This window comes from Polynucleobacter campilacus (assembly GCF_002206625.1).
In the GTDB taxonomy this organism is placed as follows: Bacteria; Pseudomonadota; Gammaproteobacteria; order Burkholderiales; family Burkholderiaceae; genus Polynucleobacter; species Polynucleobacter campilacus.
Map to the genome: position 1 here is coordinate 682834 of NZ_NGUP01000003.1, position 114302 is coordinate 797135.

Genomic DNA, 114302 nt, shown 5'->3' on the forward strand with positions numbered 1-114302 from the left:
GCTCGCTAGAGCAATTGCTCTAGATCCTCCACTCATCATGTACGACGAGCCTTTTGCTGGCCTAGACCCAATCTCTTTAGGCATTACTGCGCGATTGATACGGGATCTGAATAACGCCCTAGGAGCCACGAGTTTATTGGTTACGCACGATGTTGAGGAAACTTTTGAAATCGCTGATTATGTGTATTTCATTGCCAAGGGCCGTATTGGTGCACAAGGTACGCCTGATGAATTAAGTCGCTCTACAGATCCGTTTGTTAGACAGTTTTTAGATGCAGCTCCTGATGGTCCTGTACCTTTCCATTACCCGGGTCAAAGCTTGGCAGAAGATTTTGGAGTCAGCATTTAATGACCACACTTCATAAACTTCTAGATTTATTCGGAGACCTTGGATTTTTTGTTCGCCGCAACTTGAGTAGTCTTGGGCTAGCTGCGCGAATGTTTCTTGCTGTGATTTTACGTTCGGGGTTCTTGTTCAAAAGACCTCGTTTAGTCATCGATCAAATTCTCTTCGTTGGCAACCACTCTTTTGTCATCATTGCAGTGTCAGGTTTATTTGTTGGATTCGTGTTGGGCTTACAGGGCTACTACACCTTAAATCGCTACGGCTCAGAACAGGCATTGGGTTTATTGGTCGCACTCTCTTTGACGCGTGAATTGGGCCCAGTCATTACCGCCCTGTTATTTGCTGGCCGAGCCGGCACTTCATTGACTGCAGAAATTGGGTTGATGAAAGCTGGTGAACAGTTAAGCGCAATGGAAATGATGGCTGTGGATCCATTGGGCCGTGTGATTGCCCCACGATTATGGGCCGGCATTATTTCTATGCCAATTTTGGCAACCATCTTTACGGCAGTAGGCGTCATGGGCGGTTATTTTGTTGGCGTCCCACTGATTGGTGTTGATTCTGGTGCATTTTGGTCTCAAATGCAGGGTGGCGTTGATCTCTTTTCAGATATCGGTAACGGCCTAATTAAAAGTGTGGTCTTTGGCGTGGCAGTGACGTTTATTGCCCTTTATCAAGGTTATGAAGCTAAACCTACGCCTGAGGGCGTATCGCAAGCTACCACTCGGACGGTGGTGATTTCTTCTTTATCGGTTTTAGCATTGGATTTCCTGCTAACCGCAATGATGTTCTCGAACTAGAAAGAATAAACTGGGGCTCTTATGAGAAAAAGTGCAATTGATATTTGGGTAGGAGTCTTTGTTGCCATTGGTTTGCTGGCAGCTTTATTTCTGGCATTAAAGGTTGGCAATATGAACGCAGTGTCATTTGCCCCGACTTATAAAATTGCTGCCCGCTTCGATAATATCGGCGGTTTAAAGCCGCGCGCACCTGTAAAGAGTGCCGGTGTAGTCGTTGGCCGCATTGCTAGTATTTCTTTTGACGATAAAACCTATCAAGCAACTGTTGTGATGACGATTGAAGACTCTTACAAGTTTCCAAAGGATTCATCCGCTAAGATTTTGACTTCAGGTTTATTAGGTGAGCAATACATCGGTCTTGAGGCTGGCGGCTCCGATGATTTTTTGGCTGATGGTGGAAAAATTACCCAGACTCAATCAGCGATTGTTTTAGAAAATCTCATTAGCCAATTCCTTTATAACAAAGCAGCCGATAGCGGTCAGGACAAGGGCGCAGCAAAATAATGCTGTCAGCTGTTAAGTTCATAAGCAAAGCTAGACAATGTGCCTTGCTTTGTATCGTCTGTGCCTTGGTAGGCTGCGCCTCTATACCAGCAGGAGTTGAGCGCTCACCCCAGGATCCTTGGGAACCCTTCAACCGTTCGGTCTTTGAATTTAACGAAGGACTAGATGCCTATGTCTTAAAGCCGGTAGTGGCTGGTTACCGTTTTGTGTTACCTGAATTTGTACGCGATGGAGTTTATAACTTCTTTAGTAACTACAGCGATATTTACACAGCAATCTATAACTTATTGCAAGGTAAGCCGGGTGATGCATTCAATGACTTCATGAGGGTAGTCGTCAATACCACTATGGGATTGGGTGGGCTCTTGGATCTGGCAACGCCTGGCGGCCTTGAAAAGCATAAAGAAGACTGGGGTCAGACCTTAGGTGTTTGGGGTGTACCTGCAGGCCCATACGTGGTATTGCCATTCTTTGGGCCCAGTAATGTACGAGATACATTCGGTACGGCTGCTGACTTACAGTCTGATTACCTGTTTAGATTGTTGCCCGATGTAGCCTTACGAAACAGCATTACAGGTTTACGAGTAATTAATGCTCGCAATACCTACTACGAAGCTGGTGACTTATTGGATGGGGCCGCAATTGATAAGTACAGCTTCATGCGAGATGCCTATATTCAGCGTCGTCAGTATCAGATTAACGAGGGTCGTGATGATGAAGAGTCAACGCCACCTGTTTACCAGAATCCTTACGAATAAGTAGTTTGCTTAAGGGGCTAAAATGGGCCTCAATCTAGATAAAGATAGCGAGATCATTGGATATGAATAGTTACAAAAGAATCACTCAGTATTTAGTGGCATGTTTGCTACTGATCTCTAGCGCGGTATTTGCGCAAGCTCCTGACCAAGCTACAGCTCCTGATGCACTTATTAAGATGGTGGTATCTGATGTTATGGCCTCTGTAAAGTCAGATCCAGATATTCAAAAAGGCAATATTCCAAAGATTGTTGATTTGGTTGAGAAGAAAATTGTTCCCTATACCGATATGCGACGCACTACCGAAATGGCAATGGGACCCAATTGGAAGAAAGCCACTCCTGAACAGCAAAATCAATTGGTGCTGGAGTTCAAAAACTTATTGATTCGGACATATTCTGGTGCTCTTAGTCAGCTGCGTGATCAGACGGTGCAATTTAAGGCACTGCGTGCTGCCCCAGATGACAAAGAAGTTGTTGTTAAAACCGTCGTTCTTGGTCGTGGAGACCCGGTGCCATTAGATTACCGTCTCGAGAAAACAGACAAGGGCTGGAAAGTCTACGATATGAACATCATGGGCGTTTGGTTAGTTGAGGCGTATCGCAATCAATTCTCAAATCAGATTAGTCAAAATGGAATTGATGGTCTAGTGAAGTTCTTGCAAGACCGCAATAAGCAGCTGGCTAATGCTAAACCAGCAAATTAATAACCTAGATATTTGACGATGACCTTTTCTTTGCCCAAGACAGTTACGCAGGCAAATGCTCTGCAGCTTGAAAAAGAAGGCTCGTTAAATCTAGCTGACTTAAGAGTTATTGACTGCTCTTCGCTAAAAGATTTTGATTCAACAGTGTTAACCGTTCTATTGGAGTGGCAAAAAAGACTCCAAGTTGAGGGTCATTCCCTTTCTGTAGAGCATGCTCCAGAAAAGTTAAAAGTACTAGCTAGTGTTTATGGTGTATCTGCATTGCTAGGTTTGTAATCGCATGCAAGCTGCAATTTCAATTCAAAATATATCTAAGCATTACGGGGCACTTCAGGCTCTAGATGATATTTGTTTGACTATTGAGCCTGGTGAATTTTTTGGCTTACTTGGCCCTAATGGCGCTGGCAAAACTACCCTCATTTCTATCTTGGCTGGCTTGGTTACCCCAAGCAAAGGTCATGCAGCAATTATGGGTGCCGATGTGCAAAAGACATTTCGTGAAGCGCGTCGTATGTTGGGGGTTGTGCCTCAAGAGTTAGTCTTTGATCCTTTTTTCACTGTTCGTGAAACCTTACGTTTTCAATCGGGCTACTTTGGCATTCGAAATAATGATGCATGGGTTGACGAGATCATGGCTAACCTTGATCTCACATCTAAAGCAGATAGCAATATGCGATCTTTATCTGGTGGTATGAAGCGCCGAGTATTGGTTGCTCAAGCTTTGGTGCATAGGCCTCCAGTCATTATTTTGGATGAGCCCACTGCTGGCGTAGACGTAGAGTTACGCCAGTCTTTATGGCAGTTTATTAGCCGCTTGAATCAAGATGGCCATACGATTGTCTTGACGACGCATTACTTGGAAGAGGCCGAAGCCTTATGTCAGCGCATTGCTATGCTCAAGCAAGGCAAGATTGTTGCTTTAGATACCACCGCCAATCTTTTGGCTCGTCATGGTTCGGTCAAAAAAGATGGCGAAGGTAAGACGGATTTAGAAGAGGTGTTTGTCAACATCATGTCCGGAGACAATTCATGAAGCATGGACTGAGTAGGCCACCCTTAGAGTACGGTAGTGGTTTCCCAACATTGTTGCGTAAAGAAGTATTACGTTTTTACAAGGTGGGGTTTCAGACCGTAGCTGCCCCAGTATTAACAGCTGTTTTGTATCTCATGATTTTTGGTCACGTTCTTGAAGGTAGAGAAGTCTATGGCCGTTTAAGTTACACGGCGTTCTTGATACCGGGGTTAGTCATGATGAGCGTTTTGCAAAATGCTTTTGCAAATACCTCCTCATCTTTAATCCAGTCCAAGGTCACGGGCAATTTAGTCTTTGTTTTGCTTGCCCCCTTGAGCCATTTTGAATTCTATGCAGCCTATATTTTGGCGGCCGTGTTTCGTGGTGTAGTAGTGGGCTTCGGCGTCTTGTTAATCACCTCTTGGTACGGCTTGCCTGCAATAGATTACCCACTGTGGATTTTAACTTTTGCATTCTTTGGCGCCGCTATTTTAGGAAGCTTGGGTTTGATTGCGGGCATCTGGGCCGATAAATACGATCAACTTGCTGCCTTTCAGAACTTTGTCATTATGCCGGCCACCATGTTGTCGGGTGTTTTCTACTCGATCCATTCGCTGCCACCAGCATGGCAAGTGGTGTCACATTTCAACCCATTTTTTTATATGATTGATGGCTTCCGCTATGGCTTCTTTGGAGTTTCTGATATTTCCCCATGGAATAGTTTGGCAATCGTGGTTTGTTTCTTTATTGTGGTTTCCGTGATCGCTTTGCGCTTGTTACAAAAGGGCTATAAGCTGCGCCATTAAGTATTTATATCATTGTGTTTTATTAGGAGAGGTTTATGTTTCCAACCCCAGAACAAATTGAGGGCTATATCAAGCAGGGCATTACCTGTACCCACATCCAAGTAGAAGGCGATGGTCAGCATTTTTATGCAACGATTGTGAGCCCCGACTTTGAAGGCAAGCGTTTAGTACAACGCCATCAATTGGTCTATGGCGCAATGGGTGATCGGATGAAAGCAGAAGTACATGCTTTATCAATTAAGGCATTTACGCCTCAAGAGTTCGCTCAAAACCCTGCAGCTTAAAAATACTCACTAGCTATCACTACTAACAGCACTGCAAAAGTCTTTACTGGAATCGTTTCATGGATAAATTAAGAATGGTTGGCGGCACTCCTCTTAAAGGTGAGGTAGTCATCGCAGGAGCCAAAAATGCAGCCTTGCCAATTCTTTGCGCATGCTTACTGACGGATCAACCGGTGGTATTGCGCAATGTTCCAGATTTGCAGGATGTGCGCACAATGCTCAAGCTCTTGCAAGAAATCGGTGTCACCGTTCATTTTCCGGATACAAGTGATCGTAGTCATTTAGTGCTGAGTGCGGCAGTGATTAAGAGTTCAGAAGCAACGTACGAGATGGTGAAAACCATGCGCGCCTCTATTTTAGTTTTGGGACCACTACTAGCCAGAATGCATAGCGCTAAGGTCTCATTGCCTGGTGGTTGCGCTATTGGCGCCCGCCCTGTAGATCAACACATTAAGGGCCTCAAGGCCATGGGCGCAAGTATCAAGATCAAGAGCGGCTATATCCAAGCTGAAACAAAGTCGCCAACCGATCGCCTTAAAGGCGCATCGATTGTGACTGACATGATCACGGTCACAGGCACCGAAAATTTACTAATGGCAGCCACCTTAGCATCAGGCACGACTATTCTAGAAAATGCTGCTCGCGAACCAGAGGTTGGCGATCTTGCTGAGTTATTGGTAAAGATGGGTGCAAAAATTTCTGGCATTGGTAGCGATCGTTTGGTTATCGAAGGTGTTGAAAAACTTCACGGCGCTGAGCATGCAGTAATACCTGATCGTATTGAGGCGGGCACCTTCTTGTGCGCAGTTGCTGCTGCTGGCGGTGAAGTACTTGTGAAGCATTGTCGACCCGATACTTTAGATGCGGTGATAGCCAAATTAAAAGAAGCTGGTCTACAAATGGAAGTGGGTCCAGATTGGATTAAGGCCTCCATGCAGACTCGCCCAAAGGCAGTAAGTTTTCGCACTTCTGAGTACCCAGCTTTTCCGACGGATATGCAGGCCCAATTGATGGCAGTCAATGCGGTAGCGGGCGGTAGTTCAACAATTACTGAAACGATCTTTGAGAATCGTTTTATGCACGTCCAAGAGTTAAATCGCTTGGGTGCTGATATCGCAATCGAAGGAAATACTGCCATTGCGCAGGGTGTTGAAAAACTCTCAGGCGCCATCGTGATGGCTACGGATTTACGCGCCTCTGCTAGTTTGGTCATTGCTGGCTTGGCAGCTCAAGGTGAAACCCAGGTTGACCGGATCTACCATTTAGATCGAGGCTATGACCGCATGGAGCATAAATTGACGCTTTTAGGCGCAAAGATTGAGCGCATAAAGTAAGCCTGATGGATAATTAGTCCATGAAATTGACTTTAGCCCTCTCCAAAGGGCGCATCTTCGAAGAAACTGCAGAGATCTTATCCAAGATCGGTATTGTGCCGAAGGAAGATCCTGAAAAGTCACGCAAACTCATTATTGAGACCTCAAATCCGGATGTGCGCTTAATTATTGTGCGCGCCTCGGACGTCCCTACCTATGTGCAATTTGGTGGTGCTGATTTCGGCGTAGCGGGTTTAGATGTGCTCATGGAAAAAGGGACTGATGGTCTTTATGTTCCCTATGATCTCAATATTGCTAAGTGCCGTATGTCGGTTGCAGTGCGTGAAGGCTTTGACTATGCGGCAGCAGTTAAACAAGGCTCTCGTTTAAAAGTTGCTACAAAGTACGTTAATTGCGCACGTGAGCACTTTGCTAACAAGGGCGTACACATCGATACGATCCATCTCTATGGCTCTATGGAGTTAGCGCCACTGGTAGGCTTGGCTGATGCGATTGTGGATTTGGTTTCTACTGGCAATACGCTAAAGGCGAATGGTTTAGTTGAAGTTGAGCCGATTGCTGATATCAGTGCGCGCCTAGTAGTGAACCAAGCTTCATACAAGCGGAAGCGTGCTCAGCTGCAACCAATTTTTGAGTTGCTGAAGTAAAGCGCAACCTTACTTCTTACTCAAATGTCTGCACAGATCATAATCAAGCGCCTCAAGAGTCAGGATGCGGGTTTCAAAGAAATCCTACTCTCTAGCCTTTCATTGCCTATGGCTGATGATGACGCGATTGAGGCTACTGTTGCCAAGATTCTCTTAGCGGTCAAGGAAAAGGGTGATGAAGCAGTCTTGGGATTCACCAAACAATTTGACCGTTTAAATGTCGCTAGCGTTTCTGATTTGGAAATTCCCCAAAAAGATTTAGAGCAAGCTTACAAATCTCTATCCGATGTACAAAAGAGCGCATTAGACATCGCCGCACAACGCGTTCGTGCGTATCACGAGAAGCAAAAGATTGAAGCGGGCTGCCACTCTTGGGAATATGAAGAGGCAGACGGTACGCGCTTAGGTCAAAAAGTGACACCACTAGATCGCGTTGGAATTTATGTGCCTGGTGGTAAGGCTGCTTATCCATCTTCTGTGCTCATGAATGCCATCCCTGCTAAGGTGGCTGGTGTTGAGCAAGTCATCATGGTTGTACCAACTCCAGATGGTGCACGTAACCCACTAGTTTTGGCTGCGGCCTACTTAGCTGGTGTGGATCGCGTCTTTACGATCGGCGGTTCACAAGCAGTTGGCGCCCTAGCTTATGGAACGAAGACCATTCCATCGGTAGATAAGATTGTTGGCCCGGGTAATGCTTATGTGGCTGCTGCTAAGCGCAGGGTATTTGGCATTGTCGGCATTGACATGATTGCGGGCCCATCTGAAATCTTGGTACTGTGTGATGGCACAAGTAACCCCGACTGGGTTGCCATGGACCTGTTTTCTCAAGCGGAGCACGATGAGCAGGCTCAATCGATTTTGCTTTGTCCTGATGCTGCATTTATCGAGCAAGTGCAAGCCAGTATTAATAAGCTACTACCTGAGATGCTAAGAGCTAAAGTCATTGAAGCATCTTTGACTAATCGCGCCTTATTGATCCAGGTGAAAGATATGAGTGAAGCCTGCGAGATCGCTAATGCGATCGCTGCAGAGCACTTAGAGATTTGCGCCGCTGATCCACGCAAGTGGGCAGAGAAAATTCGTCATGCCGGCGCGATCTTCATGGGCAACTACACAAGTGAGTCCCTTGGGGACTACTGTGCTGGACCGAACCACGTTTTGCCAACGGCCCGCACTGCACGTTTCTCATCACCATTGGGCGTGTATGACTTTATTAAGCGTTCGAGCATGATTGAAGTAAGTGAAGCTGGCGCACAAATCCTAGGTGCAGTAGCAAGTACGCTTGCACACGGTGAGGGCTTACAAGCCCATGCACGCGCCGCTGAAATGCGCTTGAAGAAATAATTCAGAAGTAATCTAAAAATAAATCTAAGCTAGGATTTCTTTTAAAGCGGCGACAAGTTCGCCGCTTTGTTCGTTTGTGCCAATCGTAATGCGCAGGAATTCTTCAATACGCGGCAACTTGAAGTGGCGCACGATGATGCCGCGATCTCGTAATGCTTGATAGAGCTTTGTACCGGCATGTTGGGGGTGGCGAGTAAAGATAAAGTTTGCAGTTGAAGGCAGTGTTTCAAAACCTAGGGTATTCAGGTCATCGACTAATTTGCTGCGCGTCTGCATTACTTTTGCAGAGCTCTGTTCAAGATGGGCTTGATCCTCAATGGCAGCGATTGCACCTGCTTGCGCAAGACGTCCTAGGGGGTAAGAGTTAAAACTATTTTTTACTCGCTCTAACCCTTCAATCAATGCAGGGTGGCCAACCGCAAAACCAACACGCAAACCAGCAAGCGCTCTTGATTTTGAGAGTGTATGAACAACAAGAAGATTTTCCGGGCAGTCAGAACCACGCAATAGCGGAATGCAAGACTCTGTACCGTAATCTACATACGCCTCATCAATGACCAATACTGAGTCTTTGTTTTGAGAAAGTAAGGATTCGATTTCTGAGCGGGTGATAGATCTACCTGTTGGTGCATTTGGGTTGGGGAAAATAATTCCGCCATTAGGTGTTTTGTAATCGGCCAGATTGATTTCAAATTCTTTTCCAAGCGGCACTACTTTGTAGTCAATTCCGAAAAGCTTGCAGTAGACAGGATAGAAGCTATAAGTGATATCTGGAAAGTGAACTGGCTTGTTCTGTTTAAGTAGGCCAGCAAAAACATGGGCGAGTACTTCATCTGAGCCATTGCCTATAAAAACTTGTTTTGGATCTAGGCCATGCAGCTTGGCAATAGCTTGTTTGAGTGCAGTACCTTCTGGATCAGGGTACAGACGCAAGCCTTCATTATTTTGACCATCAATGGCTGCGAGGGCTTTGGGCGAGGGACCGTAAGGGCTCTCGTTGGTGTTGAGCTTTACCAACCGCTGCATTTGCGGTTGCTCCCCAGGCGTATAAGGGGTTAGGGTTTGAACGACAGGGCTCCAAAAACGGCTCATTAGGGTACTCAGCTTAAAAATCAGAAAGAAAGTGCAGCAATATCTGTATTTAAAAATCTTCTAGGAATGATATTATGAGGCTTCACTCAACACTTCGCCTCGCGGCGCAATGAAATGCGGCAAGCCGACGTTATCCGAAACACTTCGGAAACCAAAATTCAAATTTCCATCAATTTAGATGGTACTGGTAAGGCTGAGCTGGCCTCTGGCGTCCCTTTTCTAGACCATATGCTTGATCAGATTGCCCGTCACGGCATGATTGACCTCAAAGTAGTGGCCAATGGGGATACCCATATTGATGATCATCACACCGTAGAAGATGTTGGAATTACCTTGGGCCAAGCTTTTGCTAAGGCGGTTGGCGATAAAGCGGGTATTACCCGTTACGGTCACTCCTATGTACCTTTGGATGAAACCCTTTCACGCGTTGTCATTGATTTCTCTGGCCGCCCAGGGTTGGAATTCAATGTTCCATTTACTCGCGCACGAGTGGGCGACTTTGATGTTGATCTCAGCATTGAGTTCTTCCGTGGTTTTGTGAATCATGCCGGAGTCACTTTGCACATCGACAACCTGCGCGGTATTAATGCACACCATCAGATTGAGACTGTGTTCAAGGCTTTTGGCCGTGCTTTACGTATGGCTCTGGCGATTGACCCACGGGCCTCTGGTGCCGTTCCTTCAACTAAAGGCAGTCTCTAATTTAGACAACCTAGTTGCTCTGTAGACCACAGCGAAAGATAAGCTAAATTGGCGCAAACTATTGCGATCGTTGATTATGGAATGGGTAATTTACGTTCCGTATATCAAGCATTTCATCATGTAGCTCCAGATGACAATGTATTGATTGCGCACAAGCCCGAAGAAATTCTTTCTGCACATCGGGTTGTCTTGCCTGGTCAAGGTGCGATGCCCGATTGCATGAAGCATCTTGCAGAGTCTGGTTTGTTAGAGGCGCTTTTAGAGGCATCCAAAAATAAACCCCTACTTGGAGTATGTGTAGGTGAGCAGATGCTTTTTGATCAAAGCGCTGAAGTACGTACATCCGAAAAGAATCCATGGACACCCTGTTTGGGCTTAATTTCGGGGGAGGTTCGTCGTTTTGAATTGGCAGGCAAAAAACAGCCCGATGGCTCTGCTTATAAAGTCCCGCATATGGGCTGGAACCAGGTGCGGCAAGACTCTAAACATCCTCTGTGGAGCGGTATTCCTGATTTAACAAGCTTTTATTTTGTCCATAGCTACTATGTTGTGCCGCAACGCAAAGAGGATGTTGCGGGCTCTACAGAATACGGAGATTGGTTTACTTCTGCAGTGGCACGAGATAATATTTTTGCTACACAATTTCATCCTGAAAAAAGTGCAGAATACGGATTAAAGCTTTACCAAAATTTTGTTTCTTGGCAACCTTAAAACTTTTAAACTTTAGATATGCTGCTGATTCCTGCAATTGATCTCAAAGACGGTCACTGTGTTCGACTTGAACAAGGTGATATGGATAAAGCTACGGTTTTCTCTGAAGATCCTGGCGCGATGGCTGCACACTGGATTAGTAAAGGCGCGCGCCGTCTACATCTAGTGGATCTCAATGGCGCATTTGCGGGCAAACTCAAAAATGAATCTGCCATCAAATCGATTCTCAAAGTAGTTGGTGATGAGATTCCGGTTCAACTAGGTGGCGGTATTCGTGATCTAGAAACCATTGAGCGTTTATTAGATGACGGTATCAGTACTGTGATTATTGGTACTGCAGCGGTAAAGAGTCCGGGCTTTGTACAAGATGCCTGTACTGCATTTCCTGGTCATGTGATGGTGGGCTTGGATGCGCGTGATGGCAAGGTGGCTACAGACGGCTGGAGCAAGATTACCGGCCATGAAGTTATTGATCTTGCTAAAAAGTTTGAAGATTGGGGCGTTGAAGCAATCATCTATACCGATATTGGGCGCGATGGAATGTTAAAGGGCGTCAATATTGATGCCACTATCAAGCTGGCGCAGGCGATTCGTATTCCGGTAATTGCCAGTGGCGGCCTCTCAAACAACAAAGATATCGAAGCACTCTGCAAAGCAGAAGAAGAGGGCGTGATGGGAGTCATTGCTGGCCGCTCTATCTACGCTGGAGATCTTGATCTTTCGGTAGCTCAAAAGTATGCGGATGAGTTAACTCTGAAGTACCTGAAGAAAATTCTCTAGTGCTGACTAAGCGAATTATTCCTTGTCTTGATGTCACTGCAGGACGGGTTGTAAAGGGTGTTAACTTTGTAGGCTTGCGCGATGCAGGCGATCCTGTAGAAATCGCTAAACGTTATGACACCCAAGGTGCTGATGAGCTTACATTCTTAGATATCACTGCTACATCCGATGGCCGTGATCTCATTTTGCACATCATTGAAGATGTTGCCTCACAAGTTTTTATTCCTTTAACGGTTGGCGGTGGTGTGCGTGCTGTTGCTGATGTGCGTCGCCTACTCAATGCTGGCGCAGATAAAGTGAGTATGAATTCTTCTGCAGTAGCTAATCCCGATTTAGTTTCTGATGCTGCAGCCTATTACGGATCTCAATGCATTGTGGTGGCGATTGATGCTAAGCAAACTGCTGCTGGAAACTGGGAAGTATTTACTCATGGCGGCAGAACAGCTACAGGCATTGATGTCGTGCAGTGGGCCAGTGAAGTTGCCAAACGGGGCGCTGGTGAAATTTTACTGACTAGCATGAATCGCGATGGCAGCAAAGATGGTTTTGACTTGGCTTTAACGGCGGCTGTGAGCGATGCAGTCTCAGTACCGGTGATTGCATCTGGCGGTGTTGGCAATCTCCAGCATTTAGTCGATGGTATTACCAAGGGGCATGCAGATGCGGTATTAGCGGCCAGTATTTTTCACTATGGCGAGTACACCGTAGGGCAGGCAAAAGAATATATGGCCGCCCAAGGAATTCCGGTTCGGATTTAGCGAGAGCTCTTAGGCGCTGATCGCCATATGAGCGATAAAAGCAGAGCGATTTTCTCCAGCTGATTTAGCCTTAGCATCTAACCTTGCCAATACTCTTTTTGGTAAAGAGATATTTACTCTTTCGATATCGTCTGATAGTAAAGCGGGGTCAATCTCAGCAATTGCCCAAATATATCCTTTAAATTCTTTCTTCTTCTGTAGATTAGTAATAGGGCTAGGCTTTGGTATATCTTCACCGGCATCTAATGCTGCCTCAATCCAAAGTTCAATCGCTTCTTTGGTATTTTCAATTGCCTCATCAATTCCGCTATCAGCCGCTGAGAAGCAGCCAGGTAAGTCAGGAACGATTACGCCCCACGCCAACTTATCTCCACCAGGTTCAATTGCAATTGGATATTTCATGATGATTCCTTTATTTCATTCCTGCTTGTTTCAGTAGCTTTTGAACTAACCCAATCCCTAAATCCTTTTTGGGGTGAGGAACAGTAATATGCCCAGCTTTATGGGGGTGATTAAGAACATGATGAGAGCCTTTTGAGCCCCGCAACACCCATCCATCTTTTTGTAATGCCTTAATAAGTTCTTTGCTATTCATTCCCACATTATAAATTTAATACACATCATACACACAAATAAGGTAAGTGTCCATGAGGTGGGGCGGGTCATTAAAGCAGACTCTGACAACTATTTATTTGGTTTGGTCTTAACAATTCTGTCAAAATTGAGTCAATGTCAGATATAAACAAAAATCCTCAAGACCAAGCCTTAATAGATGCTGTGACCTGGAACGATCAGGGTCTTGTGCCTGTGATTGCGCAGGAAGTGAGTAGTGGCGATGTATTGATGATGGCGTGGATGAATCGTGACGCCCTTTTAGAAACCATTCGTTTAGGCGAAGCAGTCTACTGGACGCGTTCACGACAAAAGCTATGGCATAAGGGTGAAGAATCTGGTCACACCCAAAAGGTCAAAGAGATTCGTTTGGATTGTGATGGCGATACGATTTTGCTGATGGTTGAGCAAAAGGATGGAATCGCCTGTCACACTGGTGAGCACAGCTGCTTCTTTAAACAGTGGGACTCAGCCAAGGCCACTTGGGTTGATCAGTCGATCCCTAAAAAATAAACAAGCTAAAGCTCTTTGCTTAAAAGACATAAAATGAACCAATGACCAGTTCAGCCAATAAACCTTCTAGTTTGGATTCTGCATTCGCGCATTTAGCTGATGTAGTAGATCAACGACGTGATGCTTTTAAGGCAGGACAAGCCGATCCCAAGACTTCATATACCGCTTTGCTCTTTTCTAAGGGTGACGATGCAATTCTGAAGAAGATTGGCGAAGAGGCAACCGAGGCAGTCATGGCCGCTAAGGATGCTCGTAGCTCTAACTTGGCTGCCGAGCAGCAAAAGCTGCTGGTTGCTGAAATGGCAGATCTTTGGTTTCATTGCTTGATTGCCTTGTCACAATTTAACTTGCGTCCTGAAGATGTGATTGCAGAGCTAGATCGCCGCTTGGGCACCTCAGGGATCGAAGAAAAGGCGGCCAGAAAAGCTTCTGGCCAAGAATAAACACCTATGTCGCACGATCCGAATTGCCTGTTTTGTAAGATTTCACAGGGTTTAATCCCATCCCAGAAGGTCTATGAGGATGAGGAAATCTACGCATTTAAAGACATTAATCCCGCCGCGCCAGTACATTTTTTAATGATTCCCAAGAAACATATCCCCATGCTGGCTTCAGTAGAAAGCATTGACGCCCCTTTGCTGGGTAGAATGATGGAATTAGCACCGCGTCTTGCCAAAGAGCAGGGTTGCCGTCCTGGTCAGGATGGCGGCTTTCGCTTAATGGTGAATAATGGTGCGGATGGAGGGCAGGAGGTTTATCACTTGCATTTGCATGTGATGGGCGGTCCGCGCCCCTGGAAAAAATAATCCAAGGAGATTCAAAATGGGCTCATTTAGCATTTGGCATTGGTTAATTGTTTTGGTCATCGTGATGTTGGTATTTGGTACCAAGAAATTGCGAAATATTGGCCAAGATTTGGGTGGCGCTGTAAAAGGTTTCAAAGATGGCATGAAGCCGGGCGAAGAACCTAAAGAGCAAATCCAGCAAGCTGCTGCTGCAACAGAAAAAACTGTTGATGTGCAAGCTAAAGACCTTAACAAGTGATTTTTGATAGCGCAATAGAAATCCACGTGGTTTTAGAAGACTGTTTAAATGATTGATCTTGGGGTTTCAAAACTTGCGCTCATTGCAGTAGTTGCTTTGATCGTTGTAGGTCCAGAGCGCCTGCCAAAAATTGCTCGCATGGCGGGCAACTTGTTTGGTCGTGCACAACGCTATATGGCTGACATTAAATCTGAAGTCAATCGTCAGATGGAAGTTGAGGAATTTAAAAAGTTCCGTGAAGAAAGTGCTTCCGCCCTTAAAGAAGTTGAAAATAGCATTCATTCAACGGTTCAAGAGGCCAATACAAATCTGAGTGATCAGGCTGATATTTTCGAAACCAGTTTTGAGAAGTTACCTGTTGATGAGAGAGCGGTGTGGGATAAGACCAAGCGCCAAGGCCGCAGTAGTTGGGGTGTTAGACGGGCAGCCAGACCCATTTGGTTTAAACGTTCAGCGGGTGTGCGCACACGTGTTCAATCGGGCGCTGCCAGAATGAAACGTTTTCATCACAGCGCCATCAAATAAATAGAATAAGAATAAAAATACTTTCGCATGTCAGAAAATAATTCCACTGAAGATTCAGGATTGCAAGAATCTTTCCTCTCGCATTTATTTGAGTTGCGTGATCGTGTTATCAAGTCTGCTTTAGCAATTATTGTTGTATTCGTTTGCTTGGTTTATTGGGCACCCGACATTTTTCATTTGTTTTCACAGCCCTTACTAGATTCATTGCCAGCGGGTGGCAAGATGATCGTCACGGATGTCACTGGTTCATTTTTTGTGCCCATGAAAGTGACCATGCTAGTAGCATTCATCATTGCATTGCCAATGGTGATATATCAATTGTGGGCCTTCATTGCACCAGGCTTATATATGCATGAGCGCAAATTAATTGTGCCTTTAGTGGTGAGTAGCTATAGCCTATTCATTTTCGGCATGGCTTTTGCTTACTTCTTAGTATTTCCAACAGTATTTAATTTCATGGCTAGCTATAACGCACCACTAGGTGCTGAGATGTCTACGGATATCGATAAATACCTGAGTTTTGCCATGAATACCTTTTTGGCCTTTGGTATTACTTTTGAAGTGCCCGTTGTGGTGGTTGTCTTGGTGCGGATGGGTATCGTACCTTTAGCTAAGCTGAGAGAGATTCGCCCCTATGTGATTGTGGGTGCCTTTGTAATCTCAGCAGTTGTCACTCCGCCCGATGTGCTTTCACAATTACTGTTGGCTATACCGATGACGCTACTTTATGAATTGGGGCTATTTATTGCCCGTTTTTATATCCCCAAGCCTGCTGATGATGAGGCTAATAAAGAAGATCAAACTAGCTCAGCATCAGTCTGATTTTTAGTGCCCCGAGAAAAAGTATCAGTTAGCCAATTGCTCACTCGATCAAAGCGGTATCGTCGTTGACGTAGGTTACCTTCGATATTTGCGTCAGAACCAGCGAATACTTTACCCGCAGCCAATAGGGCGCGCCGTTGCTGAATCGTTTCAATCTGAATCAATCTCGGTAAAATTTTCGGCAGCTCCCAGCGAATATCCACTACTACACAGTGTTCATGTTGAAGTTGACCAACTTCGCATAATAGTAACTCTGATTTGCTGAAGTTAAATTGATTGGCAATGACGATACGATGACAGAGTAATAGCCAATCTTCATCTAATTTATATTCAGCATGATGATTAATGGCGCGTTCAGCATATTGGGCTAATTCAAGCCACTCATTTGATTTGGGGTTAGGACAACTCTCTAAGATTTTGCCAATTAATTCTTTGGCTTCCGCCACATCTTGCTGATGCGCTTGCCATACCCAATAAGAGGCTTGCAAGCCACGAACTTTTTCTTCAGACTTTTCTCGCTTACGCCAAAGATTGGCGCCTTTGCGAAGTTGGGCTTGTGCATGCCCTAGCTCAGCAGCACGATCAAAGCAACGATCACTCTCTGCGGCGTTATATCCAGAAAATTGCGGACGACGATAAATCTCACCAAGCGCATACCATGCATCACGGTCACCATCTTTGGCGGCAAGCTCTAACCAATGCGCTGCTTTTTTGAGAGAGGCGTTTGATTTGCTATTACTCCCATCTAGTTGAGCAAGACGTAAACCTAATGTTAGTTTGGCCAACGTCAGACCTAGCTCTGCTGCCTGAAGTAGAGCCTCTTCATTTTTATTCGTGAGCCAAGCATTCCATAAAGAGGACAGGGCCTCATTTTTTGGCTGAAGCTTTATTAATAATTCTTTAGCAGAAGCAGTGAATGGCGAATCTATTTCAGAAAGTTCTTTCAAGTATTCCCTTGCCAGTTTTTGAAGCCCAGCGAAATCCAGACCCGCAACTTTTTCAAGTGAAGGCGGAGTCATAGTTTTATCTAACCAATCGACAAGTTGAGATTGAGTTTCTTGATAGGCCGGGTTTACTAAAAGATTGGCGAGTTGCCACTTGGCTGCAAGGCTCGATTCATCCTGAATATTTTTTTCTGCCAACTCCCAAAACGAACTCCAACCAAAGCCAAAAGCAGGGGAATTGAAGGTCTCCACCAGAGGGATGCTGGCCACTTGATCTAAAAGACTAGAAACTTCCTCTTGGATTGAGCCGATTTCTTCAAGTCCTTGATTAGTAATGGAAAAAAAAGATTTTTCGAGCCAAATTAAAGCATTAGTGGGCTGAATTGGGGTTTTAAATGCCCCCGTCATATAGGCTTGGGCTAATTTTTGTTGCGCTAATACATCACCCAAACGGGCAGAACTGAGGATTTTTAAGAATTCGCGACTTGCCATATGACAATTTTGTCATCTGAGGGCCTGAAAAGACAGAAAACAAAGGCCTTGTTGCCGAGATACAACGAAGAAAGCCAAAAAACTACCTTTTGACAAGCAAAAAGAACTCCTAAATGCCCTTACCCCCAGTCTGCATGGGCAAAACCAGCAAAATTCATTGGTCCCGGTTTTATTTGGGCATTACTTTTAATTTTTGGAGATTTAAAGAATGAAAAAATCGCTATTCGCAGTTGCAGCTATGTCAGCTATTGCTGGCGCTGCTCAAGCACAGTCCAGCGTAACCGTATACGGCGTTATTGACGCTGGTTATATTGGAGCTAACGCAACCGCCTACAACTCAAAAGTTGCAACCAACGGTGGAATTGTTAAGTCCACAAGTAGCCAATTCGGTCAAGGCGCTCAGTCTACTAGCCGTTTAGGTTTCAAAGGTACTGAAGATTTGGGTGGCGGTACAAGTGCATTCTTCACTATTGAAGCTGGTTTGACACCTGCTAACGCTAGCTTGTCTGGCGGTACAGCTGTTGACGCAGTGCAAGGCACTTCTACTGATTCAGGTTCTGCATTGAACAACCGTCAATCTTTCGTTGGTTTGAAAAAGAATGGCCTTGGTCAGTTTGCATTTGGTCGTCAATACACCCCAATCTATGAAGAGGGTGCAAAGACTGACCCAACCGCATACATGAATATGACTGGAGGCGTAATCTATGTTGGTGGTAACCAATCTGGTGCTGAGTCTGGTCAATCAACAAACATTGGATTTACAAACCGTGCTTCTAATGCATTGACAGCTGCATCTGATACTTTTGCTGGTTTCCAAGTAAAAGGTATGTATGCTATGAATAACACCAATACTCAGATGGTTTCTAGCTCAAGTGGCGGCAATCAAAACTGGAACGGTTGGGGCTTAGGTGCTAACTACACATGGCAGAAACTGTATTTGACAGCTAACTACCAGTCTTTTGTTACTAAAGTTACAGGTGTTGACTTGGCAGCGGCTCCTTCTTACAACATTGGTGGCGGTCAAACTCCATTAACAGTTCAAGCCTCAGCAACTTCCTCAGCTTCTTCTGCTGGTTACCTTGCTTTTACCAACTTGGCTGATAAGCAAACTTACCTTGCTGGTACATATGACTTCGGTATCTTGAAGGCGTACGCACAGTGGATCGGTCGTAAAGTTACTCAGAACTCAGGTCAAACTGTTACTGGCGCATCTACTTTAAGCTCCACTCAATTTAACCGCAATGCTCAACAGATTGGTGTACGCAGCTACATCACTCCTGCAATTGAGGCTTGGGCAAGCGTAGGTAATGGTCGTTACAGAGGTGCAGACCTTTCTACTGGTGTGCAACTTAACACTGTTAGCTTCACTGCATACCAAATTGGTTCTAACTACTACCTCAGCAAGCGTACAAACTTGTACGCTGCATTTGGTTCAACCACTACTACTTCAGGTAGCGGCGGTACAGCTGGATCAGGTACAAACGGTAACCAATACGCTATTGGTGCACGTCATACATTCTAATTTAACGCTAGCGTAAGCTAGTCTGAATTAGTCTATAAGACAAAGAAGCAAATAAAAACCCCACTGTGGAAACACAGTGGGGTTTTTTATCGCTAGAGTTAAATGTGGCTTTTGACTTCAATAAGATTAGGTAGAGAGATGGGTATTTAGATCATTTTTAACTTGACCTATTACTGGGGCCCAATTGAGGAGCTCTTCCTGCCTATAAATTCTCGTATTTGGATACCAATCGGTATCTGCTCTGTTTAGCAACCATCTCCAATCCGGATTTTTAGGTAGCAATAACCACGTCTCTTTGCCAAGACTTCCGGCGACGTGTGCCACGCTAGTATCAACGGTAATCACTAGGTCAAGTAATTCACATAGGGCAGCAGTATCACTGAAGTCATGTAAATCATTGTCAAAGCTCAAAACCTCGGGGTGAGCCTCAAGGAGTGTGCGATCAGCGGCGCTAATATTTTTCTGGACTGACACTAGCTGATACTCGGATGAACTTAGTTGAAGTAATTGATCCAAAGGAATACTTCGATTCCAGTCATTGTGATGATCTGGATTACCACTCCACACTATTCCAACCCGCGGCTTGGTTTTTTTGCCAAGCATGCTTTCCCATTTCGAAAGGCTTTCTTTAGAGGCTTGGAGGTATGGCATAGAGATATTCATTGCCTCCTTTGAATAGGCCCTTAAAGCCAAAGGAAGGCTCATCAGTGGGCATTGATAGTCAAATGCTGGGGCTGCCTCACCTTTAGAAATAATTTGATCAACACCTGTAAGGCTAGATAGTAGGGAAACGAGAGGTTTTTGAACTTCAAGAATGACTTTCGCACCAAGCTGTTTAACTTGAATAGCAAAACGACAAAATTGCAGCGTATCCCCAAGACCTTGCTCTGCATACAATAAGATAGTTTTATCTAATAAGGACTCTTGCCCTAACCACAAGGGCTGATCAAAATTTCTACGCTCTTGATGTATGGGCAGATCAGGGCTGGACCAGCGCCATTCATGTTCCTTCCAGCCGTTTTCAAAGTCACCAAGCAATAGATAGCAAAAAGCAAGATTCCAGTGGGCGGTGGCAAAGTTGGGATCAATGCAAAGAGCTTTTTTACAGGCCGCAATAGCATCCTCATAGGCCCCAATTTGCTCCAAACAGCCTGCTTTATTGCAATACGCTTCTGCAAAATTAGGCTCAATAACAAGCGCCTGATCATAGGCTTGAATGGCTGCCTCAAAATCTTTGAGATATCGCAATGAATTTGCTTTATTGAAGTAAATATTGGGATTATTTTTTTGTCAACTGGAGCGCCGCATCATATGATGCGATTGCCTCCAAATGATGATGAGTGTCTTGCAGGGCATTGCCAAGGTTGTAATGCGCATCTACTAGGTTTGGCTGCAATTTGACGGCACGTCTAAAGCTATCTATAGCGGGAAGATATTGTTTTAACTCCAGTTGCGCAAAGCCTAAAGTACTAAAGGTCGCCGGATGATTAGGATTTAACTCGCTCGCCTTGCTTAGCTTGTTAATTGCTTTTTGGAATTCACCAGTTTGCGCATAAAGAAGCCCCAAGAAATATAGGCAGTCAAAGTTATTGGGGTCAACCGTATTGCATTGTTCGTAAAGAGATCTAGCTTGAGCCAAATTATTATTTTGGTGATGTGATACTGCCTGAGCAAGCAATTGATTGGCGCTATTGTTACTCATATGCGGAAGATTTAGTGAGAAGGTTCATTCACGCTAGTTTAGACAATCTTAACTATCTAAAGAGCCGTTTTTAATTAATAACAATATTTTCTTTTTGACCTCAGCAAGAGGTCTTTCCCAATCACCCCTTTTATCTTGTCTCAGTAAAGAGGTATTGGGGTACCAAGGGCTTTGGTCACATTCGGTCAGGGACATAAAATCAGGCGGGTCTGGTATCAGTAAGAGAGTAGCTACCCCAAGGGCCCCTGCAAGGTGAGCGCAGGCAGTATCTACCGATATTACAAGGTCTAATTGAGAAATTAACCCTGCTGTATCTGAAAAATCGATAAGGTCATTTGTATGGATATTTAAACCCTCCAGAGATGGCGCTTTGAATGCAGTATCAGATCCAAACTCAGTTTGAATGGCATGAAACTCAACACCATCAGATTTTAATTCGGCAATGAGATCGGCAAACAGTAAAAAGGGAACGTTCCTTTTTTCGCTTACTTTATTGGCATACTTCCCGGAGCCGCGCCAACTTATTCCAATCTTGAGTGGAGTAGGTTTGCCTTTCGAGCATTCAAGTTTTTTAGCCCAGATTGCTCTCTTTGTTGGATCAGTCTTCAAATAGCGCATAGACATGGGGATGGTGTCTAGTGTTGTGCCAAATGCTAGAGGAAGACTCATGATGGGGCAGTGGAAATCAATCCTGTCGTGATAATTTTCTGAGAAACTTTGCTGATCTACAGCCTTGATAGTGAGGCTGAGACTTTTCATCAGGGGTACAAGAGATTTTGGTGCTCCAAATATAACCTTTGCACCTTTTATATTTTCAAGAAGAGGTAGGTAGCGACTAAATTGGATCGTATCTCCAAAGCCTTGTTCTGCATGAATATAAATGGTCTTACCCTCCAGAGATTGATGCCCAAGCCAGAGTGGAGCATCGAGCTTGGGCATATGCTCCATCATTCCTGAAACATGCCGGCGTGATTCGAATAGAGGCCAGCCTGCCTCGAAGTTTCCTAATCTAAGTAGTGAGAGTGCTTTATTCCATTTTGCAAGATAGTTATTGGGGTTTGTAAATATCGCCCCATCAAAATATTTGAGTGCATCCTCATATTTTTTTTGTTCGTTGAGTAAATTTCCTAATCCAATGAGTGCATCTTCATACTTCGGATTCAGTTTAAGCGCTTTTATGTAGCAATTATTAGCATCTAGAAATTCCTCTTTTTCTAGATGAGCATGACCTTTATTGGACCAAGCAGCAACTAAATTTGGATCGATTGCTAGGCAATTAGAAAAATATTCAATTGCTAATTCGTAATAATTTTCATGTGCGGTACAAACGCCTAGATTGAGCCAGCCGATAGAGTCTTCGGGGGAAATCTTTAATAATTTTCTACAAAAACTTTTAGCTTCCTCCCATTCTTTTAATTGAATACAAGTTGCCGAAAGACTAGCCAAAATTGAAGGGCGTTCCGGCATGATTTTGTAGGCATCAAGAAGGGATAATTTGGCACGGTCATAATCGCCATTATCGAAATAATTCAAGCCAACTTGAAAATATTCCTTTGCCGTCTCAAATTGATTGTCTGTATTCACCTGGGCTCTAGCAAAAATTTATCTTTGGTAATAATGCTAACATTGCCTAATCATATAGGCCGCTCTTGGGCAAACTCCAAAAAAGACCATTAAATTAGCGCATGCAAAGATTAGATTCATCAGCTGAAGCGAAGCTCTTATCTGAGGCTGCGGCATATTACGGTCAAAATGACCTAAAAAATGCGAAGAGCTTGCTGCAGACACTCCTAGATTCAAACCCCACTCATTATCGTGCCAATGAATTGATGGCCTACGTTGAACTGTCATCAGGGAATCTAGAGGCTGGTGAGGTTTGCTTGGCTAAGGCTTGCCTTGATGTGAATTCCTCTTCCGAGGCTAATTATTATTTAGGCTCCTTATATTTAGAAAGAGCTGCTTACTCGGATGCCGTGAAGTTTCTTAAGAAAGCCGTCTTGAAGGACGGGCAGTCTTTTGAGGCTCGACATGATCTTGGTGCTGCTCTTGCCCTTCTTGGTAAGACTAGCGAGGCCCTGGATGCCCTTCTAAGTGCCGCCCAATTAAATTCTCATTCAAGCGAGCTTCACTTTAATCTTGGAAGACTCTACGAAGAACTATGTAAATCAACTGAGGCTATTGAGCATTATGACAAGGCGTTGGCTATTAATGATCAATACTTGGAGGCGTATCTAAATAAGGGCATACTTTTTGAAGAGTTAAGAGATTTTGAATCAGCAAAAGCTTGCTATATGCAGGCTATAAAGATTAATCCTTTGCATCGAGATGTATGGCTAAATTATTCCAAACTCTTAACAGAACAAAATCAGAATATTGTTGCGCTTGAGGCCATCGACAAGGCCATTGCTATAGATAGACAATACGCAAACGCACATAGTAATAAAGCATTTATTCTAAATAAGCTAGAGCGCCCACATGATGCATTATCAGCCGCAGAAGAGGCTCTTAGATTAAATCCCTTATTTGCAGAGGCCTGGGTTAATAGAGGAATCTCTTTGCGGGTACTTAAGAGCTCCGATGAAGCAATTGCTTCTTACCAAAAAGCATTGAGCATTAAGCCTGATTACGCAGAAGCCTGGTCAAACCAGGGTGCGGTACTTGCTGAGCTAAAACGTTTCGATGAAGCAATTGCTTCTTACCAAAAAGCATTGAGCATTAAGCCTGATTACGCAGAAGCCTGGTCAAACCAGGGTGCGGTACTTGCTGAGCTAAAACGTTTCGATGAAGCAATTGCTTCTTACCAAAAATCATTGAGCATTAAGCCTGATTACGCAGAAGCCTGGTCAAACCAGGGTGCGGTACTTGCTGAGCTAAAACGTTTCGATGAAGCAATTGCTTCTTACCAAAAAGCATTGAGCATTAAGCCTGATTATGATTTTTTAGAGGGGATGTTGGCGCATCTCAATATCTTGGCATGTGATTGGAAATGCTATCAGGAAAGAGTCAACAGTTTATTGAAAAAAGTAAAAAATGGAAAAAAAGTTGTCTCACCATTTACATTGTTAGCAATTTCGGATGACGAATCTGCCCATTTAGAAGCTGCAAAAATTTGGGCTAATAAAAAAATTCAGTTACTTAGCTATCTTCCATCGAAGCAGAAGACAACTCAGAGAAAAAAAATTCGTATTGGATATTTTTCTGCGGATTTTCGTAATCACCCAGTCGCGCATTTGGCCGCCGGTCTCTTCGAAGCTCATGATAAAGAACGTTTTGAAACCTATGCTTTTTCCTTTGGGCCCAGTGGCGAAGATGCAATGAGACTAAGGTTAAAAAATGCCTTTGATGATTTTATCGATGTACGTGGTAAGACTGATCAGGAAATAGTGGATTTAGCACGTGATTTAGAAATTGATATTGCACTTGATTTAACTGGCCATACCGAGCATAACCGTATAGAAGTTTTTGCTAAACGTGTTGCGCCAATTCAAATTAATTATTTAGGGTATCCGGGAACTATGGGGGCATCTTGCTACGATTACATCATTGCAGATTCGACTCTCATTCCCGATTCGCAACAGAAGTACTATTCTGAAAAAGTGATTTACATGGCAAATACCTATCAGCCAAATGATAGGGCTCGTCCAATATCAAGCCGTGAATTTTCAAGGGCTGAGTTGGGCCTGCCTGAGGCTGGATTCGTATTTGGTTGCTTTAATAACAATTTCAAAATTACACCAAGTATTTTTGCTATTTGGATGCAATTACTGACCAAGATTAATGGGAGTGTTCTATGGTTATTTGAGGACAACCCATTGGCCGTAGAGAATTTGAGAAAGCATGCATCTGAACATGGAATTTCACCAGATAGACTGGTCTTTGCTCAAAGAATGGAGCTTTCAGAGCATTTAGCGCGACTTAGATTCATGAATTTGTTCTTGGATACTCTTCCATACAATGCACATACAACAGCTAGTGATGCTCTTTGGTGTGGGGTACCAGTGCTTACTTGCCTTGGTAAATCATTTGCTGGCAGAGTGGCGGCAAGTCTACTTGATTCAATAGGTGTGCCAGAGTTGATCACTCATTCTCTAGAGGAATATGAATCAAGGGCGCTAGAGTTGGCAGCGGACAAGAAATTGCTTGATAGCATCAAAGACAAACTTATCCTTAGTAGATTGAAATGCCCTCTTTTTGATACTAAGGCATATACATTAGAGCTTGAGAGTGTCTACGAGTCCTTGCAGCAGTTGACCTAATATGGGGGCCTTTAATCTGATGTGTTCAGTTTTGCTTTGACAAAATTTAAGTAGAGCTCTTCTAGATCGCAAACATATTTACTGGAGTTAAATAATGGGGCCGTGTGATGATTTGCAGCGAGCTTTTTACGAAGGCTTGCTAGGCTTTCTGGATTTTTAGCAAACTCAATTGCCGTTTTAGAGTATTCAGTTAGCGAATGAGTGATGAGCTCTGGTAAGTCAGCAGCAGTCAGTTGGCTGGCTGCCACCCTACCAGAAAATGAGTCACCCAATAAGGTGATTACTGGAACACCTGAAGTGAGGGCATCAGCAGAAGTAGCATGAGCATTGTAGTGAGGCGTATCTAAGAAAAGATCCATTAGCCTTAGGCGGCTGAGGTGATCTTTATTACTGGGTGTGCGGGTTGCAAAAATTAAACGGTCGGAATCTATACCAGAGCGCTTTGCTTCTTTTCTTAAGTTTTCAATGGTTTTTGCTGGCATTTGAGATAACCACAAAACACTATTTGGGACCTCTTTTAATATGTCCATCCATGTATTGAAGATTTGAGGTGAAATTTTATAGGCATTATTAAAGCAACCAAAGACTATGCCTTGCTCGGGGAGATGTTGACTTTCCCTGCTTGGAACATTCCCTAGATTATGGGGTACCAATTGAGAATTTACAGGAAAAAATGAGTTGGGAAGATAGGCTATCTTTTCGGTAAATTCAATTTGATTGCTAGACGGTATTGCAACTTGATCTGCAAGTAAATAGTCGAAAAAATCCGTGCCCGTTGTACCGGCATACCCCAAGAAAGTTAATTGGATTGGTGCCAATCGTTTAGAGAATAACGATATTCTGGCACCAGAGGTATGTCCGCTTAAATCAATCGCAATATCTAATTTTTGATCATTGATCAGGGCGATTGCTTGTGCATCAGATAGGCTGGCTAAGTTAATTGATCGATCAAAAGACTCCAGCAGGGAATTTTCAATTAGATCCCCAGTTTCATTATTGAGAAAGAAGCCGATAATTTCGAATTGGGATCGGTTATGAAGTGCAACAATATTATTCATCAGCATGCCGACTGGATGCTCTTTAAAGTCGCAGGAAAAATAGCCAACCCGTATTTTTTCTTTTTGTCCTATTTGTGAGGTTGGCAAACCATTGGAGTGACGGACTTTCACCCATTTTTTTACAAATTGCACAGCACATTTTTTTTGAATACCAAGAGCAGCTGGTGTAGAAAGAAGATCAAACGGCATAATTGAATTTTTAGCGCTAGAAAGGCTCTGCGTAATTTTTTCATAGAGGGAATCATAATTATCCCAGTCACAAAGATGCATTAGTACGCTTAAGTAATTACCTAGTAAATAGTCAACTTCATCCCCCAATGCGATCGCTTCCTCAAGTACCTGCTTAGCTCTCTCAAAGTCTTTGTTAGATTTCAGGCTGACGCCTAGGTTTGATAGTGTTGTCGCAGACTTTGGGTTTATTTCTAGAGACTTGTAATAGGCCTCAATTGACCCTTGAATATTGAGAGAGACTTGGAGCCCATTACCTATATATAGCCATGCTTCCGCTGATTGTGGGTTAATTTCCAATGCCCGATGAAATGAATTTAAGGCCCCTTCAATTTCGTTTAAAGATAAAAGTATTTTTCCTTTATTGATCCATCCATCAATTAGAGTTGGCGATAAGGCTAGCCCGCTATCAAATGCTTTAAGAGATTCTGAAAAATGATTGATGGAGCCTAATGCTGAGCCTAAATTGCACCATGCTTGCGCTTGACGTGAGTCAATACTTAAAGCGTTTTGTGCCGCAGTAATAGCTTCTTCATGCCTCAATAATTCGTTCAGAACGCCGCTTAAATTTGTCCAAAGGTCAGGAGAATTGGGGTGTAATTTCAGGCCACTCTCAAAGACAAGCAACGCCTCTTCTTGTCTATGGAGCTTGATAAGCGAGACCCCATGATTGAGCCACGTATTTGAATTTTCAGGCATGAGACGAGCTGCATGCTTGTGATGAGGTAACGCATAATAATCTTTGTTGTTATCTGATAGGGCTTTGGCTAGGTTCAGATGAATAAACCCATTAACAGGGTTAAGATCGACTGCTTTTTTGAGGAGTCGGACCCCCTCTTCATGCTGCCCTTTTAAATTTTTGATCACACCTAAGATTTGAAGGGCATCTGGATTTTTGGGTTGCAGTTTTAAGGCGGTAGAGATTAAACGTTCCGCATCATCAAGGTTCCCAATTTGAAATTGATTAACCCCTTGATCAATTAGGTTAAATATGTTTGATGTCATTAATCTCTTCGCAGATTTCTAGGGCGCTAGGGTTGGAGCCTATTCTGGAAAAATACTTGACCTATACAGGCTAATTAGTGATAACCCTAACAAGTTATATTTATATCTAATATTTGACTCTTAATAAGGCCTTACTAAAACTAATCATAGTGTTTTCGCACATAGCCGACTCATTATTGCCCTTATTTACAGCATTAATAGTGGCTGAAAGACATGATATCTGTTAAAAAGTAAGGATTCCAAGATTTATTATCAATTACAAAATATGCCAGTTATCAGGGCATGAAAACTTTGTTACAAGCAATCATTAAGGAGAATTAAAAAATGAAAAAAGTACTCGCCCAAGGCGTTTTTCCAAAAGCCGTTCTGTCTTTATTTGCCACCGCCTTTTTGGCTACCCCTACTGCGTTTGCCGCAAGCGCAACCCTAGACAAGATTAAATCTACTGGTGCGGTAACTATGGGCGTTCGTGAGTCATCCATTCCAATGTCCTACACCACTGGCGATAGCCGTTTTGATGGCTACCACGTTGAAATTTGCCGCATGATTCTCGGCGACATCAAAGATAAATTGGGTATGAGCACAATCCGCATTAACTATCAGCCTGTGACATCCCAAAACCGCGTACCTTTAGTACAAAACGGTACCGTTGATATTGAGTGCGGCACAACAACCAATAATAGTACTCGTGCTAAGGATGTTGGCTTTGCCAATACCTTGTATGTTGAAGAAGTGCGTATTGCAGTTAAAGCTAACTCTGGCATTAATTCAATTTCTCAATTAGTTGGCAAAAAAGTTGCCACTACTACTGGTACAACTTCTGTTCAATTACTGCGCAAACATGAAAAAGCCAATGGCGTGAACTTTGACGAAGTATTTGGTAAAGATCATGCTGATAGCTTCCTGTTGTTAGAGTCTGGCCGTGCTGACGCCTTTGTGATGGACGGTTCTATTTTGGCTGGCAATATTGCCAATTCTAAGAATCCAAAAGATTACAAAATTGTTGGTGAGGTGCTTGCAACTGAGCCAATTGCCATCATGGTCCCCAAGAATGATCCTGAGTTCAAGGCTGCTGTGAATGCTGCTATTGCGAAGATTGTTGCAAATGGAAAAATGCCTGGACTTTGGAATAAGTGGTTCTTGTCACCAATTCCACCAAAAAATGCTGTCGTTGGTCTTGAATTATCTCCAGCCACCAAAAATGCTTGGGCAAACCTCAATGACAAGCCGGCCGAAGACTACAACAAGAAATAATTTAATTAATTAAGCATCTAATATGGCATTAGATTTCGGTGTTTTTTGTAAAAGCACCATTGATGGAGAAGCAGTTGAACACTGCTTCTCCTCTATTTTTTGGCTTGGGCAAAATGCAGATGCCAGTTACCTAGACTGGCTGATGAAAGCCTGGGGCTGGACCTTGGCCGTTGCAGGTTTGGGTCTGACGATTGCTTTGATTGTTGGCTTAGTGATGGGTACTCTCAGGACTTTGCCTGACAGCGGAATCGTGAGTAGATTGCTAGTTCGACTATCAACGGCTTGGGTGGAGTTATTTAGAAATATTCCTGTTTTAGTCCAGGTATTTCTTTGGTACCACGTTATCCCTGCTTTTGTTTTACCCTTAAAGGCGCTTCCGTCTTATTGGCTAGTGAGCATTGCATTGGGTTTTTTTACCTCTGCTCGCATAGCCGAGCAAGTGCGTGCAGGCATTCAGTCTTTACCTAGTGGGCAAAGAGCTGCTGCAACTGCGCTTGGATTAACTACGCCACAGGCTTATCGTTTTGTCCTATTGCCTATGGCATTACGTATTGTGATTCCCCCTCTCACCTCTGAGAGTATGAATGCTGTCAAAAACTCTTCAGTTGCTTTTGCTGTCTCGGTACCGGAGCTTACCTTATTTGCTATGCAAGCGCAGGAAGAAACCTCTCGTGGGGTAGAAATTTACTTGGCAGTGACTTTGCTTTATGCCTTATCAGCTTTTGCCGTCAATCGTGTGATGACTTTCATAGAAAAAAGAAGTCGTATCCCTGGTTTTATTGCCGCATCGAATGATGCAAGTCTGGCTCATTAAATAGTAATGATATGTTGAGCTTAGATTTAAGTTTTTATAACTGGGACCTCTTCACGAACTACATTCTGAAGGGACTTTTATTCAGCGTCCAGCTCACTGTCATCGCGACAGTTGGGGGAATTGTGGTTGGCACTTTCTTGGCCTTGATGAGGCTATCAGGCAAACCTATTTTAGTTATTCCTGCTACGTTTTATATCAACACGATGCGATCTATTCCATTGGTGATGGTAATCCTCTGGTTCTTCTTGTTAATCCCAATGCTCATTGGCAAACCTATCGGAGCAGATTTATCCGCCACGATTACCTTTATTGCATTTGAGGCTGCCTTCTTTGCGGAGATTGTGAGAGCCGGAATTCAGTCAGTACCCAGGGGTCAGGCTTATGCAGGCGAGGCACTAGGAATGACCTATGGACAGAATATGCGTTTAGTGGTTTTACCCCAAGCATTTCGGAATATGATTCCTGTCTTTATGACGCAGACCATTATTCTGTTCCAAGACACTTCATTGGTCTATGCAATTGGCGCATACGACTTATTGAAAGGCTTTGAGATTGCTGGCAAGAACTATGGCCGCCCAATTGAGACTTATATATTGGCAGCAGCAACGTATTTTGTGATTTGTTTTTCACTGTCTAAGGCAGTGCGCGCCATTCAGGCAAAAGTTGCCATCATTCGCTAAATATTTTATTCATTGTTATAGATTACATAGACCATCATGATTGAACTTCAAAACGTTTCGAAATGGTATGGCTCCTTTCAGGTCTTGACTGATTGCACTACTTCAATTAACAAGGGTCAGGTGGTGGTGATTTGTGGCCCTTCAGGATCTGGTAAGTCAACTTTGATTAAAACCATCAATGCTCTTGAGCCATTTCAAAAAGGTGAGATTACTGTTGATGGCATTAATTTGCATGACCCCAAAACAAATCTTCCCAAGTTGCGGGCGAGGGTTGGAATGGTGTTTCAGAACTTCGAGCTATTCCCCCATTTAAGTATCACTGAGAATCTCACGCTGGCTCAAATTAAAGTCTTGGGTCGATCAAGCGATGAAGCTAAAACTCATGGCCTCAAGTATCTAGAGCGTGTTGGACTCATTGCTCAAAAAGATAAATTTCCTGGTCAGCTTTCGGGTGGTCAGCAGCAGCGTGTTGCGATTGCCCGTGCTTTAAGTATGGATCCCATCCTGATGTTGTTTGATGAGCCTACCTCAGCACTCGATCCAGAGATGGTGGGCGAAGTGTTAGATGTCATGGTTAAGCTTGCTAACGAAGGTATGACAATGTGCTGCGTTACCCACGAGATGGGCTTTGCTCGCAAGGTTGGCAACCGAGTGATTTTTATGGATCAAGGCCGCATTATTGAGGACTGTAGCAAAGACGAATTTTTTGGCAATCCAGAAGCTCGCTCGCCAAGGGCCAAAGACTTCCTGTCAAAGATATTGGCTAACTAGTAGGCAAGTCTCATTAATTAAGCGTTTTGGGTTTTGGGCGCTTTCCAGTTTGGACTGTAAGAACCGCCTCTTTCCCCTTGCGCAAAATAGTTAAAGTAGCCTCGTTTCCAGGGCTAATTTGGGCAATTTGATTCAGAAGCTGCTTTACATCTTTAGTTTTTTCGCCATTTACAGCCGTTAGTACATCCCCAGGCTTTACTCCGCCGCGAGCTGCAGGACCACCCTCTAGAACTCCGGATAAAAGCACTCCTCCGGTATTGCCAGGAAGTCCTAAAGATTCAGAGAGCTCCTTGGATAGGTTTTGGGGTTCAACGCCAATCCAGCCCCGAGTGACGCTGCCATTCTTCAGGATAGATTCCATTACTTGTTTAGCAAGGTTAATAGGAATTGCAAATCCTATTCCCATTGATCCACCATTATTAGAAAAAATCGCAGTGTTGATACCAATGAGATTGCCACGGGTGTCGATGAGTGCGCCACCGGAATTGCCAGGATTAATCGCAGCATCTGTCTGAATAAAATTTTCAAATGTATTGATACCAACGTGATCGCGACCCATAGCAGAGACAATTCCAGAGGTCACGGTTTGACCAACGCCAAATGGATTGCCGATAGCAAGTACGACATCACCAACGTGGACAGAATCTATTTTTCCAAGCGTAATGGGATTCGGTAATTGTTTAGCCTCAATTTTCAAAACAGCGATATCTGTGTCTGGATCACTACCAATGATTTTTGCCTTTACTTTTCTGCCATCTGAAAGCGCCACATCAATCTCATCCGCATCATTAATGACATGATGGTTTGTGAGGATGATTCCTTCTGGGCTTACTAGAACCCCAGAGCCCAAGCTGGAGCTGGGCTCTTCGTCTGGTGGCTGATCGCCGAAGAAGAATTTAAATAAGGGGTCGGCAGGGTTTTGTTTATTACCTTTGCGTGTTTTTGTTTTTGCAGAGGTCTTGCTGGTAAAAATATTGACAACAGCTGGCATCGATCTTTTGACTGCATCGTGGTATGAGCCGGGACTCAGAGCGCTACCATCGTATGCCCCTTCTTTTAGGGTGACGCTCTCAACAATTGAGCTGACAACTTCTCCTGATATCCAACTTGGTTTGAGAGTTACAACAATGAACCATGCAGCAAAAAGAATGGTTACAGCTTGCGCAAACAGTAACCATAGGCGATTGAACATGTTGTAATTTTCTTTGTGCAATTATTTTTTGAGACTGTCGCGAATTTCGCGCAGCAACATTACATCTTCTGGAGTTGGCGGTGCCGGAGGTGTATCCATTAAGCGAATCTTATTAACGACCTTGACCATTTGAAAAATCACAAAGGCTAGCAAAATGAAATTAATTGAAATGGTGATGAAATTTCCATAGGCAAAAATAGGGACTCCAGCCTTTTTGAGTGCATCAAAAGTTCTGGGAACACCCTCTGGAATCCGACCAAGAATGACGAAGAGGTTTGTAAAGTCAATATGCCCTCCCAAAAGGGTAGAAATCACCGGCATAACGATGTCGTTTACAAGAGAATCGACGATTTTCCCGAAAGCCCCGCCAATAATGACGCCTACAGCCAAATCAATCACATTGCCCCTTACGGCAAATTCACGAAATTCCTTCAAAACACTCATAATTACCCTCCTTTTTGCTTGTATTTGGATTAGCCCGAGATTAACCCCATAACTTTCTTCCTCACCCTACTTTTTACTTTAAAATACGAAGTTTAAGTAATTTCCACCCAAAAATACCCTTTCTAGGAATTTTGTAAATGAGTGATAAGCCCAGTATGGACAAGGATCGTCGTAATTGGCTGATAGCCACATCGGCGGTTGGCGGCGTAGGCGCAGCTGCAGCCCTTTACCCTTTTGTTGACAGTTTTGAGCCTTCCGAGCGCGCTAAGGCCGCGGGAGCAGCTGTTGAAATCGATATTGCTGACATGAAGCCAGACGAAATGCGCATGGTTGAGTGGCGCGGTAAGCCTGTATGGGTTGTACGCCGTACTCCTGAGCAAGTTGCCGAGCTTTCTAAGATTGATTCAGAGCTCGCAGACCCAAATTCTTTGAGGGATCCAGCCCAATTTACCCCTCCTTATGCTCAAAACCAATGGCGTTCAATTAAGCCTGAATACATGGTTGTAGTTGGTATTTGTACCCATTTAGGGTGCTCTCCAACCCCGAAGTTTGAGGCAGGTGCTCAGCCTTCGTTGCCAAATACATGGCAGGGCGGTTTTCTTTGCCCATGCCACGGATCTACCTTCGATATGGCGGGTCGCGTTTTCAAAAATAAACCAGCTCCAGACAATATGGAAGTGCCGCCACATATGTATTTAAGCGACACCAAGATTCTGGTCGGCGAAGATAAGAAGGCTTAAGGAGATATAAATGGCATTTCACGAAAAAGAAGTCCCAGCAGACGCCTCCGCCGCCGTAAAGCTTATGGCATGGGTTGATTCACGTCTTCCGGTCACAGAAGCCTTCAAGCGTCACATGAGCGAGTATTACGCTCCTAAAAACTTGAATTTTTTCTATATTTTTGGCGCCTTAGCAATTGTTGTATTGGCGATTCAGATCATTACCGGTATTTTCTTGACCATGAACTACAAGCCAGATGCTGCTAAGGCATTTGAGTCTGTTGAATACATCATGCGAGAGGTTCCGTTTGGTTGGTTGATTCGCTATATGCATTCGACTGGCGCCTCGATGTTCTTTGTAGTGGTTTACATGCATATGTTCCGCGGCTTGATTTACGGTTCTTATCGCAAGCCACGTGAACTCATTTGGATCTTTGGTTGCGCAATTTTCTTAGCCTTAATGGGTGAAGCTTTCTTTGGATACTTGCTCCCATGGGGCCAGATGTCCTATTGGGGCGCTCAGGTGATCGTGAATTTGTTCTCTGCGATTCCATTGATTGGCCCAGACCTATCGCTTTGGTTACGCGGTGATTATGTTGTTGGTGACGCTACCCTCAACCGCTTCTTTGCGTTTCACGTGATTGCTATTCCATTGGTACTCATTGGTTTGGTAGCAGCGCATATCCTTGCATTACATGAAGTGGGCTCAAACAATCCAGACGGCGTAGAAATCAAAAATACGCTTGATGCTAATGGTCATCCTGTAGATGGCATTCCATTCCATCCTTTTTACAGCGTTCATGACGTGATGTATCTGGGCGGTTTCTTGATCATTTTTGCATCGATTGTTTTCTTTGCACCAGAGATGAATGGTTACTTTTTAGAGGCAAACAACTTCATCCCAGCAAACCCATTTGTAACGCCAACGCATATTGCACCGGTTTGGTATTTCACGCCGTTCTACTCTATGTTGCGCGCGACTACTACGAACTTCCTATTGCCTTTATGGATTTTCTTAGCAGTGATTCTCGGGATGTTTGCTCTTCAGTCTAAAGATATTAAGGTGAAGGGCGCTTGCGCAGTCATTGCTATAGTTTTAGCTGCTGGCTTCTATGCACTTGACGCTAAGTTCTGGGGTGTTGTGATCATGGGCGCTTCCGTAGTGATTCTGTTTTTCTTGCCTTGGCTTGATCACTCTCCTGTGAAGTCTATTCGCTATCGTCCACAATTCCATAAATATATTTATGGCATCTTTGTAGTGACCTTTGTAATTTTGGGTTACTTGGGCATCGAGCCGCCATCACCTGTGTATGAAAAGATTTCTCAGATTTGCACTATTTATTATCTGGGCTTTTTCTTGGCAATGCCGTTTTGGAGCAAGCTTGGCACATTCAAGCCAGTTCCAGACCGCGTTACTTTTGAGTCCCATTAATTCACGCCTGAGATAACAGCTAAGAGAAATTAGGAAATAGTATGAAACAAATTCTGCACACTTTAATGGGCGTCTGCCAAGCGGCTAGCCTAGTTATTGCCCTTGGTTTTGGCCTAAGCGCAAATGCAAGCGAAGGCGGCTTTCCTTTAGAGAAGGCCCCGGACCGTGTCAGCAGCAATGCTTCTTTGCAAAATGGCGCTAAGATTTTTGTGAACTATTGCTTGAACTGTCATGCAGCAGCAAGCATGCGATACAACCGTTTGCGCGATATTGGCTTGACTGATCAGCAAATTAAAGACAACTTGATTTTGACCGATGCTAAGGTTGGTGATTTGATGACTATTGCCATGACGCCAAAAGATGCCAAGGTATGGTTTGGTAAAGTCCCGCCTGATTTATCTGTTGAGGCTAGAGCCCGTGGTACAGATTGGCTCTATACGTATTTCCGTACCTTTTATAAAGACGATACAACTCAAACTGGTTGGAATAACTTGGTATATCCAAACGTAGGTATGCCACACGTACTCTGGCAGTTACAGGGTGAGCGTGTTGCTAAGTTTGAGGAGCGTAAAGATCCGCATGACGCAAGCAGAATGGAGAAAGTATTTGTAGGCTTTGAGCAGCTCACTCCAGGCACGATGAAGCCACAAGAGTATGACGATAATATCGCCGACTTAGTAGCCTTCATGTCATGGATGGCTGAGCCAGTGCAGCTAGAGCGCAAACGCATCGGTGTAGTGGTGCTTTTGTTTTTAGCAATCTTTACCCTCTTGGCATGGCGCTTGAATAAAGCATATTGGAAAGATATTCACTAATTGAATTTGATGGGGCCTGAAGTTAGGCTCCATAAGTAACGAGATTTAACGCTGTTGTGCGTTTGTTGTATTGAAGTAGAAATTTAAGGAAATCAATTTATGATGGTGTTGTACTCGGGTACTAATTGCCCATTCTCGCAACGCTGCCGCTTGGTGCTTTTTGAAAAAGGCATGGATTTTGAAATCCGTGATGTTGACTTGTTCAACAAGCCAGAAGACATCTCGGTAATGAATCCATATGGCCAAGTTCCAATCTTGGTTGAGCGCGACCTCATTTTGTATGAATCAAACATCATCAATGAATATATTGATGAGCGTTTTCCTCATCCGCAATTGATGCCGCCCGATCCAGTAGCACGAGCACGTGCACGTCTCTTCCTGTTTAATTTCGAGAAAGAGCTGTTTGTTCACGTTGCTGCTTTGGAAAATGAAAAAGGTAAAGCCGCTGAAAAGACTCATGAGAAAGCGCGTTTGGCGATTCGTGATCGTTTAACTCAGCTGGCACCAATTTTCGTAAAGAATAAGTACATGCTTGGCGATGAATTTTCAATGTTGGATGTAGCGATTGCGCCTTTATTGTGGCGTCTTGAGCACTATGGTATTGACCTTTCTCGTAATGCTGCAGCTCTCTTGAAATACGCTGAGCGTATCTTCAGCAGGCCTGCCTATATTGAAGCTTTGACTCCTTCAGAAAAGGTAATGCGCCGCTAAGCTTTACTAGCGGTTCATTTCAGTCAGAATGCCTGACGTACCAAGCAATAAACCCTATCTAATCCGTGCTCTACATCAGTGGTGCACGGATTTTGGTTTTACGCCGTTTATCGCAGTCTTCGTGGACACTAGCGTAGAAGTGCCTATGGAGTTTGTGAAGAATGACGAGATCGTTTTAAACCTCTCCTTAGAGGCCTGCCATCAGTTGCAGATTGAGAATGATTGGATTAGCTTTCAGGCAAGGTTTGGGGGTATCCCAAGAAAGATTATGGTTCCAGTGACTCATGTCTTGGCCATTTACGCCAGGGAGAATGGGCAGGGGATGTCTTTTCCATTCGATCCAAAGCAAGCCCGGCAGTTGCCTGGCGCAGACTCCTCAGACGGAACCCCCGAGAAGCCTAAAACTAGCAGACCCGCCTTGAAGATTGTGAAATAAATGAGGACTAGGTAATGGGCTTATATGTTCAGGATGTGAAGCAGTATTTTGGCCACAATAATTTAGATGAAAAGCTAGAAAAATATCTAAATTATGACAATGGATACTTTGTGGAGTTGGGGCCAATAATGGAATACATCAATCTAATACCCTATTTTTTGAAAAGTATAGGGGATGGAGGGGGGTTTTAATAGAGCCTACCTTGCACAATTATCTAATGTGCCGTCAAAATCGCTCCCCCAAAAATAAGTTTTTTTGTAACGCCTGCACATCCTTTACCTACGATCAAAAATTTGTTGAAATTATTTATTCAAATTTGATGTCGGTGCCAGTTGGATTGGAGACCGATATTAGGGATCCACTTGGCCACGCAAATGAAGGTAAGAAGTTTTTGCAAGAATTTGAGGAGAATGTTAGCTTTGGGGCTGTTGCAAAAACGTTAAATCAAATTTTGCTAGATGCTGAGGCTCCAAAGTTAATAGATTTTTTATCACTTGATGTCGAGGGGGCAGAAATTGAGGTTCTCAAAGGCATTAATCATGAGAAATTTAAGTTTAAATATATGTGCATTGAGAATAGGAGTTTCGACAGGCTAAATGAATATATGGTTAGCCATGGGTATTATCATATTGATACCTTATCGCACTGGGATTACCTTTTTGGTCTAAAAGAGTAGTTTGACCTTAAGTATAAAAAATAGGCTAAAATAATATCCGTGCCCCTTTAGCTCATCTGGTAGAGCAACTGATTTGTAATCAGTAGGTGGTCTGTTCGAGTCGGACAAGGGGCACCAATTTCAGTGCAGTCAGGCACTAATAGCAAGCCATATAATCTCTAGTAAAACCAGGCTTAAATGATGGCTTCAAATAAATCTCCGGATTATTATCTTCACGCCCTCCTTAATGCTAATGAGTTAAAAACCTCTCAGACTTTATTTCATAGGGTTGAGCATGCTGGTTTTGGCGCCATCACCTCAAGATTAATGACGGGGCTAAATATTTCCTTGGCACTAGATGCCAACTACTCCTTCATGATAGATTCACCTTATGCAGTAGAGACAGTGTTTGATATTGGGGTTAAACAACCAATTGAGTTGGCTAAAAATCAAGAGATCATTGAGTGGGACTTCATGAGGGATACTTGGAATGCTCCCCCTGAAATTAAGGGGGATCACCAATATCCGCAATGCCCTCTTATCGAGGGGGCTGACCTTTCGCGACACCAGTGGTGCGCAGTTTTAGCAAAAGCTATTTGCGGCACGCCAAGCAAAGAAGTGAAGAAGGTTATTGACGAGTTAAAGAATCGCATCAATTGGAACTCATATGACATGCATATAGGCTTGCATGTTCGAAGGGGTGACAAAAACTCAGAATGCCCCTATGTCCCGACGGAGTGCTATCTTGCGCAAATTAAAAGCCTAACTGATAAGCATCCTCAGAAAAAAATATTAATTTTCGTTTCAAGTGATGATCCAAATGCTCTTCAGGATTTAGTATTAAGGGCTCCTGAGTTTGATTTTTCTTGGGATGAAAGCGAAGCTCGTTACAACAATTTTAATGCTGGCATGGTAGCCTCAAATAATGAGTTAGCATTTCAGGAGAGTATTACTGCGGCGAAAAATATTCTGATGATTGGTGCATGTAATTATGTTATCGGTATGTATCATGCTCAATTTAGCTGGATTGGGGGATTGTTATCAGTCTTCAATAATGAATTGGATACATCTAGGCACATCATGCTTAATCCATACAGTGGGGCAAGGGATCATTACGCAACTCATTATGGATTTCCTTTATCTACCTTACTATAGATTAACTATGGAATTATTTAATATTAGAAGCCTTTTTCAAGGGGTTAGAGATGCTAGAAGCTGACAAAAAGTTAATTGAAGATAATAAACAAACCTGTTCCTGGTTTGGTTCATATGGCATTGTTCCTCACCTTGCGGAAATGGTTGACGCAAAAACCATCCTAGAAATTGGCGTTGCTTATGGTTATCACGCTGATTTTATGTGTACCGTTTTACCTGGAATTAACTATGTTGGGGTGGATCCATATGAAGCTGGCTACGACCCAAATGATATTTTTTGCCAAGATGTTCAAAGGTTATTTGGTGAGATGGTGCCACAAAATGCAATGAATCGATTATTTAATGTGGTTTCATCTAATTTATTGAAATTTGAGGGCCGTGCAAAATTAATACGCGAAAAATCTTGGGCTGCTGCTGACCAATTTAAAGATGGCTCATTCGGGCTTGTTTACATTGATGGTGATCATACCTATGAAGGCATTAAAAAAGATCTTAATGCTTGGTATCCCAAAGTAAGTAAGGGTGGAGTAATTTGTGGCGATGATATCGGTTGGGTAGGCGTAAAACAGGCGGTCGATGAGTTTTTTGTTGGCATGAACCGCGACTACCAAATCATCTCAAAGGATGGCTTTGAAAATATGCCAGCTTTTTATTTTATTGTTGACTAATTTAGGTTAAAAATGTCTAGAGGAATTATTTCAATCTACTGGGGTGATGAAACAAAGCTACCCATTGACCGACTCAAAAATTCAGTAAAAAAGCATCATCCAGATTTACCTCATGAAATTATTAAGGTAGATGCACCTAGCGGAGATCCAAGTAGCTTAAATAAAAAAGCTGCCATGATGGATCTATCGCCTTTCGACGAAACCCTGTTCTTAGATCTGGATACAGTTGTTATGGGTGATCTCAGTTTTGGGTTTGAAAAAGCCAAACAGTTTGGCTTAGCCCTATCCATATGTGAGGCCCCATGGGGTCGTCGTTACCCAAATCTATTTAAGGGTGATGAAATTGAGTACAACACAGGCGTTATCTTCTTTACCAAGAAGTCAGCTGTTGTTTTTGAAGAGTGGAAAAAATTAGCTAATTCGGTAGATTCCTCTATTCTTGGAGTTGGAGAGCGGGGGGTTTATACAATGCCTGCAAACGATCAGGGCTCATTTGCATTGGCCATTGAAAATACGGGTTTCAATCCTTTTATCCTGCCCTTAAATTGGAACTTTAGACCTATTTGGCATCGCAGTTTCTTTGGCCCAATCAAGGTGTGGCATGACTATTCAGATCCACCACCGTTCTTTGATGAGATGACTGCTTACTATCAAAGCAAAGATTCCATCATTCAATACCATAGCGGCTAATGAGTATGACTTCATTACAAATAGTTGCTACACCTGATACCTTAAACGCCGCTCTCGAGACGTGGTTTATTCAGAATGACCTATTAGGGGGCGCACCTTACAACCCAGGCTTTGATCCGGAAAAAATCAGAAACTCTACAGTAGTCTATTTGGAGCTTGGTGAAATTAATTCTGGATTAATTCAGGCGCTCAAAACTGCTGGCAATAAAGTGGTTCTGTTTCATATGGGTGATGAGCGAGCAGACAAAAATAGTGCACTGTATTCGGCCTGTGATTTAGTGATCAGAAATTATTACTTTTCCCACATCGTATCTACAGTTGCTGGCTCGCCAAAAGTACTTTGGGCCCCTAATGGTTTTAGAACCGGAGTGGGACCACGCTCTGCTACTGCCCTGAAGCAGGCAGATCAACGACAAGCAATAGCAGCATTCTTGGGCTGGATTAATAATGCAGCCTCTTATCAGGGTGAGCGTGCGAGCTTCGCAAAAGCTGCCGCTTTGTGTGGTGAGAATTTATTTGTTATGCCCTCGAATGGTTTTGCTGATGGTTATAACGTAGGTCTATATTCCGCAATTTTGGAGGACAGTATTTTTGCGCCATGCCCTGCCGGTAATTCGCCTGAAACGATTCGTCTTTACGATGCATTAGAGGTTGGAGCGATCCCTATTTCTTTAAAACATGACTTCCTGGTTTCAGAAGATGCCCTAGCTGCAATCGGCCCCGTACCTTTTCCAATAATTGATTCTTGGGAGCAATTACCCTTTTATCTTGTGCAAATGAAAAGCACACTGAGCACCAATCCTGCTGAGATCATAAAACTGCAAGCTAATTGTATTGATTGGTGGACTCGCTATAAACAAGCAATTGCCGGCCGTATATCGGATAGCATTAAGCAATTGTGATATTTACTATTTAGAAGCCCTGCAAGAAATTAAAGTTGATGACACATCTTGCTGGGGTTGCCCGAGGCGGCTTGTTGGCGTGGAGCTGGCTCTCAGGAAAGTAAACCAACGTTCCTTTTTTAGGGGTAAATGAATAAATGACGGGGTATTGCTCATCTACTTTTTCATTGGTCATAAAAAGCGTATCTCCATCAGAGTCATTGACGTAATAAATTGCAACAATCCCCTTATCAGTTGTATCGAAATGAGGGGGATAGTAATTTTTCTCTGAAAACTCGACTACAGGAAAATTAACATTTAGCTTACAGCTGGACATTTTTGGTGGGATGCCAATTTTATTGACGATGGCTAGCGCCAGAGATTCAATAAGACCCCATTCATTTGATGCTAACTTTCCTTCAGTCACAAAACAGTGATTGAGCCTGACAGATTCTTTAGTATTTTTGTCCCAAAAGCCTGTTTGATCATCTACATAGACTGATTTTGTATTGAGATAAAGCGGAAACTGGTTACTGAGTAATTTTTTCTCAAGCTCATCCTGTACCTCTTTCGAGACGACATCTTCAATGACATGAATATTTTCTGGAGCTTTCATGATGAGAATATTAGCATCTATTGATTGAGATTTTTATGGGCTGTTTCAGGCAATAAGTAGATAGCAAGAATGGCGGCAATACTGAGAAAAATGACTGGATACCATAATCCCGCAAGACTATTTCCTAGTTGCTGATTTAGCCAGGTAACTATTAGCGGGAGTAGCCCTCCAATCCACCCTGCTGCAAGATTGTGCGGTAAGGTTGCCGCACTATTTCTATTTCTTGCTGGGAATAGCTCTGCGAGTAAAGCTGTTTGTGGTCCGACCACCAAAGCCAATATCAAAGAGAGGCTGACTAGAACACCCTCAATGAATAGTAGCGTAATGAGGCTGTTATTTGCTAGATAGGAATTTCCCAGACTCTGTAATTGATCAAAAGCACTATGCATTAACAGGGCGCCTAATATTAGCCCGCCAGTGACTACCGGTTTTCGACCAATCTTGTCAGATAACCACCCTGCAAAAACAGTTAAGGGCAAAAGAGCAATCGTCGAGTAAATGCATAGTTGATCGACGATTTCTGGGGAGAGATTGACGGTGGTTTTTAAAAAAATGGCTGTATATACTTGCACACAGAAAAATAAGATAGCTCCACTGGATGAGACGCAGAAAAATAACAAAAACATTCTTTTACGAATTTCTGCGCTCTTAAAGTTATTAATGAGCTGTGACTCTACTTTTTGGTTTTGTTTTGATAGCTCAATGAATGCTGGTGTTTCTTTTAAAGATTTACGGATAACAAATGCGAGTATCAACAGTGGAAGTGAGATCCAAAATGGCACTCTCCAACCCCACGAGATAAATTCCTCTGGGCTTAGGTAACTTCTAAGCAATGCAATCTGAAGGGTAGAAAACAGAATTCCTAGTGGGCCCATCAGTTGTAAAAAGCTGGTTTTAAAGCCTCTGTATCCATCACCAGCATGCTCAGCTAGGAATACGGCGCTTCCCCCAATCTCTCCCCCCGCTGATAAGCCTTGGAGTAGACGTAAGGTAACTAGGAGAATGGGCGCCCAAATACCTATTTCGGCATAGGTAGGTAAGAAGCCAACGCAGACAGTGGCTAGCCCCATAATGGCAATCGTGATCATAAAGACGGGCTTACGGCCAATATGGTCCCCCATAGAGCCAAATATGGCTGAACCGATAGGGCGCACTACCATCCCCACCCCAAAAGTCGCCAGGCTAGCCAATAAGCTTGTGCCTGGATCGCTGGAGGGGAAGAATAGGGGGCCGAAAACAACTGCCAAAGTGGCAAAAGTTAAAAAGTCATACCACTCTAAAAAGGTCCCAAAGCAGGCAGCAAAAGCCACTTTTCGATAGGAATGAGCCTCTTTATTTTTTTCTAAGTTACTGATTTTATTCAATTTAGTTTGTTTTTAAATATATATGTTGCAGAGCAGCAAAAAGTTCTTGATTTGTCATATTTATTCAGTTACAGTTTTATGGTGCAGTGCAATATTTAGGGCGTTTGAAACCTTTCAATCTCTCAATCCCGCACTTAATGAATTAGTTGTACCACTTAAATTATGGAGAAATACATGAACCAAGATCAAATCACCGCTCAATTGTCCCAAATTAACAGCAAAAGCCTTCAGGTTACATTTTCTTTGAGCGAAGCTGCCTTAGAAAATGCTCAGAAATTAGCTGAGTTAAATTACGCTGCTTCAAAAGATGCTTTGGTAAATGCTCAAGATGGCATTCAGCAAGTTTTAACAGCTAAAGACCCAAAACAAGTTACTGAGCTTTTGAGTGCTGACGCATTGCAAGCTGCTGGTAGCCAAGCTGCAGCGTACCAAAAGAAAGTAAGCAAAGTATTGCGTGATGGCAATTTAGAGTTTGCTAACGTAGTTGATGCAAGCATTGACCAGTTACAAGATGGCTTTCAGGATTGGATCAATACTGTTACTGCTAATGCACCAGCTGGCTCAGAGGCGTTTATCTCATCTTTAAAGACTACATACGGTAGTGCATTACAAGGGTTTGAGCAGTTCCGCTCTGCTAGCAAAGAAGCTTTTGTGACCGCAGAAAAAACTGCCGATCAAGCGATCGAAGCTATTCGAGGTCAAATTGCTCAAGTTAAAAAATCTGCTGCACCTGCATCACGTACGCGTAAGTCTGCTTAATTAGTAGATCTAATTTCAGAAACGCGTTTTAAATAAGACCCCGCTTGGTGTGAACTAGGCGGGGTTTTTTATTGATGCTAATTTATTCAGCATCTGTGGAAGATTCGATCAATGGCGTAGATAAATTTTTGCTAGGCTTGATTCCAAGCTCACGAACTTTTTCGGCAGAGCGAATGAGATTGCCTTTGCCAGATTTCAATTTATTAAAAGCATCGTGATAACTGGTTTGCGCTTGATCTAAACGTTGCCCTAGTTTTTCTAGGTCCTCTACAAATCCTACAAACTTGTCATAGAGATTGCCACACTGTTTGGCGATCTCAAGGGCATTGCGATTTTGCTGATCCTGTCTCCAAAGATGAGCAACAGTTCTTAGGGTGGCCATCAATGTACTTGGGCAAACTAACACGATATTTTTAGCCAACGCTTCTTGATATAGATTAGGCGCGGTCTTCAGCGCCAATAAGAATGCTGGCTCAATTGGCACAAACATCAAAACAAAATCAACAGAGCCAACGCCATATAAGGAGCTGTAGTTCTTTCCAGATAAGCCTTGTATATGATGGCGAAGCGATTGGATATGGGCTGCCAGCTCTTGTTCTGCTTTGGCTGGATCGGTTGTTTGGGCATGTCTTGCATAAGCAGTAATCGATACTTTGCTATCTACTACTAGGCTTCTGCCTTCGGGCAGCTTGATCACAACGTCGGGTTGTAGACGCGAACCATCCGATTGGGTATGACTATCTTGGACCAAATACTCTTCGCCCTTACGCAGCCCAGAAGATTCTAGAATGGACTCTAAAACCAATTCCCCCCAATTACCCTGAACTTTGGAATCACCTTTGAGAGCCTGAGTCAAAGATCGGGTTTCATCAGACATCCGAAGATTAAGATTGGCCAAGCGCTCGATCTCACTTTTGAGGGCAAAGCGTTCACGTGCTTCATTGCCATAAGAAGTGCTGACTTGTTCTTTAAACTCGGTGAGTTTAGTTTGCAGCGGCTTAAGCAGTGCATCTAAGCTAGCAGCATTTTGCTCAGTAAAGCGCTTCGATTTATCTTCCAAAATCTCATTCGCTAAATTCTTAAACTGATTTGTTAAAGCCTCTTTAGCTTCATTGAGAGACTCGATTCTTCCAAGACCTTGTTTGCGCTCAGAATCTAACGCTGCCTCAAGACGTATGGCGCTCTGAAGTGCCTGATCTCGCTCAGTGCGAAGATTCATTACAAGCGCTACCTCGGTTTGGGATTGTTGCTCAGTCCGTGATAATGCAGAGCGTAAATTCAGTGCGTAAACTAAAAGGCCTGCACACGAGATCAATGGCAGGCCAAATAGGAGAAGCGAGCTTAGATCAAAAGTCACAGCACTAACACTAATGAATTAAGCTTTAATGAGTTTTTGGAGTTCACCAGACTCAAACATTTCAGAAATGATGTCTGAGCCGCCGATGAACTCACCATTAATGTAGAGCTGAGGAATGGTTGGCCAATTGGCATATTCTTTTACGCCTTGACGAATTCCAGCATCTTCTAAGACGTTAACGGTGTGGAGTGTTTCGACACCGCTTGCACGCAAAATATTGATAGCATTGCCAGAAAATCCGCACTGAGGAAACTGTGCAGTTCCCTTCATGAATAAAACAACAGGATGGCCAGTAACGATTTCTTTGATTTGAGCTTGAGTATCCATATAAATCCTTTAAAAGTAATGAATAAATGATACCTCAGTACTTCATTTTCTGTATTGAATAGAGGTACCGGAGTTAAAGAAAATTAAGGGTTAATTGTAATGTGATCAGGAGTTTGATTATTCAAATAACGTTCCATCGTTTTTTCAAAAGCTGCCTCGATGTATTGAACATTTAAAGGTGTATTAAACAGGGGGGTGCTGAATTTATTATGAGCGAGTTTTGTTTTAATACTTGCTAATCTAGATGGCTCTCGTCCAAGGGCTTGAGCAAGTTCGACATATTCCTTTTCTGAATTGGTTACTAGCTCTGGCAAGCCTATAGATTGCAATAGGCTTGCGGCCATTCTGCCTGCATAGGCATCCCCTAATTTAGTAATGATTGGCAAGCCAGCCCATAAGGCATCACTTGCAGTTGCACCACCGTTAAAAGGACAGGTATCTAAAAAGAGATCTGCGAGTCTATATCTCGCAAGATAAAGTTCTGTTGAAATTCTTTCTGCAAAAATAATCCGTGCAGGATCAACACCGGCTTTTACGCACTCCTTACTTAGGTTTTCAACTACAGCAGGTGTGTCCTTGAGTAGCCACAGGACGCTGTTATCTACGTCTGCAAGGATTTTCATCCAGGAGTGAAAAACATTCGGCGTAATTTTGAAATTATTATTGAAGCAGCAATAAATCATGCCGCTCTCCGGTAATCCAAAGTCTTTTTTATTTAGTTGATCCGTTGCAATTGCTCTTTTACGATCATTAATTTGAAAAGAGTGAGGAAGATGAATTAATTTTTCAGTGTAATGCGAGGCATTAGACATTGGAATAAGAATGGGGTCTGCAATGATGTAATCAATGTAATGAGCTCCCATAGTCCCTGGGTGACCAAGGTAGCTTACCTGAACTGGTGCGGCACGGTGAGAAAAAATACCGCTGCGATTTTCATGAGTATGACCACATAAATCAATTCCAATATCGATCCCCATTTCTCTTGAGAGAAGAGCGATCTCTATTTCAGATTTATCTTGCACGTTGATGAATTGATCAAAGGCGCTACAAAGCCGATCATGCATTGGATTATTATTGTCGGCACCAAAGGAAAATCCAATCACCTCGAAGCGTTTGCGATCGTGCAATTGAATTAATTCAGCCATAAGAAATGAAACTGGGTGATTCTTAAAGTCAGGCGAGTAGTATCCAATTCGAATTTTCTCATCAGATTTATTTGATGTAATAAATTCATTTTTAAATAATGCTTGTTTGCTTTGCACCCATCTTTCAGCAATTATTTTTTGTTGATTTGCGCTATCAAAAATACTAAATGAAATGAAGGGTGAGCATACATCTTTCCCTGCTGTGCAGGCTCGCCATAATTGTTCATAGTGGAATTCAAAATTACTCCAATCGCATAAATGCATTTTGAGGTGCATGATTAGAGCCTTAATATTTTTCATTCCAGGTTGCATCTTATGAAGGCGCTCATAGATACCTAAGGCATCTTGATATCTTTTAAGCTCAATCAGGGTATTACCCTTATTTTTAAGAGCCTCAGGATAATCTGGAAATATTGTGAGAGCTGCATCATAAGCAAATAACGCTTCCTGGTAGCGTTTCATTTCATTTAAGGTATTACCTTTGTTCGATAGTGACTCAAGATGGCTTGGCTGAAGAGAGAGGGCATTATCGTAAGACCTTAAAGCATCTTCATATTTTTTTAGATTATGAAGTACGGTTCCTTTATTGCAAAATGCAACATGATTGTTGGGATAGTATTTAAGCAATAAATCATAGGTTTGCAAGGCCTCTTCATGTGAGCCTTGTTCGTCGAGCGCATCCGCTAGCAGCAAGAGTCCATCAGCATGAGAAGGCTGGATCTCAACTGTTTTTTTCAAGGCATCAAGAGCCTCAAGCTTTCTGTCCAGTTGATTTAAAGCTTTTGCTTGATTTACCCAAGTCTCTGCATAGCTCGAGTGCAGATTAATTGCAGAATTGGATACCATCAGCGCTTCTTCATGGCGCCCAAGTTGATTAAAGAGGTCGCTAAGATTGGTAAGGGCCTCTATATGTTTTGGGTTCACCCTAAGAGCTTTTTTGTATTCCTCTATGGCCTCTAAAAAATTCTTTTCTAGTGAGTAAATGAGTCCGAGATTGTAGTGCGGTTCAGCTTCATTTGAATTTATAGATGATGCTTTCAGGAGTAATCGTTTGGCTTCTAGAAGCTTTCCAGAGTGGGCATAAGTTAAGCCAAGATTTTGAAGTCCATAAAAGTCATGCGGATCCTGAGAGAGAATTTTTAAAAAGCTTTTCTCTGCATCATCCAGCAATCCCTCCCTCAAATGCATAACACCCTTTTTCAGTAAATCTCGCTTATTGATACTCATGGCTTATGAATGCACTTTTCTTGCTGTTACGGTCCTAGATTTTCCAGCTAGATCTAAGCCTTTATTAATATCAAAAAATTTAGAATCAGACATTAATTTTTCTACTGCCTCTGATTGATCAAAACCATGCTCGACTGCAATTAAACCACCTGGTTTTAAGTATTTACTTGCTTGAGAAATAATAATTTCCAGACAAGTCAACCCGCTAGCATGATCAGTGAGCGCTGAAATGGGCTCAAATCGTAGATCACCTTGAGTGAGATGGATATCCTGGTTTGCTATATAAGGTGGATTACTTAAGATAATGTCAAACAAGGTCTTATCATTCAAAGCATCGTACCAGTTACCCTGCGTAAACTGCACACGAGAATCTAAGCCTAAACGTTTGGCGTTAGCCATGGCAATTGCAAGGGCCTCAGAGGATAGATCTGTTGCGGTAACTATTGCACTTGGGGCTTCATGTGCAATTGCCAGTGCAATGGCTCCAGACCCCGTTCCGAGATCGAGAACTTTGGCTGCCCCTGTTTCTTTTGCAATTCGCTTAATTTCACAAAGACCAATATCAACTAACAGCTCAGTTTCGGGGCGGGGTATCAAAACGCCAGGCGCAACTTTTAATTCAATATTGTGAAATCCTCTTTTGCCGATGAGGTAGGCGATCGGCTCACCTTCGAGCCTTTTTGACTCAATGAATTTCCAGTCCTCAAACGCTTGGGCATTGAGCTCCATGTCATCGTGTGCTAGTAGCGCAGAGCGAGAAAGCTGGTAGTGCTTATCTAGTAAATGAGCCAGAAGGATTCGAGCTTCATTGGGGGGAAGTAATGTAGCACTCAATAAAGAGCGCAGACTCAAATCTTGACCCATGATTTATATTAGCTATCGCCTAAGGCGGCTAGTAACTCAGCTTGATGTTCAGAGGCTAGTGCATTGCACAGATCATCAATGTCACCATCCATCATGGCATCGATCTTATAGAGCGTCAGGTTAATACGGTGATCGGTAATTCGTCCCTGCGGAAAGTTATAGGTACGAATACGATCACTACGATCGCCTGAGCCTATCAGCGATTTTCTAGTTTGCGCTTCGAGTTGATGTTTCTCACGTTCACGGGCATCCATAATTCGTGAGACGAGTACTTTCATTGCTTGTTCGCGATTGCGGTGCTGGCTACGATCATCTTGACATTCGACAACGGTGCCAGTGGGTAAATGGGTAATGCGGACTGCAGAGTCAGTCTTATTAATATGTTGACCACCAGCACCAGAGGCGCGGAAAGTATCGATTCGTAATTCAGCAGGATTAATTTTGACCGCTTGTAATTCATCGGCCTCTGGCATCACCGCTACAGTACAGGCTGAAGTATGAATACGTCCTTGTGTTTCTGTCTGAGGCACGCGTTGCACGCGGTGACCGCCAGATTCAAACTTCAGGCGAGAGTAAACGGATTGCCCTACAAGACGCAGGACAACCTCTTTATAACCCCCTAAATCCGATTCAGCTGCGTTCACAACCTCTACTTTCCAGCTCTGACGTTCAGCAAAACGGGTATACATCCGTAATAAGTCGCCCGCAAAGAGCGCACTTTCATCGCCGCCAGTACCCGCCCTAATTTCTAGGAAGACGTTACGTTCATCGTTCTCATCTTTTGGTAGTAAGAGTTTTTGCAGTGTCCCTGCAAGCTCTTCCATGGTCGCTAGGGCCTGCTTTTGTTCCTCGTCGGCAAAATCCTTCATATCGGGATCCTTGCGCATCTCTTCGGCAGCTTGGGCATCTTCTTCAGCCTGCTTATAAAGACCAAATTGTTCAACAACAGTAGCGATATCAGAATGTTCGCGCGTGAGCTTCCTATAGGCATCCATATCTTTGGTTGCTTCTTCGGAAGTTAAGAGGGAATTGAGTTCGGCTAAGCGCGTGTCTAGATGTTCTAGCTTAGCCCGCATGCTGGGCTTCATCTAATGGTCTTCTGGCTTAGTGTGTGTAGCGAATAGTTTGGGTAAGAGTTTAATTAGCGCGTCACGCTCAGCGCCGTTAGAGTGTTGCAATGCATGCAGAGAGCCATGCAAGAATTTATTCGTTAGACCTTGAGCCATCGCATTCAGAATCTCTTGGGGGTCATCACCACGCCCTAAGCGTTTCATGGCACGCTCTAATTCCAACTGTCTTAAGCGCTCACCTTGTAATTGAATATCCTGAATGATGGGAACAGAATCTCGTCCATGCATCCAATGCATAAAATTGCCAACACGATCTTCAATAATCGCCTCAGCCTGACTGACTGCAGCTTGGCGTAAATTAACGCCAGTCTGAATCATGACACCAAGATCATCTACCGTATAAAGGTATACGTCAGCTAGTCTTGAAATCTCTGGCTCAAAATCGCGGGGAACTGCAAGATCAATCATCACCATTGGCTTATGGCGGCGCTGTTTGATGGCGCTCTCGACCATGCCTAGGCCGATGATGGGTAGGGATGAGGCGGTACTAGAAACAATGATGTCGAATTCATGCAGGCGGCCGGGAAGCTCTGAGAGTTTGAGAGACTCGGCTTGTATATCTTGCGCAGAAATAGCATCTGCTAATTCTTGACCGCGTTCAATGGTACGGTTGGCAATCACCACATTTTTAGGTTTACGGGCAACAAAGTGCGTAGCGCATAAACTAATCATGTCACCAGCGCCAATAAATAAAACCCGCTGATCAGAAATCTTTTCAAAGATACGCTCTGTAAGACGAACCGATGCAGCAGCCATTGAAATTGAATGTGCGCCAATCTCAGTAGAGCCACGCACTTCTTTGGCAACAGCAAATGTTTTCTGAAAGAGTTGGTTCAGATAGGTTCCTAAAACACCCGCATCATTTGCAGTGCGAACCGCATCTTTCATTTGCCCCAAAATTTGGGTTTCCCCAATCACCATCGAATCTAAGCCGCAGGCAACTCTGAAGGCGTGTCGCACAGCATCAGATTGAGGCAAGGAATAGATATGGGGCTGGAGGCTACTTGGCGCTAGTTGTTGTGTTTTAGCGAGCCAATCAAAAGTCGCTTCATGCAAAAGGCCAGCAGCGCTAGCATCATTTGCCGCACAGTACACCTCGGTGCGGTTACAGGTTGATAAAATCGTAGCCTCGGGCAGGCCAGCCTGATTCGCACCAAGTAAATGTTGGCGTAGATCATGCAACGCTTCTTGAAGAAATTCTGGGGCAAAGGCGACCTTTTCCCGAATGGCGACCGGCGCTGTGTGATGATTGATGCCGAGTGTCAACAACTTCATAATGATGGTGATTATAGATTTGATGACAGCATTAATGGGGGTATCAATGGGGTTTTTAGCTTTTCTAGTGATTGGGGCTATTTCTGGGGCTTCTGCCTGGATTTTTTATCCTGGCAAATCTAATGGCCCAGGGCCGATAAGGCTTCTACTAGCAGCATTTCTGGGCTTTATAGCCGCCCTTGCTAGCTCCTGTCTTGGGCAATACTTAGGGTTCTTTCAGTCTGGGCAGATGCTTGAGTGGCTGGGTGCCATTTTTGCCTCTTGCCTAGCAGGCTGTATTTTTACAGCTTTAGCTAAATAGGGCTGTCTGGGGTGCGGCACTCACCCAAATCACCCCTTCCTTGCCATGCTGTTTTAACCATGCATTCGCTTTAGTGAAATGACCACAACTGGCTTTTGCTCCAGGCTCTAAAAAAGGCTTATCGGTTTTATAAACACCTAAACCGGATGGATGTGAGGATTGCAGAATTAGTTGATCGGTACCCGATTCAATGAAGGCTAGCTTAGATTGTGCGTAGCCACCCCAGAGCATCCAAACCAAATGGGGTCTTTGCAAAGCTAGACCCGAAATCAGTCGATCAATCAAACTTTTCCAACCCAAATTGCTATGACTACCTGCCTCACCTAATCTGACGCTCAGTGCTGTATTGAGAAGTAGCACTCCTTGTTTGGCCCAAGCGTATAAATCACCATTAGGCAACCGACCAAACCCTTCCAGAGCAAGTGCTTTGCTAATGTTGCGTAGTGAGCTAGGAAATGCGCGCGAGTTGGTAGGGATGTTTTCTGGAATTGAAAATGCTAAGCCCTGAGCAAGACCTGGAGTGTGATAAGGGTCTTGACCGAGTATTACGACCCTCACTGAGTCAACGGGGGTTAGCTTGAGCGCCCTAAAGAACTGACTTGGCTCTGGTCGGATCATTGTAGGATCAACATCAAGAGCTGCTTGTAAATTACTCGTTAAATTGATCCAATCGCTTGAGTCAAAATAGTTGCCCAGTAAAGCTTGCCAATCTTTTGGAATGTCGTCTTTAGAGAAGGCGGGCATCTAGCGAAAGAATGTATCTGTATTACAGGTTTGCGTTATTAGCAATGAGCTCAAATTGCATCGGCAATTGACTAGCATGCAAGCTTGCTATCCGCTCATGCCCTAAATCATCGCGATAGAAGCAAAAGTGAATACTTTGCTCCTCCGCAAGGCTAGCAAGAATCTTATCTAGGCGAGCACTAGTAAGGCGTTGACCATTGATACTAGCAAGAAGGTCGCCAGGTGCAAGGCCTGCTAATTGAGCCGCGCCCCCATCTAAGACGTGGGTTACCTTTAACCAGCCATTGCTATCGGTATGGCGCATACCAAGCTGGAGCTTAATCTTTTCCAATTTAGATTGAGATTTTGGTTTAACCGAAACCAATTTAGAGGTAATCCATTTTTGAATGGGGATATCCTCAGTGCCAAAAATATAACGTGATTTGATTTCATTCCAAGTTTTGGAAAAACCAGATCCGAGTAATTCAGAAATTAAATCATCTAGTCCATCCTCGGCAATACCATCCAGCGTGACACCGTGCTTTTGCCAGATCAGGCGCATAAGGTCATCTAAGGATTTCTGATTTTTGGAGAATGCACGAATTTGTAGATCCAGTCCTAGCGCCAGTAAGGCGCCCTTACCGTAGTAGCTCACTACTGCATTCGGGGTATTTTCATCTGCTTGGTAATACTTGGTCCAGGCATCAAATGAGCTATCCGCTAGGCTTTGCTTATTTCTTCCTGGCCCACGCAGGATGCCATTCCAATTCGTGGAGATGAGGCCTAGATATGTTTTGAGATCGATGCGTTTGCTTCGGAACAGCTGAAGATCATCGTAATAACTCGTAAAGCCTTCGAATAGCCAGAGTAAATGAGTGTGATTACGTTTATTGAGGGCATAAGGTTGGAATGCTTTTGGCTGAATCCGCTTTACTAACCACGCATGAAAATATTCGTGACTACACAAGCCCAAGAACTCGCGATATGCAGATTCATCTAGCGGCATATCTTGTTGCGGAATCTGATCCCGACGAGATACTAGTACTGTGCTGTTACGATGCTCAAGTCCACCATAGCCATTGAGCATTGTATTTACTAGGAAGAGGTAGTTTACAAAAGGAGCGCGTTTGGTTCTCGGCTCAAAGAGATTAATAGTGGAAGTACAAATTGCTTGTAAATCTTGTGTAAGGCGTTTTGTATCAACCGGATTAACACATCCTTGAATAGCCATGCTATGTGGAACACCATTAGATTTCCAGCGAATGATCTGAAACTCGCCCATGGCAACTGGTTGATCAAGTAGATCATCATAATTTTGTGCAAGATAGAAACCAAATCCACGACTATCTGTTTTTGCTACTCTTAAACCAGTTTGTACTGACCAATGATCTGTAAAGCTACTCTCTGGTGCTGCAATCGCAAGCAAGCAAGGTAAATTTTCTTGATCTTTCACAGCAAGACATAAGCTGCTTGCGTTGAAGAAACCACGCTCTGTATCGAGATAGGCAGCGCGCACAGAGGAATCAAAGGCGTATACCGTTGTCACTATCTCAACAGCGCCATTAACTTTTGGTAAGCGCCAATGATCGTTATCAATTCTCTCTAAGGAAAGTTTCTTCTTAGCATCAACGGAATATGCCTCAATCGATTCGATTTGTTTACTAAAGTCACGAATCAAATAGCTTCCCGGAATCCATGCCGGCATCTGCAATACTTGCCCCTCAGGATTTGGCTTTGCAATATGTAATTTCACCCGATAGCGATGGCCATGAAGGTCTGCAGGCCATACGGTATATTGAATTGCTGGTAGATCTGCTGTATTCATGATATTTATTTCAAGGTGCTAAATTTCTTTTCAATATCAGTAATCTGAACCGCGCCAGGGAAGCGACTACCATCGGTGAAGAAAAGAGTAGGTGTACCAGTGATGCCGTAGGTTTTTGCAAACGCAGTGTTCTTATCCAGTGGAGTGTTGCAATCAGTTTTTCCACTGGGAGCGGTCCCGTTAATCATCCAGTCGATATAGGCCTTATAGGGATCTGCAGAGCACAAAATTTGTTTTGATTTTTGTAGTGAGTCAGCGCCCAAAATAGGGATGAGGTAGGTATAAACAGTGACGTTATCCAATTGCTGTAGAGATTTTTCTAAGCGCTTACAGTAGCCGCAATTAGGATCTGAAAATACCGCTAGCTGACGGCTGCCATTACCGCGCACCGTCTTAATAGCATTGGCTTGGTTTAAGTCGGTCCACTTAATGCGATTTAAATCAGTTTGCCTTTGCTCGGTAATATTTTTACCGCTCGCTAATTCAATAATCTCCCCTTGAATTAAATATTTTCCAGAGACATCTGTATAAAAAATTTCATTACCAACCAACACTTCATACAAACCTGTGACTGGCGCTGCTGATACGCTTTTTACTTTTACATTTGGCCCGAGCCTTTTTTGGATCTCCGCTTTAATCTGCTGCTCAGCTTGCGCATTAGCAAGGCTAGGGAAGAGAAGGGTAATGTAGATAAGAACTACTGCAGATAGTAATTTATTCAAAATCAATGTCCCCTAAGGCGCGCTCAATCAGGCGTTGTTTAATAAAGTGGCTTTTGTTAACTAGTCCAAGCCCCCAGTTACGAAGTTGTCGTTCTGTATTGCTGCTAGCAGAAAATAATTTCTTGAGTTTGTCGGTGACCCACAAAAGTGCACTAGTATCACCTTGGCGTTGACGCTCGTAGCGACGCAGTAAGACCGTATCACCTGGTGAGCGGAAGGATTCACGTTTACCAAGGATATTGAGTAGTACGGCAACATCGCGTAAGCCCAAGTTCAATCCTTGCCCAGCCAAAGGGTGCATGACATGGGCTGCGTCGCCAATGAGGACAACTTTCGGTGTTGATTCAGGGCCAATAAAACGTTTCGCCTGAATCTTTCGTAATGGAAATGCCGCCGGGGTCGAGTTGAGAGTGAGCTCACCCAATTGTTTTCCAATGGCGCCATTCGCAATCGAGGCAAATCGATCTTGCCATTGGGCTTGATTCAGTTTTAATAAATCTGCAGCATGTTCAGCTGATGTAGACCACACCATTGATACTTGCTTGCCAGGTAAAGGCAACATCGCCACAATATCGCCGCCAGGCAAGAACCATTGAAACGCCGTTTCAAGATGTGGGTATGTGCAAGTCCAGTTAGCGACTACAGCGCTTTGTGAGTAACTCTCTTCGCTCGCCGCAATACCAAGTTCGGATCGAATGGGTGAATTTGCTCCATCAGCAGCAATAATGAGTTGTGCTCGAATGGCGCCACCATTTTTTAGATGCAGCGTACCGCCATTTGCATCAACCTCGATCTTCTCAATGGCATCGGTAATACGCTCCAACTTATTTTGAAAGCGAGAAGCTTGATCGAGTGTGTGCTCAATTAAATTCGATTCACCAATCCAGGCCAATTGAGGGACGCCTGCTTCAAATGCGGAAAGATGAAGTTGATCATTTTTTTCACCCCGGTCACCATAAATCCGCATATCCCGAACTGACTGCATTCGGCTGTGGTCAAGCGCATCCCAAATTTGTAAATGGGCCAATAGTTTTTGGGTGCTTGGAGAAAAGGCGTAGATTCGTTGACCCCATTGCAGTCCTTCTGCGGTCGGTACCGTCTGACCCAGATCGGGGGCAATCTCCATGGTATTAAGGCCTAACTGCGCTAAACCAAGCGCGCAAGCCTTGCCAGCAATGCCTCCACCAACAACGACCACGTCTGTGGAGCGAATTTTGGCGGATTGCGCAGGGGTTTTGGGTGGGGTGCTTAGGTGAACTTCTGACATAACTCGATGATATCGAATCGCGCCCCTTTACAATACGCCTATGTCTTTGAAATGTGGCATCGTCGGCCTGCCTAATGTCGGCAAATCTACCCTCTTTAACGCGCTTACCAAGGCTGGGATCGCAGCGGAAAACTACCCTTTCTGCACGATTGAGCCCAATGTAGGCGTGGTTGAGGTTCCTGACCATCGTCTAGCTGCCTTAGCGCAGATTGTGACGCCTGAGCGCATCCTGCCTGCTGCCGTGGAGTTTGTCGATATTGCCGGCTTGGTTGCTGGTGCCTCCAAGGGTGAAGGTCTGGGCAATCAATTTTTAGCCAATATTCGGGAAACCGACGCTATTACCCATGTGGTCCGTTGCTTCGATGATCCGAATGTGATTCACGTTGCTGGCAAGATTGATCCCATCGCCGATATTGGCGTGATCGATACTGAACTAGCTTTATCTGATTTGGCAACCGTTGAGAAAACACTGAATCGCTCCAGTAAGGCTGCGAAGTCAGGTAATGATAAAGAAGCAGCAGCTTTGGTTGCTGTTCTCACTAAAGTGCAAGCCCATTTGGATTCTGTGCTGCCAGTTCGTAGCCTCAATTTGAGCGAAGATGAACTTCTCCTGATTAAGCCCTTATGTTTAATTACTGCTAAACCAGCAATGTACGTTGCTAACGTAAAAGAAGATGGTTTTACAAATAATCCTCATCTTGATGCAGTAAAGCAGCACGCTGCCAAAGAAAAAGCTCCAGTAGTTGCTGTTTGTGCAGCAATTGAAGCTGAGATCGCCGATCTTGATGACGCTGATAAAACAGAGTTCTTATCTGATTTAGGTATGGAAGAGCCTGGCTTAGATCGTGTGATTCGTGCGGGCTACTCATTACTTGGTTTACAAACTTACTTCACTGCTGGTGTTAAAGAAGTGCGCGCGTGGACTATTCATCAAGGTGATACTGCGCCACAAGCAGCAGGCGTTATTCATACAGATTTTGAGCGAGGCTTTATTCGCGCACAAACTATTGCCTACGATGACTTCATTCAGTTTAAGGGTGAAGCCGGCGCTAAAGAGGCTGGCAAGATGCGCGCCGAAGGTAAAGAATATGTCGTTAAGGATGGAGATGTATTGAACTTCTTGTTTAATGTCTAGGGCAGTAATCTGTTTTGCGACACAATAAAAAAGCCCTTGTTCTAAGGGCTTTTTTATTAGCGAGTAAGGAGCTTAAGCAGTCTTAGTCGCCTTTTCTAGGCATTTAGAGATTTCTTCATAGCGCTTGATTGCCAACTTTGTTGGTAACACTTCTTTTTTACGGCCATCGGTATTTGAGGCCATCTTGATATAGCCCATCGCACTCAGATTCTTCAAGCGACCATGTAATGTGGCTTGAGAGCCGAGCTCCGCGAGCGAAATTAAATGACCAACCAGTACAGACTCTTTTAAATTAGCGCACTGAACAATCTTGTCTAGTAAGCTTTCTTCAATAGAGTCTAGTTTCTTGCCAGGATTGATTCGATCTAAAGCATCGAGCAAATTCAAAAATCGGATGTAAGAAGGGGACTTTGTGGTGGCCATTATTTAGGGATATGTTGTGCGGTGAATTGTTATTAGCTATAGAGCTAGTATTAGTGTATACCCTTGGCTTGATTTTCTCAAGCGGCTCTCGTTATCGAAAGCATTCATAATAAATGTAATGAGTAAACAACTGGGAACGCTTTCTGAAGTCACCTTTGCGCTTGTAATTAGTGCGCTATCGTACACATTTCTTTTCTACGTAAATAATTGGTTAACAAGCGAACTGGTATTTAGTCTGGGCGTTAATTGGATTTATTTGCCAGCAGGTCTGCGTTTATTTTTAACCTTGATTTTTGGACTTCCAGGCGCCATTGGAATTTCTCTAGCTTCTTTTTTAATTAGCTACTATGGCGACTTTCCTCGCGGCCTCCTAATTTGTATTGGTATTGGATTGGTATCTGGATTTGCCCCCTACGTAGCAAGAGTTTTTGTGATTCAGAACGTTCGCTTGTCGCCTGATCTAAGCGATCTCAATTTTCGGAAGCTAGTGATTTGTATTTTGATCTATGCATTACTCAGTGCTGGATTACATCAGTGGTGGTTTTCTACTATGGCGCTAGAGAATGCAGGCGGAATAAACCACGTCTCTGTAATGTTTATTGGGGACGTACTTGGTTCATTACTGCTAATTTCTCTAATCAAGTACAGCTTAGATATGTTGAAGAAGGCTAGGCAAAAAGTTCTCTAAGGGCTGCCCCAGGATCAGTAGCTCTCATAAATGTTTCGCCAACCAAGAACGCATTGATTTGATTGTCGCGCATGAGTCGTACATCGGCACTACCCAATATTCCAGACTCTGTTACTAAAATTTTGTCCTTAGGCACCATGGGCAAGAGAGATAGTGTTGTTTGTAGTGTGACTTCAAAGGTCTTGAGATTGCGATTATTGATGCCAAGTAAGGGTGTTTTAAGTTCTAAGGCCTGCTCTAGCTCGGGAGCATTGTGAACCTCCACTAAAACGTCTAGGCCTAGCTCATGAGCGCAGGCCTCAAGCTCTTTCATTTGATTAAGCTCTAGGCAAGCCACAATTAAGAGGATCGCATCTGCGCCGATTGCACGAGCTTCATAGATTTGATATGGATCTATCGTGAAATCTTTGCGAAGCACGGGAATGCTACATGCAGCCCTAGCTTCTTGAAGGTAAGCATTGCAGCCTTGAAAATAGTCGATATCAGTAAGAACTGATAAACAGGCAGCGCCATGCTTTTCATAAGACTGGGCGATTTCTGCAGGCTGAAAATTTTCTCGGAGAACGCCCTTGCTCGGACTTGCCTTTTTGATTTCGGCAATGACACCAGCTTTGCCAGCGGAAATTTTGTTTTCAATAGCGCGAATGAAGCCACGTGGCTTTAGAAGGGCATCTTGATTATTCGATTCTGCAATGTCGCGCTGATTTCCAAGAGAGATTTTCTTGAGATGATTAGTAATCTCAAGCTTTTTAGTTGCAACAATTTTGTCGAGAATATCTCTCATGGGTTTTGGTTGGATTGGGTTGCGGCAACAAATGCGTCTAACTTCTGACGTGCAGCCCCGGATGCAATTGCTGCTTTAGCCATTGCTAAGCCGGAGGCTATGTCCTTGGATACACCAGCAACATAGAGCGTAGCACCAGCATTCAGGCAAACAATATCACTTGCTGCACCTGGCTTGTTGTCGATCACGTCCAATACGATTTGTTTTGACTCTTCTGCATTAGCCACCTTAAAGTCATTCGTGAGAGCGGTATTGAGTCCAAAGTCTTTTGGATGAATTTCATATTCGCGCACAACACCATCTTTAAGTTCGCCTACAAGAGTAGGACCTTCGAGAGAGATCTCATCAAGGCCATCACGACCATGGACCACAAGCGCATGTTCCATACCTAAGGCCTGCAATACATGAGCCTGAATACCGACCAGATCAGGGTGAAACACGCCCATCAAGATGCGTTTGGCATCAGCAGGATTAGTCAGTGGCCCTAAGATATTGAAAATAGTTCGCACACCTAATTGTTTGCGAATGGGTACGACATTTTTCATGGCGGGGTGATGATTTGGGGCAAACATAAAGCCAGTACCTACAGTTGAGATGCATTTAGCAACCTGCTCTGCAGAAAGTCCTAGATTTACGCCTAATGCTTCGAGTACATCAGCACTGCCAGACTTGCTACTCACGCTACGATTACCATGCTTAGCAATTTTTGCTCCAGCAGCTGCAGCAACAAACATCGCTGCAGTTGAAATATTGAAGGTATGCGCTCCATCGCCACCTGTACCGACAACATCCACTAAATGGGCGCGATCATCTACATGAACGGTAGTTGCAAATTCACGCATCACTTGTGCTGCTGCAGCGATTTCCCCAACGGTTTCTTTTTTGGTGCGTAGAGCTACCAATAGTCCAGCGACTAACTCTGGCGACATTTCCCCGTTCATGATGAGTCGCATCATCGCAGTCATTTCATCATGAAAGAGTTCACGATGTTCAATGCAACGTTGTAGGGCTTCTTGTGGGGTAATTGACGTAGCGCTCATATCTAATTTCTGAGTTACTTATTAAGTAAGAAATTCTTCAGCAGGGCATGACCATGCTCAGAAAGGATAGATTCAGGATGAAATTGCACTCCCTCTACTGCGAGCTCACGATGACGAACACCCATGATTTCTCCATCAGAAGATGTAGCTGTTACTTCTAGCGCTGCGGGTAAGGAGCTTTTTTCGATAGCGAGTGAGTGATAGCGGGTAACTTTAAATGGATCTGGCAAGTTTTTAAATACACCCACACCAGTGTGGTGAATGAGATCGGTCTTACCATGCATCACCTTCTGGGCGCGAATCACCTTGCCTCCAAAAGCCTCGCCGATGGCTTGATGGCCAAGACATACGCCGAGAATTGGAATTTGCCCAGCATAGCGTTTGATTGTCGCCACTGAGATACCAGCTTCTGCAGGGCTGCAGGGTCCAGGAGAAATACAAATGCGAGCAGGGTTGAGCGTCGCAATATCCTCTACCGCGATTTCATCATTCCGAAATACTTTGACCTCTTCACCAAGTTCTGCAAAATATTGCACAAGGTTATAAGTAAAAGAATCGTAGTTATCAATCATGAGGAGCATCGAGTCCTCCTTGTACTAATTCTGCGGCTGTTAATACTGCACGTGCCTTAGCTTCGGTTTCTTTCCATTCAGCAGTGGGGTCAGAATCAGCAACAACACCGGCACCCGCTTGGGAATGCAGCATGCCATTACGAATCACACCAGTACGAATAGCAATAGCTACATCCATATCGCCAGAGAAAGAAAGATATCCTACTGCGCCACCATAAACACCGCGTTTCACAATTTCCATCTCGTCAATAATTTCCATGGCACGAATTTTAGGTGCGCCAGAGAGGGTGCCTGCAGGGAAAGTTGCTCGTAAAACATCCATATTGCTCATATTATCTAGAAGATCGCCCTCTACAGAGCTCACAATGTGTTGCACATGGGAATACTTCTCAATCGACATAGAGTCAGTGACTTTTACAGATCCTGTCTTAGCGATTCTGCCAACGTCATTACGAGCCAGGTCAATTAGCATGACGTGCTCAGCGATTTCTTTAGGGTCTGCAAGTAGCTCTTTTGCTAAACGCTCATCTTCCTCTGGGTTAGCACCGCGCGGACGGGTACCGGCAAGAGGGCGAATCGTCACAATTTTTTCTGCAGCGCGTTTTTCCTGGCGAACCAGGATTTCTGGGGAAGAGCCCACAATTTGCATATCGCCAAAGTCATAGAAATACATATAGGGCGATGGGTTTAAGGAACGCAGGGCTCTGTAGAGCACCAGAGGCGATTCAGTAAATGGTTTGCTAATGCGTTGGCCAATCACAACTTGCATGCAGTCACCAGCCAAAATATATTCTTTAGTTTTACGAACTGCCGCTTCAAAATCTGCAGCCTTGAACTTGCGAATTAAATCTGTCTTTGTGCTTGGCAATGATGCTGGCATATTCGCTGGCTTGCCTAAGCAAGTGAGTAGTTCTTGTAAGCGGTTATGCGCTTTCTCAAAGCCATCGGGAATACTTGGATCTGCATAGACGATGAAATAAATTTTTCCTGCAACGTTATCAATCACTGCCAACTCTTCAGTAAGCATGAGCTGAATATCAGGCACACCGAGTTCATCTGGTAAAGCATGTTTAGCTAGACGTGACTCAATATACCGAACGGTGTCATAACCAAAGTAGCCAGCAAGACCGCCACAAAAACGAGGAAGACCTGGTTGGACAGCAACCTTAAAGCGTTTGAAATAAGCATCTACAAAATCCAGTGGATTATCGGTATTGCTCTCAACTACTTTTCCGTCAGTGAGGACTTCATTCACCGGTGAAGTTGGGGTCCCAACCGTTCTAACAATTGTCTTGGCAGGCAAGCCAATAAAGGAGAAGCGGCCAAAGCGCTCACCACCCAATACAGATTCCAGTAGGTAAGTATTTTTCTTGCCAAACGCTTGACTGAGTTTGACGTAGAGCGATAGCGGTGTTTCTAAATCAGCAAGTACCTCTTTCACAAGGGGAATGCGATTGAAACCCTGTTTTGCTAGGGCGTTAAATTCTTCCTGCTGCATTAGGACTTTCCAGTCCTTCCTAATTCAGTACGCATTGCCTCAATCACTTGTGTGTAATTTTCTTTTCCAAAAATAGCTGAGCCAGCGACAAAGGTATCTGCACCGGCTTGTGCAACTTGTGCAATGTTGTCAACCTTGATTCCACCATCTACTTCGAGACGAATATGGCGACCTGTTTGAGCTTCATAGCGATCTAAGCGTGCGCGTACTTGCTTAATCTTCTCAAGCGTACTTGGAATAAAGGATTGACCGCCAAAGCCTGGATTGACTGACATGAGCAGAACTAAGTCGAGTAATTCTAAGGTGTGGTCCAGATGATCGAGTGGTGTTGCAGGATTCAATACAAGACCTGCTTGACAACCTTGATCACGAATTAAATTGAGCGTGCGATTAACATGAGGACTTGCCTCAGGATGAAAGCTAATTAAATTTGCACCAGCTTTTGCAAAATCGGGCACGATGCGATCTACAGGTTCAACCATTAAGTGAACATCGATCATTGCAGGCTTACCATTTTTGATGGCATGCGGGCGAATAGCCTCACAAACTAGCGGGCCAATTGTGAGGTTGGGAACATAGTGGTTGTCCATCACGTCAAAGTGAATCCAATCGGCGCCCGCCGCCAGTACATTTTCAACTTCCTTGCCTAGGCAGGCAAAGTCAGCCGACAGAATCGAGGGGGCAATGACGAATTGACCATTTGTAGGTAATTTTTGGCTTTCCATCCCTAGATTCTAGCTTGCAGTTGGGCTTAGGATGGAGCAGAATTCGAGCATGAATCCTCACGAAATTAGCATTACGGTCAAAGCTCAGTACCTTCCAGAGCAATCTGACCCCGATAATCGTCAATTTGCCTTTGCTTATACGGTCACTATCCGTAATACGGGTAAGGCCAGTATTCAGCTGATTGCCCGCCATTGGTTCATTACCGATGGGGACAATGATGTCCAGGAGGTACGTGGTTTAGGGGTAGTTGGCCAACAGCCTTTATTGCGTGCTGGGGAACAGTTTGAGTACACCAGCTGGGCTACTTTACCCACGCCAGCCGGAACCATGCGAGGAGAGTACTTTTGCGTTACTGAGGAAGCGCAGTTTTTCCAGGCGCCAATTCCAGAATTTGCCCTAGTGATGCCGCGAACCTTGCATTAGACCAAAGCACTTGGAAAAACTATTTTTTCCCTTTGCCTGTCCATAGGACAATAAATAGCAGAAGTCCTAAAGCGATAGCCCCTTCCAGTACAAAAAGCAGCATTGGGTATTCATCGAGTAAATTGGCAATCATGATTTCTAAATTTAAATTAGTTCAGGTAAGTGTATTCGCTATTTTGATTGCGAGCCTCGTTGTTGGGTGCTCAACACCTTCTACCCGCGGTACAGGCTATCGATCTAGCGATTCTGGTGCAGCACCAGCATCTTATAGTTCGTCGATTGCAAGTTTTAATGCCGTGTCATGGCAAGCCTTGCCAGGATGGCAAGATGATGATTTATCGCAAGCTTGGCCTGCGTGGCTAAAAAGTTGTGATGCATTACGTAAGCGTAGTGGAGAAGTCAATTGGCGTCAGGTGTGTACGCTAGCTACAGCTTTATCTTCTCGTGATACCCAATCGATTCGTCGATATTTTGAAAGCAATTTTCAGGCTTACGAAATCCGCAATAGTTCTGGTGGCGAAATAGGTTTGGTCACTGGCTACTACGAACCGGTCATGAATGGCTCACAAACCCGCACCAGTATCTATAACGTGCCACTGTATTCTTATCCAAATGCTTGGAAAAAATCACGACCAAATCCAGGACCAGCAAGGGCTGAGCTCATTAGCTCGGGAGTGCTGCAGGGATCAGAAATTGCTTGGGTACAAGATCCTGTTGCAGCTGCGTCTATGCAAATTCAGGGTTCAGGAAAAATTCGCCTTCAGGATGGCCGCATATTACGATTAGGTTTTGCCGGTACCAATGAGCAGCCATTTAAATCATCCGCACAGTGGTTGATAGATCGCAAAGAGATGACACGGGGTGAAGCAAGCATGCAGGGAATTTCACAATGGGCCAAGCGCAATCCTGATCGGGTAAATGAAATGCTCAACGCCAATCCACGCTTTGTATTTTTCAAAGAGTTGCCAAGTAATGTTGATGCCGATTTAGGTCCCAATGGTGCGCTGGGTATTCCGCTGACTAGCGAGCGTAGCATTGCGGTTGATTTACAGGCTATGCCATTAGGCGCGCCTGTATTCTTAGCCACCACCAGGCCTTTAAGTAATCAGGCATTGCAAAAACTGGTTATGGCACAAGATACTGGAAAAGCGATTGTGGGTGGTGTCAGAGCTGATTATTATTGGGGTTCGGGTGATGCTGCAGGAGAAATTGCAGGACGTATGAAGCAAAATGGCAAGATGTGGTTATTGTTACCACGTTAATTGATCGACATAGAGAGAAAGAAGTTGATGAGCTATAAAACAATTTTGACTGAAGTGGATGGCAAGGTAGCCACCATTACCTTAAATCGCCCTGAGGTTCTCAATGCACTCAATGATCAATTAATGGATGAGCTTGGTGAAGCATTGCTTTCATTTGATGCCGATGACAATATTGGTTGCATCATTGTGACGGGTAGCGAGAAGGCATTTGCTGCTGGTGCCGATATTTCATCAATGGCGAAGCGTAGCTTTCAAGATGTATATCGCCATAATTTTATTTCCCGAAATTGGGAGCATATGCAAAAAGTTCGCAAGCCTGTGATTGCTGCAGTATCGGGCTATGCACTTGGCGGTGGTTGTGAATTGGCGATGATGTGCGACACCATCATGGCTGCTGATAATGCCAAGTTTGCCCAGCCAGAAGTAAAGCTTGGCATTATTCCTGGCGCTGGCGGTACACAACGTTTACCCCGGGCAGTCTCCAAAGCCAAAGCAATGGATTTGGCTTTAACCGGAAGAATGATGGATGCTGCAGAAGCTGAGCGTTCAGGTTTGGTATCGCGAGTCTTTCCCAAGGCAGATTTATTGAAAGAAGTAAAGGCGATTGCCAAAGAGATTGCTGATATGCCGCTACTAACAGCAATGATGGTGAAGGAGGCAGTGAATGCTGCTTATGAAACGACTCTTTCAGAAGGAATCCATTTCGAACGTCGCTTGTTTCATACTTGCTTCGGAACGAATGACCAAAAAGAAGGTATGGCCGCATTTGTAGAAAAGCGACCTGCTAAATTTACAAACTCTTAAGTGAAATGATTTTGTAAGAGATCTAGTTTTTTTCTAAGTAGCGTTGCGCTAGCTTTACCCAGTAGCTCACGCCTACTGGAATCAATGCATCGTTAAAGTCATAAGAGGGATTGTGAAGATGGCATGGGCCCATGCCATGACCCACCGAACGGTGATCCCCATCTCCATTACCTAGAAACACATAACATCCTGGCTTCTCAAGCAACATAAAGGCAAAATCTTCTGCACCCATGGTGGGGTCAATATTGGTATTCACATTTTGCTTGCCTACTAATTCGCTCATAACCTCGCTGGCAAACTGAACTTCAGCAGCATGATTAATTAATGGCGGATAGCTTCTGAAGAAAGTAATTTCAGCTTGGCAATCAAATGCACTTGCAACACTGTGCGCAATTTCACGAAGACGTCGCTCCATCAAGTCAAGCACTTCCAAGGTAAATGTTCTGACTGTACCGCCGATAAATGCGCTGTCAGGGATGACATTACTCGTTTTGCCTGCCTGAAATTGTGTAACTGAAAGAACGGCGGCATCAACAGGCCGCTTATTGCGAGTAATGATGCTTTGTAGTGCCAGCACCACTTGCGCACCAGTGAGAACGGGGTCGGCACTATTGTGAGGTAGCGCAGCATGACCACCTCTACCAGTAATGGTAATTTCAAAAGCATTGCTAGAGGCCATCATGGGCCCAGTAGTTACGCCAAAGTGACCTTCGGCTAAGCCAGGCCAGTTGTGTAAGCCAAAAACCGCATCGCAAGGAAATTCTTTAAAGAGGCCATCTTGGATCATTTCTTTAGCACCAGCACCGCCTTCTTCGGCAGGCTGGAAAATAAAAATCACAGTACCCTTGAAGTCGCGATGATTTGAAAGGTATTGCGCAGCACCTAACAGCATTGCGGTGTGACCATCGTGACCACAAGCATGCATCTTTCCAGGGTTGCGGGAGGTATGCTCAAAATTATTGTGTTCTTGAAGCGGGAGTGCATCCATATCAGCCCGTAAACCAATCATTTTTCCAGGACCTAAGTCGCCATCTAAACGACCAACAACACCCGTTTTCCCAATGCCTCGGTAAACCGTAATGCCCCAACTAGAAAGAGCCTCTGCAACTAGGTCAGATGTGCGTTTTTCTTCGAAGCGTAATTCAGGGTGAGCGTGAATATTGCGACGAATATCTTGAATAGCTGCTGCAGAATCAAGGATTTCGGGAATTAAATTCATATCTTTATCTTATCTGAAAGTACCACCAGTTGCACCTTAGGGCTTGTTCTAGTGGCTTTAGTGGATCGCTATTTGGATGTGCCGTGCAGCAAAATCGAGCGCCTCTATTGAATAGGGGCTGTTATGAGATTTTTGAAGCGCATTTGGTAATGAGGGAATTAACCCTAAAAAGGGCGCATTGATTGCTGCTTTTAAGGTGGCAACATTTTCTTGTAAAAGAGGCATTTCATTTTCGAGAGAGTTTGCAACCCAACCTACAATTTTTAATCCACGTGCTTTGATTGCTTCTTGCGTGAGTAGAGCATGGTTAATACAACCTAACTTCATACCAACTACCAAAACTATTGGCAAATCAATTTTCTGCGCTAAATCACCTAGGTCTTGATTATCACTTAAGGGAACCAAGAATCCGCCTGCCCCTTCGACAACAATGCAATCACTGTGTTTTTGAACATCGTCAAGTGCTTGCATGATGGTATTCATATCAAGCGCAATACCTTTAATTGCGGCAGCAAGATGAGGTGCCACCGGCATATCTAAAACATAAGGAGATAAGTTAAATTGGCCTGGCGCTAACTGGGAAGCAATGCGTAAGGTTTCTAGATCTTCATTCAAGGTATGACCACTGGCATCTTGATATGTTCCAGCAACTACGGGTTTAAATCCGATTACTTGTTTTCCTTGTTCACGTAACTTTAGAATCAGCGCACCGCTCACTAAAGTTTTACCAACCTCAGTGTCGGTCCCTGTTACAAAAAAGCCAGTCATCTTAGTCATGCATGACCTTTTCACTTACTTCTTGCTCGATTCTGTTTAAGGTAGCAATGAGTTTACGTAAATCATCGGCGCTATGATTTGCAGAAAAAGTAATCCTCAAGCGAGCGCTACCGGGAGCTACTGTTGGCGGACGAATTGCCGGAATCCAATAACCTGCTTCATCTAATAACTTTGCCGCCAGGAGTGTGCTGGCATTGCTACCCAATATGACTGGTTGAATAGGTGTGCAAGAAGAGACTTTTTTCCATTCTGAAAAGATCATTTCATCTTGCCAAATTTTGATGAGTTGATTGAGCTGAGCACGACGTTTTGTACCCTCATCACCTTCAATGATTTCCAGGCTTTTAAGCAAGGTGTGGGCAATAGCAGGAGGAGTTGCAGTGCTATAAATATAGGGGCGACCCTTTTGAACTAGCCATTCAATAAAAGAATTTTGTGCACAAACAAAGGCGCCACTCACGCCAGCAGCTTTACCCAAGGTGCCGATATAAATGATGCGATCAGATTGAATGCTTGCTTGCTCTAAGATGCCGTAACCTCGTTTGCCTAGCACTCCAAAACCATGTGCATCATCGACTATCAATAGGGAATCGTACTGCTCGGCTAACTGAAGCAATGCTTTAACAGGTGCAAGATCGCCATCCATACTAAAGACGCCATCGATTACAATAAGCTTAAGAGATTTTGTATCTTTTTTGAGGACGTCAGTTAACGAGTTAAGTTGAGTGTGGTCGAATAAGTTGACCGTCGCATTCATTTGCGCGCCCGCCAATCGAACCCCATCAATCAGCGAGGCATGATTAAGTTTGGCCGAATAAATACTGAGATCACCCCGCTGGGCCAGCCTAGCTAGGCCTGTAATAGTAGCTAAATTAGCAAGGTAGCCGGTACTAAAGAATAGGGCGCGAGCATTTTGAATATGCTTCTTTTGAAAAGACGCTAATTTTTGTTCAAGTAGCTCATGTGCAGCGCTATGGCCGCTGATTAAATGTGAAGCGCCACTACCAACACCATATTGTTGGCCGCCTTGCGCCAAGGCATCAACTAATTCTGCATGGTTGGCAAGACCAAGGTAATCATTGCTACAAAAAGCTTTAAGCTGCCTACCCCCTATGGTTAGCTTGGTATCACAAGGAGATTGAGTAATGCGTAATGTTCGTTTGAGCAGCTGCAAATCTAAGTCTGCAATTTGCTCTTGCGCAATTTTTAAGGCTTTAAATGAGCTCGTCATGCCAGAGCCTTCTCTAGTGCACGCTCAATAGCTTTACCCATCTGCATAGTCTCTTCAGAAGACAGAATATAGGGAGGCATGACATAAATCGTATTACTAATTGGCCTTATTAGGACCCCTTCTTCTAAGCCCTTGACAAACATTTCACGTGGAAAGCTACTGATATTTTTAATACTTTCTTTTTTAAGATCGAAAGCCAAAATCATTCCTTGTTGACGCCAGTGTTCTATTCGATAATCTGCTTTTGCCCAAGCAAATGCATTTACTAAATCTTGCGAGCGCCCAATATTTTTTTCTAATACTTTTTCAGTTTCAAATATATTTAAACAGGCCAGTGCTGCAGAGCAGGCCAGTGGATTTCCAGTATAGGAGTGAGAATGTAAGAAGCCCTGTTGTGTTTGATCGCTATAAAAAGCACGATAAATTGTGTTGCTAGTCATACAAAGCGAGAGGGGCAGGTAGCCCCCACTAATGCCTTTAGATAGGGTTAAAAAATCAGGCCAGATGCCGGCATGCTCGCAAGCAAAAAACTTGCCGCTTCGACCACAACCCACGGCGATCTCATCAGCGATTAGATGCACGTCGTAGCGATTACATAAATCTCTTACTAGGCGTAGATATTCTGGTGAATGCATCGCCATTTGTCCGGCACATTGCACTAATGGTTCGATGATAATAGCGGCAATATGGTGATGTTCTTTTTCAAATAACTTCTCAAGCTGTGCGGCCGCATACGTCGCAACATCATCCGCACTCTCACCTGGTTTTGCTTTGCGTGTATCGGGTGATGTAACTGTATACACATCTTGTAAGAGTGATCCATATGCTTGTCTAAAAATGGCAACATCAGTAACAGCCAGAGCGCCTAGTGTTTCGCCATGGTAGCCATTTTCAAGACAAACAAATTTTTTCTTGTTTGGTTTTTGATTGAGTTGCCAAAAATGATGGCTCATCTTTAAAGCAATTTCTACTGCAGATGCGCCATCGGAGGCGTAAAAGACATGACCTAAATTTCCACCAGTAAGTGCGGACAGTTTTTCAGAGAGCTCAACTACTGGTTGATGGGTAAATCCAGCGAGCATCACATGCTCAATTTTTTCTAGCTGATCAGTAATAGCCCGACTAATCTGCGGATTAGAGTGGCCAAATAAATTAGTCCACCAAGAGCTGATGCAATCGAGTAGGGCATTTCCCTGTTCGTCATAAAGCCAAGGACCCTTACCTTTGGTGATGGCAATCAAGGGAAAAGACTCGTGATGTTTCATCTGAGTACAGGGGTGCCAAACAGCATTTAAGCTGCGATCAACAAGAGTGGGTTGGTTTAAATCAGAAATAACCTTCATGTTTGATATTTGACCACTAGTTTTTCCAATTTCCGGCGTGTATCTGTTATGTTTATGGCTTGTATTGATTTATTTTCTGGAATTTGCCCATGTTGGACGCCCAAACCACTGAAAAACCTCTCACCCTAGTTAAATCTAAGGCTAATTTACGTAAAGAAGTGGATGCTTCCGGTGAGTGGACTGTGGCTCAAATTGAAGCATTATTTGCCCTGCCTTTTGACCAATTAATGTTTCAGGCTCAAGAGGCTCATAAAGCCCATTTCCCTGAAGGTGATGTGGAGTTGGCTACCTTGTTATCAATCAAGACTGGTGGCTGTCCTGAGGATTGCGGCTACTGTCCGCAGGCTGCGCGCTATGACACCGACGTGAAGGCAGAGAAGTTAATGGGCCTAGAGGAGGTTTTAGAGGCTGCTAAGGCCGCTAAGGCTGCAGGGTCAAATCGTTTCTGTATGGGGGCGGCTTGGCGCGAGCCCAAAGATCGCGATATTGAAAAAGTCACGGCAATGATTAAGGGCGTCAAAGCTTTGGGCCTTGAAACCTGCGCCACTTTAGGAATGTTGGAACCAGATCAAGCTTTAGCGCTTCAAGAGGCAGGCTTAGATTTTTATAACCATAATCTGGATACCAGCGAAGATTTTTATCGCTCAGTGATTTCTACTCGTGGTTATCAAGACCGCTTAGACACCATCTCCAATGTCCGTGCAGCCGGCATGTCTGTTTGCTGCGGAGGCATTGTGGGCATGGGTGAGACCCGTGAACAGAGAGCTGCTTTCTTAGCCCGCTTGGCAAATTTGAGCCCCTATCCTGAATCTGTTCCCATCAACCACCTAGTGCCGGTTGCTGGAACACCCTTAGCTGATCAGAAGCCTTTAGATCCTTTGGAGTTTGTGAGAACCATTGCTGTAGCTCGCATTACTATGCCTAAGGCTCGAGTACGTTTATCAGCTGGCCGCCAACAATTGGGTAGGGCTGTTCAGGCCATGTGTTTCTTGGCCGGCGCCAATTCAATCTTCTATGGTGAGCAATTACTCACTACCGGTAATCCAGAGGCGGAAGAGGACCGTAAGCTCTTGGCGGAGCTAGGATTAAAGACTAAGCAAAGCTTTAAAGCCGAAGTTCTGGTCTAATTTTCCGGATATGATCCCAATTGACCGCTTCATTCTTGAGTTTGATACCGCCCTGCGTTCAGTGGTTGGGGGAGCAAATGCTCAAAGACCTACTCCTGGCTCAGAATCTGGAGCAAATGCTGCATTAGATTCAGAACAACGAAAACATGCAGCAGGGTTGATGCGGATTAATCACGTTGGCGAAGTTTGTGCGCAAGCTTTGTATCAGTCACAAAAATTAGTTGCCAGAAATTCAGATATTAAAGAGATGCTTGATCACTCTGCTCAAGAAGAAATGGATCACTTAGCTTGGTGCGAAACTCGCCTGAAAGAGCTTGGTTCACACACTAGCTATCTCAATCCATTTTGGTATGCAGGATCCTTTGCGATCGGCTTGGCAGCAGGCTTAGCGGGCGATAAGTGGAGTTTAGGTTTTGTTGCTGAAACTGAAAAACAGGTTGAGAGTCATCTTGAGAGTCACCTCAAAACATTGCCTGAAGAAGATCATCGTTCACGTGCAATCGTAGATCAAATGAGAATGGATGAGATCGAGCATGGGCAAGCAGCTTTGCATGCTGGTGGAGCAAATTTGCCAGAGCCAATTCAGAAAATCATGCAAGCAATGTCCAAGGTCATGACAACAGCTGCTTACAAAATTTAAAATCGATATTTGCGATTTAGTCTGAATGAATCAAAAGATTTAATTTCAGATTAATTTTGTTATATTTTTTCAAGCACTACTGTTTTTAAATACAGTATATTTAGGTATTATCTACTCATATAGCTAAGACCTATTCTTAAGTATATTTTCCAAGCCATTGTTTCAAGTAGCTATTTTATTATCACCATTTTCTGAACATATGACGCTAAGTGTTTGTAAACACTAGAGAATTTCCCAAAAAAATACCCAAAAACACTTGACCCCCTTATTGTGATCCTCTAAAGTGGGAGGAAGTGTGAAAAAGTGGGGTAAATGGTGTTTCAAGGCGCGTCATCTCTCAATTTAGATGCAAAAGGTCGAATGTCGGTTCCGGCCAAGCATCGTGACGCCTTGTTGGTTCAAGGCGATGGCCGCCTCACGCTCACAAAACATCCAGATGGCTGCCTTTTGCTATTCCCAAGACCCGAATGGGAAAGCTTTAGAGCAAGGGTTGCTCAACTGCCAATGGATGCGCATTGGTGGCGCAGAATTTTTCTCGGCAATGCATCAGAAATCGATTTGGATAATGCCGGCCGAATTTTGGTGGGCCCTGAATTGCGTGCAGCAGCAGCAATCGAGAAAGAAGTGATCTTGCTTGGGATGGGCAGTCACTTGGAATTGTGGGACGCGGCAACATACGCTGCAAAAGAACAGGCTGCGATTGCACTAGGCATGCCTGAAGCACTCAAGCAATTTAATTTTTGATGACAGGGTGCTATGAACATAACTCATCGCCCAGTGTTACTGGCCGAGGCGGTGACGGCGCTAATCAGTGGCCCACTCATTCAAAAACAAAACGCAGCGAAAAATATTCTAGTAATCGATGGAACGTTTGGACGTGGCGGTCATACACAGGCCTTGCTCAAACAGCTTCCCTCATCTGCGCGCATGATTTCTTTCGACAAGGACTTGGATGCGATTGCGGTAGCACGGCAAATCAACGATCCCCGTTTAACGATCGTGCACGACAGCTTTGCGCAGATGGATCAGTACGCGCAAGCAGAATCAGTCGATGGAATTTTGTTAGATCTGGGAATCAGTTCGCCACAGGTGGACGAAGCGCATCGGGGTTTTTCCTTTCGACGCGAGGGCCCACTCGATATGCGGATGAATACAGAGCAGGGCTTAACCGCTGCAGAGTGGTTAGAGCAGGCGCCACTGGAGGAAATCACGCACGTGATTAAGACTTATGGGGAAGAACGTTTTGCGTTTCAGATTGCTAAAGCTATTGTGGCAAAGCGAGAAGAAGGCTTGTCACCAAAAACCACAACACAACTAGCAGGTTTGGTTGCTAATGTGGTGCGCACACGTGAAGCTGGTCAAGATCCGGCTACTAGGACTTTTCAGGCACTCCGAATTTTTATAAATCGCGAGCTAGTAGATTTAGAGTCCGGCCTTAAAGCTGCTATGAATTTACTAAAGCCAGGTGCAAGACTTGCCGTTATTAGTTTTCATTCGCTAGAAGATCGCATCGTAAAACAGTTTTTGCAGGCACATTCAAAAGTAGAGCTGCCTCGTGGTTTACCTGTGCGCGAAAAGGACTTGCCACAAAGTGCTTTAGAAATTATTGGCCGTGTTAAGCCAAGCGATGCCGAGGTTTCAGAAAATCCTCGCGCTCGTTCAGCGATCATGCGTGTTGCTCAAAAGCGGATGGATATATCTGCATGAATCGCGCCACCTTGACTTTGCTCGCTTTGTTATTAATTTGCTCTTTATCTCTAGTAGCAGCTCAGCAACGTGCGCGTAAATTATTTATTGCTCAAGAGCGTGCCCACATTGAAGAGCGCAGGTTAAATCAAGATTTTCTTCGCTTGGAATATGAGCAACGCAATCTTTCGAAGTCTGCGCGTATTCGTGATGCTGCGCGCAATCAATTACGTATGTCCGCAATTTCTCCTGAACGTACTTTGTACCTGAAGGAGGCTAAATGAGGCCGGTTGGTTTTTCTACTACACCAAATTTAGTATTGCGTCTGCCAATGTGGCGGTCTCGCTTAATGCTATTCCTATTATTCTTTGTTTTCATGCTGCTATTGCTGCGCGCGTTCTGGATTCAAGGCCCTGGAAATGAATTTTATGAAGCCAAGGGAGTGAGAGGAACTCAGCGCGAGTTGGAGTTATCTGCAAGTCGTGGAAAAATTTTGGATCGTAATGGTCAGGTGATTGCTACAAGTTTAGAAGCAAAATCTGTGATCGCTTATAACGACACAGTTCCAGATGACTTATCTGCTGACAAAGTTAAAAAACTTGCCATTCTGCTGAAAATTAGTGAAGCAGAATTACGTAAGAAATTAAAAGAAGAGCGTAAGCAGGTTTTCCTAAAGCGTCAGGTTGAGCCAGCAATTGCACAACAAATTAAGCAATTAGAAATTCCGGGTATTGGCTTAAATAATGAATATCGCCGTTTTTATCCAGAGGGTGAAGCGATGGCGCACGTCGTTGGATTTACTAATGTTGAGGATCGTGGCCAGGAGGGGATGGAGCTCTCTAGAGAGAAAGAGCTTGCTGGCCATCCAGGTCAAAGGCGTGTAGTGGTTGATCGCTTGGGTCGCGTTGTTGAGGAGATGGCGATCTTGCAGTTGCCACAAAATGGCAAGGATTTGAATCTCTCTATTGATAGCAAAATTCAGTATCTTGCTTACAACGCTGTGAAGGATGCAGTTGAGAGACACCATGCGAAAGCTGGCGGCGCCGTAGTATTAGATACGCAGACGGGTGAAATTTTAGCTTTAGCTAATTATCCAAGTTACAACCCAAATGATCGTAAAAATCTTACAGGTGAGCAGCTACGTAATCGTGTCTTGACAGACACATTTGAGCCTGGCTCAACAATAAAGCCATTAACAGTTGCGATTGCTTTAGAAAAGGGCGCGGTAAAGCCCGAGACCAATATGGTGATTGGCGCTAAGTATCTTATTGGTCCAAAACCAATTACCGACACTCACCCTTATGGAAATCTAACAGTTTCAGAGATCATTCAAAAATCTAGCAATATCGGTACCGCAAAGATTGCCATGAACAGTCTTTCAGCCGAAGAGATGTGGGATTTTTATACAGCGGTTGGTTTTGGACGGTCACCAAAAATTGGTTTCCCTGGCGCTGTTAACGGGACAGTACATCCATTTAAAAAGTGGATGCCTACTGATCAAGCCCGTATTGCATTTGGTTATGGAATTTCTGCATCACTTTTTCAGGTAGCGCAGGCCTACACAGTATTCGCACGTGATGGTGAATTAGTACCGCTCACTATTGAGCGTAGCCCTAATTTCAAACCAGGTACGAGAGTGCTTTCTGCAAAGACGGCAATTGAAATGCGCACCATGCTTGAGACCGTAACCGAGCCTGGTGGCACTGCAATTAAGGCACAGGCTGAAGGCTTTAGGGTTGGAGGCAAGACAGGGACTGCACATAAATTGGTTGGTAAAGGGTATGGGAATAAGTATCGCGCTTACTTTGCTGGCTTAGCACCGATCAGTGCTCCACGGATTGTGGTTGCAGTCATGATTGATGAGCCAACCGTTGGTGGTCACTATGGCGGTGAAGTTGCTGCACCAGTATTTTCAACTATTGTGAGTGAAACACTCAACACTCTCAACGTGCTGCCTGATAACAAAGTGAAGCAAATGGTTTTGCAAGATAAGAGTCCTGAAGAGATTCGTACTGCAAATTTACAGACGCAGCAGGTGGTTCTGAAAAGATGAGGGCGGCATTGAATATAGAACCCAATCATCTGATTGAATACTTGCACAGCCTGGTAAATAGTACGGCCAAGGTCAGTGCAGATAGTCGCCAGATCCACTCTGGCGATATCTTTTTTGCCTACCCTGTTGGTCATGGCAATGCATTACGAGATGGGCGTCAATTTATTGATGCTGCATTAGAGAACGGCGCAGCTGCGGTGGTGTTTGACCCTGCAGGACCTGGCGCTCAATATGTAAATCACCAACAATGTATTGCAGTTGAAAACCTAGCAGAAAAAGTTGGTGAACTATCTTCACAATGGTATGGCTATCCAAGCAAGCAATTAAAGGTGATTGGAGTAACGGGCACGAACGGTAAAACCAGTATTTCACAATGGTTGGCGCAGGCCTTGGATGAGCCCAACCATCGCACGGCAGTGTTAGGTACTTTAGGTGCAGGCTTCCCGGATTCTTTAATACAAACTGGCTATACAACTCCAGATGCGCCCAAGCTACAAACTCAATTTAAGGAGTTGCTCAATGCTGGCGCTAAGCAGGCGGTGATGGAAGTCTCATCGCATGCCTTGGATCAGAAGCGAGTGGCTGGTACGCAGCTAAATTGCGCGGTATTTACAAATCTGACACAAGATCATTTGGATTATCACGGCAGTATGGCTAACTACGGCGAGGCAAAAGTAAAACTATTTACGCTGGCTGGGCTAGAACATGCCATCATTAATTTAGATGATGCATTTGGCCGTGAGATTGCCATAAAGCTTTTGGCTAAGGGCAGCGTTCAGGTCTGGGCATACACAATTGCCCAAAGCGCTCTTCAGGGATTTGAAAAATTTGGCGATCGTCTACAGCGTATTTACGCAAAAGATAGCATCTTCAATAGTGCTGGATATGACTCTCTGTTTACCTATGAGGGAGTCGGCAGCAATAGCTTACATATTCCTGTATTGGGCGAGTTCAATTTAAGTAATGCACTTGCAGTTTGGGCGACATTACTCAGTCAAGGTTTAAGTTGTGATGAGGCAAGTAAGCGAGTGAGTCAATTGCGACCCGTTCTTGGGCGTATGGAATTAATTCAAGTAAGTAAGCAGCAAAAATCAGCGGGTCTGTTGGTGGTAGTTGATTACGCACATACCCCCGACGCACTCCAAAAAACCCTACAAGCTTTGGTCCCCATAGCAAAGCAGCGCGATGGAAAAATTTGGTGCGTATTTGGTTGTGGCGGTGATCGTGATGCTGGCAAGCGATCTGAAATGGGTGCAGTAGCTCAGCAATACGCCGATCACATCATCATTACTAGTGACAATCCAAGATCCGAAGAGCCGCAGACAATCATAGAAATGATTCGTAGCGGTATCGGTCAGAAATCTTCAAATGTACAAATCATTATTGATCGCGCTGCAGCGATCATGGCTGCTGTGCGTAATGCCGCATCTCAAGATATTGTCTTGGTTGCTGGTAAAGGTCACGAAACCACACAAGAAATCAATGGTAAGAAATTTGATTTCTCTGACCAAGAACATATTCGTTTAGCTGCTGGGGGTGTGGCTTGATGTCTGCTATGACAACGCTTGCTCAAGTGCACGCCATGTTGCCTGGTAGCGCGCTGCTCAATATTTCTGCACAAGATGCCCAGTCAGTGAATATTTCAAGGATTGGAACAGATAGTCGTCAGATTGACTCTAAAGAGTTATTTATAGCTTTGGCAGGTGAGCGCTTTGATGCGCATGACTTTTTATCTGATGTTGCTAAGGCAGGAGCAGCAGGAGCGCTCATCAGCAATAGGGACAGCTGCCCTACAAGTCTACCTGCTATTTTCGTTAACGATACTCGTCTAGGCCTAGGAGCATTAGCAAAAGCCTGGCGCGCCAATCATCCAATTCCACTGGCTTTGGTGACTGGTAGTAATGGCAAGACAACTGTTAAAGAAATGATTGCCTCTATTTTTAGAGTCGCAGTTGGGGAAACGCATACCTTGGTTACTAAAGGTAATCTAAATAATGACATTGGTTTACCGCTAACCTTGTTAAAGCTGCGTTCGACAGATCAGCTTGCCATAGTTGAGTTGGGTATGAATCACCCAGGTGAAACTGCCCAGCTAGCCAATATTGCGCAGGCGAATATCGCCTTGATTAATAATGCACAGCGTGAGCATCAAGAGTTTATGGCTACAGTAGCTGCGGTAGCACAAGAGCATTCCGATGCGATTCGTGCTTTAACAAAAGATGGCATTGCAATCTTCCCTGCAGACTCTGAGTTTGCAGGTGTTTGGCTTGAAGCTGCTGCTGGACGCAAGGTGATCGACTTCATTCTGTTGTCCGGTCAGTCGACATTAAGAGCTGCGGTAATGGGGCGTCTGTTAAGTAATGGCCATCTCCAAGTGCAAATAGATTCAGGATCTGTAGAAGTCCAATTAAATACCTTGGGCAGTCACAATGCTCGTAATGCATTAGCTGCTAGCGCTGTTGCTCTAGCAGCCGGGATCAGTCTTGAAAAAATTAAAGAAGGTCTTGAAGCATTCTCGCCAGTAAATGGGCGCATGCAAGCAAAGAAGATTGATCCCAATCACACGCTCATTGATGATAGCTATAACGCTAATCCAGATTCAGTGAGAGCGGCAATTGATGCACTAAAGCAGTCAGGCAATATATCTTGGTTGGTTTTAGGTGATATGGGCGAAGTTGGTAATCAAGGGCCTGAGTTTCATCGCGAGGTTGGTGCCTACGCTGCCGAGCAGGGAGTTACTAAATTGTTTGCTTTGGGTGAGCAGTGCAGATTTGCTATTAAAGGCTTTGAAGATACTCAGAAAAATAAAACATCCATTGCTAGTGCAAAGCATTTTTCTGAAATGGATAGCCTAATTTTACAGTTGAGAGATGCATTACATGCTCAATCAACGGGTAGTAATGAGCATTTAAATATTCTGGTTAAAGGTTCACGTTTTATGCGTATGGAGCGTGTAGTGCAAGCCTTGTTAGAGGAGGCTAAAACATGCTCTTAATCTTGGCGCAATGGCTGCAGGATGATTTTGGATTCTTCCGAGTCTTTAACTATATTACCTTTAGAGCGGTGATGGCAACAGTTACCGCTTTGTTAATCGGCTTAGCTGCTGGTCCATGGGTCATTCGTAAATTGACTGCCTTAAAAATGGGCCAAGCTGTTCGTACTGATGGACCACAAACTCATTTAGTCAAATCAGGCACCCCAACAATGGGTGGAGTTTTGATCTTGATTGGTATTTTTTTTTCTTGCATGTTATGGGCAGATTTAAGCAATCGTTTTATTTGGATTGTGATGATTGTCACTTTCGGATTTGGTGCAATTGGCTGGGTAGATGACTATCGTAAGGTTGCTCATAAAGACCCTAAGGGAATGGCTTCTCGAGAAAAATTCCTTTGGCAAACTTTGATTGGTTTATTTGCTGCGATTTATTTGGCATTCTCAGTATCGGAAGTAAATAACCTTAAAGTGCTCCAACTTTTCTATGAATGGTTAAGGAGTGGTTTTGCATTAGATCTTCCAGCAAAAACCAACTTGCTCTTACCATTCATTAAGGAGGTTAGTTATCCACTGGGGATGATGGGCTTCATCATCTTGAGCTACTTGGTGATTGTTGGTAGTAGTAATGCAGTGAATCTAACCGATGGCCTCGATGGTTTAGTGATCATGCCTGTCATACTGGTCGGCGCTGCATTAGGTGCATTTGCTTATGTGATGGGTAATGCCATCTATGCCAAATATTTATTGTTCCCTTATATCCCGGGTGCTGGTGAGTTATTGATCTTTTGTGGCGCCATGGGTGGAGCGGGCTTAGCTTTCCTTTGGTTCAACGCCCATCCAGCGCAAGTCTTTATGGGTGACGTTGGAGCACTTGCTTTGGGCGGAGCACTTGGAACTATTGCAGTAATTGTGCGCCAAGAGATTGTGCTCTTTGTCATGGGTGGAATATTTGTTGCAGAAACAGTTTCGGTAATGCTGCAAGTATTTTGGTTCAAATTAACTAAAAAATATTCTGGTGAAGGCCGTCGTATTTTCCGCATGGCTCCACTACATCATCATTTTGAGCTGGGTGGCTGGAAAGAGACGCAAGTCGTTGTTCGTTTCTGGATCATTACCATCCTATTGGTATTAATTGGCTTATCTAGCCTGAAATTACGGTGAGCCTAAAAGTAAATATGCTGAACTTACAAAATACTTTCGCTAATCCTACTTTGGTAGATGATGCAGGCTATCAATCCCCCCACCGATTTTTGATTATGGGACTGGGCGAGTCTGGTGTTGCGATGACTAAGTGGTGCCTACTTAATGGAGCCACCGTTCGTTTGATAGATACACGTGACCAATCTCAGTTTTCTGAGCGCCAGAATGCTTGGCTTGATGAATTGAAAATAGCTGGATTAAAAGATATTCAGTTTGGACCATTGAGCGATGAGCTGTTGGCTGAGATTGATGTTATTGGCATCAGTCCTGGCTTATCCCCACTTCAAGAGCCAACTAAACCATTCTTGGAGAAGGCTAGAAAAGCCAAGATTGATGTGTGGAGTGAGATCGAATTTTTTGCGCGTGCAATTGCTGATTTAGATCGTATGGCAAAGGTAAATCATTCTCCTTATTCATCAGTAGTCTTGGCCATTACCGGCACCAATGGAAAAACAACTACTACCGCCCTAACAGGACGACTCTGCGAGCGGGCTGGCAAGAAGGTTGCGGTAGCCGGAAATATCAGCCCTGCAGCATTAGATAAGCTGATGGCCTGCCTAAATGAGGCTGACCAAATTGAAGATATGCCCGATATCTGGGTGCTTGAATTATCTAGTTTCCAATTGGTTTACACAGATAACCTCAACGCAACTGCAGCCACTGTTCTCAATATCACCCAGGATCATTTAGATTGGCATGGTGACATGCATGCGTACGCAGATGCAAAAGGAAAAATATTTGGTGCAGACACTATTTGCGTCTTAAATCGCGATGACTCTGTAGTGATGAATTTACTTTCTGATGATCAAAAAGCAGACAAGTCGATTGTGACTTTTGGTTCTAATACCCCCGATGAGCAGGGTGCTTTTGGTATCGAGCATGACTTAAGAGCAGGCGGAATTGACTGGCTAGTGTGGGCAGAGGTAGATGAAGATAATGAGCCAAAGCCAAAACGCCGTCGCAAATCAAGTGCCATTGAAGAGGATGAACCGTTACACTTGAAGCGTTTAATACCGGCTGACGCACTCAGAATTCGTGGTCGTCATAATGCCTTGAACGCACTAGCAGCACTGGCATTAGCGAGATCTGCTAACTTGCCTATGAATGTTCTTCTACATGGGTTGCGCGATTATCACGGGGAGCCACATCGAGTTCAGAGTGTTGCGATAGTCGATGATGTCGAATATATCGATGACAGTAAGGGCACTAACGTCGGTGCGACTGTAGCCGCCCTAAATGGTTTGGGTGGCAATGAATCCGCTAAGAGGATTTGGTTGATTGCAGGCGGCGACGGAAAAGGACAAGACTTTAGCCCGTTACGCGAACCTGCTCTACGTTTTGTTAAGGGCGTTTTCTTGATTGGCAAAGATGGCGCTGCAATTGGCGAGGCTATCGGTCGGGAAGTACCTTGCACAATCAGTGGCACTCTAGAGCTTGCTGTCAGAACAGCCGCAGAACAAGCGCAGTCTGGCGATTTGGTCTTGCTTTCTCCAGCATGTGCGAGCTTTGACCAATTCAAAGATTATGTTGCCCGTGCTCACGCATTTGTTAGTGAGGTTGAGGAGCTGGGAATGCGTTTTGAGGGAGTGCAAGCGTGAATCTAAAAGATAAGCTTTTTCCAGACAACCGCCTAGGCTTGGATCGCTTCTGGAATTTTTCTCGAGGCGGTATTGATAACTTCCGCACTGGATTAAGGGACGCGGTATCCGGAGTTGAGCAAACTCGTTCACGCATGATGGAATACGATCAGTTGCTTGTATGGGCAGTCCTTTCTCTGATGTTGATCGGTTTGGTAATGGTGTACTCAGCATCTATTACTTTGGCGGATGGTCCTAAGTATGCAAACTACAGCAGTAATTTTTTCTTAATTCGTCATACGATCTCGTTGGCAATTGCTATTGGAGTCGGTATTTGGACTTTTAAGATCCCAACCAAGATGTGGGATCGTTATTCCCCTCTGATTTTTGGTTTTACCGTGCTGCTATTAATTGCAGTGTTAATTCCAGGTATTGGTAAAGGCGTCAACGGGGCTAAGCGCTGGATTCCGCTGGGCTTAATGAACTTCCAACCATCTGAGTTAATGAAGTTTGCAGCTATTATTTTTGCAGCAAGCTACACAGTTCAACGTCAAGAATATTTGCAATCTTTTGTTAAGGGTATGCTGCCAATGGGTATTGCAGTTGCTCTAGTTGGCGGCCTCTTGATGGCTGAGCCTGATATGGGCGCATTCATAGTAGTCGCTTTAATTGCATTTGGAATTTTGTTCTTGGGTGGCATTAATGCTAAGTTATTTGGTGGATTGATTTTTGTTGGAATTGCAAGTGCCGTCACGATTATTGCACTCTCCCCCTTTAGACAAAAACGAATCATGGCTTTTGTTGATCCATGGCAGGCAGATAATGCAGCCAACAAGGCTTATCAGTTAACACATTCCTTGATGGCCTTTGGTCGTGGTGAGTGGTTTGGTACTGGGCTTGGTGGCAGTGTAGAGAAATTACATTACCTACCTGAAGCACATACCGATTTCATCATGGCGGTGATTGGTGAAGAGTTGGGCTTCGTTGGTGTGGTTGTGATGATCTTCTTGTTCTATTGGATCGTACGACGCGCTTTCTTAATTGGGCGTACTGCTTTGCAATTAGATCGGAGTTTTGCTGGTCTTGCAGCTAAGGGCGTGGCCATCTGGATTGGTTGGCAAGCTTTTATTAATATGGGCGTGAACTTAGGCTTATTGCCAACCAAGGGTTTGACATTGCCATTAGTAAGTTATGGCGGATCTGCAATTTTGATGAATACCATTGCGATTGCAATGCTGCTTCGTATTGATTATGAGAATCGTATTTTGATGCGTGGAGGGAAGTTGTGACAAAACCCTCGATTTTGGTGATGGCTGGTGGTACTGGTGGGCATATCTTCCCGGGCCTTGCTGTCGCTGAATATTTGCGGATCTGCGGCTGGAATGTTTCATGGTTAGGTAATCAAAATGGTATGGAATATCGCTTGGTGAAGTCTTGCGATTTTCCATTTGAAGCGGTGGAATTTGGTGGTTTGCGTGGTAAAGGCCTCAAAGCTAAATTGATGTTACCAATCAATTTAATGCGCGCCTGTATTCAAAGCTGGAAGATTATGCGTCGTTTAAAACCATCTGTAGTCTTAGGTATGGGTGGTTACATTAGCTTTCCAGGTGGTTTAGTAACTAAATTATTAAAGCGTCCTTTAGTGTTGCATGAAGCTAATTCTGTAGCAGGTAGCGCTAATCAAGCCCTTGCCAGAATTGCAATGCGCACATTAACGGGTTTTCCGAATACGATGGCGAATGCTGAGTGGGTTGGTAATCCAATACGTGAAGAATTTGATCACATCCAAAAACCAGCACTGCGTTATGAGCAGCGTCAAGGCCCCTTATCTATCTTGGTGGTGGGTGGCAGTTTAGGCGCAGCTGCTTTAAATGAAAACATTCCCGCAGCATTGAAATTGATTTCTAAAGATGCGCGCCCTACGGTCATTCATCAAGCGGGTGATAAGCATTTGGCTGACTTGCAAAAGCGCTATGCTGATTTAGGAGTTGAGGCCAAGGTTCTTCCCTTTATTGATGATATGCCCTCTGCTTATGCACAGGCAGACCTTGTGATTTGCCGTGCCGGAGCAATGACGGTATCAGAGCTATCTGCGTGCGGCGTTGCCTCTTGCTTAATTCCTTTCCCATTTGCAATTGATGATCATCAAACTGCTAATGCAAAATTTTTAGCTGATGCGGATGCGGCTATTTTATTGCCACAGCAAAATCTCAATCCACAAGATTTAGCATTGATGATTCAAAACTTTAATCGTGCGGATCTAAAGGAAATAGCCTTACGTGCGCACGCTTTAGCTAAACCACATGCAACTCAGCGAGTGGCTGAGGTTTGTGCTGATTGTGCAGGAGTGGGCGTATGAAACATATCGTGCAGCAAATCCATTTCATCGGTATTGGCGGTGCTGGCATGAGCGGCATAGCTGAAGTATTGCTGAATTTAGGTTATCAAGTATCTGGATCTGATTTGGCTGATGGCATGGTAACAAAGCGCTTAAAGGAATTGGGCGCAGTCATTCATATTGGCCATGATCCTAAAAATATTGGTACCGCAGAAGCGGTGGTCATTTCAACTGCTGTAGCTGGAAATAACCCTGAGGTTCTGGCGGCACGTGCAGCTAAGATTCCGGTGATTCAGCGAGCGGTGATGTTGGGTGAGTTAATGCGTTTAAAGCAAGGTATCGCTATTGCCGGAACTCACGGCAAGACCACTACAACGAGTCTGGTTGCTTCTGTGTTGGCTGAAGGCGGTCTAGATCCAACCTTTGTCATTGGCGGTAAGTTGAATTCTGCAGGCGCTAATGCTCGTTTAGGTCGCGGAGATTTCATTGTGGTCGAAGCGGATGAATCTGATGCTTCATTCTTACAGCTTTTCCCAGCAATGGAAGTCGTTACCAATATTGATGCTGATCATATGGATACCTATCAGCACGATATGGCGAGATTGAAGCAAGCCTTCGTGCAATTTATTCAGCGTATGCCGTTTTATGGTGTAGCAGTGTTATGTATTGATGATGCTAATGTGCGCGACATCATTCCATTTGTATCTCAGCCCGTGCTGCGTTACGGGTTATCAGAAGATGCAGATATAAAAGCTAGTAATGTGCGCGCCGATGGAACCCGTATGCACTTTACGGTAGAGCGTCGCACAGTTCGTAGGCACGGTAATAAGCCCGGACCGCTGAATGTGACGCTCAACTTGCCTGGTTTGCACAATGTACGTAACGCTTTAGCTGCAATTGGTATTGCTACAGAGCTAGGCGTTGGCGATGAGGCTATTACCAAAGCACTCTCTGAATTTAGTGGTGTTGGTCGTCGCTTCCAGCGTTATGGCGAAATTACCCTAGCTTCTGGAGGTAGCTTCACATTAATCGATGATTATGGGCACCATCCAGTAGAGATGGCAGCAACCTTAGAGGCCGCTCGAGGCGCCTTCCCAGATCGCCGTTTGGTATTAGCGTTTCAGCCACATCGCTTTACTAGAACACGAGATTGTTTCGGAGAGTTTGTTCAGGTCCTCAGAAATTTTGACGCCTTAGTATTGACTGAGGTTTATCCGGCCGGAGAAGCAAAAATTCCAGGTGCGGATGGCAAGAGTTTGATGAAGGCGGTACTTGCAGAAGAGAAGATTGCAAAGCGCTCCTTAAATTCTGCCGCTGTAGTGTTTGCGGCCAATATTACTGAGATGCCAGAAAAGTTATCTCAGGTGTTAAAAGACGGCGATGTCTTAATTACGATGGGCGCTGGATCAATTTCAGCGTTGCCACATACCTTGGCGGAGGCAAAGAGTGTCTAAGTTAGATACAGGCCTTGGCGCGTGGGGTGATCGCGTGAAGTCTCAGCTATCCAAGTTGGATGTCAAATCACTTGGCCGCGTTGGAGTGCTATTAGGTGGGCGTTCTGGTGAGCGAGAAATTTCACTGATGTCAGGTAATGGTGTTTTGGAGGCTTTACGTTCTAAGGGTGTTGACGCCCACGCTTTTGATCCAGGCCTAAGATGCCCAACAGAACTAGTAAAAGAAAAATTTGATCGTGTATTCATCTCTTTGCATGGTCGCTATGGTGAAGATGGAACAATCCAAGGTTTATTAGACTTATTGAATCTGCCTTATACCGGTAGCGGTGTATTGGCTTCTGCTTTATCAATTGACAAGATTGCAACTAAACAAATTTGGTTAAGCAATGGTTTATCAACTCCAGAGTTTGAAGAGCTCACTGTAGATAGCGACTGGAATGCAGTCGTTAAAAAATTAGGGCTGCCCTTAATTGTGAAGCCAGCACATGAAGGCTCTTCACTTGGCTTAACTAAGGTGAAGTCTGTAGATGAATTACCGGCCGCCTACGAACTTGCTGCAGGATTAGATAAAAAAGTGATTGCTGAGACTTATATTGTGGGTGATGAGTTAACGTGCCCATTGGTTGGTCAGGGCAACACAGCAGAAGTATTGCCGGTGATTAAAATTATTCCGCCGCAAGCCAATTACGACTTTCATCACAAGTATTTCTCAAATGAAACCCAATACTTGTGCCCCACTGGGCTTGCTCCTGAGGTCAATGAGTGCGTTCAAGCATTAGCTTTGGCTGCCTATAGAACTTTGGGTTGCCGCACATGGGGCCGTGCTGATGTGATGCTAGATCAAAAAACTGGTAAACCTTATTTACTGGAGATGAATACCTCACCAGGCATGACTTCACATTCCTTGGTGCCAATGGCAGCCAAAGCTGCTGGTGTTAGTTATGCAGACTTAGTCTTGTGGTTGCTCAATCAAACTATGCAACAAAAAGAGGGTACTACTGCATGAGTACGCTTTTAGACCGATTCGGAGAGATCTTCTCTGCCATCATGTCTCCCCTTTGGAATCATCCTGAGCGGATGCAAAAGCTTAGCCGTTTCTTGATACGCTGCCTCATCGTGATAGTTGTAGTTGGGGCTCTGATTTGGTTAAGCCAGAGACCTGTCTTTACTTTGAAGCAAATTCAGGTGGAGCCTGTTGCTGGACAAACACTTCAGCATATTAATAAATCTCTCGTGAAGCGTCAGGTAATCGAAACCGTGCAAGGTAATTTCTTTAGCGTACGTTTAGAAGATGTGAAACGGGGTTTTGAGAGCATGCCTTGGGTGCGACACGCTAATGTCCGTCGAGTTTGGCCTAATGGATTGATTGTCAATATTGAAGAGCAAAAGCCATTTGCTATTTGGGGCGGAGAAGGTAGCAACACTTTAATGAATTCATATGGTGAGCTGTTTGCTGGTCGTGTTTCTGAGATTGTGGATGACAAACGCCTTCTGGATTTTTCAGGCCCAGATGATGCTGGTAAGGAGGTGATGAGTCTTTATGAAAAAGCCAATAACTGGTTTAAACCTTGGAATGCTGAAGTTGTCAGTCTAGCGTTAACTGAGCGTTACGCCTGGCACGTCAAGTTGTCCAATGGAATCAAAGTGGAGTTTGGACGCGATGAAGAGAGCTCTGATAAGAATTTAACTGAGGAACGGATTGCCCGCCTATTTAAGTACTGGCCTCAAGTGCAGGAGAAATGGGCAAATCGAATTGATGCTGTAGATCTGCGTTATGCAAATGGTTTCGCTGTACATCTTGCTTCTGGAAGCATGAAAAGGAATGAAGTGGATGGAAAAAAAAGTGAGTTGAAGCAATGAGGAATGTGAATGAGTAAAGATAATCGCGACCTGTTGGTAGGTTTAGACATAGGAACTTCCAAGGTGGTTGCCTTGGTAGCGGAGTTAACTCCTGATGGCCAATTCAATGTTGTTGGTGTGGGTCAAACTCCATCTAAGGGTTTAAAAAAGGGTGTCGTCGTCAATATTGAAGCAACAGTACAGTCGATTCAGAAGGCGCTAGAAGAGGCTGAAGTGATGGCTGACCGACAGATTGTTCAAGTCTTTACGGGCATTGCTGGAAACCACATTGTGAGCTTTAACTCGAGTGGCATGGTTGCTATACGTGATAAAGAAGTGGGTGCCGGTGATGTTGAGCGTGTTCTAGAAACTGCTAAGGCGATCAATATCCCAACAGATCAGCAAATTTTGCATATCCTGGTTCAAGAATTCATTATCGATGGCCAAGAAGATGTACGAGAGCCCATTGGTATGAGTGGTTTACGTTTAGAAGTGAAGGTTCATATCGTGACTGGCGCTGTCAGCGCGGCACAAAATATTGTGAAATGCGTGCGCCGTTGCGGTCTAGAAGTCAACGACTTAATTTTGCAGCCCTTAGCATCAAGCTTAGCCGTCCTCACTGACGATGAAAAAGAACTTGGTGTTGTTTTGGTTGATATTGGTGGGGGCACAACAGATATCGCCATTTATTTCCAGGGATCAATTCGTCATACAGCAGTGATTCCAATTGCAGGCGATCAAATTACTAACGATATTGCAATGGCATTGCGGACGCCCACGATTGATGCGGAAGATTTGAAAATCGCACATGGAATTGCACGCCAGGAAATGGCTGATTCAGATGCCATGATTGATGTACCTGGGGTGGGAGATCGTGAGCCACGTCCAATGTCTAAGCAAGCACTTGCCGCTGTGATTGAGCCACGCGTTGAAGAGCTCTTTACTTTGGTGAGGGGTGTAGTCCGTGATTCTGGGTATGAAGATATGGTTTCTTCCGGAATTGTGCTCACTGGCGGTACTTCACTAATGCCGGGCATGGTTGAACTGGCTGAGCAAGTCTTTTTGAGACAAGCTCGAATTGGTACGCCTGAATACCGTGGTCACTTACATGAAGTTCTTCGTAGCCCCAGATACGCTACCAGCATTGGTTTACTCATGGAAGGCCAAGCGCAATTTTTGCGTGGTCGTCGTGTTTCTCAATCAGGCGCGTTGCAAGGAGTGATGTCGCGCATGAAGGAATGGTTTGCAGGAAATTTTTAAGCTTTTTTCGTCGTCGTCAATGCAGTAAGTTATTTACCTAGGAGGGTATATGGAATTTGAAATGTTAGATCAAGATACAGCCGGCAAAACCATTATTAAAGTGGTTGGAGTCGGTGGAGCTGGTGGCAATGCTGTCCAGCATATGATTCGTCGTGGTGTGAGTGGCGTAGAGTTCATTTGCATGAACACCGATGCTGGCGCCTTACAGCATTCTGAGGCATCTGTGAATTTGCAACTGGGCTCTAGCGGATTAGGTGCTGGTGCAAAACCCGAAATTGGCGCGGCTTCTGCAGAAGAGGCGCGTGCTCGTATCGCAGATACTTTGCAGGGTGCCCACATGGTGTTCATCACTGCGGGTATGGGTGGTGGTACCGGTACTGGCGCAGCCCCAATCGTTGCTCAAGTGGCAAAAGAAATGGGTATTTTGACTGTGGGTGTTATCAGCAAACCATTTGATTTTGAGGGCGTAAAGCGCTTAAAAGTTGCAGAGAATGGTGCTGCAGAGCTTGAGTCTTATGTTGATTCATTGATTGTTGTACTTAATGAAAAACTCTTTGAAGTGATGGGTGAAGATGCTGAATTTGATAAAGCCTTTGCTTGTGCTGATGATGTATTGCACAACGCGGTCTCTGGTATTGCAGAAATCATCAATGTTCAAGGTTTGATCAACGTTGACTTTGAAGATGTGAAGACTGTGATGGGCGAGCAAGGTAAAGCTATGATGGGTACAGCAACCGTTTCTGGTATGGATCGTGCTCGTTTGGCTGCTGAAGCCGCAGTTGCATCTCCGCTGCTAGAGGGTGTTGATTTATCTGGAGCACGTGGCGTATTAGTGAATATTACTGCTAACCGTTCATTGAAATTATCTGAAACCCGCGAAGTCATGGCCGCTATTCGTGGCTATGCTGCTGATGATGCAACTGTAATCTTCGGCACTGTGTATGACGAAAGCTTGGGTGATGCATTGCGCGTGACTGTAGTTGCTACTGGCCTGAATAATCCTCAAGCTCGTCACAACCATCAGCCAGAAGTAGTGTGGAGACAGGCTACTGGTACTAGTGATGCAATGCCAACAATGGCTGACCTGAACACTTTTGCTCCTACTAGCGCTTCTGCTGCTATGAGCAAGGTGGGCTTAGATTCTGCCATGACTGCCATTGCAGGCATGGCCTCGACTAGTTCTGGTATTGCTCCATCAATGGCAGCACCCGCAGCTACTAGTGGCGTTGATTACAGTCAATATGATTTACCGCGGGTATTCCGTAGCTCCCGTGAGGCTTCTCCCGCACCGACTTTAGGTGCGGATAGCTCTCCTCAGGCTAAATCCATGTTGGACAAGGGGGCTGATTACTATGAAATTCCAGCCTTTTTACGTAAACAAGCAGACTAACTAAACCTCAATACAATAGGTAATTGCGAAATGCCAGCGCGGCGACCCTCCGGACGACGAATCCTGCGCTTGCGTTGGCATATTTACTAACAATTACTTATTGGAGATGTCATGATTACTGTTGGACAAAAATTACCAAACGCTACTCTTTATGAATTTTTTAATGAAGAGAGCGAAGGCTGCTCCTTAGGGCCAAATGCCTTTGAAGTTGAGAAGCTTGTCGCTGGCAAAAAAATTGTGATCTTTGCATTGCCTGGCGCATTTACGCCAACCTGCTCTGCAAAGCATGTGCCTGGATATGTTGAGCACTATGATGCGATTAAAGCAAAAGGTGTTGATGAGATCTGGTGTATTTCTGTGAATGATCCTTTTGTTATGGGAGCTTGGGGCCGCGATCAAAAAGTTGGTAAAAAGATTCGTATGATGGGCGATGGCAGTGCCGAGTTCACTAAAAAGATGGGTATAGAGCTAGACCTTACTGCTCGTGGTTTAGGCGTTCGCTCAGATCGTTATGCCATGATTGTTGAGGACGGAGTAGTGAAATCTCTAGATCGCGAAGCTCCTGGTAAGTTTGAGGTTAGTGACGCTGCTTCTATTTTGAAAAAACTGTAATTTGTTTTAAGTCATTAGCTATAACCCCCTGAATTTAGAAATTTCACCATGATGAAACAAAGAACCATTGCTACTCCAGTAAAGACTGTAGGCATTGGTTTGCATTCTGGCCGCAAGGTGACTATTTCTATTAAGCCTGCACCGGCAAATTCAGGGGTTCAGTTTGTGCGTGTTGATACTGCCGAGCAGTCGGTAGTTCCTGCAACTGCCTTAGCTGTTTGTGATACCAGGCTTGCATCAGTTATTCAGAAGGATGGCGTGCGCGTCTCAACTGTCGAGCATTTGCTATCTGCCTGTGCTGGCCTTGGTTTAGATAATCTATTGATAGAGCTTGATGATGAAGAAGTACCTATCATGGATGGTAGTGCTGCTTCATTCTTATTTTTAATTGAATCAGCTGGAATTGTGGAGCAAGATGTACCACGTCAGTATGTCGTGATTAAGAAACCTGTTGAAGTGCGGGAGGGCGATAAGCTTGCACGCTTAGAGCCTTTCTTTGGATTTAAGTTAGATTTCACAATCGACTTTAAACACCCAGCAGTTGATAAAACTGGCCAACGTTTTATTGTAGATTTTGCAGAGCACGCCTACCGTAGTGAAATTGGTCGCGCACGTACTTTTGGTTTTGCCCATGAAGTAGAGGCCCTGCGTGAGATGGGCCTAGCTCGCGGCGGTAGTTTGGATAATGCGATTGTTTTAGATGAGCACCGCATCTTGAATAACGAAGAGTTGCGTTATGAAGATGAGTTTGTACGTCACAAAATTTTAGATGCGATTGGGGATCTATATTTAGTTGGTCACCCTATTGTGGGTGCTTATGTAGCCGAGAAATCAGGCCATGCTCTGAATAACGCCCTGTTGCGTAAGCTTTTAGAAGACCCAAGTTCCTATACCATCGAGTCTTTCTCAGAAGCCAAGGCTCCAGCAGCCTATTCTCAAGAGAGTCAACCCCTCTTTTTCTAGGGCGGCCTAAAAATTATTTAGTTATTTAGATTTATTTTGTAGCAGGCGCTCAACCGCACTTCTTAGCTCAGATCCTGGTGGAAGTTTTTCTATTAGCTCTTGCAATGACTTTTTTGCCACAGCATTCAAGCCTCTAGGGGGGATATTTTTTGGGTTTTGTCTAAGTTTCACTTCCCAGTCTGGGGAAGTCGGCTTAACTTTGACTTTAATAGCCTTGCAATGAAGCCCAATTTTTCCTAACTCATTGATTAAACTAGGTAAAACTTGCTGTAGACGGGTGCCGATACTGGCGCTACCAACCAGTAAAAAAAGCTCTTCTTGAGCCCCTGAGCGCCATCCAGCTTCAATTTTTGGGCTCAAGTGCCCCATATCTAGGGACTCCAAGGCCAGAAAGAGCTTAGCCTTTAGCTTGCTTAGATCCTCTGTTTTAGCCAGAATACTCCCAAGACCATTGGATTCACGTAGGTATTCCATCCAGTCATGGGCAGAATGGTTACGAGGCGGTTTACGGGCAAGGTTCATAAAAAATGGGGTTGCGAGTGATAAACTCAAGGACTTCATTTTATTCAATATCCCATGGTAATCGGTCTTCTTAAAACCCTGGTCGGCAGTCGTAACGACCGCCTCTTAAAACAGTATCGCAAAGTCGTTGCCAAGGTTGCTGCTTTTGAAGCAAGCCTGCAATCTTTAGATGATGCTGCTCTTGCTGCTAAAACAGCCGAGTTCAAAACTCGTCTAGCTAGCGGAGAGACTTTAGAAGATATTTCTGCAGAAGCATTTGCAGTGGTTCGAGAGGCTAGTGTTCGCGTCATGAAGATGCGCCATTTCGATGCGCAGATTATGGGCGCCCTCGCTTTGCATCAAGGCAAGATTGCTGAGATGGGGACCGGTGAAGGAAAAACCTTAACGGCAACACTGCCAGTCTATTTAAATGCCTTAACTGGTAACGGCGTACATGTTGTGACGGTAAATGATTATTTGGCACAGCGTGATGCTGAATGGATGTCTGCCTTGTATAACTTCCTGGGTATGAAGGTCGGCGTCAATCTATCTCAGATGGATCACAAGGCCAAGCAAGAAGCCTACGCAGCAGACATTACTTACGGTACTAATAACGAGTTTGGTTTTGACTATTTGCGCGACAACATGGTTCAGGACTTGGGTCAGCGCGTACAACGTGGTTTGGCGTATGCGATTGTTGATGAAGTTGACTCAATTCTGATTGATGAAGCGCGTACACCGCTGATTATCTCTGGCCAGGCTGAAGATCACACTGATCTTTACATCAAAATCAATGCACTACCAGCTTACTTAGAGCGCCAAATTGGCGAAGAAAAGGCAGATGGTACTGGCGTTGAGAAGCCTGGTGATTATTGGGTAGATGAAAAGACGCAGCAGGTCTATTTGACCGAACGGGGCCACGATAAAGCTGAAGAGATCTTGGTGCAGATTGGCGCTTTAAATGATGGTGCGTCTTTGTACGCCCCACAAAATATTACCTTGATGCACCACGTTTATGCAGCATTGCGCGCACACTGTCTGTATTACCGAGATCAACATTATGTTGTGCAAAACAAAGAAGTCATTATTGTTGATGAGTTCACTGGTCGATTAATGCAGGGTCGCCGTTGGTCTGATGGTCTGCACCAAGCAGTTGAGGCGAAAGAGGGTGTCGCGATTCAGAATGAGAATCAGACGCTTGCCACGATTACTTTCCAAAATTACTTCCGCATGTATGGCAAGTTAGCTGGCATGACAGGTACTGCTGATACTGAAGCATATGAATTCAAAGAGATTTACAGCCTTGAAACAGTAGTCATTCCACCCAATAGAATTAGTCAGCGTAAAGATCGTCAAGACCAAATCTTTAAGTCTTCTCGTGAACGTTATGACGCTGTCACTAAGGATATCGAGGATTGTTATGAGCGTGGTCAACCGGTACTGGTGGGCACTACCTCGATTGAGAACTCGGAGTTGATCGCGAAATTACTCGACCAACGTAAATTGCCGCACCAAGTTTTGAACGCCAAACAGCACGCACGTGAAGCGGAAATTATTGCGCAAGCGGGCCGTCCAAAAATGATCACCATTGCTACCAATATGGCTGGCCGTGGAACGGATATTGTGCTTGGTGGCAATGTAGGTAAGCAATCCGCTTTAATTGAAGCCGACTCTGCATTGTCTGATTCTGAAAAAGCAAGCAAGATTAAAGTACTTCAAGATGAGTGGCAAGGTCTGCATGATCATGTTCTTGCTGCTGGTGGCTTGCACATCATTGGTACAGAGCGTCACGAAAGCCGTCGTATTGATAATCAATTACGAGGCCGCTCCGGTCGTCAAGGCGACCCAGGTTCATCCCGCTTCTATCTTTCTTTGGACGATTCATTGTTGCGTATTTTTGCCGGGGATCGTTTGCGCTCTGTCATGGAGCGCTTGAAGATGCCTGATGGTGAGCCAATTGAAGCTGGCATGGTGACCCGCTCCATTGAGTCTGCACAGCGTAAGGTAGAAGGTCGTAACTTTGATATTCGTAAACAGCTATTAGAGTATGACGACGTTGCGAATGATCAGCGTAAAGAGACATATCGCTTAAGAAATGAAGTTCTCGAAAGTAAAGATATTGGTGAATTAATTGCTAATTTGCGTGAAGATGTCTTACGCTCGATTTGCTCCCTCTATGTTCCTCTTGAGTCTATGGAAGAGCAGTGGGATTTAGTCGGACTTGAAAATGCATTAGCAAGCGACTGGGGTTTGACTATCGACTTACGTAATTGGGTTGATGGTGCTGAGACAGTAGATGATGCAGAGATTGTGGATCGTGTACTACAGGCTGCTAAAGAAACCTATGATGAGAAGGTCGACCTGTCCGGCCGAGAGTCTTTCGCTGGATTTGAGCGCTCTGTTCTTCTCTATAGTCTTGACACCCATTGGCGCGAGCACTTGGCAGCCTTAGATCATTTACGTCAAGGTATTCATTTGCGCGGCTATGCTCAAAAAGATCCAAAACAAGAGTACCGTCGCGAAGCATTTGAGTTGTATGGCGAATTGCTGAGCGTGATCAAGAATGATGTTGTGAAAAACATCATGACTGTCAAGATTAGAAGTGCTAGTGAATTAGATCAAGCTGCTGAATCGATGAATGATGATTTAGCTAAATTGGCCGATGTTCAGTACCAACATGCTGATCCTGATAAAGAAGTGGCCGGCTCAACTGGGGATCGTGGTGATGCGATTGATATTTTGCCTGCGCCTGCGCGTACAGGACCAAAGATTGGTCGTAACGACCCCTGTACTTGCGGTAGCGGTAAAAAATATAAGAATTGCTGCGGCGCTTTAAGCTAGATGCTCCTTAATAGGAGCTCCTTAGCGCCCTGTTAAACCCTCATCTACAATTGTCAGACTATGACAGTTAATCTACCCCTCCCCCAAAAAGCTGATCTCAAGCCCGTTAAGGGCTTTGAGATGGGCATCGCTGAAGCTGGCATCAAGAAGGCAAATCGCAAAGATTTATTGGTAATGACCTTAGCCCCTGGAACTCAGGTTGCCGGCGTTTTTACCCTCAATCGCTTTTGCGCTGCTCCCGTACAGATTTGCCGTGAGCATTTAGTGCAAGAGGGTAGTAATGGAGAAATTCGTGCCTTAGTGGTCAATACCGGTAATGCTAACGCTGGCACAGGTGAGTCAGGCATGAAGCATGCTCTAGAAACATGTGCCGCCCTAGCCCGGGAGCTCAAGATTAATCCAGAGCAAATTCTGCCATTTTCAACAGGGGTAATTCTGGAACCTTTACCAATTGAAAAAATCATCAGCGCTTTACCAAAAGCGGTTTCGAATTTGGGTGAAGATAACTGGCTTGATGCTGCTCAGGCGATCATGACTACTGATACCCAGCCCAAGGCAACTTCAATGACAGTGTCAACACCAGCGGGGCCAGTAGTGATTACCGGTATTTGTAAAGGCGCTGGGATGATTCATCCAAATATGGCGACCATGTTGGGCTTTATTGCAAGCGATGCAGGTTTTGCCCCAGGCTTATTAAGTAAGCTCACTCGTGAAATTGCCGATCTTTCTTTTAATGCTATTACGATCGATGGCGATACCTCAACGAATGATTCATTCATTATTATTGCAACCGGTCAGTCTGCGGTACAGATTCAATCGGTTACAGATCCAAGTTATGCAGTGGTACGTGATGCCTTGATTGCACTCGCTAGAAAGTTAGCGCAAATGATTGTGCGTGATGGCGAAGGCGCTACGAAATTCATCACCATTGAAGTTCTTGGAGGCAAGACTGCAGAGGAGTGCCGTTTAGTTGCAAAGGCTGTCGCTCACTCACCTTTAGTAAAAACCGCTTTCTTTGCAAGCGATCCAAATTTGGGTCGTATTTTAGCGGCGATTGGTTATGCAGGTATTTCCGATTTAGATGTGAGTCACGTCCAGATGTGGCTTGGTGATGTTTGGGTTGCTAAAGATGGCGGCCGTAACCCAAGCTATCAAGAGGCCGATGGCCAGAGAGTGATGCAGGCTCAAGAGATTACTGTCAAGATTGATTTAGGGCGTGGTAATGCCACCCAAACGATGTGGACGTGTGACTTATCCCATGAATACGTTTCAATTAACGCTGACTACCGCTCTTAGAAGTTTAGAAAAATATGAATGAAAAATTAGAGCAACTCTTAAATCATCTAGAAACTTTTCTACCAAAGCCTTTAACTGAGAAGGAGTGGGATTCTTCTACTGCGTTTAGATGGCGCCGCCGCGATAGTATTTTTGGTAGCATTGGTTTCTTGCAGCCTGTTAAGCATATCTCAGACATTACTTTTGAAGACTTAAAGAATATTGACCGACAGCGGGATGCCATTCGGGACAACACTAAGAATTTCATTCAGAAAAAACCAGCTAATAATATTTTGCTTACTGGCGCCAGGGGAACTGGTAAGTCATCTTTGATTAAGGCGAGCCTGCATGAGTTTGCTAGTCAGGGATTGCGTTTGGTTGAGGTTGAGAAAGAGCATTTAGCAGACTTGGCAGACATTGCTGATATCTTGGCTGAGCGATCTGAGCGCTTTATTGTTTTTTGTGATGATTTGTCATTTGATGAGGGCGAATCAGGATATAAAGCAATGAAATCAGCCCTAGACGGCTCTGTTTCTGCTCAAGTCGATAATATTTTGATTTATGCCACTTCAAATCGCCGCCATTTGTTACCTGAATACATGAAGGATAACGAAGGCTATGCTTACAGCGATGATGGTGAAATTCATCCGGGTGAAGTTGTGGAGGAAAAAATTTCTTTATCTGAGCGTTTTGGCTTGTGGCTCTCTTTTTACCCGCCGAAACAAGATGAGTATTTAGCCATCGTTGCACATTGGTTAAATCATTTTGGTTTAAGTGCGGCGCAAATTGAATCTGCACGTTCAGAGGCCTTAGTTTGGGCATTGGAGCGAGGCTCACGTTCTGGTCGGGTTGCTTGGCAATTTGCAAAACACTGGGCAGGCTCACATGCCTAAGATAATTTATTTCTATGAATGAAGCGAATCGTCCTGTTACTGTCGTTGCTGCAGGGATATTGTTAGATTCAGAAAATCGTTATCTTTTAGGTCAGAGGCCTGAAGGTAAGCCATATGCTGGTTACTGGGAAGTGCCAGGTGGAAAAGTTGAAAAAGGTGAAACTGTTTTTCAGGCTCTACAGCGTGAACTTCAAGAAGAGCTTGGGATCGATGTTCAGTCTAGCGAAGAACTTACTGTCTTAGAGCATGACTATCCACATGCCTATGTTCGTCTATATGTCAGCATCATCCGCGATTGGAAGGGCGCGCCTATAGGGCGTGAAGGGCAAGCCTTATCTTGGGAGTCGATTGGTGCTGATGCCCCGAGTGTTAGCCCCTTGCTACCTGCCGCCTGGCCAATGCTGGAGTGCCTTAGAAGGTCTTTGACTTAGAACTGACAGAGTGTCAGTTTAAATGGCACATCTGCATTAATCAGCTGTGCCTTTTTATCTCGATCGGCTTTTAGGAATCGCACTGAGAGTAAATATTTATTGGCACTGATTTCTGAAAAAAGAGTGTCATCTTCTAATGTAATGCGCATTAACTGATATACCTTGCCAGAAGGCGCTTGCTGAAATGAGCCATTGTGGGCCAGCACATCTTTTGCTTCACCTGACTCACGCAATAGCCGCAAAAATAATTGACATGCTTCCTGCCAAGGTAAAAGTGGGCTGATGTAACCTTCTAAAAGTTTTCGGCGCTCAGTCGAAGGACTATTTTTCCAGACATGATAGCTAGGTAAATCAATTGGACTTGTTCCGCCAGGAATATTGAGTCGAGTGCGAATTGCATTTAACCATTCACTCTCAGTAATCATTGAATTAGGTCTACCGGTAGAGCTGTTAACTCTACTTGCAACTGCATCAAGTTCAGAAAGAGTTTGGGATAGAGTTTCTTGATCTACCTTCTGTGATGATTTAAGGCCATTGAGAGTATATTTTTGGCGCTCGAACTCTTTGAGTAATAAGGACTTGATATCTCCCCTAGAACCAATATCACCAAGATCAAACAAAATAGCGATGGCGTTATGGTGAAGCTCTGGGTCATCTGAGCGAAGGAAGTGATTGAAGCGGGCGAACAAGTACTCCAGCCGAAGCATGCTTCGAACTAATTCGTTAAATGGGTATTCGTAGACAATCACAAGCTCATATTCTATGACGAACTGGGCTGATCTTTCTGAAACTGTAAGATTTTTTGGTGTAAGTCTTGCACTTCTACTTCTAAGTCCTTTAGGCTTCCTTGGTTTTCAATCACGATATCGGCATGCTTAAGACGCTCTTCTCTACTCGCTTGAGCCGCCAGAATTCGCTCAACCTCTTCTCGGGGTAAATTGCTGCGCTGCATCACTCTTTGAACTTGGGTCTCTTCGGGGCAGTCTACAAGCACTAGAAGATCAATGAGTTCAATCCAGGAGCCAGATTCAATCAGTAAGGGCACAACAAATACGAGGTATGGAACACCTTCTTTGCTTAAAGCCAGAGCTTGTCTGACAGTTTCTTGGCGTGTTAGTGGGTGGGTAATCGCTTCTAGTGATTTTCTGGCTTCTGGCTTGTTAAAGACTAAGGAGCGCATCTTGTCTCTGTTTAGCGCACCATCAGCTGCAATGAAGTCTGGACCAAATTGCTTTTCAATCAGTGCGATTGCGGCTCCATGAGGCGCTGTTATTTGGTGTGCAATGAGGTCTGTATCTACGATGCCAGCGCCAAGCTCTGCCAGTAAGTCGCTAACGGCAGTTTTTCCAGAGCCAATTCCGCCGGTTAAGCCAATGAGGGGGGTATGCCCCTTCAGTGGACTTAAGTCGGATTGCTCAGCAGTAGGTGTTGGAGGAGCTGTGGCCATAACAACTCAATGATGCCAGCAAAGATCAGAAATGGCCCAAAAGGAAATGGTGAGCCATGTTTTTGTTTGTTTAATCTAAGCCAAAGCATGCCGCCAATGATTCCCAGGACTGATGCTATGAATAGGATGCTGGGCAGAGCATGCCAGCCGAGCCAGGAGCCCAGTCCAGCTAATAGCTTGGCATCACCCATGCCAACACCATCTTGCCGTCTTATATATCGATAGATGCGATTCAATAACCATAAGGAGATGTAGCCAATGAGGGCGCCAAGGATGGATTCTTGAGGGTCTACAAATTGTAGGTTTGAGAAACTATTAAAGCAAAGGCCTAAAAAGATGAGGGGCAAAGTAATGAAATCGGGCAATCGAAAAGTCCGTAAATCAGTGTAGGCTAAATAAGTCAATACAAAAATTAATAAAAGCCGAATAAGATCAATGAGTGCTAGAGAGCCCATTACACAATCTGTCCTAAATTAAAGATTGGGAGATATAAGATTATGACAAGACTACCAATAACAATCCCAACAAACATGATGAGCAAGGGCTCTAAGCTTTGACTCAAGGTATTGAGACGATTGCTCAGTTGGGCGCCTAGTATATTTGCTCGTTTACCTAGCATCTGGGGAAGTGTTCCACTTTCCGAAGCAATACGAAGCAACTGTAAAGTTTCAAGATCAAACAAAATATGTTTTGGATCGGCGCGGATGAGAGATTCACCCAGTGGCCAGCCCCTAGTAAGGTGTTTGAATATCTCAGCGCTGAAGTCATGGCTAAGCCAATGGTTAGAAGATTGCGCAGTCACACGAAGTGCATCGGGAAGAGCTAAACCTGACTCTAATAAATGCCCCAAGGTTCTGCACCAATAGGTTAGCGTTGCTAAACGAAATAATTTACCTAGCATCGGAATGCCAAAACTCAGTTGATCACATTTTTTCTGAAGGCGGGGTATTTTGAGCCAAGCGATCAGAAATAATCCAGCGCTACAGATTAGAAGAGCGCTTATTTCTAAGAAATAATATTCAATGATGGTAGATATTTGAATGAGCGCTTTGGTAGGCGCTGGTAATTCAGCCTGAAATTGGGCAAAAACATCTTTAAATACGGGGACAACCCAAATCATCATGACCAGAATTAGCAGAAAAGAGCTGGCAAGAGTGATGGTGGGGTAACTTAAAGCCTGCTGTACTTTGCGGCGCAATTCAATTTGCGCCTCAAGCTGCTGACAAATGGTTTGTAGTGCCAGTTCAATATTTCCGGTGCGCTCACTGACCCGAATGAGATTAATAAATTCTGCTGAAAATTGGTTTCTCTGTAATAGTAAAGCTTGAGAAAAGCTTTGCCCCTGCCTTAACTGCCTACATAAATTATTTAAACAGCGTTGCCATTGCTTTGGGCTCGAGCTAAGAATGAGCTCCATAGAATTTAAGAGTGGGAGACCAACGGTTAACAGTGATAGAAGTTGCTGTGCAAAGGTCAGTTGATCAGATTTACTTAATGCCATGTACCAACCTCAGTCTGTAAATCACTTTCTTGAATCAAGCCGGTCTTGACGTAATGAAGTCCAGCCTCATACATGCTTGGATGCTTTAAGGAGGGATCAAACAAATGGCTTGCACTTAAGACTTCATGTACCCCAATACGCCCATAGCTACCAATACCTTTACAGACAGGGCATAAGCCAGCCTCTTCAATAGCTCGACCTAAACATTGTGGGCATATTTTGCGAACCAAGCGTTGCGAACTGACGCTACGCAAGCAAGATTTGAGAGACTCTTGGTCAATACCTAAACTTTTTAATCTAGTGAGTGCACCTCTAGCGTTGCGGGTATGTAGCGTGCTTAAGACAAGATGGCCAGTTTGCGCTGCTTGTATAGCAAGCTGTGCAGTTGCTCTATCGCGAATTTCACCAATCATGATGATGTCTGGATCTTGCCGTAATAGGGCGCGGATGATTGTCGGAAAATCTAAGCCTGAACGAGGGTGATAGGCTACTTGATTTACTCCAGGTAGGCGAATTTCAATGGGGTCTTCTATAGAACAAAGATTGCGATGACTTTGATTCAGTGTGCGCAAACAGCTATAGAGCGTTCTAGTTTTGCCGCTACCGGTAGGACCAGTCACCAATATCAGACCATTGGCTTGATTGAGAGCGTTCCGAAATATTACTAACTGTTCTGGAAGTAAGCCAACTTGTTCGATAGCAAGATCATTAATGCAATTGGGCAAAATCCGGATTACTGCTTTTTCTCCATGCAGTGTCGGAATGACTGAAACTCGGCAGTCAACATTGGGTTTGGAAAAATCAGGACCAATTAAGAGTCGGCCATCTTGAGGGAGGCGTTTTTCAGCAATATCAAGTCGTGCCAATACCTTGATGCGAGTGATTAATCGCTCATGAAGTGCAATCTCAAATTGCGCTTGCACTTGTAGCAAGCCATCCACTCGAATACGGACTAAAGTAGACTGTGATCCAGCTTCAATATGAATATCACTCGCCCTAGATTCCAGCGCATTAACTGCGATTTCATGCCAGGTACGAATAATGAGTGAGTCATCTTGGGTGTTGCTCAATCTTGCTCTTGAGCGAGGGTGGGTCGATAGAGTTTGACAGTCTTTACGCCTTGCTCATCAAACTGCACAATCTCCATCACAATGCCTGCAATTCGTAAGCTGACATCGTGATCCGGTATTGCCTCGAGCTTTTCTAGAATCAGACCATTTAAAGTGCGAGGGCCATCTAAAGGCAGATTGAGATTGAGTAAGCGATTGAGATCTCTTAGAGATGCAGTACCACTGGCTAGGTAGGTACCATTTGCTAGCCATTGGGGATCAGTTGAAAGATTAGAAAAAGAGGTTGTGAATTCGCCAATGAGCTCTTCCACGATATCTTCAAAGGTGACTAAACCCAGGACTTCACCATATTCATTGACGACCAGACTTAAGCGTTGTTGATTGTCTTGAAAGAATTGCATTTGTTGTAAAACTGGCGTCCCACTTGGGATGAAATAAGGCTCATTTAATAAAGCTTTAAAGTCTTGATGTTTCAGGTCTGTATCACCCAATAGTGACAGAGCCTTTTTAACGGATAGGATGCCAACAATTTGCTCAGAGTCTCCGTCGCAGACTGGTAGCTTATTGTGATAGCAAGTTTCTAATTGTTGAACTACCTCATCAATCGGCCGCGAGAGATCCAAAAGTTCAATTTTTGATCTAGGGGTCATCACATCGTCAACCGTGATGTTTTCTAAGTTAAACAAGTTCAGCAAAATATTGCGATGATGGTTTGATACGAAGCGATTCGATTCCAGAACCAAGCTACGCAATTCTTCTTTACTCATGGTTCTGCTATCTGAGGAAGATTGCAGACCGGAGACCTTCATTAGCCCTGATACAAAGCTATTAATAAACCATAGTAAGGGTTTTAAGAAAAAGGTCAGCGGCAAGATGAACCAGCCGACGCGAGAAGCAATCTTTTCTGGAAAGGCTGCTCCTATGACCTTCGGCGTGATTTCACTAAAAATAATAATGAGCAAAGCAACCACTAAAGTTGCCAAGGAAAGTACGAGTCCGCTATCTCCAAAGATATGTAGAGCAATTCCCGTTACCAGGATTGGCAGGATAGTATTAATCAGATTGTTGGAAATTAAGAGAACTGATAAAAGCGAATCAATCCGCTTTAAGAGTCGCTCTGCCAAGGCAGCCCCTTTATTGCCACTGCTAGCCATGGCGCGAAGGCGATGCCGATTAGAAGAAAGCATGCTAGTTTCGGCCATTGAAAAAAAGCCAGAAAGAGCCAGTAAAAAGAGGACTAGAGCAACTTGGCTATAAAAAGGCCAATCGTCAAAAAAGGTGTCCATGATGTCTGCCTGCAAAAAGTAAGGATGAATCAATATAGCAAAGTGGCATTTCACAGGCTATAGATATGAAAGAAAGTAGTGTCGTCTTCAGTGTTTAATTATGTGAGAATCACTTCCTATGGCGCCAATCAAAAAACAAGCTACCTCAGAGAGCGCTCAATATTGCGTTATTGCAGCCCCTTTTGGGGGCTTGGGAATTTTGACGGAGCTAGTTGATGGTAGCTTGATGTTATCCAGAATTGACTATCTACCTGCCACAACTGTCTTAGTGAGCCCTAAAAATCAATTGGCAAGAGAGGCAGAAAAGCAGCTTAAGGCCTACTTTCGGAATCCGCATCATCAATTTGACTTGCCCCTAAAGCCATCAGGAACCGATCATCAGAAAAGAGTTTGGAGCAGCATTCAGGTGATACCGGTTGGTAAAACGAAAACCTATGGTGAGATTGCAAATCAAATTAAAAGTGGTCCACGTGCAGTGGGGACGGCCTGCGGCGCCAATCCCTATCCCTTAATCACACCTTGCCATCGAGTGGTTTCTGCCCAAGGGATTGGTGGTTTTATGAAGGAAGACGCGCCTGGGCTATATCGCCAAATCAAATTATGGCTTTTAAAGCATGAGGGCGCGCTATGAGTTCAGATTTCTGTTTTGAGCGATTTAGAAAATAGATTAAAAAAAGTCTGCATGAGTACATCGCTCTTCACAGCAAATTTTGTAAAGGTATAAAAAGCCATCACTGTTTTTCTAGAAAGCTTTACCTCACCTTGATTGCTAAATTCATTTCGCTGGGCAATCTTTGAGAGTGTCATTACTGCTAAGCCAAAAGCCAAGAAACAAAAGCGCCTCATTCCAAGTTCTGTTTTTGGAATGAGGAGTATGTAACTTAAGGAGTTTTGGAGCTTCTGATAGGAAATCTTTAAAAGCGCTTTCTGACTGATGCCGGCTGGCTTCCAAGATACGCCGCGCGCATGATCTTGGGGAGAGTCTTTCAGGATATTGGTCATTTGCAGGGCTTGGCCAAAAGCAATAGCAAGTTCATCATGACCCTTCATACTCTTTGCAAATGCAGCCGAGTGATTGCTAAAAATAGTGGTTAGAAGCTCCCCCACTACACCCGCAACAACATAACAATATTTCTCAAATTCGCGTAAGTCTTTAAGGCCTGCCTGAGTCTGTTTGCCATGAAAATAAGACATGCCGTCTGACATGATGGAGATGCAGCGACTCACGGCTGCTTGATCATCTTTTGAGCAAGTATGCAAAATGCGTAAAACGGTTGGGGTATGGGCAATCAGGTCTAACTCATCAAGATTGCCATAATGCTCTAGCGCCTTAAGACAAGGCTCTACAAAGGACTCAATAGGCAGCTTTTCGAGAACTGCATCTAAAAATAATTGAGAAAGTTTTTGCTTGATCTCTGGGCTTAAATCTTCCGCATCTTCAATGGTGTCCACAATACGGCACAGCAAATAAGTATTACCCACTACTTTTTCAATCTTGGTGGGCAAAAGCGGGATAGTGAGAGCAAAGGTGCGGGAGACTGAGCTCAAAATGGCTCTTTGGTAAGCCAGATCTGTGCTTGGGCTCTCGCTAAGGCTGATTTGAGATAAATTCACCCTTGAATTATGTCAGAGTAGGATGCCCTAAATAGCCACAAATTCCCTTACTAGCAAAGTTGACATGGCCATATAATTTCACCAAATTATTGAAGGAGAAATAGGACGTGCTTTTCTGGTTCGTCATCATTTATTGGCTTATATCCATCGGTATTGGATTATGGGCGGCCTTACGGGTTAAAAATACCGCTGACTTTGCCGCCGCCGGTCACAGTCTTCCTTTGCCGATTGTTACTGCAACCGTTTTTGCGACTTGGTTTGGTGCGGAAGCAGTTTTAGGCGTCCCGGCTACTTTTCTAAAAGAAGGTTTAGGAGGAGTTGTTTCTGATCCTTTTGGATCTTCGATGTGTTTGATCTTAGTCGGCCTCTTTTTTGCTCGCCATCTTTACAACCGTCGGATGCTCACGATTGGCGACTTCTTTCGTGAAAAATACGGACGTACTGTTGAGGTATTGGTGACACTTTGTATTGTGGTCTCTTATTTGGGTTGGGTTGCTGCGCAAATTAAAGCTTTGGGACTTGTATTTAATGTGGTGTCTGACGGTAGCATCACTCAAACTGCTGGGATGATTATTGGGGCTGGAAGTGTGTTGATTTACACCTTATTTGGTGGCATGTGGTCTATTGCGATTACCGATTTTATTCAAATGATCATTATTGTGATTGGTATGCTGTATATCGGTGGCGAGATGACCATGCAAACCGGCGGAATTGGTGTAGTCATAGAGCATGCGGCAGCTGCTGGTCAATTTAGTAACTTCTGGCCGGATATGAATCTGGCTTCTATCTTAGGCTTTACAGCAGCCTTATGCACCATGATGCTTGGCTCAATTCCACAGCAGGATGTTTTCCAACGTATTACTTCCTCTAAGAACGTCAATATTGCTGTACAGGCCGCAATCTTAGGCGGCATCCTTTACTTTATTTTTGCTTTTGTCCCGATGTATTTAGCTTATTCGGCAACACTGATCAATCCAGAGTTAGTGAAGGAGTATTTATATACTGATTCACAGATGATTTTGCCAAAATTGATACTAAATCACGCGCCGCTGATCGCGCAGGTCATGTTCTTTGGGGCTTTACTTTCAGCAATTAAGAGTTGCGCTAGTGCAACATTACTTGCTCCTTCTGTAACATTTGCAGAAAATATTGTGCGAGGCTTTTTCAAACATCTGACTGATCAAGAGTTGCTAAAAATTATGCGTATCACCGTATTGTGTTTTTCTATTATGGTTACCTTCTTTGCGATTAACTCTGAGCTATCGATTTTCAAGATGGTTGAGAGTGCCTATAAGGTGACACTGGTTGCAGCCTTTGTGCCCCTAGCATTTGGGGTGTATTGGTCTAGAGCAAATTCTTTAGGCGGTTTGTTGTCGGTAGTCTTTGGTTTGACTGTTTGGATTAGCTGTGAAATTTTGGCGCCAAATGCAATTTTGCCGCCACAGCTGTCAGGCTTACTGGCCAGCATTATGGGGATGGTCTTGGGTAGCCATGTACCTAAGGACCACTTAAAAACAGTTTAGATCCACTTTGCCTAAAAATTAGGCAATCAAATTTGTTGTATCGGAAAATATTCTCATCTAGTATTTAAGTAATACAAAATTTTATTCTGATGGGATCCCTATGAAAATCTGTGTGATTGGCGGGGGTGGCGCTATTGGCGGCTACCTAGCAGTGATGTTGGCGCGAGCGGGTAATGAGGTAACGGTTGTAGCACGAGGCACAACCTTAGCTGCAGTTAAAGAGCGCGGTTTGGCATTAATCATGGATGACCAGCCAGAGCCTTTAGTGGCCCATGTCAAAGCGGTTGAAAAAATCGCAGATGTTGAAACACCAGATGTCATCATGCTAGCTGTGAAGGCGCATCAAGTTGATCCGATCATTCATGACCTCGCAGCCATCATGGGCCCAGAGACTGTTTTGATTCCGATGCAAAATGGCATCCCTTGGTGGTATTTCCAAAAGCTTGCTGGTGAGTATCAAGATCACTCGGTTGAAACAGTAGATGCTGGTGGCGTAGCAAAAAAAGCCATCAACCCAAACAACATTATTGGTTGCGTTGTTTACCCTGCAACCTTTACTCAAGCTCCTGGTGTGATCCGACACGTAGAGGGCAATCGTTTCCCGTTGGGCGAGTTGGACGGTAAGCCTACTGAGCGTATTCAGAAGATCTCTGAGGTGATGGCCGCCGCTGGATTTAAGTCTCCTATTTTGGAAGATATTCGTTCAGAGATTTGGCTTAAGCTGTGGGGCAATATGACTTTTAATCCAATTAGCGCTTTAACGCATGGAACCTTGGAAGGTATTTGCCAATATCCATTAACTAAAGAATTAGCGCGCAACATGATGGCAGAAGCTCAAAGTGTTGCAGAAAAGTTGGGTGTGACTTTCCGAGTTGATATTGAGCGTCGTATTGCTGGCGCAGAAAAAGTCGGCAAACACAAGACCTCGATGTTGCAGGACTTAGAGGCTGGCCGTAGCTTGGAGATCGATGCACTTTTGGGTTCTGCTATTGAGTTAGGTCAGATCACCCAAACACCAACGCCTTGTTTGAACGCTGTATTTGCTTTGACAAAGTACCTAGATGAAAACGTGCAAGCCTCCAAGGGCAGTTTGGCCTTGCCATCTGTGTCGGGTTACTAAGAGGACATAAATATAAACTGCTGTTATCAAAAATCCCTTGCTATGTTCAGTAGCAAGGGATTTTGTTCTTTGGGCAGCTATTTTTTATTCGAAGCGATTATCGAGGCGACCAACGCCATCAATGATGATGCTGACATTGCTCCCTGGTTTCATTGAGCCAACGCCTACTGAGGTTCCACAAGCAATGATGTCGCCAGCTTGCAAGGGGACATCTTGTGAAACTAGGCTGACTAATTTCGCGGGCGGGAAAATCATATCTGCAATCGGGTAGTTCTGACGCTCTTGATCATTCAGAATAGTCTTGATAGTTAGTTTGCTCGGATCTACGCCAGTAGTGATGTAAGGACCAAAGACACCAAAAGTATTAAAGCTCTTCGAGCGTGTCCACTGGGCATAGCCTGGATCACGGTTTAGAATTTCAATAGCTGTCACATCATTGATGCAGGTGTAGCCAAAAATCGCTTTTGCAGACTCAGCTTCATCAGCCTCATGGATGTGTTGACCAATCACAATCCCAAGCTCACCCTCATAAACCACTTTGCCTGAGTAGGACTTAGGCGTACGAATAACTTGATTAGCGGCTAAGAAAGAGTTATTTCCCTTGAGGAAGTACAAAGGTTCGGCAGGTATAGCATGCTCCAGTTTAGTAACCAGCGCATGGAAGTTGTCCACCATTGCAACCATTTTGGATGGGGTGCAGGGGATATCAATCGTGACATCTGCTAATTTGAGTATTTCACCCGTTGGTTTTGGATCCTTGAACAAGTCGCCCGCATAAACCAGAATTTGGTCGCCCTGCACCTGACCTAAACCACTTTTCCCCTGATGCTGAAATCTAAGCCATTGAGCCATAATGAGTTCCTATAAAGTGAATATTTGATAAGCAATATCTTACAGGGATCGACGGATGTCTAAGGCGCTAGAACTTACTTTTGCACCAGAATTGGATCAGCCTGTCCGCTATATGGAGCGCACCAGAAGTTATTACTTGGGTTTAGGTTATGACAACCCATACATCTGGGCTCATTACATTGAGGTGCCCTTTACGCCACTCCAAAAACCACTCAATCAATCGGTCTTGGGCCTCATTACTACTGCTGTGCCTTATGACCCCGATAGGGGTCTTCAGGGCCCAGGTGCCCCTTACAACGCTGCTGCCAAGTTTTATCAGCCCTATCAAAACTCTATGACTGGTGATATCGATTTACGAATTGCTCACGTTGGGATTGATCGTAAAAATGCCAATATGGAGGATAGTGATTGCTGGTTTCCGTTAGCAACAGCTAAACAAGCGGTTCAGTCTGGAAGGGTGGGAGCACTAGCACCGAATTTTTATGGGCTACCGACTAATCGTAGCCAACGCCACACTCTAGAAATAGATGCACCTCTCATTTTGGAAATGCTGCGTGCAGACAAAGTGGATATTGCAGTTTTAATTCCGAATTGCCCAATATGTCATCAGAGTCAAAGTTTGCTAGCACGGTATTTAGAGGCAAACGGTATTGCTACTGTAGTAATGGGAGCTGCAAAAGATATTGTTGAATATTGCGGAGTGCCGAGATTTTTATTTAGTGATTTTCCACTAGGAAATGCGGCAGCAAAGCCTCATGACCCTATTTCTCGAACCCTGAATTTTGAATTAGCGCTAAGCCTTTTAGAAAGTGCTACTGCGGCTCGCACGACAGTGCAGTCACCCTTGATCTGGTCTACCGATCCAAGTTGGAAGTTAGATTATTCGAATCTAGAAAAATTATCCCCAGCAGAGGTTGCACGTTTAAGCGAAGAGGCGGAGCAGGCACGCATTACTGCACGCGAGCTAAGAATGAAAAGCGTTGGAGGCTAATTACTTTTTAGGTTTGGCGTGCGAGCGAGTATTCACACAAGGCCCGCAATGCTGATGTTGCCTCGTTAGCTGGGAAATCTTGAATACATGCCAACGCCAATTCTGCTTCACGTTTGGCCGCAGCTTGGGTGTAATCTAAGGCGCCAGAAGTTTGGACGGCATTCAAAATTTGGAAAAATACATCATCAGGCAAGTCTTGATTTTGTTGAATTGCTGCCCGTACCAAAAGACGCTCTTCACTGCTACCGTTTTCTAGTAAATAAATGAGTGGCAATGTCGGTTTACCTTCGCGTAAATCATCACCAGCATTCTTGCCCATCTGTGCGGCGTTCGCCGTGTAGTCCAATAGATCATCCATGAGTTGGAATGCGGTACCAATATGACGACCAAATGCCGCAGCTTGTGCACACTGCACATCTGTTGCATTGGCCAACATTGCGCCCAACTCGGTAGAGGCTTCAAATAGTTTGGCAGTTTTATAGCGAATGACTTGTAAGTAGCTCGCTTCGTCTACCTCTGGATCATTCATATTTAACAATTGCAATACTTCACCCTCGGCAATCGTATTGGTAGCATCTGACAGAATCTGCATCACGCGTAAGTCATTTGGGCTAACCATCATCTGGAAAGCTCTGGAGTAAAGAAAATCACCCACTAGAACACTCGCGGCGTTGCCAAAAGCCGCATTTGCGGTTTCTCGACCCCTTCTAAGGGATGATTCATCGACAACATCGTCATGCAAGAGGGTGGCAGTATGGATAAATTCAACTACTGCTGCCATTTCTAGGGTGTGTGGAGTTTCTTTGCCATTGCTAAGGGCTTTGGCTACCAGCATCAATAGGGCTGGACGTACCCGCTTACCACCGGCCTGGATGATATATGTGGAAATTTGGTCAATTAAGGCGACTTTTGAGGCTAATCGCTGGCGAATTACCCCATCTAAAGCCTTGAAATCTAAGGCAATTGGGGCCAGGATTTGGCTTAAGTCATTGATTTTGACAGTACTTGGCATGCAAGATATAATAATCGGCTTAGCTGATCCAGGGTGGATTAGCTTAAATGTAGATATTAATTGAGGTTTCAAACCATGTACGCGGTCATAAAAACCGGTGGCAAACAGTATAAAGTTGCTGCAGGCGAAAAATTGAAAATAGAACAGATACCAGCGGAAATCGGCAGCGAAATCACTCTTGACCAAGTCCTCGCCGTTGGCGAAGGCGCTTCACTGAAATTAGGTGATCCATTGGTTAATGGTGCAGCTGTGATGGCCACTGTCGTCTCCCAGGGACGTCACGATAAAGTGACAATCTTTAAGATGCGCCGTCGCAAGCATTATCAAAAGCACCAAGGCCATCGTCAAAATTTCACTGAAATTTTGATCAACACGATTAAAGCCTAATTCAGGGTAGGAGAAAGATATGGCACAGAAAAAAGGCGGCGGCTCAACACGAAATGGTCGCGACTCAGAATCGAAACGCTTGGGCGTTAAGGTATTCGGCGGCGAGCAAATTAATGCTGGCAGCATCATTATTCGTCAACGCGGCACCAAGGTTCATCCAGGTGTAAACGTTGGCATCGGTAAAGATCACACTTTGTTCGCCTTAATTGACGGTCAAGTGCAATTCGGCGTTAAGGGTGCTTTGAAGAAGGCCCTAGTTTCAGTCTTGCCTCGTTCATAAGGCGCCTGACTGAGATCCGTTTGATTCAGATTTATTCCGAATTTAACTCTTAGGAACAGGCCTCGCTAAGCGAGGCCTTTTTTATTCATGAAATTTATAGACGAAGCGCGTATTGAAGTCATAGCCGGCCAGGGTGGTGCCGGGAGCGCTTCTATGCGCCGTGAAAAGTTCATTGAATTTGGTGGGCCTGACGGCGGTGATGGCGGTAAGGGTGGAAGTGTATGGGCCATAGCCGATCGCAATATTAATACTCTGATCGATTACCGCTACGCTAAAACACACACTGCAAAAAATGGTGAGCCTGGTCGTGGTGCTGATTGCTATGGTCGTGCAGGCGATGATATTGAACTGCGTATGCCTGTTGGCACGATCATTGCTGATTATGAAACTGGCGAACCGATTGCCGATTTAACTACCCATGGCGAGCGCCTCTGTCTTGCACAAGGTGGCGTTGGCGGATGGGGCAATATTCACTTTAAGAGCAGCACCAACAGAGCGCCACGTCAAAAGACAAATGGTAAGCCAGGTGAGCGCCGCAAATTGAAATTGGAATTAAAGGTATTGGCTGACGTTGGTTTGTTGGGTATGCCTAATGCTGGTAAGTCAACTTTGATCACCGCAGTTTCTAACGCGCGCCCAAAGATTGCTGACTATCCATTTACAACCTTGCACCCGAATTTAGGTGTGGTTCGCGTGGGTAGTGAGAGAAGCTTTGTAATTGCAGATATTCCCGGTTTGATTGAAGGCGCTGCTGAAGGGGCTGGCTTGGGCCATCGCTTCTTGCGTCACTTGCAGCGTACGGGTGTTCTTTTGCATCTGGTTGACGTTGCACCATTTGATGAAAATGTAGATCCCGTGGCAGATGCAAATGCGATTGTGAACGAATTGCGTAAGTATGACGAGGCGCTAGTTCAGAAGCCACGCTGGCTAGTTCTGAATAAGGTCGATATGATCCCGGAAGAGGATCGTAAGAAAGCAGTAGCGGACTTTGTGAAAAAGTTTAAGTGGAAAGGCCCAACGTTTGAGATCTCCGCTTTAACTGGACTTGGTTGCGATAAGCTTTGTTATGCCTTGCAGGATTACTTGGATTCTGTGCGCCGTGATCGTGATGAACAAGACGAGCGCGCTCAAGATCCTCGCTACAAAGATCAGCTAGAAGATAGAAAACCCGATTAAAGTATTCATTCAAATTATCAGTTGTTATGAACACCAAACAAACTAAACGTATCGTTGTCAAAGTAGGTTCAAGCCTAGTTACCAACAATGGTGAGGGTCTAGATCATGCTGCGATTGGGATGTGGGCAGAGCAAATGGCAGCTCTATTACGCTCAGGCCATGAGGTCTTGATGGTGAGCTCTGGGGCAATTGCAGAAGGAATGCAGCGTTTAGGGTGGACTAAACGTCCACAAGAAATTCATCAACTTCAAGCTGCTGCTGCAGTTGGTCAAATGGGCTTAGTGCAGGTTTACGAGAGCTGCTTTGCCCGCTTTAATTTACGCAGCGCACAGATTTTGTTGACCAATGCGGATTTGGCAAACCCAGAGCGTAATGCGAATGCGAAGGCAACCTTAGAAACTTTATTAAAGTTGAGCGTCATTCCAATCATTAATGAAAATGACACGGTGGTGACCGATGAAATTAAATTTGGCGATAACGACAGTTTGGCTGCCTTGGTTACCAATCTGATTCATGCTGACTTACTCATCATTCTGACTGATCAAGGTGGCTTATTTACTGCTGACCCACGTCAGCATGCTGATGCAACTCTCTTGCAGCAAGCTATTGCTGGCGATCCTGCCCTAGAAAAAATGGCTGGCGGAGCTGCTAGTGAACTTAGTAAAGGCGGTATGTTGACTAAAGTCTTGGCAGCTAAGGTTGCTGTACAGACGGGAGCCTCTACCGTAATTGCTTCTGGGCGAGAGTCAAATGTTTTAACTCGACTCTTGGCTGGCGAGCAAATCGGTACCCGTTTAGTCCCACCATCAACTCATTAAAGTCGACTTAGTTGGCAAACAGGCCATTGGAGTTCGTAGGCTTAGTGTTGCCTGTAAATCCGTTGGGCCCTAGGGCACTCAAAATGGTCTTGATATTCTTTTCTTGCGAATTGAAATTGCAAAATGCCCCCTGCGCTAAAGCTGCTTGATAGCGATTAGGCGTATTGCTATTGATGGCACGCCATGCTGATAAAGGGCTTGCCCGCCATTTACCCTCTTCAAGGTTGCCATAAATGCGCCACTGAAATGAATCACAGCGAATACCTTCATATTGCACTTGTTGATCACCGCTAGGGCTGGTCATCACCACAATGTAGCGCGTAATGCCATCGGCGCCGATCAGAATAGAGTCGGTATCCACCGAGAACTTAAAGATAGCTTGCGGTGAGACATAAAAAGATTGCAGCGTAGATTTGTTGGGTGGGTTTAAGGGCATGGCAGTCGTACCCTCTTTAAATACCATCGGCGCAAATGGATCTAGACCACTAATGAGAGGGTCTCCTGTACAAGCAATGAGACCTATGCTGAACAATACGCAAGCAAGATAAGACCAAATACGCTGAAAGGATTGGGTCATTTTGGTTCGTCCTTGGGGTTGTGCTCTTGTGTGTCTGTATAGAAGGATTGAATTAAATCTAATGGAGCGCCCCAAGCAAGCTGCTGCATACGCATTCCGCGCGAAAGGTAGCGAGCTAGCTCGGATAAAGCCATTTGGTAGACCTCGCGCTTGAAATCAATCACGGCATCGAGTTGAATCCAGAAGGGTACCCAGCGCCAGGCATCAAATTCTGGGTGTTCTGAAGCGCGCAGTTGAATATCACTGTCTAGACCCACTAAACGCAAGAGAAACCAGATTTGCTTTTGGCCACGATAGGCAGCCCGATGGACGCGGGTGGTATATTGACGGCGCAAGTATTCCTCAGGGACGTCGTAACGGAGCCAATCCCTGGTTCGTCCAATAATTTGGACATGTTCTGGCATCAAGCCAACCTCCTCATGCAATTCGCGGTACATGGCCTGCTCAGGGGATTCACCATGTTGAATCCCGCCCTGCGGGAACTGCCACGAATGCTGCCCAACGCGTTTTCCCCAGAAAACCTCGTTACGGCCGTTGAGGAGGACAATGCCGACATTGGGGCGATACCCTTCACGGTCAAGCATGATCGTGCCTCAAATCCTTTAAAATCAATGATTTGATTATATCCATTCATGAAAGCATCACAATCATTTCTCGCCACGCTAAAAGAAGCCCCCTCCGACGCTGAGGTGGTTTCGCACAAACTCATGGTGCGGGCAGGTTTAATTCGCAAGCTCAGCGCAGGCATATATAACTATTTGCCACTCGGTTTGAGAGTGATCCGCAAAGTTGAAAACATTATTCGCGAAGAAATGAATCGTGCTGGTGCAATCGAATTATTGATGCCAATGATTCAGCCTGCTGAATTATGGCAAGAGACGGGTCGTTGGGAAAAGATGGGTCCTGAGTTATTGCGCATCAAAGATCGTCACGATAGAGATTTTTTAATTCAGCCAACCTCTGAAGAAGTGATTACTGATTTAGCTCGCAATGAAATTAAGAGTTACAAACAGTTACCCATCAATTTCTACCAAATTCAAACGAAGTTCCGTGATGAGCGCCGCCCACGTTTTGGAATTATGCGTGGTCGTGAGTTCAGCATGAAAGATGCCTATTCATTTGATCGTGATGCTGAAGGTTTGAAGAAGTCCTACCAAATCATGTTTGATGCTTACACACGTATCTTCAAACGTATGGGCCTTCAGTTTCGTGCCGTGACCGCAGATAATGGCGCCATTGGTGGATCAGGCAGTCAAGAGTTTCATGTGATTGCAGATACTGGTGAAGATGCAATCGTTTATTGCCCAACATCTGAATACGCCGCCAACCTTGAGGCTGCAGAATCATTAGCTTTGACTGCTTCACGTCCTGCTGCTACTGCTTCAATGGTGAAGGTGGCAACTCCAGAAAAGACAAATTGCGCAGATGTTGCGAAGTTCCTCAATATTCCGCTTGAGAAGACTGTGAAGTCTTTGTTGTTTGCAGTTGATCAAGAAAAAGGCCCCGCCAAACTTTTCATGTTGTTAGTGCGCGGTGACCATGAGCTTAATGAAGTCAAGGCAAGTAAGGTACCTGGTATGGCTGAATCTCGCTTTGCCACTGAAGTAGAAATCAAACAAGCTTGCAATGCTCCTGCTGGTTATTTAGGGCCAGTTGGCGTGAGTGCTGATGTTACTGTGGTGGCAGATCGCACGGTTGCGAATATGTCTGACTTTGTGTGCGGTGCCAATGATGCTGGCAACCATTTAACAGGCGTTAACTGGAGCCGTGATTTGCCGGAGCCATTGGTCTTAGATATTCGTAATGCAGTAGTTGGTGATCCTTCTCCAGATGGTAAAGGTGTAGTGGATATTTGTCGCGGTATTGAAGTGGGTCACGTATTCCAATTGGGTACGCGCTACTCCGAGGCAATGGGGTGTACTTTCTTAGACCAGCAAGGTAAAGCACAGCCCATGGTGATGGGTTGTTATGGAATTGGCGTTACTCGCTTATTGGGTGCTGCTATTGAGCAAGGTCATGATGAGCGCGGCATTATTTGGCCAATCTCCATGGCGCCATTTGAGGTAGTGATTTGCCCGATGGGGTATGAAAAATCAGAGCAGGTAAAAGTAGCCTGCGATCA

The 114302-nt window shown here is 44.4% G+C and carries 119 protein-coding genes, 1 tRNA gene and 2 pseudogenes (2 of these 122 only partly in view); 78 read left to right on the top strand and 44 right to left on the bottom strand.

Annotated features, from left to right (window positions below; translation table 11 throughout):
• The 12 genes from CBI31_RS06965 to hisD form a co-directional block, all read left to right on the top strand.
• Positions 1 to 349: the 3' end of an ABC transporter ATP-binding protein gene (locus CBI31_RS06965; RefSeq protein ID WP_088525643.1), read on the top strand. 503 nt of this gene lie to the left of the window's left edge; the window shows 349 of its 852 coding nt (coding positions 504–852); its start codon lies off the left edge, out of view; the stop codon is at positions 347 to 349.
• Positions 349 to 1146, top strand: coding sequence for a lipid asymmetry maintenance ABC transporter permease subunit MlaE (gene mlaE, locus CBI31_RS06970; RefSeq protein WP_088525644.1), 798 nt, complete (start codon positions 349 to 351; stop codon positions 1144 to 1146). Before CBI31_RS06965 ends, mlaE begins: the two co-directional genes overlap by 1 nt.
• A 21-nt stretch (positions 1147 to 1167) precedes the next feature.
• Complete coding sequence (mlaD, locus tag CBI31_RS06975; protein WP_088525645.1) at positions 1168 to 1650, top strand: outer membrane lipid asymmetry maintenance protein MlaD; 483 nt, start codon at positions 1168 to 1170, stop codon at positions 1648 to 1650.
• Entirely contained in the window at positions 1650 to 2408 is a 759-nt protein-coding gene (locus CBI31_RS06980; protein ID WP_088525646.1) for an MlaA family lipoprotein, read from the top strand. Before mlaD ends, CBI31_RS06980 begins: the two co-directional genes overlap by 1 nt.
• A 62-nt stretch (positions 2409 to 2470) precedes the next feature.
• On the top strand, positions 2471 to 3112 hold the full coding sequence (locus CBI31_RS06985) for an MlaC/ttg2D family ABC transporter substrate-binding protein (RefSeq protein WP_088525647.1): 642 nt from the start codon (positions 2471 to 2473) through the stop codon (positions 3110 to 3112).
• A gap of 18 nt (positions 3113 to 3130) precedes the next feature.
• Entirely contained in the window at positions 3131 to 3388 is a 258-nt protein-coding gene (locus CBI31_RS06990) for an STAS domain-containing protein (protein WP_088525648.1), read from the top strand.
• 4 nt (positions 3389 to 3392) lie between these two features.
• Positions 3393 to 4145 (top strand): ABC transporter ATP-binding protein, encoded by a 753-nt coding sequence (locus CBI31_RS06995; protein WP_088525649.1) that lies wholly within the window; start codon positions 3393 to 3395, stop codon positions 4143 to 4145.
• Positions 4142 to 4930, top strand: a complete 789-nt coding sequence (locus CBI31_RS07000; RefSeq protein WP_088525650.1) for an ABC transporter permease — start codon at positions 4142 to 4144, stop codon at positions 4928 to 4930. The genes CBI31_RS06995 and CBI31_RS07000 overlap by 4 nt, the downstream gene beginning before the upstream one ends.
• A gap of 35 nt (positions 4931 to 4965) precedes the next feature.
• Positions 4966 to 5214: a BolA family protein gene (locus CBI31_RS07005; protein WP_088525651.1), complete on the top strand. Its 249-nt coding sequence runs from the start codon at positions 4966 to 4968 to the stop codon at positions 5212 to 5214.
• 59 nt (positions 5215 to 5273) lie between these two features.
• Positions 5274 to 6548 (top strand): UDP-N-acetylglucosamine 1-carboxyvinyltransferase, encoded by a 1275-nt coding sequence (gene murA, locus CBI31_RS07010; protein ID WP_088525652.1) that lies wholly within the window; start codon positions 5274 to 5276, stop codon positions 6546 to 6548.
• Between the two features lie 20 nt (positions 6549 to 6568).
• Positions 6569 to 7195: an ATP phosphoribosyltransferase gene (gene hisG / locus CBI31_RS07015; protein ID WP_088525653.1), complete on the top strand. Its 627-nt coding sequence runs from the start codon at positions 6569 to 6571 to the stop codon at positions 7193 to 7195.
• A 24-nt stretch (positions 7196 to 7219) separates the two neighbouring features.
• Entirely contained in the window at positions 7220 to 8542 is a 1323-nt protein-coding gene (hisD, locus tag CBI31_RS07020) for a histidinol dehydrogenase (protein WP_088525654.1), read from the top strand.
• Positions 8543 to 8566: 24 nt separating this feature from the next.
• On the opposite strand, the gene hisC is transcribed toward hisD, so the two are convergent.
• Positions 8567 to 9634 (bottom strand): histidinol-phosphate transaminase, encoded by a 1068-nt coding sequence (gene hisC / locus CBI31_RS07025; RefSeq protein ID WP_088525655.1) that lies wholly within the window; start codon positions 9632 to 9634, stop codon positions 8567 to 8569.
• 114 nt (positions 9635 to 9748) lie between these two features.
• Between hisC and hisB the strand changes: the two genes are divergently transcribed.
• Genes hisB through hisF form a run of 4 tightly spaced genes read left to right on the top strand, consistent with a single transcriptional unit; the run spans position 9749 to position 12585 of the window.
• Complete coding sequence (gene hisB, locus CBI31_RS07030; RefSeq protein WP_088525656.1) at positions 9749 to 10336, top strand: imidazoleglycerol-phosphate dehydratase HisB; 588 nt, start codon at positions 9749 to 9751, stop codon at positions 10334 to 10336.
• A gap of 48 nt (positions 10337 to 10384) precedes the next feature.
• On the top strand, positions 10385 to 11047 hold the full coding sequence (hisH, locus tag CBI31_RS07035; RefSeq protein ID WP_088525657.1) for an imidazole glycerol phosphate synthase subunit HisH: 663 nt from the start codon (positions 10385 to 10387) through the stop codon (positions 11045 to 11047).
• Between the two features lie 18 nt (positions 11048 to 11065).
• The gene (gene hisA, locus CBI31_RS07040) at positions 11066 to 11827 is read left to right on the top strand and encodes a 1-(5-phosphoribosyl)-5-[(5-phosphoribosylamino)methylideneamino]imidazole-4-carboxamide isomerase (RefSeq protein ID WP_088525658.1); all 762 of its coding nucleotides are present in this window, start codon (positions 11066 to 11068) and stop codon (positions 11825 to 11827) included.
• Positions 11827 to 12585 (top strand): imidazole glycerol phosphate synthase subunit HisF, encoded by a 759-nt coding sequence (gene hisF / locus CBI31_RS07045; protein ID WP_088525659.1) that lies wholly within the window; start codon positions 11827 to 11829, stop codon positions 12583 to 12585. The genes hisA and hisF overlap by 1 nt, the downstream gene beginning before the upstream one ends.
• Before the next feature lie 9 nt (positions 12586 to 12594).
• Here the strand turns inward: hisF and CBI31_RS07050 are convergent, their stop codons facing one another.
• Both CBI31_RS07050 and CBI31_RS07055 read right to left on the bottom strand, forming a co-directional pair.
• Positions 12595 to 12987: a type II toxin-antitoxin system HicB family antitoxin gene (locus CBI31_RS07050; RefSeq protein WP_088525660.1), complete on the bottom strand. Its 393-nt coding sequence runs from the start codon at positions 12985 to 12987 to the stop codon at positions 12595 to 12597.
• Positions 12988 to 12997: 10 nt separating this feature from the next.
• Positions 12998 to 13180: a type II toxin-antitoxin system HicA family toxin gene (locus tag CBI31_RS07055; protein WP_088525661.1), complete on the bottom strand. Its 183-nt coding sequence runs from the start codon at positions 13178 to 13180 to the stop codon at positions 12998 to 13000.
• Positions 13181 to 13314: 134 nt separating this feature from the next.
• Between CBI31_RS07055 and hisI the strand changes: the two genes are divergently transcribed.
• Genes hisI through tatC form a run of 6 tightly spaced genes read left to right on the top strand, consistent with a single transcriptional unit; the run spans position 13315 to position 16101 of the window.
• Positions 13315 to 13710, top strand: coding sequence for a phosphoribosyl-AMP cyclohydrolase (gene hisI / locus CBI31_RS07060; protein WP_088525662.1), 396 nt, complete (start codon positions 13315 to 13317; stop codon positions 13708 to 13710).
• A 41-nt stretch (positions 13711 to 13751) separates the two neighbouring features.
• A complete protein-coding gene (locus CBI31_RS07065; protein ID WP_088525663.1) occupies positions 13752 to 14153 on the top strand; it encodes a phosphoribosyl-ATP diphosphatase in 402 nt (133 codons plus the stop codon).
• 6 nt (positions 14154 to 14159) lie between these two features.
• Entirely contained in the window at positions 14160 to 14516 is a 357-nt protein-coding gene (locus CBI31_RS07070) for a histidine triad nucleotide-binding protein (protein WP_088525664.1), read from the top strand.
• Between the two features lie 16 nt (positions 14517 to 14532).
• The gene (tatA, locus tag CBI31_RS07075; protein ID WP_088525665.1) at positions 14533 to 14754 is read left to right on the top strand and encodes a Sec-independent protein translocase subunit TatA; all 222 of its coding nucleotides are present in this window, start codon (positions 14533 to 14535) and stop codon (positions 14752 to 14754) included.
• Positions 14755 to 14802: 48 nt separating this feature from the next.
• Positions 14803 to 15279: a Sec-independent protein translocase protein TatB gene (tatB, locus tag CBI31_RS07080; RefSeq protein WP_088525666.1), complete on the top strand. Its 477-nt coding sequence runs from the start codon at positions 14803 to 14805 to the stop codon at positions 15277 to 15279.
• A 27-nt stretch (positions 15280 to 15306) separates the two neighbouring features.
• On the top strand, positions 15307 to 16101 hold the full coding sequence (gene tatC / locus CBI31_RS07085) for a twin-arginine translocase subunit TatC (protein ID WP_088525667.1): 795 nt from the start codon (positions 15307 to 15309) through the stop codon (positions 16099 to 16101).
• Here tatC and CBI31_RS07090 read toward each other — a convergent pair.
• Complete coding sequence (locus CBI31_RS07090) at positions 16077 to 17537, bottom strand: tetratricopeptide repeat protein (RefSeq protein WP_088525668.1); 1461 nt, start codon at positions 17535 to 17537, stop codon at positions 16077 to 16079. The two genes, tatC and CBI31_RS07090, sit on opposite strands and share 25 nt — an antisense overlap.
• Before the next feature lie 208 nt (positions 17538 to 17745).
• On the opposite strand from CBI31_RS07090, the gene CBI31_RS07095 reads away from it, so the two are divergent.
• Positions 17746 to 19059, top strand: coding sequence for a porin (locus tag CBI31_RS07095; RefSeq protein WP_088525669.1), 1314 nt, complete (start codon positions 17746 to 17748; stop codon positions 19057 to 19059).
• Between the two features lie 126 nt (positions 19060 to 19185).
• Here CBI31_RS07095 and CBI31_RS07100 read toward each other — a convergent pair whose 3' ends face one another.
• The 3 genes from CBI31_RS07100 to CBI31_RS07110 are packed head-to-tail and all read right to left on the bottom strand — an operon-like array spanning position 19186 to position 22345.
• Positions 19186 to 20331, bottom strand: coding sequence for a tetratricopeptide repeat protein (locus CBI31_RS07100; RefSeq protein WP_088525670.1), 1146 nt, complete (start codon positions 20329 to 20331; stop codon positions 19186 to 19188).
• Between the two features lie 7 nt (positions 20332 to 20338).
• Positions 20339 to 20761, bottom strand: a complete 423-nt coding sequence (locus CBI31_RS07105; protein WP_088525671.1) for a tetratricopeptide repeat protein — start codon at positions 20759 to 20761, stop codon at positions 20339 to 20341.
• A 48-nt stretch (positions 20762 to 20809) separates the two neighbouring features.
• Positions 20810 to 22345: a tetratricopeptide repeat protein gene (locus tag CBI31_RS07110; RefSeq protein WP_088525672.1), complete on the bottom strand. Its 1536-nt coding sequence runs from the start codon at positions 22343 to 22345 to the stop codon at positions 20810 to 20812.
• 101 nt (positions 22346 to 22446) lie between these two features.
• On the opposite strand from CBI31_RS07110, the pseudogene CBI31_RS10635 reads away from it, so the two are divergent.
• Positions 22447 to 22617 (top strand): annotated as a pseudogene (locus CBI31_RS10635) (hypothetical protein); the annotation flags it as partial.
• Positions 22618 to 22641: 24 nt separating this feature from the next.
• A complete protein-coding gene (locus CBI31_RS07115; RefSeq protein WP_240553784.1) occupies positions 22642 to 25017 on the top strand; it encodes a tetratricopeptide repeat protein in 2376 nt (791 codons plus the stop codon).
• Between the two features lie 11 nt (positions 25018 to 25028).
• Here CBI31_RS07115 and CBI31_RS07120 read toward each other — a convergent pair whose 3' ends face one another.
• On the bottom strand, positions 25029 to 27308 hold the full coding sequence (locus CBI31_RS07120) for a tetratricopeptide repeat protein (protein ID WP_088525674.1): 2280 nt from the start codon (positions 27306 to 27308) through the stop codon (positions 25029 to 25031).
• Positions 27309 to 27632: 324 nt separating this feature from the next.
• Between CBI31_RS07120 and CBI31_RS07125 the strand changes: the two genes are divergently transcribed.
• From CBI31_RS07125 to CBI31_RS07140, 4 genes are read left to right on the top strand one after another with little or no spacing between them, the layout of a single operon-like run.
• Positions 27633 to 28562, top strand: coding sequence for an amino acid ABC transporter substrate-binding protein (locus CBI31_RS07125; protein WP_088525675.1), 930 nt, complete (start codon positions 27633 to 27635; stop codon positions 28560 to 28562).
• 22 nt (positions 28563 to 28584) lie between these two features.
• Positions 28585 to 29376, top strand: coding sequence for an amino acid ABC transporter permease (locus CBI31_RS07130; protein ID WP_088525676.1), 792 nt, complete (start codon positions 28585 to 28587; stop codon positions 29374 to 29376).
• A gap of 11 nt (positions 29377 to 29387) precedes the next feature.
• The gene (locus tag CBI31_RS07135; RefSeq protein ID WP_088525677.1) at positions 29388 to 30056 is read left to right on the top strand and encodes an amino acid ABC transporter permease; all 669 of its coding nucleotides are present in this window, start codon (positions 29388 to 29390) and stop codon (positions 30054 to 30056) included.
• A 36-nt stretch (positions 30057 to 30092) separates the two neighbouring features.
• Entirely contained in the window at positions 30093 to 30827 is a 735-nt protein-coding gene (locus tag CBI31_RS07140) for an amino acid ABC transporter ATP-binding protein (protein ID WP_088525678.1), read from the top strand.
• 13 nt (positions 30828 to 30840) lie between these two features.
• Here CBI31_RS07140 and CBI31_RS07145 read toward each other — a convergent pair whose 3' ends face one another.
• Together CBI31_RS07145 and mscL are read right to left on the bottom strand one after the other, a co-directional pair.
• A complete protein-coding gene (locus CBI31_RS07145; protein WP_088525679.1) occupies positions 30841 to 32019 on the bottom strand; it encodes a Do family serine endopeptidase in 1179 nt (392 codons plus the stop codon).
• 21 nt (positions 32020 to 32040) lie between these two features.
• Positions 32041 to 32463: a large conductance mechanosensitive channel protein MscL gene (gene mscL, locus CBI31_RS07150; RefSeq protein WP_088525680.1), complete on the bottom strand. Its 423-nt coding sequence runs from the start codon at positions 32461 to 32463 to the stop codon at positions 32041 to 32043.
• 137 nt (positions 32464 to 32600) lie between these two features.
• On the opposite strand from mscL, the gene petA reads away from it, so the two are divergent.
• The 11 genes from petA to CBI31_RS07205 all read left to right on the top strand — a co-directional run bounded on the left by petA (position 32601) and on the right by CBI31_RS07205 (position 40646).
• Positions 32601 to 33203 (top strand): ubiquinol-cytochrome c reductase iron-sulfur subunit, encoded by a 603-nt coding sequence (gene petA / locus CBI31_RS07155; protein ID WP_088525681.1) that lies wholly within the window; start codon positions 32601 to 32603, stop codon positions 33201 to 33203.
• Positions 33204 to 33213: 10 nt separating this feature from the next.
• The gene (locus tag CBI31_RS07160) at positions 33214 to 34614 is read left to right on the top strand and encodes a cytochrome b (protein WP_088525682.1); all 1401 of its coding nucleotides are present in this window, start codon (positions 33214 to 33216) and stop codon (positions 34612 to 34614) included.
• Between the two features lie 41 nt (positions 34615 to 34655).
• Positions 34656 to 35429 (top strand): cytochrome c1, encoded by a 774-nt coding sequence (locus CBI31_RS07165; RefSeq protein WP_088525683.1) that lies wholly within the window; start codon positions 34656 to 34658, stop codon positions 35427 to 35429.
• A 99-nt stretch (positions 35430 to 35528) separates the two neighbouring features.
• Entirely contained in the window at positions 35529 to 36140 is a 612-nt protein-coding gene (locus CBI31_RS07170) for a glutathione S-transferase N-terminal domain-containing protein (protein ID WP_028819209.1), read from the top strand.
• A 28-nt stretch (positions 36141 to 36168) separates the two neighbouring features.
• Complete coding sequence (locus tag CBI31_RS07175) at positions 36169 to 36576, top strand: ClpXP protease specificity-enhancing factor (RefSeq protein WP_088525684.1); 408 nt, start codon at positions 36169 to 36171, stop codon at positions 36574 to 36576.
• A gap of 103 nt (positions 36577 to 36679) precedes the next feature.
• On the top strand, positions 36680 to 37252 hold the full coding sequence (locus CBI31_RS07180) for an FkbM family methyltransferase (RefSeq protein ID WP_206075474.1): 573 nt from the start codon (positions 36680 to 36682) through the stop codon (positions 37250 to 37252).
• 41 nt (positions 37253 to 37293) lie between these two features.
• Positions 37294 to 37369: transfer RNA gene (locus CBI31_RS07185), tRNA-Thr, on the top strand.
• Positions 37370 to 37429: 60 nt separating this feature from the next.
• Positions 37430 to 38386 carry an O-fucosyltransferase family protein gene (locus CBI31_RS07190; RefSeq protein ID WP_133062489.1) on the top strand — a complete coding sequence of 319 codons (957 nt, stop codon included), beginning with the start codon at positions 37430 to 37432 and terminating at the stop codon, positions 38384 to 38386.
• 50 nt (positions 38387 to 38436) lie between these two features.
• Positions 38437 to 39054, top strand: a complete 618-nt coding sequence (locus tag CBI31_RS07195; RefSeq protein WP_112218913.1) for a class I SAM-dependent methyltransferase — start codon at positions 38437 to 38439, stop codon at positions 39052 to 39054.
• 12 nt (positions 39055 to 39066) lie between these two features.
• Entirely contained in the window at positions 39067 to 39744 is a 678-nt protein-coding gene (locus CBI31_RS07200) for a hypothetical protein (protein ID WP_088525686.1), read from the top strand.
• Positions 39745 to 39749: 5 nt separating this feature from the next.
• Positions 39750 to 40646 (top strand): glycosyltransferase family 47 protein, encoded by an 897-nt coding sequence (locus tag CBI31_RS07205; protein ID WP_133062490.1) that lies wholly within the window; start codon positions 39750 to 39752, stop codon positions 40644 to 40646.
• A 10-nt stretch (positions 40647 to 40656) separates the two neighbouring features.
• Here the strand turns inward: CBI31_RS07205 and CBI31_RS07210 are convergent, their stop codons facing one another.
• Both CBI31_RS07210 and CBI31_RS07215 read right to left on the bottom strand, forming a co-directional pair.
• Positions 40657 to 41241, bottom strand: coding sequence for a 2OG-Fe(II) oxygenase (locus CBI31_RS07210; protein ID WP_088525688.1), 585 nt, complete (start codon positions 41239 to 41241; stop codon positions 40657 to 40659).
• Positions 41242 to 41258: 17 nt separating this feature from the next.
• Positions 41259 to 42605 carry an MFS transporter gene (locus tag CBI31_RS07215; RefSeq protein ID WP_088525689.1) on the bottom strand — a complete coding sequence of 449 codons (1347 nt, stop codon included), beginning with the start codon at positions 42603 to 42605 and terminating at the stop codon, positions 41259 to 41261.
• A gap of 174 nt (positions 42606 to 42779) precedes the next feature.
• Between CBI31_RS07215 and CBI31_RS07220 the strand changes: the two genes are divergently transcribed.
• Positions 42780 to 43364 (top strand): phasin family protein, encoded by a 585-nt coding sequence (locus tag CBI31_RS07220; RefSeq protein ID WP_161491193.1) that lies wholly within the window; start codon positions 42780 to 42782, stop codon positions 43362 to 43364.
• A gap of 82 nt (positions 43365 to 43446) precedes the next feature.
• Here CBI31_RS07220 and CBI31_RS07225 read toward each other — a convergent pair whose 3' ends face one another.
• From CBI31_RS07225 to CBI31_RS07275, 10 genes are all read right to left on the bottom strand, one after another.
• Positions 43447 to 44583, bottom strand: coding sequence for a DNA recombination protein RmuC (locus tag CBI31_RS07225; protein ID WP_240553786.1), 1137 nt, complete (start codon positions 44581 to 44583; stop codon positions 43447 to 43449).
• A 156-nt stretch (positions 44584 to 44739) separates the two neighbouring features.
• Complete coding sequence (grxD, locus tag CBI31_RS07230) at positions 44740 to 45048, bottom strand: Grx4 family monothiol glutaredoxin (protein WP_088525692.1); 309 nt, start codon at positions 45046 to 45048, stop codon at positions 44740 to 44742.
• A gap of 83 nt (positions 45049 to 45131) precedes the next feature.
• Positions 45132 to 47420 carry a tetratricopeptide repeat protein gene (locus CBI31_RS07235; RefSeq protein ID WP_088525693.1) on the bottom strand — a complete coding sequence of 763 codons (2289 nt, stop codon included), beginning with the start codon at positions 47418 to 47420 and terminating at the stop codon, positions 45132 to 45134.
• 3 nt (positions 47421 to 47423) lie between these two features.
• A complete protein-coding gene (prmC, locus tag CBI31_RS07240; protein WP_088525694.1) occupies positions 47424 to 48284 on the bottom strand; it encodes a peptide chain release factor N(5)-glutamine methyltransferase in 861 nt (286 codons plus the stop codon).
• Positions 48285 to 48292: 8 nt separating this feature from the next.
• Positions 48293 to 49372 carry a peptide chain release factor 1 gene (gene prfA, locus CBI31_RS07245; RefSeq protein ID WP_088525695.1) on the bottom strand — a complete coding sequence of 360 codons (1080 nt, stop codon included), beginning with the start codon at positions 49370 to 49372 and terminating at the stop codon, positions 48293 to 48295.
• Positions 49373 to 50689 carry a glutamyl-tRNA reductase gene (gene hemA, locus CBI31_RS07250; protein ID WP_088525696.1) on the bottom strand — a complete coding sequence of 439 codons (1317 nt, stop codon included), beginning with the start codon at positions 50687 to 50689 and terminating at the stop codon, positions 49373 to 49375. It abuts the gene before it with no gap.
• A 289-nt stretch (positions 50690 to 50978) separates the two neighbouring features.
• Positions 50979 to 51734: a uracil-DNA glycosylase gene (locus CBI31_RS07260; protein WP_088525697.1), complete on the bottom strand. Its 756-nt coding sequence runs from the start codon at positions 51732 to 51734 to the stop codon at positions 50979 to 50981.
• Positions 51735 to 51756: 22 nt separating this feature from the next.
• On the bottom strand, positions 51757 to 53538 hold the full coding sequence (locus CBI31_RS07265; RefSeq protein ID WP_088525698.1) for a M61 family metallopeptidase: 1782 nt from the start codon (positions 53536 to 53538) through the stop codon (positions 51757 to 51759).
• Positions 53539 to 53543: 5 nt separating this feature from the next.
• On the bottom strand, positions 53544 to 54260 hold the full coding sequence (locus CBI31_RS07270; protein WP_088525890.1) for a DsbC family protein: 717 nt from the start codon (positions 54258 to 54260) through the stop codon (positions 53544 to 53546).
• Positions 54253 to 55527 carry an FAD-dependent monooxygenase gene (locus CBI31_RS07275; RefSeq protein WP_088525699.1) on the bottom strand — a complete coding sequence of 425 codons (1275 nt, stop codon included), beginning with the start codon at positions 55525 to 55527 and terminating at the stop codon, positions 54253 to 54255. Before CBI31_RS07275 ends, CBI31_RS07270 begins: the two co-directional genes overlap by 8 nt.
• A gap of 40 nt (positions 55528 to 55567) precedes the next feature.
• On the opposite strand from CBI31_RS07275, the gene ychF reads away from it, so the two are divergent.
• Positions 55568 to 56662 carry a redox-regulated ATPase YchF gene (gene ychF, locus CBI31_RS07280; protein ID WP_088525700.1) on the top strand — a complete coding sequence of 365 codons (1095 nt, stop codon included), beginning with the start codon at positions 55568 to 55570 and terminating at the stop codon, positions 56660 to 56662.
• Positions 56663 to 56734: 72 nt separating this feature from the next.
• Here ychF and CBI31_RS07285 read toward each other — a convergent pair whose 3' ends face one another.
• Positions 56735 to 57049, bottom strand: coding sequence for a hypothetical protein (locus tag CBI31_RS07285; protein ID WP_240553788.1), 315 nt, complete (start codon positions 57047 to 57049; stop codon positions 56735 to 56737).
• Positions 57050 to 57203: 154 nt separating this feature from the next.
• On the opposite strand from CBI31_RS07285, the gene CBI31_RS07290 reads away from it, so the two are divergent.
• Positions 57204 to 57773 carry a hypothetical protein gene (locus tag CBI31_RS07290; protein ID WP_088525702.1) on the top strand — a complete coding sequence of 190 codons (570 nt, stop codon included), beginning with the start codon at positions 57204 to 57206 and terminating at the stop codon, positions 57771 to 57773.
• Here CBI31_RS07290 and trpC read toward each other — a convergent pair.
• From trpC to rpe, 5 genes are read right to left on the bottom strand one after another with little or no spacing between them, the layout of a single operon-like run.
• Positions 57754 to 58557: an indole-3-glycerol phosphate synthase TrpC gene (gene trpC / locus CBI31_RS07295; protein ID WP_088525703.1), complete on the bottom strand. Its 804-nt coding sequence runs from the start codon at positions 58555 to 58557 to the stop codon at positions 57754 to 57756. The two genes, CBI31_RS07290 and trpC, sit on opposite strands and share 20 nt — an antisense overlap.
• A complete protein-coding gene (gene trpD / locus CBI31_RS07300) occupies positions 58554 to 59597 on the bottom strand; it encodes an anthranilate phosphoribosyltransferase (protein ID WP_088525704.1) in 1044 nt (347 codons plus the stop codon). The genes trpC and trpD overlap by 4 nt, the downstream gene beginning before the upstream one ends.
• A 14-nt stretch (positions 59598 to 59611) precedes the next feature.
• Positions 59612 to 60178 carry an anthranilate synthase component II gene (locus tag CBI31_RS07305; protein WP_088525705.1) on the bottom strand — a complete coding sequence of 189 codons (567 nt, stop codon included), beginning with the start codon at positions 60176 to 60178 and terminating at the stop codon, positions 59612 to 59614.
• Entirely contained in the window at positions 60162 to 61667 is a 1506-nt protein-coding gene (gene trpE, locus CBI31_RS07310) for an anthranilate synthase component I (RefSeq protein WP_088525706.1), read from the bottom strand. The genes CBI31_RS07305 and trpE overlap by 17 nt, the downstream gene beginning before the upstream one ends.
• Positions 61667 to 62392, bottom strand: coding sequence for a ribulose-phosphate 3-epimerase (rpe, locus tag CBI31_RS07315; protein ID WP_088525707.1), 726 nt, complete (start codon positions 62390 to 62392; stop codon positions 61667 to 61669). Before rpe ends, trpE begins: the two co-directional genes overlap by 1 nt.
• Positions 62393 to 62441: 49 nt before the next feature.
• Here rpe and apaG point away from each other — a divergent pair, with 49 nt between their 5' ends.
• The 3 genes from apaG to CBI31_RS07330 all read left to right on the top strand — a co-directional run bounded on the left by apaG (position 62442) and on the right by CBI31_RS07330 (position 64882).
• Positions 62442 to 62816 carry a Co2+/Mg2+ efflux protein ApaG gene (gene apaG, locus CBI31_RS07320; RefSeq protein WP_088525708.1) on the top strand — a complete coding sequence of 125 codons (375 nt, stop codon included), beginning with the start codon at positions 62442 to 62444 and terminating at the stop codon, positions 62814 to 62816.
• Positions 62817 to 62947: 131 nt separating this feature from the next.
• Positions 62948 to 64078, top strand: a complete 1131-nt coding sequence (gene mltA, locus CBI31_RS07325; protein ID WP_088525709.1) for a murein transglycosylase A — start codon at positions 62948 to 62950, stop codon at positions 64076 to 64078.
• Between the two features lie 27 nt (positions 64079 to 64105).
• Complete coding sequence (locus CBI31_RS07330; RefSeq protein WP_088525710.1) at positions 64106 to 64882, top strand: enoyl-CoA hydratase; 777 nt, start codon at positions 64106 to 64108, stop codon at positions 64880 to 64882.
• A 22-nt stretch (positions 64883 to 64904) separates the two neighbouring features.
• Here the strand turns inward: CBI31_RS07330 and CBI31_RS07335 are convergent, their stop codons facing one another.
• Genes CBI31_RS07335 through bioA form a run of 4 tightly spaced genes read right to left on the bottom strand, consistent with a single transcriptional unit; the run spans position 64905 to position 69452 of the window.
• Entirely contained in the window at positions 64905 to 66101 is a 1197-nt protein-coding gene (locus tag CBI31_RS07335) for a M20 aminoacylase family protein (protein ID WP_088525711.1), read from the bottom strand.
• Between the two features lie 57 nt (positions 66102 to 66158).
• The gene (gene bioD / locus CBI31_RS07340) at positions 66159 to 66878 is read right to left on the bottom strand and encodes a dethiobiotin synthase (protein WP_088525712.1); all 720 of its coding nucleotides are present in this window, start codon (positions 66876 to 66878) and stop codon (positions 66159 to 66161) included.
• Positions 66871 to 68109: an 8-amino-7-oxononanoate synthase gene (locus CBI31_RS07345; protein ID WP_088525713.1), complete on the bottom strand. Its 1239-nt coding sequence runs from the start codon at positions 68107 to 68109 to the stop codon at positions 66871 to 66873. Before CBI31_RS07345 ends, bioD begins: the two co-directional genes overlap by 8 nt.
• Positions 68106 to 69452, bottom strand: a complete 1347-nt coding sequence (bioA, locus tag CBI31_RS07350; protein WP_088525714.1) for an adenosylmethionine--8-amino-7-oxononanoate transaminase — start codon at positions 69450 to 69452, stop codon at positions 68106 to 68108. The genes CBI31_RS07345 and bioA overlap by 4 nt, the downstream gene beginning before the upstream one ends.
• An 89-nt stretch (positions 69453 to 69541) precedes the next feature.
• Here bioA and bioB point away from each other — a divergent pair, with 89 nt between their 5' ends.
• The 19 genes from bioB (at position 69542) to lpxC (ending at position 90585) form a co-directional block, all read left to right on the top strand.
• A complete protein-coding gene (gene bioB / locus CBI31_RS07355; protein WP_088525715.1) occupies positions 69542 to 70579 on the top strand; it encodes a biotin synthase BioB in 1038 nt (345 codons plus the stop codon).
• A gap of 10 nt (positions 70580 to 70589) precedes the next feature.
• Positions 70590 to 71219 (top strand): 2-polyprenyl-3-methyl-6-methoxy-1,4-benzoquinone monooxygenase, encoded by a 630-nt coding sequence (gene coq7, locus CBI31_RS07360; RefSeq protein ID WP_088525716.1) that lies wholly within the window; start codon positions 70590 to 70592, stop codon positions 71217 to 71219.
• A 315-nt stretch (positions 71220 to 71534) separates the two neighbouring features.
• A complete protein-coding gene (mraZ, locus tag CBI31_RS07365) occupies positions 71535 to 71963 on the top strand; it encodes a division/cell wall cluster transcriptional repressor MraZ (RefSeq protein ID WP_088525891.1) in 429 nt (142 codons plus the stop codon).
• Between the two features lie 12 nt (positions 71964 to 71975).
• A complete protein-coding gene (gene rsmH, locus CBI31_RS07370; protein WP_088525717.1) occupies positions 71976 to 72926 on the top strand; it encodes a 16S rRNA (cytosine(1402)-N(4))-methyltransferase RsmH in 951 nt (316 codons plus the stop codon).
• Entirely contained in the window at positions 72923 to 73189 is a 267-nt protein-coding gene (gene ftsL / locus CBI31_RS07375; protein WP_088525718.1) for a cell division protein FtsL, read from the top strand. The genes rsmH and ftsL overlap by 4 nt, the downstream gene beginning before the upstream one ends.
• A complete protein-coding gene (locus CBI31_RS07380; RefSeq protein WP_088525719.1) occupies positions 73186 to 74958 on the top strand; it encodes a peptidoglycan D,D-transpeptidase FtsI family protein in 1773 nt (590 codons plus the stop codon). The genes ftsL and CBI31_RS07380 overlap by 4 nt, the downstream gene beginning before the upstream one ends.
• A 41-nt stretch (positions 74959 to 74999) precedes the next feature.
• On the top strand, positions 75000 to 76505 hold the full coding sequence (locus CBI31_RS07385; protein ID WP_240553790.1) for a UDP-N-acetylmuramoyl-L-alanyl-D-glutamate--2,6-diaminopimelate ligase: 1506 nt from the start codon (positions 75000 to 75002) through the stop codon (positions 76503 to 76505).
• Positions 76505 to 77953, top strand: a complete 1449-nt coding sequence (locus CBI31_RS07390) for a UDP-N-acetylmuramoyl-tripeptide--D-alanyl-D-alanine ligase (protein ID WP_088525721.1) — start codon at positions 76505 to 76507, stop codon at positions 77951 to 77953. The genes CBI31_RS07385 and CBI31_RS07390 overlap by 1 nt, the downstream gene beginning before the upstream one ends.
• Positions 77944 to 79113, top strand: a complete 1170-nt coding sequence (mraY, locus tag CBI31_RS07395; protein WP_088525722.1) for a phospho-N-acetylmuramoyl-pentapeptide-transferase — start codon at positions 77944 to 77946, stop codon at positions 79111 to 79113. The genes CBI31_RS07390 and mraY overlap by 10 nt, the downstream gene beginning before the upstream one ends.
• Before the next feature lie 14 nt (positions 79114 to 79127).
• Positions 79128 to 80750, top strand: a complete 1623-nt coding sequence (gene murD / locus CBI31_RS07400; protein WP_088525723.1) for a UDP-N-acetylmuramoyl-L-alanine--D-glutamate ligase — start codon at positions 79128 to 79130, stop codon at positions 80748 to 80750.
• A gap of 38 nt (positions 80751 to 80788) precedes the next feature.
• Positions 80789 to 82018 carry a putative lipid II flippase FtsW gene (gene ftsW / locus CBI31_RS07405; protein ID WP_240553840.1) on the top strand — a complete coding sequence of 410 codons (1230 nt, stop codon included), beginning with the start codon at positions 80789 to 80791 and terminating at the stop codon, positions 82016 to 82018.
• A complete protein-coding gene (gene murG, locus CBI31_RS07410) occupies positions 82015 to 83088 on the top strand; it encodes an undecaprenyldiphospho-muramoylpentapeptide beta-N-acetylglucosaminyltransferase (protein ID WP_276207128.1) in 1074 nt (357 codons plus the stop codon). Before ftsW ends, murG begins: the two co-directional genes overlap by 4 nt.
• Positions 83085 to 84521 (top strand): UDP-N-acetylmuramate--L-alanine ligase, encoded by a 1437-nt coding sequence (gene murC / locus CBI31_RS07415; protein ID WP_088525725.1) that lies wholly within the window; start codon positions 83085 to 83087, stop codon positions 84519 to 84521. Before murG ends, murC begins: the two co-directional genes overlap by 4 nt.
• Before the next feature lie 34 nt (positions 84522 to 84555).
• Entirely contained in the window at positions 84556 to 85527 is a 972-nt protein-coding gene (locus CBI31_RS07420) for a D-alanine--D-alanine ligase (protein WP_169709868.1), read from the top strand.
• The gene (locus tag CBI31_RS07425; protein WP_088525727.1) at positions 85524 to 86381 is read left to right on the top strand and encodes a cell division protein FtsQ/DivIB; all 858 of its coding nucleotides are present in this window, start codon (positions 85524 to 85526) and stop codon (positions 86379 to 86381) included. The genes CBI31_RS07420 and CBI31_RS07425 overlap by 4 nt, the downstream gene beginning before the upstream one ends.
• Positions 86382 to 86390: 9 nt before the next feature.
• Positions 86391 to 87620: a cell division protein FtsA gene (gene ftsA / locus CBI31_RS07430; RefSeq protein WP_088525728.1), complete on the top strand. Its 1230-nt coding sequence runs from the start codon at positions 86391 to 86393 to the stop codon at positions 87618 to 87620.
• Positions 87621 to 87669: 49 nt separating this feature from the next.
• Entirely contained in the window at positions 87670 to 89010 is a 1341-nt protein-coding gene (gene ftsZ, locus CBI31_RS07435) for a cell division protein FtsZ (RefSeq protein WP_088525729.1), read from the top strand.
• 111 nt (positions 89011 to 89121) lie between these two features.
• Positions 89122 to 89622: a peroxiredoxin gene (locus CBI31_RS07440; RefSeq protein WP_088525730.1), complete on the top strand. Its 501-nt coding sequence runs from the start codon at positions 89122 to 89124 to the stop codon at positions 89620 to 89622.
• Between the two features lie 48 nt (positions 89623 to 89670).
• Complete coding sequence (gene lpxC, locus CBI31_RS07445; protein ID WP_088525731.1) at positions 89671 to 90585, top strand: UDP-3-O-acyl-N-acetylglucosamine deacetylase; 915 nt, start codon at positions 89671 to 89673, stop codon at positions 90583 to 90585.
• A gap of 21 nt (positions 90586 to 90606) precedes the next feature.
• Here lpxC and CBI31_RS07450 read toward each other — a convergent pair whose 3' ends face one another.
• Positions 90607 to 91137 (bottom strand): hypothetical protein, encoded by a 531-nt coding sequence (locus CBI31_RS07450; RefSeq protein ID WP_240553792.1) that lies wholly within the window; start codon positions 91135 to 91137, stop codon positions 90607 to 90609.
• A gap of 24 nt (positions 91138 to 91161) precedes the next feature.
• Between CBI31_RS07450 and secA the strand changes: the two genes are divergently transcribed.
• From secA to mutT, 4 genes are read left to right on the top strand one after another with little or no spacing between them, the layout of a single operon-like run.
• Positions 91162 to 93927, top strand: a complete 2766-nt coding sequence (gene secA, locus CBI31_RS07455; RefSeq protein WP_088525732.1) for a preprotein translocase subunit SecA — start codon at positions 91162 to 91164, stop codon at positions 93925 to 93927.
• Between the two features lie 60 nt (positions 93928 to 93987).
• Positions 93988 to 95223, top strand: a complete 1236-nt coding sequence (argJ, locus tag CBI31_RS07460; protein WP_088525733.1) for a bifunctional glutamate N-acetyltransferase/amino-acid acetyltransferase ArgJ — start codon at positions 93988 to 93990, stop codon at positions 95221 to 95223.
• A gap of 14 nt (positions 95224 to 95237) precedes the next feature.
• Entirely contained in the window at positions 95238 to 96095 is an 858-nt protein-coding gene (locus CBI31_RS07465) for an ATP-binding protein (RefSeq protein WP_088525734.1), read from the top strand.
• A gap of 14 nt (positions 96096 to 96109) precedes the next feature.
• Positions 96110 to 96526 (top strand): 8-oxo-dGTP diphosphatase MutT, encoded by a 417-nt coding sequence (gene mutT / locus CBI31_RS07470; RefSeq protein ID WP_088525735.1) that lies wholly within the window; start codon positions 96110 to 96112, stop codon positions 96524 to 96526.
• Here mutT and zapD read toward each other — a convergent pair.
• The 6 genes from zapD to CBI31_RS07500 are packed head-to-tail and all read right to left on the bottom strand — an operon-like array spanning position 96523 to position 101830.
• Entirely contained in the window at positions 96523 to 97275 is a 753-nt protein-coding gene (gene zapD / locus CBI31_RS07475; protein ID WP_088525736.1) for a cell division protein ZapD, read from the bottom strand. The two genes, mutT and zapD, sit on opposite strands and share 4 nt — an antisense overlap.
• Before the next feature lie 11 nt (positions 97276 to 97286).
• On the bottom strand, positions 97287 to 97973 hold the full coding sequence (coaE, locus tag CBI31_RS07480; RefSeq protein ID WP_088525737.1) for a dephospho-CoA kinase: 687 nt from the start codon (positions 97971 to 97973) through the stop codon (positions 97287 to 97289).
• Positions 97928 to 98428 carry a prepilin peptidase gene (locus CBI31_RS07485; RefSeq protein ID WP_088525738.1) on the bottom strand — a complete coding sequence of 167 codons (501 nt, stop codon included), beginning with the start codon at positions 98426 to 98428 and terminating at the stop codon, positions 97928 to 97930. The genes coaE and CBI31_RS07485 overlap by 46 nt, the downstream gene beginning before the upstream one ends.
• Complete coding sequence (locus CBI31_RS07490) at positions 98428 to 99474, bottom strand: type II secretion system F family protein (RefSeq protein WP_088525739.1); 1047 nt, start codon at positions 99472 to 99474, stop codon at positions 98428 to 98430. Before CBI31_RS07490 ends, CBI31_RS07485 begins: the two co-directional genes overlap by 1 nt.
• A complete protein-coding gene (locus CBI31_RS07495) occupies positions 99465 to 100544 on the bottom strand; it encodes a GspE/PulE family protein (protein WP_088525740.1) in 1080 nt (359 codons plus the stop codon). The genes CBI31_RS07490 and CBI31_RS07495 overlap by 10 nt, the downstream gene beginning before the upstream one ends.
• Complete coding sequence (locus CBI31_RS07500; RefSeq protein ID WP_088525741.1) at positions 100541 to 101830, bottom strand: HlyC/CorC family transporter; 1290 nt, start codon at positions 101828 to 101830, stop codon at positions 100541 to 100543. The genes CBI31_RS07495 and CBI31_RS07500 overlap by 4 nt, the downstream gene beginning before the upstream one ends.
• 118 nt (positions 101831 to 101948) lie before the next feature.
• Between CBI31_RS07500 and CBI31_RS07505 the strand changes: the two genes are divergently transcribed.
• Positions 101949 to 102461: a methylated-DNA--[protein]-cysteine S-methyltransferase gene (locus tag CBI31_RS07505; protein WP_088525742.1), complete on the top strand. Its 513-nt coding sequence runs from the start codon at positions 101949 to 101951 to the stop codon at positions 102459 to 102461.
• Positions 102462 to 102463: 2 nt separating this feature from the next.
• Here CBI31_RS07505 and CBI31_RS07510 read toward each other — a convergent pair whose 3' ends face one another.
• Positions 102464 to 103378: a squalene/phytoene synthase family protein gene (locus tag CBI31_RS07510; RefSeq protein ID WP_240553796.1), complete on the bottom strand. Its 915-nt coding sequence runs from the start codon at positions 103376 to 103378 to the stop codon at positions 102464 to 102466.
• Positions 103379 to 103551: 173 nt separating this feature from the next.
• Here CBI31_RS07510 and CBI31_RS07515 point away from each other — a divergent pair, with 173 nt between their 5' ends.
• Together CBI31_RS07515 and CBI31_RS07520 are read left to right on the top strand one after the other, a co-directional pair.
• Positions 103552 to 104967, top strand: coding sequence for a high affinity choline transporter 1 (locus tag CBI31_RS07515; protein ID WP_088525743.1), 1416 nt, complete (start codon positions 103552 to 103554; stop codon positions 104965 to 104967).
• A gap of 100 nt (positions 104968 to 105067) precedes the next feature.
• Positions 105068 to 106087 carry a 2-dehydropantoate 2-reductase gene (locus tag CBI31_RS07520; RefSeq protein WP_088525744.1) on the top strand — a complete coding sequence of 340 codons (1020 nt, stop codon included), beginning with the start codon at positions 105068 to 105070 and terminating at the stop codon, positions 106085 to 106087.
• An 84-nt stretch (positions 106088 to 106171) separates the two neighbouring features.
• Here the strand turns inward: CBI31_RS07520 and CBI31_RS07525 are convergent, their stop codons facing one another.
• Positions 106172 to 106939: a fumarylacetoacetate hydrolase family protein gene (locus tag CBI31_RS07525; protein ID WP_088525745.1), complete on the bottom strand. Its 768-nt coding sequence runs from the start codon at positions 106937 to 106939 to the stop codon at positions 106172 to 106174.
• 55 nt (positions 106940 to 106994) lie between these two features.
• On the opposite strand from CBI31_RS07525, the gene CBI31_RS07530 reads away from it, so the two are divergent.
• Positions 106995 to 107930 (top strand): glycine reductase, encoded by a 936-nt coding sequence (locus tag CBI31_RS07530; protein ID WP_088525746.1) that lies wholly within the window; start codon positions 106995 to 106997, stop codon positions 107928 to 107930.
• A 7-nt stretch (positions 107931 to 107937) separates the two neighbouring features.
• Here CBI31_RS07530 and CBI31_RS07535 read toward each other — a convergent pair whose 3' ends face one another.
• Positions 107938 to 108942 (bottom strand): polyprenyl synthetase family protein, encoded by a 1005-nt coding sequence (locus CBI31_RS07535; RefSeq protein ID WP_088525747.1) that lies wholly within the window; start codon positions 108940 to 108942, stop codon positions 107938 to 107940.
• A 75-nt stretch (positions 108943 to 109017) separates the two neighbouring features.
• Here CBI31_RS07535 and rplU point away from each other — a divergent pair, with 75 nt between their 5' ends.
• The 4 genes and pseudogenes from rplU to proB all read left to right on the top strand — a co-directional run.
• On the top strand, positions 109018 to 109329 hold the full coding sequence (rplU, locus tag CBI31_RS07540; RefSeq protein WP_011902040.1) for a 50S ribosomal protein L21: 312 nt from the start codon (positions 109018 to 109020) through the stop codon (positions 109327 to 109329).
• Positions 109330 to 109348: 19 nt separating this feature from the next.
• Positions 109349 to 109609, top strand: a complete 261-nt coding sequence (gene rpmA, locus CBI31_RS07545) for a 50S ribosomal protein L27 (RefSeq protein WP_088525748.1) — start codon at positions 109349 to 109351, stop codon at positions 109607 to 109609.
• A gap of 87 nt (positions 109610 to 109696) precedes the next feature.
• Positions 109697 to 110785, top strand: a complete 1089-nt coding sequence (gene obgE / locus CBI31_RS07550) for a GTPase ObgE (RefSeq protein WP_088525749.1) — start codon at positions 109697 to 109699, stop codon at positions 110783 to 110785.
• A 26-nt stretch (positions 110786 to 110811) separates the two neighbouring features.
• Positions 110812 to 111585: pseudogene (gene proB / locus CBI31_RS07555) on the top strand (glutamate 5-kinase); the annotation flags it as partial.
• A 25-nt stretch (positions 111586 to 111610) separates the two neighbouring features.
• Here proB and CBI31_RS10515 read toward each other — a convergent pair.
• Positions 111611 to 112180 carry a CNP1-like family protein gene (locus CBI31_RS10515; protein ID WP_088525751.1) on the bottom strand — a complete coding sequence of 190 codons (570 nt, stop codon included), beginning with the start codon at positions 112178 to 112180 and terminating at the stop codon, positions 111611 to 111613.
• Entirely contained in the window at positions 112177 to 112764 is a 588-nt protein-coding gene (locus CBI31_RS07565) for an RNA pyrophosphohydrolase (RefSeq protein ID WP_088525752.1), read from the bottom strand. Before CBI31_RS07565 ends, CBI31_RS10515 begins: the two co-directional genes overlap by 4 nt.
• Positions 112765 to 112812: 48 nt before the next feature.
• Here CBI31_RS07565 and CBI31_RS07570 point away from each other — a divergent pair, with 48 nt between their 5' ends.
• On the top strand, positions 112813 to 114302 hold the 5' portion of the coding sequence (locus CBI31_RS07570; protein WP_088525753.1) for a proline--tRNA ligase. Its footprint extends 253 nt past the window's final position; the window shows 1490 of its 1743 coding nt (coding positions 1–1490); it begins with the start codon at positions 112813 to 112815; its stop codon lies off the right edge, out of view.

Coding starts and splice junctions, on each gene's coding strand:
- mlaE (WP_088525644.1), top strand. CDS start 349: ATGACCACACTTCATAAACTTCTAGATTTATTCGGAGACCTTGGATTT.
- mlaD (WP_088525645.1), top strand. CDS start 1,168: ATGAGAAAAAGTGCAATTGATATTTGGGTAGGAGTCTTTGTTGCCATT.
- CBI31_RS06980 (WP_088525646.1), top strand. CDS start 1,650: ATGCTGTCAGCTGTTAAGTTCATAAGCAAAGCTAGACAATGTGCCTTG.
- CBI31_RS06985 (WP_088525647.1), top strand. CDS start 2,471: ATGAATAGTTACAAAAGAATCACTCAGTATTTAGTGGCATGTTTGCTA.
- CBI31_RS06990 (WP_088525648.1), top strand. CDS start 3,131: ATGACCTTTTCTTTGCCCAAGACAGTTACGCAGGCAAATGCTCTGCAG.
- CBI31_RS06995 (WP_088525649.1), top strand. CDS start 3,393: ATGCAAGCTGCAATTTCAATTCAAAATATATCTAAGCATTACGGGGCA.
- CBI31_RS07000 (WP_088525650.1), top strand. CDS start 4,142: ATGAAGCATGGACTGAGTAGGCCACCCTTAGAGTACGGTAGTGGTTTC.
- CBI31_RS07005 (WP_088525651.1), top strand. CDS start 4,966: ATGTTTCCAACCCCAGAACAAATTGAGGGCTATATCAAGCAGGGCATT.
- murA (WP_088525652.1), top strand. CDS start 5,274: ATGGATAAATTAAGAATGGTTGGCGGCACTCCTCTTAAAGGTGAGGTA.
- hisG (WP_088525653.1), top strand. CDS start 6,569: ATGAAATTGACTTTAGCCCTCTCCAAAGGGCGCATCTTCGAAGAAACT.
- hisD (WP_088525654.1), top strand. CDS start 7,220: ATGTCTGCACAGATCATAATCAAGCGCCTCAAGAGTCAGGATGCGGGT.
- hisC (WP_088525655.1), bottom strand. CDS start 9,634: ATGAGCCGTTTTTGGAGCCCTGTCGTTCAAACCCTAACCCCTTATACG.
- hisB (WP_088525656.1), top strand. CDS start 9,749: ATGCGGCAAGCCGACGTTATCCGAAACACTTCGGAAACCAAAATTCAA.
- hisA (WP_088525658.1), top strand. CDS start 11,066: ATGCTGCTGATTCCTGCAATTGATCTCAAAGACGGTCACTGTGTTCGA.
- CBI31_RS07050 (WP_088525660.1), bottom strand. CDS start 12,987: ATGAAATATCCAATTGCAATTGAACCTGGTGGAGATAAGTTGGCGTGG.
- CBI31_RS07055 (WP_088525661.1), bottom strand. CDS start 13,180: ATGAATAGCAAAGAACTTATTAAGGCATTACAAAAAGATGGATGGGTG.
- hisI (WP_088525662.1), top strand. CDS start 13,315: ATGTCAGATATAAACAAAAATCCTCAAGACCAAGCCTTAATAGATGCT.
- CBI31_RS07065 (WP_088525663.1), top strand. CDS start 13,752: ATGACCAGTTCAGCCAATAAACCTTCTAGTTTGGATTCTGCATTCGCG.
- CBI31_RS07070 (WP_088525664.1), top strand. CDS start 14,160: ATGTCGCACGATCCGAATTGCCTGTTTTGTAAGATTTCACAGGGTTTA.
- tatA (WP_088525665.1), top strand. CDS start 14,533: ATGGGCTCATTTAGCATTTGGCATTGGTTAATTGTTTTGGTCATCGTG.
- tatB (WP_088525666.1), top strand. CDS start 14,803: ATGATTGATCTTGGGGTTTCAAAACTTGCGCTCATTGCAGTAGTTGCT.
- tatC (WP_088525667.1), top strand. CDS start 15,307: ATGTCAGAAAATAATTCCACTGAAGATTCAGGATTGCAAGAATCTTTC.
- CBI31_RS07090 (WP_088525668.1), bottom strand. CDS start 17,537: ATGGCAAGTCGCGAATTCTTAAAAATCCTCAGTTCTGCCCGTTTGGGT.
- CBI31_RS07095 (WP_088525669.1), top strand. CDS start 17,746: ATGAAAAAATCGCTATTCGCAGTTGCAGCTATGTCAGCTATTGCTGGC.
- CBI31_RS07105 (WP_088525671.1), bottom strand. CDS start 20,761: ATGAGTAACAATAGCGCCAATCAATTGCTTGCTCAGGCAGTATCACAT.
- CBI31_RS07120 (WP_088525674.1), bottom strand. CDS start 27,308: ATGACATCAAACATATTTAACCTAATTGATCAAGGGGTTAATCAATTT.
- CBI31_RS07125 (WP_088525675.1), top strand. CDS start 27,633: ATGAAAAAAGTACTCGCCCAAGGCGTTTTTCCAAAAGCCGTTCTGTCT.
- CBI31_RS07130 (WP_088525676.1), top strand. CDS start 28,585: ATGGCATTAGATTTCGGTGTTTTTTGTAAAAGCACCATTGATGGAGAA.
- CBI31_RS07135 (WP_088525677.1), top strand. CDS start 29,388: ATGTTGAGCTTAGATTTAAGTTTTTATAACTGGGACCTCTTCACGAAC.
- CBI31_RS07140 (WP_088525678.1), top strand. CDS start 30,093: ATGATTGAACTTCAAAACGTTTCGAAATGGTATGGCTCCTTTCAGGTC.
- CBI31_RS07145 (WP_088525679.1), bottom strand. CDS start 32,019: ATGTTCAATCGCCTATGGTTACTGTTTGCGCAAGCTGTAACCATTCTT.
- mscL (WP_088525680.1), bottom strand. CDS start 32,463: ATGAGTGTTTTGAAGGAATTTCGTGAATTTGCCGTAAGGGGCAATGTG.
- petA (WP_088525681.1), top strand. CDS start 32,601: ATGAGTGATAAGCCCAGTATGGACAAGGATCGTCGTAATTGGCTGATA.
- CBI31_RS07160 (WP_088525682.1), top strand. CDS start 33,214: ATGGCATTTCACGAAAAAGAAGTCCCAGCAGACGCCTCCGCCGCCGTA.
- CBI31_RS07165 (WP_088525683.1), top strand. CDS start 34,656: ATGAAACAAATTCTGCACACTTTAATGGGCGTCTGCCAAGCGGCTAGC.
- CBI31_RS07170 (WP_028819209.1), top strand. CDS start 35,529: ATGATGGTGTTGTACTCGGGTACTAATTGCCCATTCTCGCAACGCTGC.
- CBI31_RS07175 (WP_088525684.1), top strand. CDS start 36,169: ATGCCTGACGTACCAAGCAATAAACCCTATCTAATCCGTGCTCTACAT.
- CBI31_RS07190 (WP_133062489.1), top strand. CDS start 37,430: ATGATGGCTTCAAATAAATCTCCGGATTATTATCTTCACGCCCTCCTT.
- CBI31_RS07195 (WP_112218913.1), top strand. CDS start 38,437: ATGCTAGAAGCTGACAAAAAGTTAATTGAAGATAATAAACAAACCTGT.
- CBI31_RS07200 (WP_088525686.1), top strand. CDS start 39,067: ATGTCTAGAGGAATTATTTCAATCTACTGGGGTGATGAAACAAAGCTA.
- CBI31_RS07205 (WP_133062490.1), top strand. CDS start 39,750: ATGACTTCATTACAAATAGTTGCTACACCTGATACCTTAAACGCCGCT.
- CBI31_RS07210 (WP_088525688.1), bottom strand. CDS start 41,241: ATGAAAGCTCCAGAAAATATTCATGTCATTGAAGATGTCGTCTCGAAA.
- CBI31_RS07220 (WP_161491193.1), top strand. CDS start 42,780: ATGAACCAAGATCAAATCACCGCTCAATTGTCCCAAATTAACAGCAAA.
- CBI31_RS07225 (WP_240553786.1), bottom strand. CDS start 44,583: ATGAATCTTCGCACTGAGCGAGATCAGGCACTTCAGAGCGCCATACGT.
- grxD (WP_088525692.1), bottom strand. CDS start 45,048: ATGGATACTCAAGCTCAAATCAAAGAAATCGTTACTGGCCATCCTGTT.
- CBI31_RS07235 (WP_088525693.1), bottom strand. CDS start 47,420: ATGAGTATCAATAAGCGAGATTTACTGAAAAAGGGTGTTATGCATTTG.
- prmC (WP_088525694.1), bottom strand. CDS start 48,284: ATGGGTCAAGATTTGAGTCTGCGCTCTTTATTGAGTGCTACATTACTT.
- prfA (WP_088525695.1), bottom strand. CDS start 49,372: ATGAAGCCCAGCATGCGGGCTAAGCTAGAACATCTAGACACGCGCTTA.
- hemA (WP_088525696.1), bottom strand. CDS start 50,689: ATGAAGTTGTTGACACTCGGCATCAATCATCACACAGCGCCGGTCGCC.
- CBI31_RS07260 (WP_088525697.1), bottom strand. CDS start 51,734: ATGCCCGCCTTCTCTAAAGACGACATTCCAAAAGATTGGCAAGCTTTA.
- CBI31_RS07265 (WP_088525698.1), bottom strand. CDS start 53,538: ATGAATACAGCAGATCTACCAGCAATTCAATATACCGTATGGCCTGCA.
- CBI31_RS07275 (WP_088525699.1), bottom strand. CDS start 55,527: ATGTCAGAAGTTCACCTAAGCACCCCACCCAAAACCCCTGCGCAATCC.
- ychF (WP_088525700.1), top strand. CDS start 55,568: ATGTCTTTGAAATGTGGCATCGTCGGCCTGCCTAATGTCGGCAAATCT.
- CBI31_RS07290 (WP_088525702.1), top strand. CDS start 57,204: ATGAGTAAACAACTGGGAACGCTTTCTGAAGTCACCTTTGCGCTTGTA.
- trpC (WP_088525703.1), bottom strand. CDS start 58,557: ATGAGAGATATTCTCGACAAAATTGTTGCAACTAAAAAGCTTGAGATT.
- trpD (WP_088525704.1), bottom strand. CDS start 59,597: ATGAGCGCTACGTCAATTACCCCACAAGAAGCCCTACAACGTTGCATT.
- CBI31_RS07305 (WP_088525705.1), bottom strand. CDS start 60,178: ATGCTCCTCATGATTGATAACTACGATTCTTTTACTTATAACCTTGTG.
- trpE (WP_088525706.1), bottom strand. CDS start 61,667: ATGCAGCAGGAAGAATTTAACGCCCTAGCAAAACAGGGTTTCAATCGC.
- rpe (WP_088525707.1), bottom strand. CDS start 62,392: ATGGAAAGCCAAAAATTACCTACAAATGGTCAATTCGTCATTGCCCCC.
- apaG (WP_088525708.1), top strand. CDS start 62,442: ATGAATCCTCACGAAATTAGCATTACGGTCAAAGCTCAGTACCTTCCA.
- mltA (WP_088525709.1), top strand. CDS start 62,948: ATGATTTCTAAATTTAAATTAGTTCAGGTAAGTGTATTCGCTATTTTG.
- CBI31_RS07330 (WP_088525710.1), top strand. CDS start 64,106: ATGAGCTATAAAACAATTTTGACTGAAGTGGATGGCAAGGTAGCCACC.
- CBI31_RS07335 (WP_088525711.1), bottom strand. CDS start 66,101: ATGAATTTAATTCCCGAAATCCTTGATTCTGCAGCAGCTATTCAAGAT.
- bioD (WP_088525712.1), bottom strand. CDS start 66,878: ATGACTAAGATGACTGGCTTTTTTGTAACAGGGACCGACACTGAGGTT.
- CBI31_RS07345 (WP_088525713.1), bottom strand. CDS start 68,109: ATGACGAGCTCATTTAAAGCCTTAAAAATTGCGCAAGAGCAAATTGCA.
- bioA (WP_088525714.1), bottom strand. CDS start 69,452: ATGAAGGTTATTTCTGATTTAAACCAACCCACTCTTGTTGATCGCAGC.
- bioB (WP_088525715.1), top strand. CDS start 69,542: ATGTTGGACGCCCAAACCACTGAAAAACCTCTCACCCTAGTTAAATCT.
- coq7 (WP_088525716.1), top strand. CDS start 70,590: ATGATCCCAATTGACCGCTTCATTCTTGAGTTTGATACCGCCCTGCGT.
- rsmH (WP_088525717.1), top strand. CDS start 71,976: ATGAACATAACTCATCGCCCAGTGTTACTGGCCGAGGCGGTGACGGCG.
- ftsL (WP_088525718.1), top strand. CDS start 72,923: ATGAATCGCGCCACCTTGACTTTGCTCGCTTTGTTATTAATTTGCTCT.
- CBI31_RS07380 (WP_088525719.1), top strand. CDS start 73,186: ATGAGGCCGGTTGGTTTTTCTACTACACCAAATTTAGTATTGCGTCTG.
- CBI31_RS07390 (WP_088525721.1), top strand. CDS start 76,505: ATGTCTGCTATGACAACGCTTGCTCAAGTGCACGCCATGTTGCCTGGT.
- mraY (WP_088525722.1), top strand. CDS start 77,944: ATGCTCTTAATCTTGGCGCAATGGCTGCAGGATGATTTTGGATTCTTC.
- murD (WP_088525723.1), top strand. CDS start 79,128: ATGCTGAACTTACAAAATACTTTCGCTAATCCTACTTTGGTAGATGAT.
- murC (WP_088525725.1), top strand. CDS start 83,085: ATGAAACATATCGTGCAGCAAATCCATTTCATCGGTATTGGCGGTGCT.
- CBI31_RS07425 (WP_088525727.1), top strand. CDS start 85,524: ATGAGTACGCTTTTAGACCGATTCGGAGAGATCTTCTCTGCCATCATG.
- ftsA (WP_088525728.1), top strand. CDS start 86,391: ATGAGTAAAGATAATCGCGACCTGTTGGTAGGTTTAGACATAGGAACT.
- ftsZ (WP_088525729.1), top strand. CDS start 87,670: ATGGAATTTGAAATGTTAGATCAAGATACAGCCGGCAAAACCATTATT.
- CBI31_RS07440 (WP_088525730.1), top strand. CDS start 89,122: ATGATTACTGTTGGACAAAAATTACCAAACGCTACTCTTTATGAATTT.
- lpxC (WP_088525731.1), top strand. CDS start 89,671: ATGATGAAACAAAGAACCATTGCTACTCCAGTAAAGACTGTAGGCATT.
- secA (WP_088525732.1), top strand. CDS start 91,162: ATGGTAATCGGTCTTCTTAAAACCCTGGTCGGCAGTCGTAACGACCGC.
- argJ (WP_088525733.1), top strand. CDS start 93,988: ATGACAGTTAATCTACCCCTCCCCCAAAAAGCTGATCTCAAGCCCGTT.
- CBI31_RS07465 (WP_088525734.1), top strand. CDS start 95,238: ATGAATGAAAAATTAGAGCAACTCTTAAATCATCTAGAAACTTTTCTA.
- mutT (WP_088525735.1), top strand. CDS start 96,110: ATGAATGAAGCGAATCGTCCTGTTACTGTCGTTGCTGCAGGGATATTG.
- coaE (WP_088525737.1), bottom strand. CDS start 97,973: ATGGCCACAGCTCCTCCAACACCTACTGCTGAGCAATCCGACTTAAGT.
- CBI31_RS07485 (WP_088525738.1), bottom strand. CDS start 98,428: ATGGGCTCTCTAGCACTCATTGATCTTATTCGGCTTTTATTAATTTTT.
- CBI31_RS07490 (WP_088525739.1), bottom strand. CDS start 99,474: ATGGCATTAAGTAAATCTGATCAACTGACCTTTGCACAGCAACTTCTA.
- CBI31_RS07500 (WP_088525741.1), bottom strand. CDS start 101,830: ATGGACACCTTTTTTGACGATTGGCCTTTTTATAGCCAAGTTGCTCTA.
- CBI31_RS07505 (WP_088525742.1), top strand. CDS start 101,949: ATGGCGCCAATCAAAAAACAAGCTACCTCAGAGAGCGCTCAATATTGC.
- CBI31_RS07520 (WP_088525744.1), top strand. CDS start 105,068: ATGAAAATCTGTGTGATTGGCGGGGGTGGCGCTATTGGCGGCTACCTA.
- CBI31_RS07525 (WP_088525745.1), bottom strand. CDS start 106,939: ATGGCTCAATGGCTTAGATTTCAGCATCAGGGGAAAAGTGGTTTAGGT.
- CBI31_RS07530 (WP_088525746.1), top strand. CDS start 106,995: ATGTCTAAGGCGCTAGAACTTACTTTTGCACCAGAATTGGATCAGCCT.
- CBI31_RS07535 (WP_088525747.1), bottom strand. CDS start 108,942: ATGCCAAGTACTGTCAAAATCAATGACTTAAGCCAAATCCTGGCCCCA.
- rplU (WP_011902040.1), top strand. CDS start 109,018: ATGTACGCGGTCATAAAAACCGGTGGCAAACAGTATAAAGTTGCTGCA.
- rpmA (WP_088525748.1), top strand. CDS start 109,349: ATGGCACAGAAAAAAGGCGGCGGCTCAACACGAAATGGTCGCGACTCA.
- obgE (WP_088525749.1), top strand. CDS start 109,697: ATGAAATTTATAGACGAAGCGCGTATTGAAGTCATAGCCGGCCAGGGT.
- CBI31_RS10515 (WP_088525751.1), bottom strand. CDS start 112,180: ATGACCCAATCCTTTCAGCGTATTTGGTCTTATCTTGCTTGCGTATTG.
- CBI31_RS07565 (WP_088525752.1), bottom strand. CDS start 112,764: ATGCTTGACCGTGAAGGGTATCGCCCCAATGTCGGCATTGTCCTCCTC.